Source organism: Rhizobium halophilum, from assembly GCF_021648825.1.
In the GTDB taxonomy this organism is placed as follows: domain Bacteria; phylum Pseudomonadota; class Alphaproteobacteria; order Rhizobiales; family Rhizobiaceae; genus Neorhizobium; species Neorhizobium halophilum.
In genome coordinates this window covers 1-115,343 of the sequence record NZ_JAKJHS010000002.1, presented here as the reverse complement: position 1 = coordinate 115,343, position 115,343 = coordinate 1, and the positions used below count along the sequence as shown (strand labels likewise).

Genomic DNA, 115,343 nt, shown 5'->3' with positions numbered 1-115,343 from the left:
CCCCTTGTTCGTCTCGACCAGCATCGAAACACCGTCAAGCATCGCAACATGATCCACAAAGGCATCTCCGCGGACCTCGAAGTTCTTGTACTGATCGAAGCTTGCGCAGGCCGGCGACAGCATGACGACGGCCGCCCGGCCGTCGGCTGCAGAGTCCGCTCCCGCATGGGCCACCGCTCGCTCCAAAGTGCCGGAAATCTCATATGGCACGGCGTCTCCCAGCGTCGCCGCGAAAGCCGGCGCAGCTTCTCCGATCAAATATGATTTCACAATACGCGGAAAGAGTGGTGCGAGGCTTGCGATCCCACCTTCCTTGGGAAGGCCGCCAGCGATCCAGAAGATCCGGTCGTAACTCGACAAGGCCGGCGCAGCCGCGTCTGCATTGGTCGCCTTCGAGTCGTTGACGAAAACGACCTGGCCTCGCCTTCCTACTGGCTGCATGCGGTGCTTGAGCCCGGGGAAGGAGCGTAAGCCCTGGCAAATCTCCTCGGGGGCTATGCCGACTTCGAGGCAGGCGGCGATCGCTGCCGTCGCATTCTGCGCATTGTGGCTGCCCTTCAACGTGTCGATGCCGTTGAGATCGACGAAGAGCGAACTTGTCCCGCCGTTCGTGGCATAGATCCGGCTGCCTTCGGCATAGACGCCGTCCGCCACGACATTCCGTTTGGAGATCCGCCGCACGACAACCCCTGCCCGCTCAATGCGATCGGCAATCAAGGACGAGAAGGTGTCGTCGACGCCGACCACGGCGGTTCGGCTTCCGGCGACCAGCCGTTCCTTGATTCCTGCGTAGTGTTGCATTGTACCGTGACGATCCAGGTGGTCCGGTGTGAGGTTGAGCAGGATGCCCACGGAAGGGTCGAGCGTCGGCGCAAGGTCTATCTGGTAGGACGAGCACTCGACGACAAAATACCGTTCAGCCTTGGGTGGCTCCAGCGTCAGAACCGCGGTGCCAATGTTGCCGCCAAGCTGGGTATCGCGACCGCTCGCCCTCAGAATATGAGCAATCAGCGCGGTCGTCGTCGACTTTCCGTTGGTCCCAGTGATCGCAATGAACGGGCAGTCAGGCGCCTGCACTCTCCGCTCGCGCACGAAGAGTTCTATGTCTCCAATGATCTCGATCCCAGCGGTGCGGGCAAGATCGACCGTCCAATGTGGCTTCGGATGCGTCAGTGGAACGCCAGGGGAAAGCACGAGCGCAGCCTGTGCGCTCCAATCGATCCCGCGCAAATCCGCAGTCGGCACGGCCTGCGCAGAAGCCCGAGCCACCGTGTCCGGATTGTCGTCCCAGGCCGTCACATTCGCTCCACCGGCGACCAGGGCTTGAGCAGTTGCCTGGCCGGAGCCGCCTAGCCCGAAAACCGCGACGTGCTTGCCGGAAAATGTGGTAGCCCGGATCATCGTATCACCGCAACTTCAGCGTGGACAGACCAAGCAGAGCAAGCCCCACCGCGATGATCCAGAAGCGGACGACGACCTGGCTCTCGGTCCAGCCGAGCTTTTCGAAATGGTGGTGGATGGGCGCCATCAGGAAGACCCGTCTGCCTGTGAGTTTGAAGAAGCCAACCTGAATGATCACCGACAAAGTCTCCATCACGAACAGGCCGCCAATGATGATCATGACGATCTCATGTTTTGTGGCGACTGCGACTGAGCCGATCAGCCCTCCAAGCGCCAGGGAACCTGTATCGCCCATGAAAATGGCAGCTGGCGGGGCGTTGAACCAGAGGAAGCCCAGTCCAGCACCAATCACCGCCCCCAGGATGACGGCGAGTTCGCCCGTACCTTGCACGAAGTTGATCTGCAGGTAGTTGGCGAAGACTCCATTGCCGACGAGGTAGGCGATGACCCCAAAGGAAGCGGCGGCGATCATGACCGGCACGATCGCAAGACCGTCTAGCCCATCAGTCAGATTGACTGCATTGCCGGCTCCGACGATCACAAACGCGCCGAACAGGACGAAGAAGATGCCGAGGTTAATGAAAAAGTCCTTGAAGAAGGGGAAGGCTACCGAGGAACCAAGCGTCGGATTGGTCGACTGGCCGGTGGCCAACGCGATGCGCATCATGAAAAATACGGCGATTGCCGCGATCAGAAACTCGATACCAAGGCGTGCCTTGCCCGAGAATCCCTTGTCCGTCTGCTTGGTCACCTTCAGGTAATCGTCATAAAAGCCGATCGCGCCGAAGCCGAGCGTCACCAGAAGCGTCGCAACGACATAGACGTTTGAAAGATCGGCCCACAGCAGCGATCCCCCGACAATGCCTGCGAGGATCATCAGTCCGCCCATAGTGGGCGTTCCGGCCTTCTTGAAGTGGGTCTGAGGTCCATCGGCACGAATCGGTTGACCCTTGCCCTGTCGGACGCGCAGCGAGGAGATGATCTGCGGCCCGAAGAGGAATACGATCAAGGCCGAGGTGAACAGCGCGGCACCGGTGCGGAACGTGATGTATCGGAAGAGATTGAAGAATTGGAACGAGTCCGCCAGTTCCACAAGCCAAATGAGCATTCCTGGCCCTTTCTAGAAGCCGTATTAGTGTTGGCGATCCGTGTCGGGAACTGCCGGGTAATTGTCAATAAGGGCCGTGATGATCTTGCCAAAGCCGATCCCCAGCGACGACTTCACCATTACTACATCGCCCGGCAGCACGGAGCGGATCACGAAGGGCACGAGTTCGTCCGTGGTCGGCCGGTATTCGACATGTACGCTCTCCGGCAGCGAGTCGCGCAGAGCCGCCATCTCGGGACCCGCCAGCCAAACATGCTCGATCCCCGCCGCAAGAAGCGGCCCGGCCAGTTCCTCGTGAACCTTCTGGCTATGTTCCCCCATCTCCAGCATATCGCCCAGTACAGCGATGCGCCGACCATGTGCTTTCGGATCGGTGGATGCGAGAAGCGCGATCGCGGCCCGCATGGAGGCCGGATTTGCGTTGTAGCTCTCGTCGATCAGCGTCAGGAAACCTTCGCCAATGCCAAGTCTATGCTGCTCTCCACGGCCCTTGACGGGACGAAGATCGGCCAGAGCCTGTGCCGCCTTTTCCAGATCCGCACCGACAAGAAGGCAGGCGCCGAGCGCTGCCATTGCGTTTTCCGCAACATGGCGCCCGGGAGAGCCAATATGCACCTCCACGGTATCGCCGCTCAACGTCGCCCAGATCGTGGAGCTGTGCCCATCACCCTCGAAATCCGCAAGACGGAAATCCGCCTTCGCATGCTGGCCGAAACTGTAGATCCGTTCAACGCCGACTTCCTGGGCGCGCTCTTCCAGGAAGCCGAAGTGCTTGTTGTCGCGGTTGAGGATGGCTGCGCCGCCCGGCTCCACGCCTTCGAAAATTTCCGCCTTGGCGGCCGCAATCTCATCGATGCTGTTGAAGTGGCCCAGATGGGCTGCCGCAATCGTGGTGATGATCGCCACATGCGGACGCACCAACTTCACCAGCGGGCGAATCTCGTTTGCATGGTTCATGCCGATCTCGAAGACGCCGAACTCTGTGTCGGCCGGCATGCGGGCAAGCGTCAGCGGCACGCCCCAGTGGTTGTTGAAGGAAGCGACGGCCGCATGGACGTTCCCGGAGGGCGCCAGGACATGGCGTAGCATCTCTTTTGTCGTCGTCTTGCCCACCGAACCGGTGACGGCGATGATCTGCGCGAGGCTGCGTTCCCGCGAGGCCTGTGCCAGTCGTCCAAGTGCTGCCAGCACATCGTCAACGACGATCATCGGGATCGTCAGGCGTCCCATTGCCGGCAGCTTCGCCTCACTGACGACGATCAGCGAGGCTCCGTTTGCCACCGCGATGCTGGCGAAGTCATGGCCATCGACGCGGTCTCCCTTGATGGCGAAAAAGGCTTCACCAGGTCCGATCGAGCGGCTGTCGATGGAGATGCCGGTGATACCCTCCGGAGGAGACCCGACGGGACGCCCCTCCATCACGGAAACCATTGCCTCGGTGGTCCACAGCCAGCTCAAGATCCCGCCTCCTCCAATGCCTTTCGTACTTCCACGTGATCGGAGAAAGGCAGGACGCGATCGCCGATCGTCTGCCCTTCCTCATGCCCCTTTCCGGCGACGATTAACGTATCGCCGGATCGGAGGATTTCCACCGCATGGCGGATCGCCTCGGCGCGGTCACCGATCTCGGTGGCGCCGGGCGCTGCCGCCATGATCTCTGCGCGGATGACCTCAGGTATTTCCGATCGCGGATTATCGTCCGTGACGATGACCACGTCGGCGAGCTTCGTTGCAATATCCCCCATGATTGGTCGCTTGCCCTTGTCGCGGTCGCCCCCGCAGCCAAACACGACGACGACGCGGCCGGTGGTGAAGGGCCGCACGGAAGCGAGAACATTCTGCAACGCATCCGGCTTATGCGCATAATCAACATAGGCCAGAGCGCCCTGCTTCGTCTGGCCGACCAGCTCCAGACGACCGGCCGCTCCCTGAAGTTTTTCAAGTGCAGCCATCGCAACGGCAGCCGGTGTTCCTGTCGACATGGCAAGCCCTGCCGCCACCAGTGCGTTTGCCACCTGGAAATCGCCTGCGAGCGGGATGTCGACCTCGAATATCTCGTCGCCGACATGAATTTCTGCCATCTGCTTGTGGCGGAAATGCTCGACGCGCTTGAGGCTGAGATAATCGCCCTGACGACCGACTGTCTTCACGTCGAGACCCGCGGCCTGCGCAACCCGTATCGCCTCCGCCGACCATTCGTCGTCGGAGAAGATGACCGCCGGTGCACCCTTCGGCAGGAGCGTATCGAACAGCCGCATCTTGGCCGCCATGTAATTCTCGACGGTCGGGTGATAGTCCATGTGATCGCGGCCGAGATTGGTGAAACCGGCAGCCGCCAACTGAACCCCGTCGAGGCGCGACTGGTCAAGCCCGTGACTTGACGCTTCCATCGCGGCATGCGTCACGCCTTCGGCCGCCAGTTCGGCCAGCAGTGCATGCAGCGCCACCGGGTCCGGCGTTGTCAGCGAACCGTATTCATTGCGCGTCGGAGACACGACGCCCGTCGTGCCGATCTGCGCGGCCGCCATGCCGGCATCAGCCCAGATCTGGCGCGCGAAGGATGCGACGGAGGTCTTCCCGGCGGTGCCGGTGACCGCCACCACGGTCTGCGGCTGAGCGCCGTGGAACCGCGCTGCGGCAAGCGCGAGAAACCGACGAGGATTGGAGACGACGAGAACTGGGATCTGCGCCTCGACGGATGCACCGGCCACGGCAGCAACTGCGCCCTTGGCGGCCGCATCAGCGACGAACTGCGCACCATCCGCTCTGCTTCCGGCCAGGGCGGCAAACAGCATGCCGGGCGCTGCCTTCCGGCTATCGGATGTCAAACCAGCGATCTCTATATCACCCGTCGGTCCGGCAAGGATGTCGTTGATCTCCGGGAAGTCTTTCCCCGCAAGCTCTCGCAATTTCATCGGCGGCACTTTCTTTTCCCGAGCGGATTCTCACATTCCGCGAATCGTCCGCCCGATTACTTCTCGTTCAATAAGACACCAGCAGGGCAGACCCGTCATCGCCGAATTTCGGCTTTACACCGAGAATGGCAGCGGATCGGCTGATAATGTCATGAGCCATCGGCGCGGCTGACGTACCCGCCAGGGCGGCACCGTTGCCCTTGTCGGTCTTCGGCTCGTCGATGAATGTAAGGACTACATACTGAGGATCGTCGATTGGGAACGCCGCCAGGAACGCGTTGAAGTTCTTGTCGTGAACATAGCGCCCATTGACAACCTTGTCCGCCGTTCCGGTCTTGCCGCCCACGTTGAAGCCTTCTACGCGCGCGTTCTTACCCGAGCCCTTCACGCCGTTCCAGTGGAACAAGAACCGCATCGCATCGCTCGTGGAGGAGTTCAGCACTTGCTTGGCTACCTGATCCGCTTCCTCCCGGGTACGCGGCAGGAAAGTCGGATCAATAAGCTTGCCCCCATTGACCAAGGCAGCGCCAGCGACAGCCGTTTGAAGCGGTGTGGTGGCCACACCGTGACCAAAGGAGATCGTGATGGAGTTGATCTTCTTCCACTCCTTGGGCTGGCTGGGTTGCGCCACCTCAGGAAGTTCGGTGTGCATCTTCGACAGCAGCCCGAGCTTTGTCAGGAACTCCTTGTGCCCCTCGATACCCACAACGTCCGCCATCTTTGCGGTCCCGATGTTCGATGAATACTGAAACACCTCGGGGACAGTCAGGAAGCGGCCCTTGCCATGGAAGTCCTTGATGGTGAAACCTCCAATGCGAATGGGATAGCGTGCATCGAAGCTGTCATTCATGTTGACCTTGCCGGAGTCGAGCGCCATGGCGGTCGTGAAGGACTTGAAGGTCGAGCCCATCTCAAACGTCCCGTTCGACATCCGATTTAGCCAGCCTTCTTCGGCTCCGGCAGCAGGGTTGTTGGGATCGTAATCGGGCGCGGAGGCCATGCCGATCACCTCGCCCGTATGAACATTCAAAACGACGGCTCCCGCGCCGATCGCCTTGAACTTGTCGATCGCAGAATAGATGACTTCGCGGACGATCGACTGCACCCGAAGATCTATGGAGAGCTTGACCGGTTCGAGCGGCTGGTCGGAGGTCATGCCCACGGCTGCCAGGTCCGCCAGACCTTGGCCGTCGACATAGCGTTCCATACCGGCAACGCCGCGATTATCGATATTCACATGCCCGACCACGTGAGCGGCGGTAGCGCCACCGGGATAGAAACGACGCTTCTCCGGACGAAAACCGATCCCTGGGATACCGAGCGCCAGGATCTGACTCTGCTGCTTGGGTGTCAACTGACGGCGCAGCCATTGGAATCGGGAGCGGGAATTGAGCTTGCCATAGACACTCTTGGCATCCAGATCCGGCAAGACCGTCGCCAGTTTCTCGATCACCTCATCCGCATCAACGATCTTATGTGGCTCGGCATAAAGCGAAACGGTCCGGATATCTGTTGCCAGCACCTCGCCGTTACGATCCAGCAGATCAGGGCGCGATGCGAGGAGCCGATCCGCAGGCATGATGCTGGAGGTCACCTCCGGCTCTGCCATCCCGTACTGAACGAGCCGCCCCCCGACAACGCAGTAAATTGCTGCGAAGCCGACGATCAACAGTCCGACCCGATTGCGTGCTTGCGCTGCCTTACGCTTGCCCGAGCCCTCGAACGAACTGCCGCCAGACACGCGGCCGCTTCGCGTTTGGGCGGACACATGCGCCCGGCTTTTCAACACCATGATGCGAGCAAGGAAGGACATCAGCGGTTCACCGATCCGGTTGAAATGATATCGACAGGATAACCGCCGCGGGGGATGGGCAGAGGGATGTCGGAGGCCGGCGCTGCTTTGCGCGCCTCCTCGACACCCTTGATCGCTGCCGCAACGTCGCCGCCTACGCTGGCAATCAGTTCCTCGATAGTTGTCTCCGGCATCGGCAGTTGCGAGCGCGGCATTGGGAGTTCGACAGGCATGGCGAGCTGGGTAGGCGCCGTCGGCACCAGTTGCAACTCCGACTGGTACGCCGCAATCAATCGCTCCAGGCGGATGGGCTGAGTGAGAAGCGCCCAGTCCGCTTTCAGCAAATCGATCGTGTCCTTCTCCAGACGGATCTCCGATTCAAGCCGCCGAACCTCCTGCAAGGTATCGTCGGCGCGATGTTTGATTGTGTAGGTCACGACGGCAGCAGCCGTCATGACACCGATGAGCACGAGATCGAGGCTCCTAAGCATGATCAGGCTCCTAGGTTGCTGAGGGCGGTGAGGCTTGGCAGATCGAAGATGGCCATATCTGCGGGACCTGCCTGCGCCTCGGTTCGGAACCCTGCACGAAGCTTGGCCGACCGTGCCCGCGCATTGACCTCAGCCTCTTCTTCGCTCGCCGCAACCATTCCCTTGCCGATAGGCTCGAAGGTTGCAGCTCTTTCCGCGACCAGCGGCATGTGGCGCGAGCCCGAAGCCTTGCCGGAGCGATCGGAGAAGAATTTCTTGACGATCCGGTCTTCAAGCGAGTGGAAGGTGACGACGACGAGGCGTCCGCCCGGCTTCAGGGCTCGTTCAGCTGCAAAGAGCGCCTGCGCAAGTTCGCCCAGTTCATCGTTCACGAATATGCGCAGCGCCTGGAACACCCGCGTTGCTGGATGGATCTTGTCCTTGGCCTTGCGGGGATTGACGCTCTCGATGAGATTGGCGAGATCTCGGGTCGTAGCAAAGGGTCCGGCAGCACGGCGTTTTTCGATCGCCCTAGCGATACGGCCGGCATGCTTCTCTTCCCCCAAGAAACCGAGAATGCGGGTCAAGTCACCGACCTTCGCCCGATTGACGACATCGGCGGCGGACACACCGGCGGACGACATGCGCATGTCGAGCGGTCCATTTCTCTGGAAGGAGAACCCACGCTCCGCCTCGTCGATCTGCATGGAAGAGACGCCGATATCGAGCACAACGGCATCTAACCCTTGGTCGGGGGCATGAGCGCCCAGATCGGAGAACCGCGACTGAATGAGTGCTAGACGCCCACCACTCGACGCAACCAGACCCTGCCCGGCAGCGATCGCGCTCGGGTCTCGGTCGAGCGCAATGACCGACGCACCACTTTGAAGAATAGCGGATGTATAGCCGCCGGCACCAAACGTACCATCGAGGATCACCTGCCCGGGCTGCGGATCAATCGCCGCCATGACCTCTGCAAGAAGAACCGGAATGTGGCGAACAGGTCCGCCTTCGGCCTCGGTCTGCCCTCCGCCAATGTTCGCCGCCATTCCAATCCCCCGTCTCAAGCGGGACGCGGTGAAAAGCGCCCCTCCCTCGCTGCCGCCTGCGCGTCCTGAAACGCCCGCGGCTGCCAAAGCTGAAAATGATCCGAGCGCCCGACGAAGGTCACTTCCGAGCTGATTCCCGTGAAATCCCGGATGAAATCCGTGACCATCAGCCGGCCCTCCGCATCGAGCCTCATGAAGACGCCGCCACCGTGAACCAGCAGCGACATCCTGTTCGCTTCCGGCGAGAAAGGATCGACGGACGCGATCTGCCGCTCGTAACGATCGAGCAGATCCGGGCCCCCGACGCTGATCGCCGGATAGATAAAGTCCTGGAGACAATAAAGCTCCAGGTTCCCCCGCCCCACCAGAACGGACCGAAAGCCTGCAGGCACAGAAACGCGCCCCTTGGCATCGATCCGGTTGGTAGCATTCGACAGGAAGCGGTCCGTTACGCCTGACATCCGCCCCGTTGCTCCTCAGGGCGCCAACGCGCCCCTGATACACGACTGAACCAGACAAGGCTTCGCCCACCAAACGGATGAACATCCGCTCGCTGCAGCGACCACAACTTGATGATTGGCGGGCCTTCATTTGCCCTTGAACAGTACGTGAATGGGATAACATGGGACCATATGGGCGTCAATGGGAAGAGGCCCCGCAGCAAGGCCGCAACAGGGTTTATTTATGAGCTGTTAAGTTTAACAAAGGGTTAGTACGACTCGCCGAGAAAGAGGTTTGGGAGGCAAAGCTAAGCCTCACCTAAAGACTCTGCAAGCGGCTGAAACAATTGATATTTTCGCGACACCTTACATGCGCGACCACCTCCGGAACGAGACGGTCCGGAGGATGGCCGAGGATGAGAAAATATTGTAGCCAGTTGGCCTGTAAGCCGGGTTCTGTATGGCCCCGGCGCAAGCGCCGGAACGTGGCAGCCATTCATCTGGGACGATGCTTGCACATCGCCTCGCGCAACCCACCCGGACGACTAGCCCGGAAACAGGCTGTAGCGCCGCAAGCGACACCCGCGTCATCCCTATTCGGTCTTGCTCCCGGTGGGGTTTACCTTGCCGTTCCTGTTGCCAGGACCGCGGTGGGCTCTTACCCCACCCTTTCACCCTTACCCCGCCACCTCTCCTGCTCGGCAAAGGAGCAGGACAGCAGGCGGGGCGGTTTCCTTTCTGTGGCACTTTCCCTAGGGTCGCCCCCGCCGGACGTTATCCGGCACCGTGTTTCCGTGGAGCCCGGACTTTCCTCACCTCACCGCCTTTCGGCATTGGTGAAGCGCGGCTGCCCGGCCAACTGGCAGGCGTGAGATAGTCGACTTCATCCGGGAACGCCAGCGGAAAGCGCTGACGCCGCCGACCAGATAGATCGCGCCTGGACACTGGCAACGTGGCTGGTATCCCGGATCGCCCCGTCGAAGGCCAACTCCGCCCGAGGCGCCCGATCTCGGCGGAGCTGTTCGCGCCTGCGCCACACGCCCCGAGGACGCCAATCCGACGCGATTCTGAAAAGGCGATTGCTGGGTGCCGGCTGCGGTGAAAGACGTGACGCAGGCGGATAAGGACGTGCGAAAAGGTCGGGCCGCGGCATCAGGCGCTCCATGACCTGTGTCAGCTGGCGGTGAGCTGCTGTCTCGGCCACCGCTGCGGATCCGGCGCGGAGTCACGAAGGAAGCTTCACCGAAAAAGCGGTAACATCCCGCTTCCGAAGTCCTCTTCGCCAAGTCCGCCATTTAACATAAGCAGCGCTCCCAGCCGCCCTAGTTCATCGGAAGATTTCGCAGCAACAAAGTTACCACCCGTCAGAACGGCCACCTGAGAGGACGGCTGGAAGCCGGCATAGGGGCGGCCGGTGGGAGTAAATGTCGCCACGCAGGGTGCAGATGTCGTGCGGCAGCCGGAAAGGCCCGGCATCAACTGCAGGGCGACCTCGACGAGCCGGCGCGCTTCATCAGGATCGCCCGAGCTCCGGAACCATGTGCGGACCTCGTCAAGTGTGGCGAAGCCACCTGCTTCTATGTCTCCGCCGAGCTTCAGATAGACGTTGCCGTCGGGATAGCGCACGGGCGGCAGAATGTAGACATGATCCTCTTCCCGTTCCGTGAAGACGATGGTGGACGGCATGCTACCGAAGCGGGCCTGCCTTTCTTCATCAAGTTCGAAGAAGACCACGGTGCGCGGCGCGGCCCTGAGATCGAGCGGGCGTGGAAGGAGGTTGTGGAAGTTGGAGAAGGCGCCGGCGGCAATCAGCACCCGTTCCGCCTGGCAAACCAATCCATTGGCGGTTTCCACCCGCACATGTCCGCCCTCTTCCCGAACCGCCGTCACCACGGCGTTGATCCGCCGCCCCCCCTGCTCGGCAGCAATTGCCTTTTGAGCGCGGACCAGTGCTCGAGGGTTAATGTGACCGGCCTCGACATGCTCGTAATAGCCGAAGAGGTGCGGCGGAAATGAAAACTGCGGGAAGCGGGATACAAGCTGGGGCGCTTCAAACTTCTCGACCAGAAGGCCTGAGACCTGTGCGACCTGGGCGGCGCGGTGAAGATAATCTGAGGCGGAGCGCGGCTCCGGACCAGCAAAAAGGCAGCCTGCTTCGGTGTAGAAGCGGATACCGCTTCGCGTCTCGATATCCCGGTAGCGTTCGATGGAGCGGGCGGCGAAGCTGGCCCAGAGCGGGTCGGCATCGAATTGGCGGGTGATCCGCGCCTCGTCATAGTGACTGGCGAACACGCCCTGATGCGCCTGGTAGTCGGGAGGCTCCGCCGGCCCGATAAGTGCGACCCCATCCGCCTGTTCGGAGAGATGACGCGCGGCAGCGGCACCCATCATGCCGCCGCCGATGACGATATATCTGAACTGCTCTGCCATGCCTTGCCGCTGATCCCGAAGCCCGCGTCACGACCGGAGTTCTAACCGGTTCCGGTTGCGGAAGGCTAGCGGCAAACGGCGCAGGCGGATCAGGTTTCCAGGAGAGCGAGAACCTTGCCGCAGTAGCGCTTCGAGATCGGGTTCATACGCTTGGCGCCGTGACCGGCATTGTACTTCAAGATCGTGCCGCAGGTCTTGCCGCCTCCGAGTTCGTGCGCCGCTCCGAGATACTTCATACCGAACTCGATGTTCGTCTCCGGATTGTAGAGCTGCTTGACGCTGCCCTTGTAGCCCATCATCCGCGCCGTTGCCGGCTTGATCTGCATCAGTCCGATCTCGCCCGCAGCGCCGCGCGCCTTGGGATTGAAGTTGCTTTCCACCTTCACCACGGCATGGGCGAGTTCGACGGGAACGCCATATTCCTTCGCATACTTGGTGATGATCTTTGAGTAGGGGTTGGTTGACTGCATTGCCGCAGCGAGTGGGCTCCTGGACGAGGCATAGCCCGCGGTGGTGACTTTCGATTGCAGCGCAACAGTCTTCGTCTTGGTTGCCTCCTCGGCAAACGCACCCTGAGGAGCAGCGGTAAGCATGACGACACAGGCCGCAGCGGCAACAATTGCATTTCTCATCTTCGAAAAAACTCTCCAGACTAGCGGTCTCGCCTGGCCAAGCGCCAGCCTCTGCGCACCGCGCCACGCAAGCGCTGCGGCAGTGGGTAAGACCCACAGATCATTGATGTTTTGCAGTCCCCCGTCCTTCGGTGGCGACCACGTCGATGAGCTGGTTTAAAACGGCGCAATGAGGAAATGATGTGGCACGGGCGTTTTTTTGTGCCGAAGCGAAGGAACCAAGCTTCTTCCCGGACATTAACCGAGGTTGAATTCCGGCAGCGACACGATCAGGCGATGGAGCGTGTCGATGGTGGAAATGTCGGCGATACCATCGACGCGCTGCTGGCGAAAATGACGCTGAAAAGCTTCGATCACGCCCTTCGTTCTGTCGCAGAAAACGCCACTAGCTTCAATGTCATAGCCATAGATGGACAGCATCGACTGGAGTGCCTCGATTGGCTGCCCGCTGTCCCCCCGCTGAAAGAACCGGCCGCTGCTGATGGGGGTGGGTTCAACCCAGTGCCCCAGGCCCGCACGATGCAGTTTCTCCCACGGAAAATTTTCTCCCGGATCAACCTTCCTGATCGGGGCCACATCGGAGTGTCCGAGCAACCGTTCGGCTCGAATCATCCACCGCGAGCCGCAATCGCGACACAATTCCACGACGGCCTCAAGCTGTGCGTCGGGGAAGGACGGCAGGCCGCCCGGATGTCCGGCATTGGCAATCTCGATGCCGATGGAGGCGGAGTTGATATCGCTCTCCCCCGCCCAGCCGCTCTTGCCAGCGTGCCAGGCGCGCGCACCTTCGGGCACCAGTTGTACAACGCGCCCGTCCTCGTGAACGAAGTAATGGCTGGACACCTGGCTTCCGGGATTGCAGAGCCACGCAAGCGCCTGCTCGTGATCCGGCATCCCCGTATAGTGGAGAACGACCATATCGGGCGCGCGGTCACCCACACGAGGCCCGAAGTTCGGAGAGGGCCTTACTATTGCGCCGGGATAGTCGGCGGCAAAGTCATTCATGCAGCGCGGCGCTCTTTCTCGATCGCAGCATAGGCCGCATTCAACGCTGCCATGCGTTCGTTGGCTGCCGCATGCAAGGCCGCGGGGACGCCACGGGCGATCAGCCGGTCGGGGTGATGCTCGGAGACCAGGCGCCGGTACGTTTTGCGGATTTTGGAGAAGTCGTCCTCCGGCGAAACGCCAAGGACGAGATAAGGGTCTCTGCCCTCCATATGGACATGGCGTGCGAGGATACGGCGGAAGTGCTCCTCGTCGATCTTGAATATCTCGGCGATCCTCGCCAAGAACGCCAGTTCTTTCTCGTGCATCAACCCATCCGCCTTAGCGATATGGAAGAGCCCGTCGACAACGTTCTCCAGCATCGGACAATTTTCGTCACCGCTTCCGCAGAGGCCGGCGAGCTTTGTGGCATAGGCCTCGTAGCCGGCGATGTCCTGGCGCGCCAGGTTATAGAGCCGCGCGACGTTGTGCGCTTCCTCCACAGGGAAGTCGAAGATTTGTCGAAAGGCGTCAACCTCCTTCTCGGTGACCAAACCATCGGCTTTCGCCATCTTGGCCGAGAGGGCAATGATCGCCACAGAGAACGAAACCTGCCGGCGCGTCTCGGGATCGCCTTCGAAGACCGATCGAATCGCCTCGACCACGCGGCCGAGCGCATTGCCTGCGGCGTCGCCAATTGCACCGAGCAGTCGGTCCCACAGAGACGATATCTGAAAGCAGTTGAAATCGAAGTTCATGCCGCAAATGACCAGATAATCGGGTTGGGCGCAAGAAGCCTGACTGTGCCAGGACGGTTAAACTATGTTCATCTTTTCCGAACAAAGAGCCAACTTCTGAACGCCTCCTCCGTTCCGAGCTTTCTCAGAATCCGTAACCGCGGCGCCATGGCCGGTAACAGAATCAGGACCCTGCGACGTTGCGGCCTTCGGCTCCGCGGCTCCCCAGCGGGTTCTCGAGTGCCAGCACTTGAAACGATTAGATCGGACGCCTGCGACGCGGAAGTTTCCCCAGGTGGCGAAATGCCCGTTTTTCCTGATTAATCTGCTTTACACCCGTCATTCTCTGCTCCACATCCTGCATATGCTCACAATGCCGATTGGCGCTACAGGAGGATGGGATGGCGAAACAGAAAGTGGCGATGTTGACCGCGGGCGGATTGGCTCCCTGTCTCTCGTCTGCAGTCGGCGGGTTGATTGAACGTTATACCGATCTGGCCCCCGAACTTGAGCTGGTTGCCTACCGTTCCGGCTACCAGGGCCTTCTCAAGGGCGACCGTATCGAGATCACGCCCGATATCCGCGCAGGCGCCCATCTGTTGCATCGCTACGGCGGGTCACCGATCGGCAACAGCCGGGTCAAACTCACCAACGCGGCCGATTGCGTGAAACGTGGTCTTGTCAAGGAAGGCGAGAACCCCCTTCAGGTTGCCGCTGACCGCCTTGCCGAAGACGGCATTACTATCCTCCACACGATCGGCGGCGACGACACGAACACCACCGCGGCCGATCTTGCCGCCTACCTCGGCGCCAACGGCTATGATCTCACGGTGGTGGGGCTACCGAAGACGGTGGACAACGATATCGTGCCGATCCGCCAGTCGCTGGGCGCTTGGACTGCTGCTGAAGTCGGCGCACACTTCTTCGACCACGTCAGCAACGAACAGAGCGCGGCACCCCGCACGCTCGTAATCCACGAGGTGATGGGGCGCCACTGCGGCTGGCTGACCGCTGCCACGGCACGAAAGTACATCCAGCGCACCCAGCACAACGAATATTGCGAAGGCCTGATGATGAACACGTCGATGAAGAACATCGACGGTCTTTACCTCCCCGAAATGGTCTTCGATCTGGAGAAGGAGGCGGAGCGCCTGCGCCAGGTGATGGACGAGCGTGGCTACGTCACCTTGTTCGTCTCGGAAGGCGCCTGCCTGGATGCCATTGTCGCCGAACGAGAGGCCTCGGGCGACGAGGTCAAGCGCGACGCCTTCGGCCATGTGAAGATCGATACGATCAACGTCGGCAACTGGTTCCAGAAACATTTTGCGGCCCGGCTGAATGCGGAGCGCTCAATGGTGCAGAAGTCCGGTTATTTTGCCCGTTCCGCTCCGGCCAATCCCGGAGACCTGCGGTTGATCCAGAGCATGGTCGACCTCGCCGTCGACAGCGCGTTCGACAAGGTCTCGGGTGTCACCGGCCATGATGAGGATCACGGCGGGCGCCTGCGAACGATCGAGTTCCCTCGAATAAAAGGTGGAAAACACTTCGATCTGTCGGCAAAATGGTTCGGTGAGGTGATGGACTTTATCGGTCAACCGTTCGAAACGGCCTGACGATATCGCGAACACAGAATGAGGAGGAAGCGATGACAATCGAAACTTGGACAGCCTTCTGCGCTGCCTCGATCCTCGTCATCGCGCTTCCAAGTCCGCTTGCTCGTCTCATCGCCCGCTATGCCGCCCAGCGAGGTCGCCATACGGCATTCCTGACCGTGCCGGCCGTCGCGCTGGGGCTCGGCGCGGCGATGACGGTTGCCGCGCTGCCGCTGCTGGCCGTTGCGTGGGCGGCTCCAGCGCTTCTCAAGCCTCTTTCCTGGCTCGGGCTGGCGTATCTTATGCTCTACGCCCTATGGTCATTCCAGGAACCCTCGGTCCGCTGTCCGATCGTCGCCAACGACAATCTGCCGGAACAGCGCCCGGCGAGGATTTTTGCGCGGCTTCTGAGCAACTGTCTCGCCAGCCCCCGCTATGTCGCCGTCCTAGTGGCACTCCTCACCCAGTTCACCTCGCCGGCGATAGGGTCTCCAGCGATCCTGTTTCAGATTCAGATGGCCTTCATCGTCCTGGTCGCCGCCGGAGCGCTGACGCACGTCGTCTTCCCGCGACGCACCATCAATCGCTCAGGCCGTGGTGCACGGCTGCATCCAGTCTCGCGCAAGCTGGGTACGCGATTCATCGCGCGACGCGCCGTGACCGCAGGGTACCGCCGCATCGCCGCTTGAGTCCGGCTTGCCCGGACCAAGGTGATAGGTTAATGAAAAATCAGCAGACGACATCGGGCGGCTGGAGAAACCGTAAGATCATGAGAACGATCCAATGGCGATGAACCGGTTCTTGAGCCGCACGGCCCTCGTTTCCTTGGCCCTCGCATCAGGGCTTGCGGGCTGCTCCAGCGTGGAACCGGACTTAGGGAAGACAGCGCGTTTGGAGCCGGCTACAGGAACTGCCGAGCAAACAGCCTTAACAGACGCAGTTGCTACCGATGGATCTACGACCACAGTTGCCACGGCCTCTGGCGACACGGCGGGCGCAGTAGCACAGGCCAAAACCGCCCGTATCCCCCTTGCCACTCCCGATACGACCTCTGTTTCACTGGCGCAGAATGCGGCCATGGCTCTTCCCGAGATGGCACCTCAGGTGGCCTATGCGACGGCGGATCCTGTCTCGGCAACACGCGCTGCTGCAGCCATTACCTCGGTTACCGAAACCGAAAGCTTAAGCATCCCCGCCGCTGAGCTTCGGGCCGAGGCGCTCGCGCCGGACGAAGACGAACTGACGCCCGACATGCAGGCCCTGCAATCTGTCATCCCCATTCCGCGCCCGGACGTGAAGGCACTGGCTTACGCGGCCCCCACTGCCCCGGCGGCCGTGGCGACGCTACAGTCGGTTGACACGCGCAACCAGTTCCCGCCAGCCCCAGGTGATCCGCTTCCGGCGACCGCCGCCGAGGCACCTGCTGATCTGGCAAAGCTCATCAAGCGCTATGCGGGTCTCTACGGCGTCCCCGAATCGCTGGTTCACCGGGTGGTTCACCGCGAAAGCCGCTACAATCCAAAGGCCTACCACAAGAACGGCTACTGGGGTCTCATGCAGATCAAGTATGCCACCGCGAAGTCGATGGGCTATGACGGTCCGCCGGAAGGCCTGCTCGATGCGGAAACCAACCTCAAATACGCGATCAAGTATCTTCGCGGCGCCTGGCTCGTTGCCGACAACAGCAATGACAACGCGATCCGGCTCTACGCACGCGGCTACTACTACGATGCCAAGCGCAAAGGCATGCTGCACGTCCTGCAGCAGTAGCCCCGCCCGCCATCTCTGACTATTTGCTGAGTTCGACGATCCGGCGCACCAGCGGCGTCACCTCGTATCCGTCGCGGCGCGGCGTGAGGCCCAGCCTGACGACCGCAAGGTCGAGCGATGGGATGATTGCGATCGTCTGACCATCATGTCCCTGCAGAAAGAAGGTGTCGTTCGGCAAGTCGGCCTCGTCCTCGCCAGGCAGCCAAGTCTGCATCTTTGAATATCGTCCTCCTGACGTCCCATTCGGTTCAGCCATTAGACGGACAAAGCCCTCCGGCAGAAGGCGAGTGTCGTCCCACACGCCGTCGCGAAGCAACAGAAGCGCGAACCGTGCCCAGTCCCGACCCGTCGCATACATGTAGGAGCTCCCCACGAACGTCCCTGCCGCATCAGTCTCAAGGACGGCGCTTTGCATGCCGAGCGGCCGGAAGAGCGCCTGATTCGGATAGCGCAAAGCGACCGTCTGATCGTCGAACGCGTTCATCCAGATGCGCGACAGAAGCACGGCGCTGCCGGAGGAGTAGCTGAAGCTCGTCCCGGGCTCGGTCATGAGCGGCGCGTCGGCGGCGAAGGCCGCCATATCCGGTTCGAGATAGAGCATCTGCGTGACATCCGTCACGGAGCCGTAGTTCTCGTTGAATGCGAGACCGTCCTCCATGGCCAGTAGGTGGGCAAGCGTGATCTCTTCGCGCGGGTCGCCGATCCACTGCGGCAGAAGCGCCTGCTGGTCGAGCCGCATCCGTCCGTCGCGCAAAAGGGTACCGATGATCGCCGCATTGACCGTCTTCGTCATCGACCAGCCGAGGAGTGGCGTGTCTGCAGAAAATCCTTCGCCATAGCGCTCGCCAATAATGCGTCCGTCACGGACGACGAGCACCGTCCGCATGCCGGGCCCGGTGAAAGCAGCATCTGAAAGAATCGCTGCAACGGCCTGATCGGACCCGATGATGTCGCCGTTCGGCCACAAGCCATCTGCCCTGCCACCAGACGCATGATCCAGCGCAGAAGGAGCAGGCACCGCCTTCGCTCCCTCCGGTACCGCAGCACATCCAAATCCCTCGCGATAGAGAGCCTCATTGGGCGCAATGAAGCCCAGCAGCGCCGCCCTCACCCGCTTCTCATCCCGGTCGACTTCCACCGTCATCAGCTTGAGCAGCGGATGGCCCGGCGCCTGAACATCGACTGCGAGCACCTGCTCAGGGTCGCGTTCCGCCAGGAAGACATTCGAGCAGACGATCTTGGCGGCATAGCCCGCACCGACCCGCAGCAGGGCCGGAGGCACGAAGTAGAGCCAAGCGACGCCGCCGACCAGAAGCACGATCAGGGCAACGGCGAGGGCTTTGAGGATACGGGAGAGGTAATTCATCAAGGCTTCCTGTTGTGCTCCAATGCAAGCAGCAAACAGCGCCCGGGAAAAGCCCCTTCCGGCTGTTGCGCACAGCCTGCGTCATCAATCTGTAGCATCGCCCGTCTACATGCCCGGAAACCACGGCGGGAGACGATCATGGCGGATGTTGCTCAGCATGCAGGCGGATATCTCGGCAACCGCAGGCTCAAGGACGCGCTGCTGCAGCACAAGGCGCTGTCGCGCAAAGGCTTTTCGGAACGGGTTTTCGGTCTGCTGTTTTCCGGCCTCGTCTACCCGCAGATCTGGGAGGATGCCGATGTCGACATGCAGGCGATGGAGCTTGGGCCGGATCACAGCATCGTCACGATCGGCTCGGGCGGCTGCAACATGCTCGCCTATCTCAGCCGCGCACCGAAAGCAATCGACGTGGTGGATCTCAACCCGCACCACATCGCGCTCAACCGACTAAAACTGGCCGCCTTTCGGCATCTGCCGACGCACCGCGACGTCGTGCGGCTGTTCGGCATCGATGCCGTCAAAAGCAACAGCTCGATCTACGACATGTTCATCTCCGCCAACCTCGACCCGGTCACCCGCGCCTATTGGGCGCGCCGGCGGATGAACGGCCGCCGCCGTATCGAGGTGCTTGACGGCAATATCTACCGCACCGGATTACTGGGGCGCTTCATCGGTGCCGGCCACCTGCTCGCCCGTCTGCACGGGGTGAACCTGACCGAATTCGCCAAAGCACGCTCGCTGCGTGAACAGAGGCAATTCTTCGACACGGAGATCGCGCCGCTGTTCGACAAGCCGCTGATCCGCTTCATCACCGGCCGCAAGAGCTCGCTCTTCGGTCTCGGCATTCCCCCGCAGCAGTATGACGAACTGGCCCGCGATGCCGACGGCAATTCCATTGCGCCGGTCCTGCGCCAACGCCTGGAGAAACTCGCGTGCCACTTCCCGCTGCGTGACAACCATTTCGCATGGCAGGCCTTTGCCCGCCGCTATCCGCGGCAGCACGAGGGCACTCTCCCGACCTATCTTCGACCGGAGAACTACCTGACGATCCGGGACAATGTGGAGCGCGTCACGGTCCACCACGCCAGCTTTACCGAACTGCTGAAGTCAAAGCCCGCGGCCTCGGTCGATCGATATGTTCTGCTCGACGCGCAGGACTGGATGACGGATGCGCAGCTGAACGATCTGTGGGCAGAAATCGACCGGACGGCTGCGCCGGGTGCGCGGGTAATCTTCCGCACCGCGGCAAAGGAAAGCGTGATAGAGGGCCGCGTCGGATCGCACCTGCTGCGCCGCTGGACCTACCTCGCCGATCGATCCAACGAGCTCAACCTGCGCGACCGCTCGGCGATCTACGGCGGCTTCCACATCTACGAGCTGCGGGTATGACGGATCTCCACCAGACGGCGGCGCCGGCGGAGATGCACGCCGAGCAGATGGACCAGATGTATCGCTATCAGCGCCACATCTACGACCTGACGCGAAAATATTATCTTCTGGGCAGGGACCGGGCGATTGTGGAGTTGCAGGTTCCGCAGGGCGGCCGGCTTCTGGAAGTCGGCTGTGGCACCGGCCGCAATCTTCTGCTGGCGCACCGGCTCTACCCGGCCGCGGAACTCTATGGCCTCGACATCTCCGCCAAGATGCTGACAAGCGCGCGCCGCCATTTCGAGGGCCAGGCGCAGCAGCCGGTGCTCGTGCGCGCGGATGCCACCACCTTCCAGGCGAGCGACTTCGGCGCAGACGGATTCGACCGCGTGATGATCTCCTATGCGCTATCGATGATACCGGATTGGGAGAAAGCGATTGATGCCGCGCTTGCTGCGCTATCGCCCGGCGGCTCGCTACACGTGGTCGATTTCGGCCAGCAGGAGCATTTGCCCCGCTGGTTCCGGTCCGCGCTGCAGGCCTGGCTGCAGCGCTTCCACGTGACGCCGCGTGCTCGGCTGCAGGAGGCACTGGAGGACAGGCTGGAGCAAGCCGACGCGGACATGATCTTTGAAGAGATCGGCCGCGGATATGCTTGGCACGCCATCCTGCGCAAGCGCAGCTGACTTCGGCGGCTTGCAGTGACGCGCTTTCTGCGGCGTTATAGTGTTCGCAAACTGCGGCTTCACGCGAGGCTTCGGTCGTAGCACCAGCAGATGGACCTTGGATGCCCCGCACTGCCTTTGCATTTTTGACCGCGACGCTCCTGCTGAGCGGATGCAGCGCCGTGAGCTACGAAGCGCTCAGCACCGCCTCCATCGTCAAGCCGCGCTTCCAGGACAACGACCCGGTCGACTTCGGCCACAAGCATCCGGGCAGGCACGACATCCACGGCATCGACGTCTCCAAGTGGAACGGCGACATCGACTGGCAAGCGGCGAAGAAATCCGGCGTCGCCTTCGCCTTCATCAAGGCAACTGAGGGCAAGGATCGCATCGACAGCGGCTTCGAAGCAAACTGGCGGGGTGCGGCCGCCGCGGGCCTGCCGCATGCGCCCTACCATTTCTACTATTTCTGCTCCACGCCAGACGATCAGGCAGACTGGTTCATCCGCAACGTGCCGAAAGCTGCGGTCCGCCTTCCGCCGGTGCTCGATGTGGAGTGGAACCACGCATCCCCCACCTGCAAGCTGCGTCCGCCGCCGGCCACCGTGCGAGCCGCAATGCGGCGCTTCATGGATCGCATCGAGGCCCACTACGGCAAGCGGCCGATCATCTACACCACCGTCGATTTCCACCGTGACAACCTGGTCGGCCAGTTCGACGACTATCACTTCTGGGTTCGCTCCACGGCCCAGCATCCGGAGGGCATCTATGCGACCCGCCGCTGGGCGTTCTGGCAGTACACCGCGACGGGCGTCGTCCCGGGCGTCAGCGGCAACACCGACATCAACGTCTTCGCCGGTACGGAAAAGAACTGGCAGGCCTGGGTCGCCGCAGCCACGGAATGAGCCCTACAGCCAGCAATGCGCTGGCGCCGCGCTTCCGTCACATTGATCGCCGAGACCGACACGAACCTGTTCCTGCGATGGAGACCCCTTATGCCGATCGCCCGCCGTCTCGCCATATCCGCCCTCATGTCGGCCTGCTTTGCCCTGCCAGCGGCCGCCCAGACCTGCGGCGGCGACCTTGAAAGCTTTCTGGACGGCGTCAAGGCGGAAGCTGTCGCTAAAGGCATTCCGGCCGAGACTGCAGACCGCGCTCTGACGGGTGCCCGGATCGACCAAAAGGTGCTGTCGCGCGATCGCGCTCAAGGGGTCTTCAAACAGACCTTTCTCGAGTTCTCGCAGCGGACGGTGAGCCAGGCGCGTCTCGACATCGGACGCCAGAAGCTCAAGCAGTATGCCAATGTCTTCCAGCGCGCCGAGCAGGAGTTCGGCGTACCAGCTGGCGTCATCGCTGCCTTCTGGGCGATGGAAACAGACTTCGGCGCGGTTCAGGGCGACTTCAGCACGCGCGACGCGCTTGTCACTCTCGCCCATGACTGCCGCCGGCCCGAACTCTTCCGGCCACAACTGCTGGCACTGATCGAGATGGTGCAGCACGGCGATCTCGACCCCGCGACCAACACGGGCGCCTGGGCAGGCGAAATTGGACAAGTCCAGATGCTCCCGGAAGATATCATAGCCTATGGCGTAGATGGCGACGGCGACGGACACATCAACGTCAAGAGCAGCTCTCCGGATGCGATCCTGACGGCAGCAAAGTTCATCCAGAGCCTCGGCTATCGCCCGGGCGAGCCCTGGATCCAGGAAGTGACGCTCCCCAACAACCTCGCATGGGAACAAAGCGGTCTCGGCAACGAAAAGCCCGCGAACGAGTGGTTCGCCATGGGTGTGGCTCCACGCGACGGCGACACCACGTTTTCCAACCTGCCCGCTGCCCTGGTTCTGCCGCAGGGACGCAAGGGACCGGCTTTCCTGACCTACCCGAACTTCAATATTTACCTGGAGTGGAACCAGTCCTTTATCTACACGACCTCCGCTGCCTATTTTGCCACCCGTCTCATGGGTGCACCGGCGTACCAGAAGGGCAATCCGGAAGCAGGATTGGATGATGCGAACATGAAGTCACTGCAGACGAAACTGCAGCAGAGGGGCCACGACGTCGGCAAGATCGATGGCATTCTCGGCTCGGGCACGCGCCAAGCAGTTCAAAAGGAACAGGCAAGGCTCGGACTGCCGGCGGACGGCTGGCCAACACAGGCCCTGTTGAGTGCCCTCTGAGGCCTGTCCTGCTGCCGCGGGATTCGGGTGGCGTATTGGGAAGGCTGTCGCTATGGCTCCCGCATCGGCACAAGGAGAATCACTGTGGCAGCCCAACCGCAACAGAGACTGACGGGAACCGCCTGGGGACTGCTGCTCTTGCTGGGGTTGATCTGGGGCGGCTCGTTCTTCTTTGCGCGAGTGGCTGTGCTCGAGGTCCCGCCTTTCACCCTCGTCTTCCTCCGCCTCTCGTTGGCGGCGATCGCCTTGCACATCTACCTGCACGGGCAGCACGACCTCTACAGGACGCTTAGAACGCATTGGCGCGCCTTTGCGATGATGGGTTTCATCAACAACGCCCTGCCCCACACGCTGATCTTCTTTGGGCAAACGGAAATCGGCGCCGGCCTTGCCTCTATCCTGAACGCGACGACGCCGATCTGGACGGTACTGATCGCCAATCGCTGGACCACCGACGAAAAGCTAACGGCGGCGAAGATCGCCGGCTGCCTCACTGGGCTCGCCGGGACGGCCGTTCTCATCGGTCCGGCACTCGGCTCCACCGCGCATGCGCCAGTCTGGGCACTCGTTCTGCCCGTACTGGCGGCGATCTGCTACGGATTCGCCGGGACCTTCGGCAAACGTTTTCGCGGCATTCCTGCACCAGTGACGGCTACCGGCCAGTTGACCGCGTCGTCGCTGATGATGCTGCCTGTGATGGTCCTTGCCGACCAACCGTGGTCACTGACCCTCCCAAGCCTCAGCACCATATCCGCGATCCTGGGTCTGGCGCTGCTTTCGACCGCCTTCGCCTATCTGCTCTTTTTCCGCTTACTTTCCATGGCCGGCGCCACCAACACCTCCCTGGTGACGCTATTGGTTCCGCCTTCTGCGATTCTCCTCGGAGCCCTCTTTCTTGGTGAACGGCTTCAATGGACGGAGATGGCGGGAATAGCACTCATCGCCCTTGGGCTGCTGATCCTCGATGGACGGTTGTTTCGCACGCGCGGCCCTATTGCGGTGCGATAGCAGACGCTTCTTTGGACGAAAGACGTCACGTGATGTTTCGCTTCTTAACGTCACGGGACGAGAATTCGGAAATTATTCACCACATCCGTTAATCCGATAAATGCATAATTATCAAATCGGTAGAAGCAAGATTCCGACCGAAAAACGAAGTCCGTCGCTGCATTGCAGCATAAAATCCGCTTTTCAAGATGCTCGAAAAGGACATACACTGAACCAGTCAGCACAAGGAGGCAGACATGGGACGTGCATACTCTCTCAATGTCCTGGTAGTCGGTGCAGCGTTTGTGTTCGTGGCTTCAATGCTCTTTATCTGAGCGCCACAATCTCTCCACTACCGGACATATCTGGCATCCGTGACACTCTTATAAAAGTTTGACAGCAAAAAACGCAGCGCCTCAGGGAGCTGCGTTTTTTCTTTCCGTTGGGGCCTGAACGCTTTAGGCCGCGGCACCAGACTGAGCTCGCCTCCGGGAGCGGCCAAGCCGCTCAAGCACTGCGCCGACCAACGGCGCGCGGTTCATCGTGTAGATATGAAAATCATCGACGCCGCGACGGCGCAGGTCATCCATCTGCTCGGCAGCAACATCTGCGGCAACCTGCGCCCGCTCCGCCGGCCTATCCTCATAATCTGCGAAACGTGCATCGAGGAAGGCCGGAACGGACGCTCCACAGCGGGAGGCAAACCGCTTCAATTGGGTCAGGTTCTGGATCGGCATGATCCCGGGCACGATCGGGATCGTGATGCCGGCTGCCCTCACCTTGTCCAGATACCGCTCGAAGATGTCGTTGTCGAAGAAGAACTGCGTCAGCGCGCGTGCAGCACCTGCATCCGCCTTGCGCTTCAGCGTATCGATGTCGGCGTCCATGTTGTGGCTTTCCGGATGCTTTTCCGGATAAGCGGAGACGGAAATGTCAAAATCCCCAAGCGCCCGCAGACCCGCCACCAGTTCAGCCGTGTCACCGAAGCCATCCGGGTGAGGAACATAGCTCGTGCCGACACCGCTCGCCGGATCGCCGCGCAGCGCCACGATGTGGCGAACGCCGAGCGTCTTGTATTCGGCAACCACCGCCTGCACCTCTTCGCGCGACGCGTCCACACATGTCAGGTGGGCGGCCGTCACCAGCGGCGTCTCCTCGATCAGCCGACGGACGGTTGCCAGCGTCGGAGCCTTGGTCGACCCCCCTGCGCCATAGGTGACGGAAACGAAGTCTGGGTTCCAGACGCGTAACGCCTCGACCGTTTCCCAGAGCTGGGTTTCCATTTCGGGTGCCTTGGGGGGGAAGAATTCGAAGGAGACACTGAAGGGCTCCCGCAACTGATGGTGACCGGTTCTCATTCTCTGTCTCCTAGGCAGCGGTAAGTTCGTCGGCGGAGCCGGAGCTGGCCATCAGCAGGCGCTTGTCGCGCGCAAGCCACACCGTCGCTGTCAGCGAAGGCGCCATCTTCTGCGCCGAGGCCAGATCGACGACCTCCTGCACCTCGAGGCCAAGTTTTTCGAGCCAGTCACTGACGATCTGGTGCGAAAAACCGAGGCGTACATGCGCATGCTCGTCGCGAAGGTATTCGAGGTTATGGGGCGCCAGATCGACGATCAGCAGCCGTCCGCCCGGCCGCAACACACGGGCAGCCTCTGCAATCGCGAGCTCCGGCTGATCGAGGAAGTGCAGCACCTGGTGGATCGTGACAAGATCGAAGTCCTGCCCTTCAACCGGAAGGTTGAGGATGTCACCGTGCCGCACGGAGGCTTTCAGAATCCCGGCCTTGTCGAGATTGGCGCGCGCTACTGAAAGCATGTCGCGGCTCGCATCTATCCCGACGGCACGTCGGTAGACGTCCGATAGCAACTGCAGTATCCGGCCGGTACCCGTACCGAGATCCAGCAGCGAATCCACCGGGTTCTTGCCGATCAACCGTAGCAGAGCGTTTTCGACGGCCGCATCGCTTACATGCAAGCGCCGAAGCTCGTCCCATTCGGAAGCGTTGCGGCTGAAGTAGGCTTGCGCCTTCTCCGCCCGCGCACGCTTCACTGTTGCCAAACGCTCCCCGTCGCGCACCAGCACCGGCTCGTCGTCCACAGTTGCGGCCAGAAGCGTCTGCACAAGAGCTGCCGCTCCCCCGTCCTGTTTCAGTCGGAAATAGGCCCATGCCCCTTCCTGATAGCGTTCAATCAAGTCTTCTTCAGCCAAGAGCTTGAGATGACGCGAAATGCGCGGCTGAGACTGGCCGAGGATCTCAGTAAGATCGCTTACCGTCAGGTCTCCGGCGGCAAGAAGGGCCAGCAGACGGTAGCGCGTCGGTTCCCCCACCGACTTCAGAACGTCCACCAATGTGTCCAGCGGCAAGCCCATTCACGCACATCCTCACGCAATCAAGATATAAAGATATGTTTATATGAACCGCACTAATGGTGCAACCGGATTAACGTAGGAGAGCCTGAAAAAGCAGAAGGCTCCGGATGACCGGAGCCTTCTCAGGACGAGGGACCTGTCTCTAAGATCAGCGGGTCAAGCGTTTGTAGGCCTGGCTGCCTGGATTGAGGGCGTCCGGGCCGAGGCGACGAACTTTGTCCTCCTCGTAATCCTCGAAGTTGCCCTCAAACCATTCCACGTGGCCGTCACCTTCAAAAGCGAGGATGTGCGTGGCCAGACGGTCAAGAAACATGCGATCGTGGCTGATGATGATAGCGCAGCCGGCGAAGTTTTCGAGAGCCGTTTCGAGCGCGCCGAGTGTTTCCGTATCAAGATCGTTGGTGGGTTCGTCGAGCAGGAGAACGTTGCCGCCGCCCTTCAGCATCTTTGCCAGATGCACCCGGTTGCGCTGGCCGCCGGAGAGATTGCCGACCTTCTGCTGCTGGTCTCCTCCCTTGAAATTGAACGCGCCGCAATAGGCACGTGAATTCATATCGAACTTGCCGAGCTTGATCACCTCGGCTCCGCCGGAGATCTCTTCCCATACGGTCTTGTTGGGATCGAGGGAATCGCGGCTCTGGTCGACATAACCAAGATGCACGGTGTCACCGATGCGAATCGAGCCGGCATCCGGCTTTTCCTGGCCGGTGATCATCTTGAAAAGGGTGGATTTGCCGGCGCCGTTCGGGCCGATGATGCCGACGATGCCGCCGGGCGGCAGCTTGATCGAAAGGTCGTTGATCAGCGTGCGGCCTTCGAAGCCCTTGGTGATTCCTTCCAACTCGATGACGACCTGTCCCAGACGTTCCGAAACCGGGATGATAATCTGCGCATCGCCGGGCCGCACGTTCTCCGCCGCATCGACTAGCTGCTCATAGGCCTTGATGCGCGCCTTGGACTTCGCCTGCCGGGCCTTTGGACTGGAGGCGATCCATTCCTGCTCACGCGAAAGAGCCTTCTGGCGGCCGGCTTCCTCCCGGTTTTCCTGCAGCATGCGCTTGGCCTTCGCCTGCAGATAGGCAGAGTAGTTGCCTTCGTAGGGGATACCGCGACCGCGGTCGAGCTCGAGGATCCAGCCCGTGACGTTGTCAAGGAAGTAGCGATCGTGGGTGATCATCATCACGGCGCCCGGATAGTCACGCAGGTGCTTTTCGAGCCAGGCGATCGTTTCGGCATCGAGGTGGTTGGTCGGCTCGTCGAGCAGAAGCAGGTCTGGCTGCGACAGAAGCAGACGGCACAGTGCGATACGGCGGCGCTCACCACCCGAAAGCAGAGTGACGTCGGCATCCTTGGGCGGGCAGCGCAGCGCTTCCATGGCCATCTCGACCTGCTGCTCCAGATCCCACAGGTTCTGACTGTCGATGATGTCTTGAAGCTCTGCGCCCTCTTCCGCCGTCTCGTCGGAATAATTCATCATCAGTTCGTTATAGCGATCGAGTACCGCCTGCTTTTCGGCAACCCCCTCCATCACGTTCTCGAACGCGTTCTTGGTCGGATCGAGATGCGGCTCCTGCTCGAGGTACCCCACCGTGGCACCTTCGGCGAGCCAAGCTTCTCCGGTGAACTCCTTGTCCTGACCAGCGATGATACGCAGCACCGTCGACTTACCAGCACCGTTGGGACCGAGGATACCGATCTTGGCGTCCGGGTAGAAGGACAGGCTGACGTTCTCGAGGATCTTCTTGGCGCCGTAGGACTTGTTCAGTCCCGACATGTGATAGATGAACTGGCGTGCCATCGTGAAATTGCTCCGGGCAAAATGGGAAGTTGCCGCTATGTAGGCGAATTGGCGCGCTGGAGCAATGCGCGAGGCGGCTCAAGGAGGGGCGATGTTCTACGAAACAAGAAGGCTCGACAGCCCGACCGGGGCAAGTCTCGCCTATCATCACCAATCGGCCAATGAGCCTGGGCACGCAATCCTGCTGATCTGTCACGGCCTTGCGGAGCATTCACGGCGTTACGAGGAATTCGCCGTCTTCATGAGCCAGCACGGCTTTCATGTCTACGCTCATGACCACAGAGGTCACGGCGACACCACAGCACCCGACGCTCCGCTAGGCCGCTTTGCGAAGCGGGAAGGCGTGCGAAAGGTGCTGGATGATGTTGCCGCCATGCGCGCTCTGGCCGTCAATCAGCATCCTGGACTGCCGGTCCTACTTTTTGGCCATTCCATGGGAGGTTTAATCGCGCTGAATGCAGCGGTGACACAGCCGGACCGGTACGATGCATTGTCCATCTGGAACTCCAACTTCCATCCCGGCCTTGCAGGGCGGCTGGCGCAGGGAGTGCTTCTGGCGGAACGCGCGCTTAAAGGCGCCGACGTGCCCAGCACCCTCCTCCCCAAGGCAACCTTCCGGGCGTGGGGGCGATCGATGCCGGAGAAGCGAACCGACGCAGACTGGCTGAGCAGTCAGCCAGAGGAGGTCGATGCCTATCTTGCTGATCCGCTCTGTGGTTTTGATGCCAGTGTTTCGCTCTGGCTCGACCTGTTCGAGTTCACCTACCGAGGCCCCCGCCTTGTCGACCGGCTGCCAAAGGAAATGCCGATCTACCTGGTCGGCGGCGACGCGGATCTCGCGACCAACGGAGGGCGCGAAGTGTCCTGGCTGCTGCACCATTTGCAACGACACGGCCTTACCCGGACCACCTGCAGGATCTGGCCCAAGACCCGCCACGAGACCTTGAATGAAACCGTGCGGCGGAACGCCATGGCAGAGTTTGCCGCATGGGCCTCAACTAGCATGAGGCCCCCGAGGGAATGACGGGATGATATTTCATCAAGTGCCTCGCCAGCGGAGCGCGGCTATATGAATGACATCACCGCGAACGCCGTAGCTGCCGCGCCTTGCGAGATTAGATGAAATGACTTCGCCAGCCGGCGGCCCCGCCGCCTCAGACGTACCGACTGCAGGCAGCGTCAATGGGCTCCTGTTAATGTTGCTCGCCATGTTGGCGGCGCCGCTGATCGACATCTTCTCGAAGCTCGCCACCAACACGACATCGCCCACCATGATCACCGCCGCACGCTTCGTCTTCCAGGCGCTCTTCATGCTGCCGATCGTCCTATGGAATGGACTCTGGCGGAAATTCTCCTGGCGGATGAGCGCCTATCACGCTGCGCGCGCCGGCATCATTACGCTCTCGATGATCTGCTTCGTGGCTACCCTTGCCGTCATGCCAGTCGCCGACGCGATTGCCATCTTCTTTGTCGAACCCATCATCCTGACGATCCTCGCCAGCATCTTCCTTGGCGAAACCATCGGCTGGCGCCGCTACACGGCGTGCGCCGTCGGCTTCCTCGGCGCCATGATCGTCATTCGTCCAAGCTTCGAGGAGGTGGGGCTCGTCGCGATCCTGCCAATCATCACCGCCTTCTGCGTGGCGGTCTTCGCCCTGATGACGCGAGCGCTGGCGCCACGGGAGAATCCCTGGGCAATGCAGTTCCAGATGTCTTTGTGGGGCATCCCGATCTGCGTCCTCTTGCTGGTGTTCGGAGACGCGACGGGCGTTGGTTTTCTTGCTCCCTCGTGGCCCGATACTACGGTCCTGTTGTGGCTGCTCGGCGTCGGTTTTTTTGCCTCGCTGTCAGGCATCTTGGCCGTCTACGCCTACCGCGTCGCTCCGGCCTCCGTTCTGGCACCCATGCAATATTTCGAGATCGTCTCTGCCACGCTTTTCGGCTGGCTTGTCTTCGCAGACTTTCCAGATGCCGTGAAATGGCTCGGCATCTCGATCATCGTCGGCTCCGGCCTTTACATCATCTGGCGCGAGAGGCGCATCGCCTCCAAGCCTGCCACCACTACGGAAGCCTCGGTTGGGGCTCGATTGAACACGCCATGACCCCTAATATTGAAAAGAAGCAGCCCCCGCTTGCCGGCATCCGCGTCATAGAGCTCGCTCGTGTTCTTGCGGGTCCGTGGGCGGGACAGATGCTTGCCGATCTTGGCGCAGATGTCATCAAGGTGGAACATCCGGAGGGTGGCGACGACACCCGGGCCTGGGGACCGCCTTTTGTGGAAGGTAAGGACGGGGAGAACCTCTCTGCCGCCTACTACCATGCGACCAATCGCGGCAAGCGGTCCGTGGCCGTCGACCTGAAGACGGAAGCGGGCCAGGAGATTGTCCGGCGGCTGGTTGTCAGCGCGGACGTCGTGATCGAGAACTTCAAGCTCGGCGGGCTGAAGAAGTACGGACTTGACTACGAAACCCTGAGGGCGATCAACCCAAAGCTCGTCTACTGCTCGATCACCGGCTTTGGCCAGGACGGCCCCTACGCCAGCCTTGCCGGCTACGACTACATCGTTCAGGGCATGTCCGGCTTTATGTCGATTACCGGCGAGGCAGATGGCCAGCCGATGAAGGCGGGTGTCGCAATTGCCGATATCTTTACCGGGATCTATGCCGTGACGGCCATCCAGGCGGCTCTAATCCACGCCATGAAGACGGGCGAAGGCCAGATGATCGACATGGCCCTTCTCGACGTGATGTCTGCCGTTCTGGCCAACCAGAACATGAACTACCTCGTCTCCGGAACAGCGCCAGCGCGTTTGGGGAACGCCCATCCGAACATCAGCCCTTATGAAGTCATTCCGGCAAGCGACGGTCACATTATCCTGGCAGTTGGCAATGACGGGCAGTTTCGCCGCTTCTGCACCATACTCGGCACTGAGACGATGGCGGACGACGACCGCTTCGCCACCAACCGGGCCCGCGTTGCGAACCGTGTGGAGCTTAGACGTCTTCTTCTCGCGCAGACGCAGACATGGACCAAAGCCGACCTGCTTACCGCCTGCGGCGAGAATGCCGTCCCTGCGGGACCGATCAATTCCATAGCGGAAATGTTCAGCGATCCGCAGGTTCAGGCCCGCCAGATGCGCATCGACCTGGAAGCCGCAGACGGTAGCATGATCCCAGGCGTGCGTACGCCGATCATGCTGTCGGAGACACCGCTTGCCTATCACCGCCCGAGCCCGAAGCTCGGAGAACATACCGCCGACGTGCTGGCGGAACTGAACGACATCGAGATCAAGGGAAAAGACAGATGAAGACCGGGGGCCAACTGATCGTCGACGCGCTAAGAGCGAATGGAGTGAAGCGCGTATCTTGCGTACCAGGAGAGAGCTACCTTGCCGTCCTCGATGCGCTCTATGAAAGCGGGATCGAAACGCTGGTCTGCCGCCAGGAAGGCGGCGCTGCGATGATGGCCGACTGCTGGGGCAGGCTGACCGGGGAGCCTGGCATCTGCATGGTCACCCGTGGGCCCGGAGCGACCAATGCGTCCGCCGGACTTCACATTGCCAAGCAGGATTCCATTCCGATGATCCTCTTCATCGGCCAGGTGCAGCGCGATGCACGTGAGCGCGAGGCCTTCCAGGAGGTCGAGTACCGCCGTGCCTTCACTGAATTTGCCAAGTGGGTCGGCGAGATCGACGATGCCCGCCGCATCCCGGAATTCGTGACCCGCGCCTTCGCGGTCGCCACCTCCGGCCGGCCCGGCCCCGTGGTCCTGACGCTGCCCGAAGACATGCTGGTGGAGGAGGTCAATGCCCCTGCGGCCAAGGCTTATACACCGGTCGAGGCCCATCCTGGCCCGAGCCAGATGCAGGCGCTGGAGGCCCTGCTGAAAGATGCGCAGCGGCCGATGTTCATCCTCGGCGGAACGCGCTGGAGTGAACAGGCCGTTGCAGACGTGCAGGCGTTCGCCAGCCGATTCAAGGTGCCCGTCGGCTGCTCCTTCCGCCGGCAGATGCTGTTCGACCATCTGCACCCGAGCTACGCCGGCGATGTCGGCATCGGGATCAATCCGGCGCTTGCCAAGGAGATTAAGGAATCCGACCTGCTGGTTCTCGTGGGCGCCCGGATGTCGGAAATGCCATCGTCCAGCTACACGCTGATCGATATTCCCTACCCGGCCCAGAAGCTCGTTCACGTCTTTCCGGATCCGGAGGAACTGGGCCGCATCTATCGGCCAGATCTCGCGATCTGCGCGGCGCCTGCCGAATTCGCGTCCGCGCTCAAGCATCTGGAACCGCCAGCAGCACCGCTTTGGGCCGAGCGGAAATCCGCCATGCATGACGCCTATCTGAAGTGGTCGACCCCGCCGCAGACGGGACCGGGTGGGGTCCAGATGGGACCGATCATGGAATGGATCGATGCCAATACCGCAGAGGATACCATCTTCTGCAACGGCGCCGGAAACTATGCCACCTGGGTCCACCGCTTCCACCGCTTCCGCAAATTCAATACCCAGGCTGCGCCGACATCGGGCTCCATGGGCTACGGCCTCCCGGCGGCAGTGGCGGCCAAGCAGGTGTTCCCCGCCCGGGAGGTGATCTGCTTTGCCGGCGATGGCTGCTTCATGATGCACGGGCAGGAGTTCATCACAGCGGTCCGCTACAATCTGCCGATCATCACGGTGCTGGTGAACAACGGCACCTATGGCACGATCCGCATGCACCAGGAGCGGGAATATCCCGGCCGCGTCAGCGCCACCGACCTCGTCAATCCGGATTTCGTCACCTACGCCAAGGCCTTTGGCGGCCATGGCGAGTTGGTGGAAAGGACGCAGGACTTCGCGCCGGCCTTCGAACGGGCGCGCGCCAGCGGCAAGCCGGCCATCATTGAAGTCAAGCTGGACGCAGAAGCCATCACGCCCACTCGCACGCTGACGCAGATCCGCGAAAGAGCCTGAGTCGAAAACCTACAAAAAAGCCGACGCATCAGAGGGATGCGCCGGCTTTCGGAATCGGACTGACAGCCGCTTAAATCGCTGCGGTAACTGTGAATTCAACCTTGTACTTCGGTGCCGCCAGCTTGGCTTCGCTGGTTGCGCGTGCCGGTGTGTTGGCCGGATCGATCCACGCTTCCCAGGCAGCATTCATTTCAGCGAAGTAGGACATATCCGACAGATAGATCAGCGTCTGCAGGATCTTCGACTTGTCGCTGCCAGCGGCCGCGAGCAGGCGATCGACTTCGCGCAGCGCATATTCGCACTGTTCCTTGACCGTTTCACCCTCGCCGACTTGGCCGGACAGATAGACGGTGTCGCCGTGCACGACGGCGCCGCTCATGCGGGCGCCGGGTTCGATGCGCTTGATGCTCATGAATGCTCCTGATTGCGTTGAGTTTGGAAACTGTAGCCGGCTGGGCCGGCTGCGAAAGATCTCAGCCGCGGATGTGCTGGCTCTTCTCGTAGATGGCCGTCGAGCGTGCACCCGACCGGCAATAGCCGAGCATCGGCCGCGGCATCTCGTCCAAGGCATCCACCATACCGTTGACGGCGTCCGAATCGACGCCCATCCGGCCGACCGGCACATGTTTGATCTCCAGGCCAAGCTCCTGTGCCTTTGCAGAGATCTGGGCGAAAGTCGGCTGACCGGGCTCTTCTTCGTCCGGGCGGTTGCAGACGATCGACTTGAAACCCATCGCCCTGATCTGCTCCAGATCCTCTACGGTAATCTGTCCGGCCACCGCGTATTCGTGGTTGATCTGTCGGATGTCCATCGCATTTCCTCCGGCTGAGACGTGGATCCTGCATTACGCTGCCACCGGCGGAGCGTCAATTGAGACGGTTCAGGCAAACGAGAAGCGGAGCGCGTAGTCGATGCTTTCGCCGAGCTTCAGCGGCTTCAATTCACCATTGTCCGCCAGTTCCTTACGGCTCACCCAACGATGCGAAACCGGCTCGATCCCCAGCACATGTGCCGGCGCCTGCTGATTGCGCCAGACCTGCAGATGCGGAAGCGTGTCGGTTCGGAACTTCACCTTCAGCGTCGCCCCACCGATCGCAGCGATCGGCCCGAGGCTCACCTCGGCCCAGCCGTTTTCATCCGTCGCAGCCGGCACGCAGAACACGCCGCCCGGATCCTCGCCAAAGTTCCACGGCAGACTGCCGTTCTCCAGCATCTTGCCGTTGAGCTTCACCTCGCTGTCGAATAGCCAGGCGCCGATGTTCATGTGATACATTTGGACGGCCGGAAAGGGCTTGGTGCCGGAGTTGGTCACCGTGTCGAACAGACAGACTTCGCCGCTCTCCCCGTTGATGCGCCAGTGACGCTCCAGGAGCGCCAGCCCACCATCGGCGAGTTTCACTGGGACCTTGGCGCGGCATTCCGCGCCTCCGTCCTGCACATCCCAGAAAAGAAGCTCGGCCGGATGGGACGAGAAGGACCCGTGCAGCGGATAGGTCTTGCCGTCCCGGCGCCCGGGGATAGGCTCCGGATGACGGATGTGGTCAGGCCCGCACGTAAAGAGGAAGCCTTCCAGCGAATGATCGATCCGGGGATCGCCGTCGTCTGGGATCGCACGCCCCGGCGCGACATCCACCTCGCCGACGAAGCATGAGCCGATATCCAGGACCGAGGTTTCGTCGAGGAAAAGGCGTGGACCAACGGCGGCGGAAAAAGCTTTCATTTCAGTTCCTCACTCCCAGGGCACGACTCTGTTATCAGAACGTGAGGAGAAATTAACGGCGCGTTCATGACGAATTCACCTTTTTCACATTAGCGTCAAAATTTGCTTGTCTGTGGCGGCAGATGCGCGAGCCGGAACGTTTCGCTGCCTCGGCGATTTCATCTCTGTTCAACAAGAAGGTCGGTAGCAACGTGAAAAGGCTTCTCACCGCTGGTCTCGGATTTGCTCTCCTGGTGACGTATGGCGCCTCGATGGCCTTGGCTCAGTCCATTTACGATCCTTATGCGTCGGACACCATGCTGGTCGCACCCGACGGCAGCATTCTGGATTATGTCCCCGAACAGGGCGAAGTGGTTACCAGCCGAGACCGCGCGGGGCGCCTTATCCTGATCGACCGCGACGGCAATGTCGTCGCGACCGAAATGCGCAATGAGGGCTACGCGCCGCGTCGGGTCGACCAGTATCCGCCCCGGCCAGGCGGCTACCGCGAATATCGCGACACTGCCGGTTACAGAGACTATCGCGAATATCGGCCCGAAGAGCCGGGCGCGTTCACCGGCTCCATCCCCGACTCCGGTTCCATCACACGGCTCCCCCTGGAGGACCAGCCCTATCCGCAGGACCAGCAGCCGGAAGACGACTACGCCTCGATCGAGCGCCAGCAACAACCTCTTCAACAGCTGGAGCCAGAAAAACCGATCATTGCGGTGACGAAGAAACCACAGGCAGAAGTCGCCGCCCTGCAGGTCTTCCTCGACCGGGAGGGCATTTCTCCTGGGGTCATTGACGGCCACCTGGGCGAGAACGTCAACAAGGCGATCGCCGCATGGCAGGAGATGACGGGCGAGACGCTCGACCCGAACAATTCCGAAGACATCATGCAGCGCCTGAGCTATTCCGGCGGTCTTCCCATCGTCGACTATACGATCACCGCTGCCGATGCGGCAGGCCCGTTTGTTGCCTCTATCCCGGAAGACTACTCGCAAAAGGCGCAACTCCCGGCCATGGCCTATACCTCCACCAGCGAAAAGCTGGCGGAACAGTTTCACATGGACGAGAACTACCTGAAGGCGCTCAACCCGGGCGTAGATCTCTCCATCCCCGGCACGACCATCAAGGTCATCAGCCCCGGAGAGCCGAAGACTGGCGCCGTAACCCGAATCGTTGCCGACAAAAGCAAGGAACAGGTCCTGGCCTATGGCGATGACGGCAACCTGATTGCAGCTTACCCCGCCACGATCGGATCAACGGCAACCCCCTCGCCTTCTGGCTCGCACACCGTTACGCGCATCGCCCTCAACCCGGGCTACACCTACAACCCGAAGATCAACTTCAAGCAGGGCAATAACGACAAGATCCTGGAGATCCCGCCTGGTCCGAATGGTCCGGTAGGGACGGTGTGGATCGCCCTGTCGAAACCGACCTACGGGATCCACGGCACCCCGGAGCCGTCCAAGATCGGAAAGACCAACAGCAATGGCTGCATCCGTCTCACCAACTGGGACGCTACCGAACTGGCGAAGATGGTGAAGCCGGGAACGACCGTAGAGTTCGTCGAATAAAAAAGGCGCCTTTCGGGGCGCCTTTTTCGTAAATTCAAGGTTGGACTTACGCGGCGCTGCGGCCGAAAGGGAAAACGCGCAAGCGCGGCGAGCGGATGACTTGCGTCGGCATCAGGCGAAGGACTTCCTGAGCGAAGGCGGCAGCATTTTCTTTTGCCTTGTCGACATTGCTGACCTTTGCGGTATCCAGGGTATGGAGCGTACCACCTGCTTCAAACAATTCCTTGAAGGCGGTGCGCTCGCCGATCGGCGCATTCAGCACGTTTACGCCCCGTGCCGCAAGCAGTCCCTTGATGGTCAGCAGCGCCTTCGTCGTGACCATGGAGGTCACACGCGTGAGCACGACCGAATGCGGGATCGCGAGGTTCGCCTTCTCTTTCATCAACGTCAACAGATCGAGGATCTGGGCAGCGCCCTTAGCATCCATGGCCGAGCCCTGAACAGGGATCATGACATGATCAGAAAGTCCTATCGCCGTCGTCACAAGGGCGTCCTTGGCGCCGGCGAGGTCGATCACAAAGAACTCGACCTGCGAAGCCATCTCGCGCAGATGACATTGCAGGGAAGCGACGGAGGCCTCGGAAATGACCTGCAGGTTGCGAATCGGACCGGAAATCTCCGCCCATTGGCTGATCCAGTGCTGCGGGTCACAGTCGATGATCGCAACCCGATAGCCCTGATGGGCAAGCTCGGTCGCGAGCAGAAGGGCGGCGGTGGTCTTGCCGGCTCCGCCCTTGGCATTGGCAAAAGATATTACGGGCATTCTCAGTCCTCAGGGGTGTGAGCCGCATCGCTCGAAGCCGCACCGCCGAAGCATGGTGCATTGGGCGCATCCTGCTTAATCATGGTTAATGAAGTCTAAATTTAGCGGCCTCGGATATAGTCCCCAACTTGTCGTGCGGGCACAAAAAAGCCTCGGGCCGTGGCTCCGGGGCTTCTAAGTTTGATCAAGTCGCTCAGAAGCAATCGTGAAACAGCTGCGTCGTGTTTCCCAGCGTCATCGGCACGGGATTACCGCCGCAGCTGGGATCCTCGATCGCCATGGCGGCGAGCTCATCAATTCGATCCTGACCGATACCCATCGCCGTCAAGTTTTCCGGTACGCCGAGTTCCGCCCGTAGCGACAGGACATAGTCGTAGAAGCCGTCGAAGCCTCCGCTGATACCGAGATATGCGGCCGCACGCTCGATTTTCTCCTCGATCGCCGACCGGTTGAAGCGCAGCACCGGCGGCATGACAACCGCGTTCGTCATGCCGTGATGCGTGTTGTAAACGGCGCCGATCGGATGGGACAGCGAATGAATCGCGCCAAGACCCTTCTGGAAGGCGACCGCCCCCATGGCAGCGGCGGCCATCATGTTAGTGCGTGCTTCGATATCCGTCCCGTCCTTGTACGCACGCGGCAGGAATTCCTTCACGAGCCGCATGCCCTCGAGCGCAATCCCTTGGCTCATCGGGTGGTAGAAGGGCGAGCAATAGGCTTCCAGGCAGTGCGCGAAAGCGTCCATGCCGGTACCGGCGGTGATCATCTTCGGCATGCCGACCGTCAGCTCCGGATCGGCGATCACCACGCCGGGCAAGAACTTCGGGTGGAAGATGATTTTCTTCACATGGGTCTCGGAATTGGTGATCACCGAGGCGCGGCCGACTTCCGACCCAGTGCCGGCGGTCGTCGGTACCGCAACGATAGGGGCAATGCCCTCGATGCTGGCCCGCGTCCACCAGTCGCCGATATCCTCGAAATCCCAAACGGGCCGCGTCTGGCCGACCATGAAGGCGACCGCCTTGCCAAGATCCAAGCCCGAGCCGCCACCGAAAGCGACGACGCCATCGTGCCCGCCATCGCGGAACGCTCTGACGCCTGCTTCCAGGTTCTTCTCGTTCGGGTTGGGATCGACATCGGCGAAGATCGCACGACCGAGGCCCGCCTCCTCCAGAACATCCAGCGTATGACCGGTGATCGCCATCGAGGCAAGTCCACGGTCGGTGACCAGAAGCGGCTTCTTCATGCCGAGCGACTTGCAGGCGTCGGCCAGTTCCTTGATCCGGCCCCGGCCGAGCTTGACGGCAGTCGGGTAGCTCCAGTTCGCGACGATGTTCATCTCGTGACTTTCTTCAGATGGTAGGACTTGGGTCTTGTGAGGTTGTGGAAGCCGAGGACGGAGAGCGAGCCGCCGCGGCCGGTCTCCTTGACGCCGGTCCAGCACAGTGCCGGATCGAGATAGTCGGCGCGGTTCATGAACACGGTGCCGGTCTCAATCTCGCGGCCGATCCGCCCTGCCCTTTCCGCATCCTGGGTCCAGAGCGACGCCGTCAGCCCGTACTTGCTGTCGTTCATCAGAGAGATCGCCTCATCGTCGCTCTTCACTTTCATGATCCCGACGGCCGGGCCGAAGGTCTCTTCGGTCATGAACGACATGGAGTGATCGACATCCACCAGAACCTGCGGCGCCAGATAAGCGCCGCCGTCGTCGGCCGGAAAGAGCTTCGGATCGACCAGCGCCTTCGCGCCGCGCGAAACGGCATCTGCCACCTGCTCACGGACGACCTGTGCAAAACGCTTGTTCGCCATCGGCCCCAGCGTCGTCTCCTGCTCCAGCGGATTGCCGAGCTTATAGTTCGAGACCCAGGCGACCGATTTTTCCACGAACTGGTCGTATAGCGACTCATGGACGTAGATGCGCTCGATACCGCAGCAGCACTGTCCGGAATTGTAGGTGGCGCCATCCATCAGCGTGTCGACAGCCGCATCGAGATCGGCGTCCTCCATGACGTAACCCGGATCCTTGCCGCCGAGCTCGAGGCCGAGCCCGGTGAAGGTGCCTGCGGCTGCGCGCTCGATGGAGCGTCCGCCTTCAACCGAGCCGGTGAAGTTGATGAAGTTGAACTTGCCGGCGGCGATAAGCGCCGAGGTGGTGTCATGGTCGAGGAAGAGGTTGACGAAGACGTCCTCCGGCACGCCCGCCTCGACGAAGGCACGTACTAGCCGCTCGCCGACCAGCAGCGTCTGCGAGGCATGCTTGATGACGACTGAATTACCGGCCATAAGCGCCGGCGCAACCGTGTTGATCGCCGTCATGTACGGGTAGTTCCACGGGGCGATGACGAAGACGACGCCGTGCGCCTCACGCTCGATGCGGCGCTCGAAGCTGGCGCTTTCCTCCACCACCATCGGCGCCAAGGCGTCGGCCGCAATTGAGGCAACATAGTTGGAGCGTTCGTTGAAGCCCTTGAACTCGCCGCCATAGCGGACCGGACGGCCCATCATCCAGGCAAGTTCTGGCACGATTTCGTCGGCCATCTCGTTGAGCCGCGTAACTCCCTTGAGCACCAGTTGTACGCGCTCCTCCAGCGGCCGTTTTGCCCAGGCCTTCTGAGCTTTGCGGGCGCGGTCCACGGCGGCGGACGCCTCTTCGAACCGCATGGCCTCCCGCTCGGCATAGACGGAGCCGTCGACCGGCGAAATACATTGGATCATGGTCATGATCACGCTTCCTGTCGTTATGATCTTGGTTTGAGCACTAGGCCCTTTCGAACCCGCGCGCCACTTCCCAGTCGGTGATGCGGCGATCGTATTCCTCCTGCTCCCATTGCGCCGCACGGGTGTAATGGTCGATGACGTCGTCACCGAAAGCGGCGCGCAGCATGGCGGAGCCGTGCATCAATGCAGTCGCCCCCCGCAGCGTATTCGGGATCTCGCGGATGTCCTTGCCGCCATAGGCGTCGCCGACGAAGGCAGGCTCCAGCTCCATCTTCTTCTCGATCCCATCGATGCCGGCTGCGAGCAGCGCGGCCATGGCGAGATAGGGATTGAGGTCGGAGCCGCCGACGCGGCATTCGATTCGGATGCCCTTGGTCGAGTCACCGCAGAGGCGATAGCCGGCCGTGCGGTTGTCCTTTGACCAGATGGCCTTGGTGGGCGCGAACGTGCCGGCCATGAACCGCTTGTAGGAGTTGATGTAGGGCGCCAAGAAATAGGTGATCTCGCCGGCATGGGCGAGCAGGCCCGCGACGTAGTGCTTCATCGTCTCGGACATGCCGTGCTCGGCGTCCTTGTCGAAGAAGAGCGGCGTCTTTCCGTCAGCACTCCAGAGCGACTGATGGATGTGGGAGGAGGAACCTGCGGCATTGTAGTTCCACTTGGCAAGGAAGGTGATGGCCTTGCCTTTCGACCAGGCGATCTCCTTGCAGCCGTTCTTGATGATCACGTGACGGTCGGCCATGGTCAGTGCATCGGCGTAGCGGACATTGATCTCCTCCTGCCCGGCCGAGGCTTCGCCCTTGGAATTCTCCACCGGAATCCCGGCGCCCTGCAATCCGTTGCGGATCGCCCGCATCACCTCCTCTTCCTTGCTGGTCTGGAAGATGTGGTAGTCTTCGTTGTACCCGCTGGCGAGCTTGAGGTTGCGATAGCCGGACGCCTGCGCCTGTTCGTAGGTCTGGTCGAACAGGAAGAACTCCAGTTCGGTTGCCATGAATGCCTTCATCCCCATGGCTTGGAGCCGCGCGACCTGCTTCTTGAGGATGGCGCGCGGCGAATGCGCCACCTCCTCGTGCGTGTGGTGGTCCAGTACGTCGCAAAGCACGAGCGCCGTGCCCTCCAGCCAAGGCACGCGGCGCAGTGTCGAAAGGTCCGGCTTCATCGTATAGTCGCCGTAGCCTGTTTCCCAACTCGTCGCCTTGTAGCCGGATATGGTCTCCATCTCCATATCGGTCGCCAGCAGATAATTGCAGCTGTGCGTTTCCTCGTACGCGCTCTCGACGAAGAACTCAGCCTGGAAACGCTTGCCCATCAGCCGGCCCTGCATGTCGACGAGGCAGGCAAGCACGGTATCGATCCGGCCAGCTTCGACGTCGGCCTTCAGGGTGGCGAAAGTATAGGGAGCGGTCATGGGTGGGTTCCGTCAGGAGAAGCATGTTCAGGCGGAAGCAGATCCGGTGGTTCCGGATCTGCTATTGCGAAAAGATATCAGGTATAGCGGTAAGGCGGCCCGGCCTTCTCCATCGTCTCACGGTACTTTTTCAGTATCTCGACCACCTTGGCGCAACGCGGGCTGATCTGGGCTGTTTCGTCCCAAAACTTCAGAGCCTCTACCTCGACCGTCTTCCATTCCGCTTCCGGGATGGTCGTCAGTTCCAGCTTTGTGCCCTCGACGCGCAGCTTCGCCTCGCCACCCCAATACCAATGCTGGCGGTAGTAGTGCGACGAATCCATCGTCAGCATGAAGAGTTCCTTCAGGTTGTCCGGCACCTCCGCCCAACGGTCGGCATTGGCGAAGAAGGAACCGCACCAGGCACCGGAGATGTTGTTGGTGAGGAAGTACTTCGTTACGTCCGCCCAACCGACGGTGTAATCCTCGGTAATGCCGGACCAGGCGATGCCATCAATCTCACCCGTCTGCATTGCCACCTGCACGTCTTCCCAGGGCAGCGTGACCGGAACGACGCCGAAGCGCGCCAGGAACTGCCCGGCCGTCGGGAAGGTGAAGATGCGAAGACCCTTCAGGTCCTCCAGGCTCTTCAGCGGCTTGTTGGTGGCGAAGTTGCAGGGGTCCCAAGAACCGGCGGACAGCCATTTCACGCCGACCTCGTTGTAGGCCTCTTCCCAGATTTCGTTCAGGCCGTACTGGTGGAACAGCGTCGGCACGTCGAGGCTGTAACGCGAAGCGAAGGGGAAGTAGCCGCCGAACACCTTGATATCGACGGGCGAGTTCATCGAGTCGTCGTCCGACTGCACCGCATCGATGGTGCCGGCCTGCATGGCGCGGAACAGTTCGCCCGTCGGCACAAGTTGGTCTGCGGTGTAGAGTTCGATCTCCATCTGGCCGTCGGCGATCTTGTTGAAGGAGTCGATGGCCGGCTTGATGACGTGCTCGGCAAGCGCCGGACCGGCATAGGTCTGCAACCGCCAGCGGATCGGCGCCTGCGCTCTCACGTGCGGAGCCGCCAGCATGGCCGGTCCCGCTGCAGCGGCCGTCATGCCGGCTTTCTTGAGAAATTCGCGTCTGTTCGTCATGTCTGTTCCCTCTGTTGCTGATTGATACAGTCACGCCGCACCGGTTGTCGGGTGCGCATCCGGCCCGTTCCCCGGGCTCTCGTTCTTGATGTTACCGCTCTAGCCGCGAACATTGAGATGCTCCGGCAGCCAGAGTGCGATCTGCGGGAAGGCCATGATGATGGCGAGCCCGAGCATCATGATGATGACGAAGGGCCATACGGACCGGTAGATGTCGCCCAGCGACACCTCTGGCGGTGCCATCGCCCGCATCAGGAAGAGATTGTAGCCGAAAGGCGGCGTCATGTAGGAGATCTGGCAGGTGATGGTGTAGAGCACGCCGTACCAGATCAGGTCGAAGCCCAGCTTTCCGACAAGCGGGATATAAAGAGGCGCGACGATGACGAGCATGGCCGTGTCGTCGAGAAACATGCCCATCAGGATGAAAGACACCTGCATCATGATCAGGATCGTCCAGGGCGATAGCCCCCAGTCGTTCACCAGCAGTCCCTCGATCGCCCGCACAGCGCCCAGCCCGTCGAAAACGGCGCCGAAGCAGAGGGCGGCAAGGATGATCCACATGAACATGCAGGTGATGCCAAGCGTCTGCTCGATCGTGCGCGTCAGCACACCGTTGCCGAGACGCCCCTTCAGCAGGGCAACGACCAGCGCCGACAGCGCGCCGACCGCCGAGCTCTCCACGAGGCTGGTATAGCCCATCAGGAAGAGCCCCATCATCAGGAAGAAGATCAGGAACGGCAGGATGCCGGCTTGAAGCAACTTAAGCTTCTCCGTCAGCGGGAGGTCCCGCTCTTCCTTCGGGAGCACCGGCCCCAGCGCCGGGTTCAGGTGGCAGCGGATGACGATGTAGATGATGAACAGGGTCGCCAGGAGCAGCCCCGGAAATGCGCCGGCAAGCCAAAGCTGTCCGACCGGCTGCCGCGCGATCATGCCATAAAGGACGAGCACTACGCTTGGCGGCACCAGGATCCCGAGCGAACTGCCCGCCTGGATGACACCGGTCACCATGGTCTTGTCATACCCGCGCTTGAGCAGTTCCGGCAGCGCGATCGTCGCGCCGATCGCCATGCCGGCAACAGATAGCCCGTTCATCGCCGAGATGATGACCATCAAGCCGATCGTGCCGACGGCGAGGCCACCGCGAAGACCGCCCATCCAGACGTGGAACGCCTTGTAGAGGTCTTCCGCAATACCGGACTCCGACAGGAGGTAGCCCATGAAAATGAACATCGGCAGCGTCAGGAGCGGATACCACTTCATCAGCTTCATCGCGGCCGAGAAGCCGAGTTCGAAACCGCCATTGCCCCACAAGATTGCGGCAGCCACGACGCCGACGAAGCCGATGACGGCAAAGACCCGCTGGCCCGTCAGCATGCTGAGCAGCATGGAGGAGAACATGAACAGGATGATCAGTTCTGCACTCATGCCAGCGGCCTTCCCAGCGCAACCGCCAGATCCTTGATGAAGATGGAGGTAGCCTGCAGGAAGGTCAGGAATATCCCGATCACCATGGTGATCTTGATCGGCGCCATGTACGGCGACCAAGAAGAATAGCTGGTCTCGTTGTACTTGATTGCGTAGGTCGTGCTCGAGATACCGCCGTAGAGCAGGAAGAACAGGTAGATGAACAGCATGAAGATAGTGATGACATCGATCATCGCCTTGGTCTTCGGCGACCACCGTCCGTAGGCAAGATCCATGCGGACATGGGAGTCCATCTGCAGCGAATAGGCGCCGCCGAGCAGAAAATAGGCCGCCATCACGAACTGGGCCATCTCCAGCGTCCAGAGCGACGGCAGGAAGAATGCCTTCGACATGGACGACCATAGGAGGATCCCCATCATCACGAAGATCAGGTACATGGTCACGCGACCGACCCCGCGGTTGAAGCGGTCGACAACGCGGACGTAAGTCTTGAGCACGTTAGGCATCGGCGCCCGCCGCAGCTAGGATTGTGTGATCGTGCACCCTTTCATTCTCCCAGTCCGTTCCACCTCGTCAGCCGCCATTTTTTTTGTTCTTGGTCAGCGTGCCAATGCTCTCCCTCAGCAACTTGCTGAGGAAGCCTGCCGCCGCGGTCTGACCCGCCTCGTCGGCGATCAGGTCGTTGCGGACTTCAATCATCACGTTCAGAAGCCCGGCGGGCAAGGCATGAAGTTCAAGCGTGTGCGTCACGCCGTCTGCCGGGCCATAGGGCTCGTTCCGTTCCACCTTGTAGAGATTCGTATCGGCTGCCGCGTCCAGCATTGCCTCCGCTAGGCGGCTGTCCGTATCGTGGAGGATGCCGATCTCCACCGCCCGCTCCCGTCCAAAATAGACGCGCGTGAAGCTGTGGACCGTGACCAGTACCGTCTGCAGTCCCCTCGCCCGTCGCGCCGCAATCTCGTCGCGGATCGCGCCCTGAAACGGCAGGTAGAGCGATGTTGTTCGTAGCGACTTTTCCGCCTCAGTCAGGTTTTCGTTGCCGGGAATACGGAAGACCTCGCTGACGTCGCGTATAGCGGCAGGCGATTCCGGAGGGCGATTGCAATCATAGACGAGGCGGGAAAAGCGCTGGTAGATCAGTGTGGCGTCAAGCTGCTTCGACATGAGCCGCGCAACCGCGAGCGCACCCGGATCCCAAGCGATATGCGAGGAAAGGGCGTCCTCAGATAGCCCAAGGGTGCCGTACCGTTTCGGCAGTCTGCGCGAAGCATGTTCACAAACGAGGAGCACGTCGCCCCATCCCCGAGGGTTCTCGATTGCGACTGGCTCGCCGTCATTTTTCGTGAAGAATGTCATGTCGGCCAGCATGTCGTCCGGAGCGCAACTTTGGAACACGCCGAAGAGAATTCTTCATCTTCAATCCTCCGTCAATGCAATTCTGAAAATTTCTCTTCATCACGCGCATTGACTCGCCGGCGGAAAGAAGCGTTAAATCGCGTCAACCGGCGAAGACCGGAAGGGAACAGCACTAGTGCCAACCGCCGCACGCACCGTCTCGGATGTCATCCGCACCCGCTACGACAGCCTGACACGTGCCGAAAAGCAGCTGGCCGACAGGATCTTGGAGAACTATCCGGTGTCCGGGCTTGGGAGCATCACGACAATTGCGGACAATGCCGGCGTTTCGACGCCGACCGTAGCGCGCATGGTGCAGAAGCTCGGCTTCAAGGGATATCCGGAATTTCAGTCCCACCTGCACCACGAGCTTGAGGAAACGATCTCCAATCCGATTGCCAAGCACGACCGTTGGGCACTCAACGCGCCCGGCACGCATATCCTCAACCGTTTTGCGGAAGCGGTGACCGCCAACCTCCGCGACACGCTTTCCGACCTGGACACCAAGACGTTCGAAGGTGCCGCAGCACTGCTGGGCGACCTCGATCGCAGCGTCTATTTTGTCGGCGGTCGCATCACCGGGGCGCTCGCAGAATATTTCTTCACGCACATGCAGGTCATCCGCCCCAGGACCACGCTGATCTCGAACAACTCAAGTTCCTGGCCGCAGCATGTGCTGAACATGAACCGCGGCGATGTCCTGGTGATCTTCGACATCCGCCGTTACGAACAGGAAATGGCGACCCTGGCGGAGGTCGCCAGGCAAAACGGCGTCGTGATCATCCTGATCACCGACATCTGGGGTTCGCCGGTCGCGAAACATGCCCGACACAGCTTCCGCGCCCGGATCGAGGCGCCGAGTGCCTGGGACTCCTCTGTCGTGACCCTCTTCCTCGTCGAGGCACTGATCGAAGCCGTACAGAGCGCCACTTGGGACAGGACGCGCAAACGCATGACCTCGCTCGAAGAACTCTTCGAGCAATCGCGTCTTTTCCGCCGTCCGCACAGAGACAGGCTGGAATGAACTTCCGGCGAAATGCCTGCGGTGAAAGATACTTATCGGGGAATAGTCACCCGTGCAGACTGTCACATACCGTACATGAACCGGCTCTACGAGTCGCCGCCACACGACCAAACCTCAGGAGGATATCGTGCTCAACAAGACCCACCGCCTGCTCTCCCTGACGACCGCGCTCGTCATCGCTTCGGCAAGCTTCGTCGCTGCCGAGCCGAGCGCGGAGCTCGTCGAAGCTGCCAAGAAGGAAGGCATGCTGACGACCATCGCCCTGCCCCACAGCTGGTGCGGCTATGGCGACGTCATCGCCGGCTTCAAGGCCAAGTATCCGGAGATCCAGGTCAACGAACTGAACCCAGACGCCGGCTCTGCCGACGAAGTCGAGGCGATCAAGGCCAACAAGGACAACAAGGGTCCGCAGGCCCCTGACGTAGTCGACGTCGGGTTGGCCTTCGGTCCGCAGATGAAGGAAGAGGGCCTGCTGCAGCCCTACAAGGTTTCCACCTGGGACGAGATCCCCGACGACGTGAAGGATGCCGAAGGCTACTGGTACGGCGACTACTACGGCGTTCTGTCCTTCATCGTGAACAAGGACATGGTTGAGACCGTACCGCAGGATTGGGCAGACCTCCTGAAGCCGGAGTATGCGGGCCAGGTTGCACTTGCGGGCCCTCCACTGTCCTCCAACCAAGCAATTCTTGCAGTTCTTGCAGCTGGACTTTCCCGAGGTGCGGCGGCGGGTGAGGAAGCGGGCAAGGCGGGCCTGGAATTCTTCGCTGAGCTGAACAAGGCCGGCAATTTCGTACCCGTCGTTGCTAAAGCAGGAACAATAGCCCAAGGCGCAACGCCGATCACCATCGCATGGGATTACAACGCGCTGGCATGGCGCGACGAGCTGAACGGTAATCCGCCGGTTGAGGTCGTGGTACCGAAGACGGGCGTCCTCGCCGGCGTCTACGTCCAGGGCATCTCCGCCTATGCACCGCACCCGAATGCTGCGAAGCTTTGGATGGAATACCTCTACTCCGACGAAGGCCAGAACCTGTGGCTGAAGGGCTATTGCCACCCGGCGCGCTTCAATGCCATGGCCAAGGCCGGCAAAATCCCTCAGGAGCTGATGGACGCGCTGCCGCCAGCCGAAAGCTACGAAGCGGCCGTCTTCCCGACCGTCGAAGAGCAGAACGCCAACAAGGCTGCCGTCACTGGCGGCTGGGATAGCGTCGTCGGCGCCAACGTTCAGTAAGGACGCCTTCTCCATAGCCCCGGCCCGACCTGTTCGGGCCGGGGCTTGCCATGCCGGACGGCCTGGCCTTATTTTCGCCACAGACCAAAACGCGCCGACGAGGGGAAAGCTGCCGCCATGAATCAAGCGCCACCTGTTCCCCGGCTGCGTCTCAACTTTACGTGGCTGGGGCTCATGCCCTTTGTCATCTTCGTCGGGCTCTTCCTGGTTCTGCCGACGATGCACATCGTCATCGGCGCCTTCCAGACCCCAGAGGGCACCTTCACGCTACAGAACATCCTCGATCTCAATAGCGGCACGATCCCGTCGAGTTACTGGATCTCGATCAAGGTGTCCGTCGCCTCGGCAGCAATCGGCTGTCTGGTCGGATTCGGTATGGCGGCAGCCGTGACATTCAGGGCTGTTCCGCGCTGGATCAGGTCGCCGTTGATGACCTTTTCCGGTGTTGCCTCAAATTTCGCCGGCGTGCCGCTCGCCTTCGCCTTCCTGGCGACCTTAGGACCTGTCGGCCTCGTCACCGTCATGCTGCGCCAGAACTTCGGCATCGTCCTTCAGCGCGACCTCGGGTTCAACATCCTGAGCTTCTGGGGGTTGACGATCACCTACCTGTTCTTCCAGATCCCGCTGATGATCCTCATCATCACGCCGGCGCTCGAGGGGCTGCGCCGCGAGTGGCGGGAAGCGGCCGAAGTGCTCGGCGCAACGGGCATGCAATACTGGCGCATGGTGGCCCTCCCGATTCTATTTCCCTCGCTGCTCGGAACCTTCGCCCTGCTCTTCGCCAACTCCTTCGGCGCCGTCGCGACGGCATACGCCCTCACGGGCTCAAGCCTCAATATCATCCCCATCCAGCTTTTTGCGCAGATCCGCGGCGATGTCCTCGGCAACCCCAACCTGGGTTACGCCATGGCCTTCGGCATGATCGTGGTGACCGCCATCGCCAACGTCGTCTACATCTGGCTGCGCATCCGCGCCGAGAGGTGGCTGAAATGAGCGTCTGGACCCGCATCGTCGGCTGGGCCGTCCTGATCTTCGGCCTGCTCTACTTCTTCCTGCCTCTCAGCGGTCTGTTCGAGTTTTCGCTGAAGGCGCGCCGCGGCGTCTACTCCTTCGATGCCTACCGCGAGGTCTTCGCCGACCCGCAATTCCAGGCGACCTTCACCTATTCGGTGGTCATGGCGCTGGTGACGATCGTGATCGGCATCCTGATCGTCGTCCCGACGGCCTTCTGGGTGCGCCTGAAGATGCCCTGGGCGCGGCCTTACGTTGAGTTCCTGACGTTGCTGCCGCTTGTCATCCCGGCCATTGTCGTGGTGTTCGGCTATATCCGCCTCTACAACACGGCAAGCTGGCTGCCGCTGACCGGCTCCATCTTCGGCACCAACACCCTCCTCGCTTTCGGCTACACAATCCTGGCGCTGCCTTACATGTACCGTGCCGTGGATACGGGGCTCAGAACGATAGACGTCGCGACGCTAACCGAAGCCGCCCAAATCCTAGGGGCGGGCTGGTTCACCATCCTGCGCCGCGTGATCCTGCCAAACGTCGTGCCGGCCGTCCTTTCCGGCGCCTTCCTCACCTTCGCCATCGTGATCGGCGAGTTCACGCTGGCGGCCCTGCTCGACCGTCCTGCTTTCGGCCCATATCTCCAACGGATTGGTGCCAACAAGGCCTATGAGCCCTTCGCTCTCTCCGTCATTGCCTTTACCATCACCTGGGCCTGTCTCGCCCTCATTCAGTTCGTTTCCCGCTTCAGCAAGGCCGCACCGGCGCGCCACTAGGATTTTCGTTCATGTCGTTCCTGGTTCTCGACAACCTCCAAAAATGCTTCGGCGCCGTTCAGGTGGTGAAGAACTTCAACATGGCGATCGAGAAAGGCGAGTTCGTCTCCTTTCTCGGCCCCTCCGGCTGCGGCAAGACGACCGTTCTGCGAATGATTGCCGGCTTCGAGACGCCGAGCGGCGGCACGATCAGCATCGACGGGAGGGACCAGAGCCGCCTGAAGACCAACCAGCGCAACATCGGCATGGTGTTCCAAGCCTACGCATTGTTCCCGAACATGAACGTTTTCGACAATGTCGCGTTCGGCCTCAAGGTCGCCGGGACGCCGCGGGCTGCGATCGAGGCCCGTGTGAAGGAAATGCTGGCCCTCATCCGCCTGGAGCATCTGGCGGACCGCTACCCTTACCAGATGTCTGGCGGCCAGCAGCAGCGCGTGGCGTTGGCGCGTGCGCTTGCTCCAAAGCCCCAGCTCCTGCTGCTCGACGAGCCCCTTTCCGCACTGGACGCCAAGATTCGTATCTCGTTGCGCGAAGAGATCCGCCAGATCCAGCGCCAGCTCGGCATCACCACCGTCTTCGTGACGCACGACCAGGAAGAAGCCCTCTCGATCTCCGACCGCATCGTCGTGATGAACGCAGGCCGCGCCGACCAAATCGGCACGCCATCGGAAATCTACAATCGCCCTGCCACCCGCTTCGTTGCGTCGTTCGTGGGAACGCTGAACATGCTGGACGCCACGGTGGTGGATCCGGCCGAGCACACGGTCCGCGTGGGCAATCAGGTGATCACGCTCAAGGAAACCCTCGTCGGCAAAACGGCAGGCGAACCGATCGTCCTGGCGCTGCGTCCTGAGGCGGGCTCGCTCCAAGGTTCCGGCGATACAACGCTCAAAGGAGATGTGCTGTCGTCAAGCTTCCTGGGCTCGGTGATCCGAACCAAGATTTCGGTGGCCGGCAATCCCGTATCCTTCGACACGTTCAATGCACCTGATCTCACCATGCCGAGACCGGGCGAGACCGTTGACCTCCGATTCTCCTCGGGCGACCTGCTCGTCGTCAGAGATTAGCACGGTGACGCCAGGCGTCTACGCCGCCTCGTCCTCCGCGCTGCCCGGATTGACCGGCACGTAATTCAGCACCGGTCCCAGCCAGCGCTCGATCTCCTCAACCGGCATGCCCTTGCGCGCGGCGTAGTCCTGCACCTGGTCACGCTCCACCTTGGCGACGCCGAAGTAGTAGGAGTCCGGGTGGCCGATATAGAGGCCGGCAACAGAGGAGCCCGGCCACATGGCAAAACTCTCGGTCAGCTTGACGCCTGTTGCCGTCTCCGCGTCGAGGAGCCGGAAGAGCGTTTCCTTCTCCGTGTGATCCGGCTGTGCGGGATAACCGGGTGCCGGACGGATGCCGGCATATTCTTCCGTAATGAGCTGGTCAGTCGACAGATCCTCGCCCGCTGCGTAACCCCAGAACTCCCTGCGGACCCGTTCGTGCATCCGCTCCGCAAAAGCCTCCGCAAAGCGGTCGGCCAGGGCCTTGACCAGGATGGAGGAATAATCGTCGTTGGCGCGCTCGAAGCGCTCCGCAATCGCGATTTCCTCGATGCCGGCGGTGACGACGAAGCCGCCGACATAGTCCGGCTTGCCACTGTCCAAGGGCGCGACAAAATCCGACAGGGCCACGTTTGGACGCCCGTCGCGCTTGGACAACTGCTGGCGCAGCGTGAAGAAGGTCGCCAGTTCGGCAGCACGGTTGTCATCTACGAACAGGCGAATATCGTCCCCAACGGCATTCGCGGGCCAGAAACCGATCACCGCGCGCGGGCGAAACCACTTCTCCTTGATAATCTTCTCGACCATCGCTTGCGCATCCGCATAGAGCTGCCGCGCTGCCTCGCCCTGCGCCTCGTCCTCCAGGATGGCGGGGAAGCGCCCCTTCAGTTCCCAGGTCTGGAAGAACGGTGTCCAGTCGATGTATCTCGCCAGTTCCTCCAGATCATAATCGTCGAACACCTTTGTCCCTTTGAACTTCGGCGTAACGGGCTGGAAAGCTTGCCAGTCGACCTTATGCGCGTTGTCACGGGCACGCGAAAGTGGCAGACGTTTCTTTTCCGCCTCACTGCGGGCATGGGCGGCGGCCACCTTGGCATATTCGCCACGAATGGTATCCACGTAGCCTGCCTTTGCGTCCTCCGAAAGAAGAGACGACACGACGCCCACAGCACGGCTGGCGTCGGTGACGTAGATCGCCTGCCCCTTCTCATAGCGCGGATGGATCTTCACGGCCGTATGGACACGGCTCGTGGTTGCGCCCCCGATCAGCAGCGGAATTTCGAAGCCTTGGCGCTCCATCTCGGAAGCGACATGCGCCATCTCGTCGAGCGATGGCGTAATCAGGCCGGACAGGCCGATGATGTCCACATCTTGTTCCTTAGCCACTTCAAGGATCTTCGTCGCCGGCACCATCACGCCGAGATCGATGATCTCGTAGTTGTTGCAGGCAAGCACGACGCCGACGATGTTCTTGCCGATGTCGTGTACGTCGCCTTTTACCGTAGCCATCAAGACCTTGCCCGCAGTCTGGCGACCCTCGCCGCCACTCAGGCGCTTCTCCTCCTCCATATAAGGAAGAAGGACGGCGACTGCCTGCTTCATCACGCGCGCCGACTTCACAACTTGCGGCAGGAACATCTTGCCCGACCCGAACAGATCACCGACGACATTCATCCCTGCCATCAGCGGGCCTTCGATCACATGCAGCGGACGTTCCGCCTGCAGGCGCGCCTCTTCGGTATCGGCATCGATGAACTCGGTGATGCCGTTGACCAGCGCATGCTCGAGCCGCTTCTCGACCGGCCATTCGCGCCATGCGAGGTCCTGTACCCGCGCTTCCTTGCCGCTGGCACCACGATAACGCTCGGCGATCTCCAGCAGACGTTCGGTGGAATCGGTGCGGCGATTGAGGACAACATCCTCACAGGCCTCGCGAAGCTCCGCATCTATGGACTCGTAGACCGCCAGCTGGCCGGCATTGACGATGCCCATGTCCATGCCCGCCTGGATGGCGTGGTAGAGGAAGACGGCGTGCATCGCCTCGCGCACCGGCTCGTTGCCGCGGAAGGAGAAGGAAAGGTTGGAGACGCCGCCTGAGATATGCACGAGCGGCATGCGCTCGCGAATAGTGCGCGTCGCTTCGATGAAGTCCACGCCGTAATTGTTGTGCTCTTCGATCCCGGTCGCGACAGCAAAGATGTTGGGGTCGAAGATGATGTCTTCCGGCGGGAAGTTCACCTTCTCGGTCAGGAGCTTGTAGGCGCGCTCGCAGATCTCGACCTTGCGATCGTAGCTGTCCGCCTGGCCCTGTTCGTCAAAAGCCATGATAACGACGGCGGCCCCGTAATTACGCAGAAGCCGCGCCTGCTCCAGGAACTTCTCCTCGCCCTCCTTGAGCGATATTGAGTTTACGACCGCCTTGCCCTGAACGCATTTCAGACCCGCCTCGATGATCTCGAACTTGGACGAGTCGATCATCACCGGCACCTTGGCGATATCCGGCTCGGCTGCCACGAGGTTCAGGAACTCGACCATGGCGCGGCCGGAATCGATCAGCCCCTCGTCCATGTTGATGTCGATGATCTGCGCGCCGTTCTCCACCTGGTCGCGCGCGACCACGAGTGCGGCGGCATAGTCGCCCGCGGTGATCAGCTTGCGGAACTTGGCGGAGCCAGTGACATTCGTCCGCTCGCCGACGTTGACGAAGGGGATGTCCTTCGTCAGCACGAAAGGCTCCAGCCCCGCAAGCGACATCAGTGGCTTGTGCTCTGGCACCTGCCGAGGCGCGTGTTTGGCAACGGCTTCCGCAATGGCGCGGATATGCTCCGGCGTGGAGCCGCAGCAGCCGCCAATCACGTTGATCAGGCCTTCGCGGGCGAACTCCGCAACCTGCCGTGCCATATCGGCGGGGCTTTCGTCATACTGGCCGAACTCATTGGGAAGGCCGGCGTTCGGATAGGCACAGATGAAGGTGTCGGCGACGCCGGACAGCTCCTGCAGGTGCGGCAGCATCGCGTCGGCGCCGAGCGCGCAATTGAGCCCGATCGTGAACGGATTTGCGTGGCGCACCGAATACCAGAAGGCGGAGGGAGTCTGGCCGGACAGGGTACGTCCGGAAAGATCGGTGATCGTCCCGGAGATCATCACCGGCAGACGGATTCCCTTCTCTGCGAAGCGCTCCTCGCAGGCAAAGATCGCCGCCTTTGCGTTCAGCGTATCAAAGATGGTTTCGATGAGGATGATGTCGGCTCCGCCGTCGATCAAGCCGTCGATCTGCTCGGCGTAGGCGAGCCGCAGGTCGTCGAATGTCACCGCCCGGTAACCCGGATTGTTGACGTCGGGCGAGATGGAGGCTGTTCGGTTGGTCGGGCCCAGCGCACCGGCGACGAAGCGGCGCTTGCCGTCCTCCTTCTGCGCCCTCAAAGCTGCGCGGCGGGCAAGCCGGGCGCCATCGCGGTTCAGGTCGTATACGGCATTCTCCATCTGGTAATCGGACTGAGCGATGCGGGTCGAGGAGAAGGTATTGGTCTCAAGAATGTCCGCACCCGCCATTGCGTAGCGGAAATGGATGTCCTCGATCGCCTGCGGCTGGGTCAGGATGAGCAGGTCGTTGTTGCCCTGCTGATGGCAGGCACAGCCGGCGAAACGGTCACCGCGGAAATGATCTTCATCGTATCCGAGCCCCTGGATCTGCGTGCCCATGGCGCCATCGATGATCAGGATCCGCTCGCGGGCGGCCTTCTGCAGCGCAGCGAGCACTTCGGTTCCGTCGCGTGGCGCAGCCTCCGGGCCAAACAGCTCGTCGAACATAGACATCTCCCTTTCCGATTTGCGCCATAAGCGCATAAACATATCTTTATGTCAAACAATAAGCGGACGGTACGGTACCAACAAACGCCATGACAGGATCGCGCTGCCACGCTATAGGCCCAAGGCTAAATCGTTGACTTCCGGAGGAGTTTCATGAGCGAGCAGGGTACGATGCCACGGACGTGGGCCAAGCGCGACTACCACCGGCATTGGCTGCTCCGCCAAGCCGATGGCCTTATGGACTTCTTCCAGTACAGCGCACTCAACCCGAAGGGCGGGTTCTTCGACCTGGACGACAAAGGTTCCCCGCTTGCAGGCGACAACCCGGTGCGCGGCATCCACGCCTCTGCCCGTATGGTCCACAGTTTCTCGATCGCCTACTTGCTCGGGCGCCCCGGGGCCGGAGAAGTCATCGATCATGGGATGCAGTACCTGTGGAACGGGCATCGCGATCAGGACAACGGGGGCTATGTCTGGTCCTTGAATGACGAAGGTGCCGTCGACGCCACCAAGCAAGGCTATGGCCATGCCTTTGTGCTGCTCGCCGCCTCCTCCGCCAAGGTGGTCGGCCACCCACTGGCGGACCGCATGCTGGCGGACATCACTGAGGTGCTGCAGAGCCGCTTCTGGGAAGAGCGCCATGGGGCGATCGCCGAAGAATTCGAGAGCGACTGGTCGCCGGTCGACGGCGGTACCTATCGCGGCCAGAATTCCAACATGCATCTGACGGAAGCGCTGATGGCCGCCTTCGAAGTCACCGGAGAGAGACACCATCTCGAGAAAGCGGAGGGTATCGCCGACCTCGTCATCCGTCGCTGTGCAGGCAGCGTCGGCTTCCGCGTCGCCGAGCACTTCAATACCGAGTGGCAAATCGATCGGGATTATTACCATTCCAACGAGATGTTCCGTCCTGCCGGCACGACGCCAGGGCACTGGCTGGAATGGTCGCGGCTCCTTCTGCAGCTTTGGTCGCTTGGCGGGAAGCAGCATTCCTGGATGCCGGACGCGGCCAAGGCGCTCTTCGTCCAGGCGATGTCACTGGGGTGGGACAAACACAGCGGAGGCTTCTTCTACACGCTCGATTGGGACGACAAGCCCGCGAAGACGAACAAGCTGTGGTGGCCAATGTGCGAGGCGGCGGGTGCCGCGCACTTCCTCAACGAGCACCTGCCGGCGGACGATTTCTACGAAGACAGCTACCGGCTGATCTGGAGCACCATCGCCAACCGCTTCATCGACCACCGGAATGGCGGCTGGCACGAAGAGCTGACAGAAGACATGGTGCCGGCGCACACCCTCTTCCCCGGCAAGGGCGACATCTACCATGCGCTGCAGGCCTGCCTCATTCCGCTCTTCCCTGCGACCGGCAGTCTGACGCGCGTGATCCAGGACGTGGACGGCAGGCTCTAGCAGCCCCAGTACCGAGCAGAGACGAACTTGCCGCGAAGTTCCCGTCCGGGAACTTCCGCCCGTGGCTGCAGTTGTCGCTCGGTACAATCCTGTTACACCGCAGCCCATGATCGACACCCTCGCCTCGGAATTCTCCAATACCTCTCCCGTCAGCATGGAAGTCCTGTTCCTGCGGATCCTGGGAGTGCTGGTCTTCTGCGGAGTCATCGGGCTGGAGCGTGAGATTCGTAAGAACACGGCGGGCATTCGCACCAACATGCTCATCGGGCTCGCTGCTGCCATCTTCGCGCTGGTGACCTTGCAGATGCTGGAGATTTTTGGTGAAGATACCAACGCGACGCGGCTCGACCCGGTCCGCCTCGTCGAGGCGGTCACCTCCGGCGTAGCCTTCCTCGCCGCAGGTGTGATCGTTTACACTCGCGGAGATGTACGCGGACTTACCACCGGTGCCAGCATGTGGTTGTCGGCAGCAATTGGGCTGACGGTGGGAATCGGCATGTGGTCGGTCGCGATCGTTGCGACCGTGACGGGAATCATCGTGCTCTGGCTGTTGCGCAAGGCAGAACGCGCCGTCGGCATCAAAGACGATAGCGGCAGCGAACCCTAGCTGCGCGGTGTGACCAGAGAGCGTATCCGCGTTGCCAACAGATCGTAGTCGTAGGGCTTGGTGATCAGTGCCGTCTTTTCCAGTACTTCCGATCCCGGCACGGCCCGGTCTCCGGTGGCGAAGATGACGGGTAGTTGCGGCAGCGTTTCGCGCAATTTCAGGATGAGGTCGAGGCCGCTCATATCCGGCAGGTGGACGTCCGTCACCAAGATGTCTATCGGATGACTCTGCGCAGCGGAGATCGCCTCGCTGCTCGCCCCGGCCTCTACCACGTTCATCCCGGCGTCCTGCAGGAAATCTGCCGTGGAGATGCGGATCAGAGCCTCATCCTCGCAAAGAAGCACAGTAATGGGCATCTTTCGCACATCCTCTTTTGGCACGTCACTTCTGGGGATCACTTCAGCAGCAGAGTCACGACCCGGGACCTGCTCCAGCACTTGCCGGATCTTCCGGGCCAACGCCTCACGCGTGTATGGCTTGCTCAACAGATTGACGCCGGGGTCCAGCCGCCCGCCATGTACAATCGAGTTTTCAGTATAGCCCGACGTAAAGAGCACCCCGAGCAATGGCAACCGCTCCTTCGCCTTGCGAGCGAGATCGCGGCTCTTGAGCCGCCCCGGCATGACAACGTCGGTGAACAGAAGGTCGATGGGTGCGCCGCTTTCGACAATCGCCAGCGCGCTGTCTGCATCCTTTGCCTTCAACACTCTATAGCCGAGCTCGGTAAGCAGGCTGACGGTAACTTCACGGACGGCTTCATCGTCCTCGACAACGAGGACCGTCTCCGATCCCCCGGCAACTGGCCCAGTCAAACTGTCGGTAACGACGTCCTCTGCCTCCATCGACCGTGGCAGGTAGAGCCGTACGGTTGTTCCATTGCCGGGTTCACTGTAGATCTTGACGTGCCCTCCCGACTGTTTGACGAAGCCGTAGACCATCGACAGGCCTAGCCCCGTCCCCTTCCCGTCGGGTTTGGTCGTGAAGAAGGGTTCAAATACCTTTTCGAGAACATCTGGGGTCATTCCCGTCCCCGTATCGGTCACCGCGAGCATCACGTATTGGCCAGGCTTTACATCCAGGGCATTGCGCGCGTACTCGTCGTCCAGGAACGCATTACCAAGCTCGATGGTGAGCTTTCCCTGGCCATTCATCGCATCACGCGCGTTGATCGCGAGGTTGAGCAAGGCATTCTCGACATTGCTCGGATCTACATGCGTGTTCCACAACCCGCCGCCGACAATCGTGTCGATCTCGATAGCCTCCCCCAGGCTCCGACGCAGGAGATGGTCCATTTCGCGAATCAGGCGGCTTAGATTGACGACCTTCGGCTCGAGCGGCTGACGGCGACCGAAGGAGAGCAACTGCGAGGCGAGACGGGCGCCCCGCGCCGCACCTGCGAGTGCGCCGCTCACCCTCCGTTCGGCCGCCTCGTTACCCGCCACGTCCCGGTTCAGAAGCTGCAGGTTCCCGGTGATGACCTGCAGGAGGTTGTTGAAGTCATGCGCGATGCCGCCTGCAAGATTGCCGATCGCTTCCATCTTCTGGCTCTGGCGCAGCACCTCCTGGGTCCGCTCCAGTTCAAGCGTTCGCGCCTCCACCGTCTGACCGAGAGATTCGGCCAAGGTTTCCAGATGTGACTCCGTCCGCTTTTGCTCCTCAATGTCCGTATTGGTGGCAACCCACAATATGATGTCGCCGTCGCTGTTGACGATCGGGACGGCTCGGCTGATGAACCAACGAAACGCCCCGTCGTGACGGCGCAGCCGCATTTCCATCTCGAAAGGATGGCCGCTACGAAGTGAATACTGCCAGTTGCGGCTTACCTCATCACGTTCGTCGGGATGGATCATGATCGAGCGATTCGCCGCGTCGAAATAAAGGCTGTCCAAGCCACTGTAGCGATAGACTTGATCGTTACACCATTCGACTTGGCCCGTCGGCTTTGCCGTCCAAACCTGGTTCGGCAAGGACTGGGCCAGCGTCTGGAACCTGTTTTCGTTCTCCTTGGCCGCCTCCTGCGCCTGTTTTAGGTCAGTAACATCGTGCCCCTGAACAAAGATGCCGGTCACGTCGCCTGCAGAATTCCGGATGGGCTGATAGACAAAATCGAGGAACCGTTCCTGCTGATCTGGAAGGCCGGGACGCTGAAGAACGATCTTCGCGGCAGTAGCCGAGTATGGCTCTCCCGTTTGATAAACCTGTTCGAGAAGTTCAAAGAACCCCTGCCCGGCCACATCCGGCAATGCCTCTTGCACCGGCTTTCCAATCAGATCTTCCCGCCCCACGAGTTCACGATAGGCACGGTTGGCGATCGTGAAAATATGTTGCGGTTCGCGCAGAACCGCCATGAACCCGGGCGCCTGCTCAAAAAGGCTGCGCAGGTATTCCCGTTCCTCACCAAGAACCTTATTCTGACCTTGGACGGCATCCACCCGCCGCAGAAGTCCGGTTTGCACCTTCCAATCATCGCCGCCCGCGCGCTGCCGCAGCATATGAATTTCGGTCACATCGACCGTATGCTGGAGAATGTATCTCACCCGCCCGTCGTCGCCCTTCACCGGAGTGTGCGCTGCGCTCCAATATCGCTCCTGCATCACCCCTTCGGTGCTGCGGATCGGGTATGGGATAAGCGGGAGGTGATCGACTTCACCCGTTTCGAGCACTTTGCCGAAGGAGTGACGAAGCATCTGTCCGTGCACCGACTGCGGATCGCTGGGGAAGACATCGAACATATACCGCCCGATGATCTCGTCTTCGGTCCGCGATGTCACTGCGAGATAGGCGTTGTTGACGCCTACCATCCGCAGGTCCCGGTCCAGCAGGACGTAGGGATTTGGCGAGAGATTGAACAACTCGTTGAGGTCGATATTGGATAGCCCAGTCCGCCGAAACATGCCTATTCCCAACCCACAATCGCGGTTCGTTATAAAGCTTCCTTCATCAATGACAATCTCCAGAGGATGCTCAATCAATCAGCATGCTTACAAAAAGGCTATCTATGCAGCTTAGCTGCAGATCGCGGCCTCAGACGAGGGCGTCCTAGCCCAATCCTGATCATCGTACCGCTGTCGGGGAGGTTGACCGGTCTCTGGAACAAGCCAAGACTCTGACCGTTTACGTCCAAACGCAAACATAGGGCTCCGCTATGAATTCGCTCCCCAGGATCGATGCTCCGGTCTCACGCGTCACTCAATCGCCCAGGATTTATTACGTTCACCCTTTACAGTTGCAGGGTCTCGAAGCCTGGCGGGAGATTTTTCGGCATGCAGCCGAGCTCGGGTTCGACACGGTCCTCAGCGCGCCGCTGCATGAGCGCGGAAAGAACACCAGCGTCTTTGTTTCAAAGAACTATGACATGCCGGACCCCCAGTTGAAACTGGACGGATCCATGGCCGACGTACTGCAGGTGCTGACCAAGGCTGCGAATGCGAGCGGCGTGCGGCTGATGCTGGATCTCGTAATCGACAGAATCGCCAAGCAGGATCAGGAGAGCAGTACCATTGCCTCGGACCCCAGGATCACACCCGACAAGACCTGCAGTGAGTCGCTTGAGTTGTCCCCAAGTGATGAAACCTACCTGCACCTCGAAACCTGGCGTGAGCGGATTGGACTGATGGTGGACGCTGGTGTGGCGGGTTTCCGCTGCCTCGGCATCGAGCGTGTACCGGCGGAAGTTTGGGCATCAATGATCCGGCATGCTCGATCCGATCAAGGTGACCTGCAGTTTCTTGCTTGGACCCCCGGAACGGATCTTGGGCGCCGCCAGGCACTGGAGCAGGTTGGCTTTAATGGTTGCTTCTCTTCACTTGCTTGGTGGAACCTGGAGGATGGTTGGCTGGCGGAAGAACACCTGGTGCAACGCAGATTGGGTTATCAGATTGCCTTCCCGGAGGCTCCCTTCAATAAGCGGCTCGCGCATGGAACGGAAAGCTCGGAGGTCCTGGAGCGGAAAGCCCTGCGAGCGCTCAAGCTGTCGGCCTATCTCGGTGACGGCTTGATGATCCCAATGGGTTTCGAGTATGGCGCCTCAATGCCGCTCGACCAGATGTGCGGGGACGGCCTCGGTCTTGCGGGCTTCCGCGACGCTTCTGCGTTCGACATTTCCGGTGAGATCCGAGCGACGAACGAAAAGCTGCAACACCAGTCGGCGGATTTCCACCGTCGCCCGCTGACCTTCATTGCTGGCAGTAACACATCCGCGGTGGCTATCCTCCAGTCCGATCGGGAGGATCTGCGTTCATCTGGCAAAATCCGCGCAATCATCGTGAACCGGGATCTTCGGCGAAGCACGCAGCCACCGCTAAATGCCGTTCAGCAAGCCGCCTCTTCGTTTCTCCCCCTTCGGGAAGCCGAAGGCATCGCTGCACCACGGCTAAAGCCGGGAGAAGTCCGCGTCCTGGAAGGACAGATGTCCAGCGCGATCCGGTCTTCATCTCCACTTCAAGATCTTACGCTCGCCGCTGCGGCACCCAGGCTGGCAATCGAGAAGATCACTCCCGCCGTAGATCAAGGCCGTTTCTCAGTAAAGCGGGTGGTTGGCGAGACGGTTCGCGTTGAAGCTGACATCTTTGGTGACGGACACGATCCTCTTTCTGCCGCCCTTCTATGGCGTGCCGCGGACGAAGAGGAATGGCAGGAGGTGCGTATGCAGTTGATCGAGAACGATCGCTGGTACGCCGAGTTCACGCCGCGTCGAATGGGGCGACACGAATATGCGATCGAAGCTTGGAAAAACCAGTTCGCCATTTTCCGCTACGAGTTTGTCAAGAAGCATGACGCCCGCCTCGATCTGAAGCTGGAGATCCAGGAGGGAGCCAATATCATTCAAGCAGCGACGAAGTCAGCTTCAGGTGACACCGCAACGGGGCTAAAGCAGATCCTGACGGAACTTGAAGAGGCCACCGAGAGCCGGAAGATCGAACTCCTTCTCGATCCGCATACATCTGAGCTAATGGCGAAGGCGGATCGCCGCCCGTTCCGCATCCGCTCGCAGGTCCTGCCGCTTGAAGCGGAGCGCATCGGGGCCAGCTTTGCGAGCTGGTACGAACTGTTTCCACGCTCGCAGAGCGGCGATCCCAGTCGACACGGCACCTTTGACGATGTCTTGCGGCGACTCCCGGCGATCCGCGACATGGGCTTCGACGTCATCTACTTTCCCCCGATCCACCCGATCGGAACAACCAACCGCAAAGGCCGCAACAATAGCCTCAAGGCTGCCCCGGGCGATCCGGGAAGTCCCTATGCAATCGGATCGGAGGAAGGCGGTCATGATGCAATACACCCGCAGCTCGGCACCTTCGAAGACTTCAGGAGGCTTGTCGAGGCAGCGCAAGAGCACGGGATGGAGATCGCACTTGATCTCGCCATTCAGGCGTCACCTGATCATCCTTGGCTGAAGGAACATCCAGGCTGGTTTGACTGGCGGCCTGACGGGACCATCCGGTATGCGGAAAACCCGCCGAAGAAGTACGAGGATATTGTCAACGTCGACTTCTATGCCGAGGACGCCGTCCCTTCGCTGTGGCAGGAGCTTCGTGACGTGGTGCAGATGTGGGTCGACCAAGGCGTAAAACTCTTCCGTGTCGACAACCCGCACACCAAGCCCTTCCCGTTCTGGGAATGGCTGATCGCGGACATTCGCTCGCGGCAGCCCGAGGTGGTCTTCCTTTCCGAGGCCTTCACCAAGCCGAAAGTGATGTACCGGCTGGCGAAGATCGGCTTTTCGCAGTCCTACACCTACTTCACATGGCGCAATGCCAAGTGGGAGCTCGAGCAGTACATGCGCGAGATCACGACCGAAGAGCCAAAGGATTTCTTCCGGCCGCACTTCTTCGTCAACACGCACGACATCAATCCCGATTTTCTGCAGAACGCGCCACGCCCAGCCTATGTCATTCGTTCCGCGCTGGCTGCAACACTCTCCGGCCTCTGGGGCGTCTATAACGGCTTCGAGCTTTGCGAAGGGCGGCCCGATGCCAAGCGCAAGGAATATGCCGATAGCGAAAAATACGAGATCCGAGCGTGGGATTGGGACCGGCCCGGCAACATCAAGCACGAAATCAGCCTGCTGAACCGGATCCGGAAGGAAAACCCGGCACTTCACACCCACCTCGGGCTGACGCTGCTGACCGCATGGAACGACAGCATCATGTTCTTTGAGAAGGCGAGTCCGGGGCGCGAGAACGTGCTGCTGATCGCGATCAGCCTTGATCCCTACAATGTCCAGGAAGCTGATGTCGAAATCCCGCTCTGGTCATGGAACCTCCCGGACCACGCATCGCTTTCCATGGAAGACCTTATATCCGGTCATAAGTTTACCTGGACCGGAAAATGGCAACGGCTGCGGCTGGAGCCCGGGATGCCTTTCGCAATCTGGCGGGTGAGATAGGGAGGATACGTATGGATACCCTGCAGTCGCAGGCGCAGAACCCGACGGGCAGCGACCCGTTGTGGTACAAGGACGCAATCATCTACCAACTGCACGTCAAGTCGTTCTTCGACGCCAATGGTGACGGCATTGGTGATTTCAAAGGCTTACATGAGAAGCTTGATCACGTGGCTTCGCTAGGGGCGACCGCCATCTGGCTGCTCCCCTTCTTTCCCTCGCCGCGCAGGGATGACGGCTATGACATCGCGGACTATGGGGATGTCAGCCCTGACTACGGCACGATCGAGGAATTCAAGGCCTTTGTCGACGCTGCACATGCTCGCGGGATCAGGGTCATTATTGAATTGGTGATCAACCACACGTCTGACCAACACCCTTGGTTCCAGCGCGCACGCCATGCGCCCGCCGGCTCGCCGGAGCGTGATTTCTACGTCTGGTCCGACACTGACCAGAAGTTTCCCGAGACGCGGATCATCTTTCTCGACACCGAGAAATCAAACTGGACCTGGGATCCCGTCGCTGGCGCCTATTACTGGCACCGCTTCTATTCTCACCAGCCTGACCTCAACTTCGACAATCCGGCCGTTCTTGAGGAACTGCTGCAGGTTATGCGGTTCTGGCTGGAGACCGGCATCGACGGCTTCCGCCTGGATGCCATCCCCTACCTGATCGAACGAGAAGGCACGATCAACGAAAACCTGCCGGAGACGCACGAGATCCTGAAGAAGATCCGTGCCGCCCTGGACTCCACGCACCCGGGCAAGATGCTGCTCGCAGAAGCCAATCAGTGGCCGGAAGACACAAGCGAATACTTCGGCGACGGCGACGAATGCAACATGGCGTTCCACTTCCCGCTGATGCCGCGCATGTACATGGCCATCGCTAAGGAAGATCGCTTCCCCATCACCGACATCATGCGCCAGACGCCGGAGATCCCGGAGAATTGCCAGTGGGCGATCTTCCTGCGAAACCACGACGAGCTGACGCTCGAAATGGTGACGGACGAGGAACGCGACTACCTCTGGAACACCTATGCGGCCGACCGCCGCGCCCGCATCAACCTCGGCATTCGTCGTCGGCTTGCGCCTCTCATGGAGCGCGACCGCCGCCGTATCGAACTGATGAATGCGCTTCTCCTGTCCATGCCCGGCACGCCCGTTCTCTATTATGGCGATGAGATCGGAATGGGCGACAACATCTATCTCGGCGACCGCGACGGCGTCCGCACGCCGATGCAATGGTCGCCCGACCGCAATGGCGGCTTCTCCAAGGCTGATCCTGCCCGCCTCGTGCTGCCGCCGGTCATGGATCCGCTTTACGGTTATGAGGCACTGAACGTCGAGGCGCAGGCCGCGGACGCGCACTCGCTTCTCAACTGGACGCGGCGCATGCTGTCCCTGCGCGGCAAGCACAGCGCGTTCGGCCGCGGGAGCCTGCGCTTCCTGGCCCCGGGCAACCGCAAGGTGCTGGCCTATCTTCGCGAGTACAACGGCGAGACCATTCTCTGTGTCGCAAACCTCTCGCGCCTGCCCCAGGCCGTGGAACTCGACCTGCATGAATTCCAGGGACGCGTTCCAATCGAGCTGACCGGCATGTCACCCTTCCCGCCGATTGGCCAGTTAACCTACCTGATGACGATGCCGCCCTATGGCTTCTTCTGGTTCCAGCTGGTGGCCGAGGCGGATGGCCCCGCTTGGCGCACCGAACCTCCGGAGCAGTTGGCGGACATGGCCACAATGGTGATCCGTCGGGATCTATACGAACTCATCGACGAGCCCCGCTTGGCAGGTACTATGTCGCGTGAAATCCTTCCCGCTTACCTGTCGAAGCGCCGGTGGTTCGGCTCGAAGGGTCAGCACTTGAAAAGCGCGACGCTGGTGGCGGCAACGCCGCTACCGTTCGGTGGCAACATGCTGCTCGGCGAATTGGAAGCCGAACTTGAGGGCAGGACAGAGACATACCTTCTGCCACTCGCCCCGGCCTGGGACGAGACTCAGCCGCCCATTTTGGCGCAGCAGCTGGCGCTAGCCCGCATCCGCCAGGGCCGCCGCGTCGGCTTTCTCACCGATGGCTTTGCCCTTGAGTCCATGGCAAGGGCAGTCGTGCGTGCTTTGTGCGAGCGCTCCAACGTTTCCGGGCGTGCCGGGACACTCGAGTTCATCGGCACGGACGAGCTCGATTGCATGGGCATCACGGATGACATGCACGTCCACTGGTTGTCTGCCGAACAGTCCAACAGCTCGCTGATTGTCGGTGACCAAGTCATGGTCAAGCTGATCCGCAAGATCTTCCCGGGGATCCACCCGGAAGTGGAAATGACGCGGTATCTGACGAAGGTGGGATACAAGAATACTGCCCCTCTTCTTGGCGAAGTGGCTCGTACTGCTCCTGATGGTACACGGTACACCCTGATTATTGTCCAAGGCGCTATCCGAAACCAAGGCGATGCCTGGACATGGATGCTCGGCAATCTCCGCCGTGGCATTGATGAAGTCATGGTGACAGACGAGGATGATGAAGCGATCGCTGATCAATTCAAACCACTGATCGACTTCGCGGGCACTGTCGGCCAGCGTCTGGGCGAACTGCATGTTGCGCTGTCGCAACCGACGGAGGATCCCGACTTCCGCCCGGTTGAAGCTGGTCGTAATGATGTCGACGCATGGCGGCAGTCGGTGATTGAGCAGATCAATGTTGCTCTGGACATCGTGCGCGATGAGAAAGACCAGCTTGAGCCTGAAACGGCGCAGCTCGTTCAGCCGCTTCTCGACCGCCGTGAGGGATTGCTGGCGTCTGTCGAAACGCTTGCAAACGCAGGTATCGGCACGCTGATGACCCGCCACCACGGCGATTTTCACCTTGGCCAGATCCTGGTGGCGGAAAGCGATGCATACCTGATTGATTTCGAGGGCGAGCCAGCTCGCGACTTGGCCGAGCGACGCGCAAAGTCCAGTCCACTGAGAGACGTCGCAGGATTCCTGCGGTCCCTCAGCTATCTCGCAGCAACCGCAGATCTTGGCCAGGATGCGGTGGTTGACGGCGATCAGTTGCATCGTCACGGGATCGTCGACAACTTCGCCAAGCAGGCGGAGCGGGCATTCCTCGATCGCTACAGAGAAGCCACTCATGACAGTGCCTCGCTCACGATGACGGACGAAGTCTATCACGCCGTGCTCGACCTCTTCCTGTTGGAGAAGGCAGCCTATGAGATTGGCTATGAAGCACGCAACCGCCCGAAATGGCTCCCGATCCCGCTGGGCGGCTTCTCGGAAATCGCAAAAAGGCTCATGGAGAATGCACGATGAACCTCGAGCGCGCTGACCTGCTCGCACACATCGACCACGGAGCTCTTCAGGCTATCGTCGACGGGCGTCATGGCGACCCCTTCTCGATCTTGGGACGTCATCCAGTCGGACAGACGAATGTCGTGCGGGCGTTCGTGCCGGGTGCGCTGAGCGTAGAAGTCATTGGGGCTCAGGACGACAGCCTGATCGCTGAAATGGAGAAAGTCTTCGCCGGCGGTCTCTATGCCGCGGACATAGGTGGCCGGAGCAACTATCGGTTACGGATTCACTGGCCGGACGCGGTTCAGGAAACCGAGGACCCCTACTCGTTTGACCTTTTGCTGGGCGATCTGGACCTTCACCTGATTTCGCAGGGTACCCACTACGACCTTGGTCGAACTCTTGGTGCGCAACCGATGGAGATTGAGGGAGTGTCGGGCGTTCGCTTCGCCGTGTGGGCGCCGAATGCCCGACGCGTTTCCGTGGTTGGCGACTTCAACGCTTGGGACGGCCGCCGCCACCCGATGCGTCTGCGCGGCTCCTCCGGCATCTGGGAGATCTTTCTCCCACGGCTCGGACCGGGGGAGCGGTACAAGTACGAGATCGTTGATCGTGACGGTCATACGCTGCCGCAGAAGGCAGATCCGGTCGCACGGGCAAGTGAGGCCGCGCCATCCACTGCGTCGATTGTTGCGTCCAATGCCCCGTTTCGTTGGTCGGACCACGAGTGGATGCAATCCCATCGCGCCGTCCGCCTGGGAGAAGCCGCGATTTCGGTTTACGAGGTTCATCTTGAATCCTGGCTACGCGTCCCCGAGGAGGGCAATCGCCACCTCAACTGGATCGAGCTCAGCCAGCGCCTCGTCCCTTACGTCTCTAATCTCGGTTTCACACACATCGAGCTCTTGCCGATCATGGAGTACCCGTTTGGCGGCTCGTGGGGCTATCAGCCTCTGGGCCTGTTTGCTCCGACCGGGCGCTACGGCACGCCGGAAGACTTCGCTTACTTCGTTGACCGCTGCCACGCAGCCGGCATCGGTGTCATCCTCGACTGGGTCCCGGCGCACTTCCCAACGGACGTCTGGGGGCTCGCCCGCTTTGACGGCACGGCCTTGTACGAGCACGAAGATCCCCGTGAAGGATTCCACAAGGACTGGAACACCCTGATTTACAACCTGGGCCGCAGCGAGGTGAAGGGTTTCTTGATTGCCAGCGCGCTGGAATGGCTGGAGCACTACCACGTCGATGCCCTTCGCGTGGATGCGGTGGCCTCTATGCTGTACCGGGACTACAGCCGCAACGCCGATGAGTGGATCCCGAACAAGTACGGCGGCCGAGAGAACCTGGAGTCTGTGGAGTTCTTCAGACACTTGAACAGTATCGTGCATAACCGCTGCTCGCATGCCTTCACCCTCGCGGAAGAATCGACAGCCTGGCCAGGCGTGACGAAACCACCTGAAGAAGGCGGTCTCGGATTCGACTTCAAGTGGAACATGGGCTGGATGCACGACAGCCTGCACTATATGCAGGAAGATCCGGTTTACCGGAAATACCATCACGGCATGATGACCTTCAGCATGGTCTATGCCTACTCTGAGCGCTTCATGCTGCCCCTCTCTCACGACGAGGTCGTGCACGGCAAGGGCTCCATCTTCGGCAAGATGCCGGGCGACAACTGGCAGAAACATGCCAATCTGCGGGCCTACTACGGCTTCATGTGGGCCCACCCAGGAAAGAAGCTCCTGTTCATGGGCTCTGAGATCGGTCAGACGACGGAGTGGAATCACGATGCGTCCGTGGTGTGGGATCTGCTGGACAATCCTCAGCACGCGGGCGTTCAGCGGCTCATCCGCGACCTCAACCGCATCTACGGCAGTGAACCGGCGCTGCAGTTCAGCGACCTCCATCCGCAAGGCTTTGAATGGGCTGTGGGCGATGATGCGGAAAATTCGATCTTCGGTATGTTCCGCTTCTCCGAAGACCGTTCCTCTTGTGTGCTGGCGCTGTCAAACATGACGCCGGTCCCTCGACAGGGCTACCGCGTGGGCGTCCATAACGCAGGGCGATGGGCAGAAATCCTCAACACCGATGCCGGGATCTACGGCGGTTCAAACCTCGGCAACTCCGAGGTCTGGACCGATGAGCATCCGTCGCACGGGAAGCAGCAATCAATTTCCGTGACGCTGCCGCCCTTGTCGACGATCTACCTGCGTTGGCGCGGCTGAGGCCTGATGCCTCAGCCATTGCCGGTCTTAAGCCACAAAGCCACCAACCCCTCCTCTCCGAGGGGATCCGTCTTCGGCAGGGGGAGCGAACTGATGATACGCTTCCCGCTCTCGCCGGCGTCGTTCTTCCTCAGATCAGGGTCCTGACCTTGGGGATAGGCCCCAATCACGAGGAAGTCGCTGCTCGCGCTGATCCGGCAGTGTCCGGTCCCGGCCGGCAGTACGAGGCAGTCTCCCCGCTTCACTGCAAGCTCCCTGCCTCCTGGGCCGCCGAGCACCACCCTCGCCTCACCTTCCGCGATCCCGAGAACCTCGTGCGCGGTCGTGTGGTAGTGATGGTAGTCGAAGATGCCGTTGCGCCAGATGCCCTGCCAGCCGGCTTTGGCGAAGTGGCTCTCGAAGGTCTCCGCGAGCGTCCCACCCTCTGCCGCGACGCCGCTATACAGAATGACCGGCAGCCGCGGATTGTTCGGCACCCAATCGTTCTCATCCAGCAGGAAATGGTCGATGTTCATAAGCCTGATCCTCTCGTTTGAGGTTAGGCACTTAGGACCGGCGGAAGCGGAGACCAGAGCCGCAGTTACTCCGCCGCACTTTTGGCTTCGATTTCGATCTCGTAAGAATAGCCCTCCAGCATCTGATAGGCCTGCTCGATCGTTTCGATCTGCGCCTCCGCCTTACCAATGGCATCGGTGATGGACTCGCTGCGGGCGCGCATCATGCTGCCCAGAAAGTCCGTCTCCGGACGGCGCCCGATGCGGTCCATGTGATTGCGGATGCGGGCGCGGTGACGCTCAAGTTCCAGAATGTGGAAGCGCACGTTGACGATCTTGTCCGTCAGCTTGCGCCGCATAGCGGCGACAGGATCGAAGCTCCCCGGCTCCCGCTCATCAAGGATGAAATCGTTGATCAGCCCCTCTAGGACCAGCAGCCCTTCCAAATCCTTGGTGTCCGCCAAAGTCGGGTCGTAGCCGGTCTCGTCGAATACCTTCCGCCGAACGGGATCGCAAAGAAGCTCGTAGGACATCGTCAGCTTGGCGAACGTGTCGACGTCGCCGCCCGTGTCCGGGTGAGCGTTCTTGGCTCGCCGGCGATATGCGGTCTTGATCTGCGCAGCGTCGGCGTCGCGCGCAACGCCGAGGGTATCGTATGGATCGATCAACGTGTCCCACCTGAATTCTGGTCGGCCGGTATCCAGCCGTTCAAGGTCTAGAGGTTGGCGCCGCTTCGCTCAAGCGCAAACGGCGTTCTCCCCACCCTCACCAAGCTCTGCCTAACCCGGGGTTGGGGCAATATAGCGGCGGGCGATCAGCCAGCAGACCAGCGCCCAGGTCGCGCCGGCGCACCAGCCGCCAAGAACATCCGTCGGGTAATGTACCCCGAGATAGACCCTGCTGAAACCGATGACCAGCGTTAGAAACACAGCGACCCCGATCGTATAGATCCGGGTGATGCGGCCAGGCTCCGCACGCGATAACAGCACGCCAAGCGTGAGGTAGGTGACCGCAGACAGCATCGCGTGCCCGCTGGGGAAGCTCAGATCATGAACCTCGACGAAATGCGGCACGATATCCGGTCGCGGTCGGGCGACGCCAAGCTTCAAGGCGGCACTCAGCAGCCAACCGCCGACAACGGATGCAAAGGTGAAAATTGCGATCGCGCGCCGCTTTGCCAGCAGCAGATATCCGGTGATCAACACCGTCATCAGAGTAAGAACCGTTGTGCCGCCCAAGGCCGTAACGTCGTCCATAGCCAGCGGAAGCCAGAACGGCCCCACCGCCTGTCCAGGATCATCGGCGCTGCGAAAGAATAAGAGCACGCTCTCGTCGAAGGCTCGCGTTTCCCCCTCCAGCACCTCTCCCGTCAGTTGGAAGAAGAGAAAGAGGCCGCCCGCAACCACAGCAAACAGCACGAGCGTGATCGGCTCGAAGGTCATGACCCTGTCGACCACTCTGCGCCCGAACCGATAATAATCCGCCATCACTCTCTGCCTTCTCTATCCAATCGTCACGCCTTAAGCGGGCGCTTCGCATCAGATATCTCAGGTGTGCGGACGATGCGATACCTTGCTTCAATCAAACCATAGGCACCGAAGGCAAAGAGCCCGAGAGCGACAAGACCGTAGAGAACGCTACCGAAGGGAAGCTGGCGCACCCAGTCCATCGCCTCTGCCGTGCTTCCCGCTTGGCTCGGATCGACAGCCCAAGCTGCATACAGGAAGAAGCCGCCGATGATGAAGAAGGTAACACCTCGTGCGGCTAGACCATAGACGCAGATGAGGTCCAGAACCCGGTTTCGTTCCGGCGAGATGTTAACATACTTCAGGTATCGGCGCTTCACGCCCTTCACAAGCTGCGCCACGCCGCCGCCGATGATCGCAAGGCCCACGAGCCCCACGAGATAGGGCCCGAAGGGCTGCTGCATCAGCCAGGTCGTCCAGCTTTCGCGGCTGTTGCCGGATCCGCCGCCGGTCGAAAGCTGTAGGGCGTGCCGTAAGGCGAAGGATGCAAGTCCGGTATAGGTGGCCGCGCTAATGAGCATGGCGATGCGGATCAGATAGCCCTTGGCGTCCTGGGGATGATCGTCAGCGTTAAGAATGCCCTGCGCGAGGCGCCAGACGATAAACCCAATCAAGCCCAGGCCGATCAGAGCCAGCCAGATCCAGCCAAAGGGCTGATTCAAGACAATCTGCAGCGCCGACTCCTGATCGGTCTGCCCTCCTCCGAAGCTCGAAAGCAGCGCCATGGCGCCAACGAGAATGTAGACGACACCTCGTGCAGTATATCCAACCCGCGCCAACCATTCGAACCGCACCTGATCCGGCATTCAAACCTCCACCTAAAGAACCTCGAACGTCACGGAGGCTGCAGCGGTTCCGCAGGATGTTCCCGCCCGGAAAAGAGAATGGCCCGCCCCTTTCGGAGGCAGGCCATCCAGAAGCCGAAATGTCGATCGGTCAGCGGCGCTGGTTGTAGACGTCCACGCAGACGGCGCCCAAAAGCACGAGGCCCTTGATGACCTGCTGGTAGTCGATGCCGATGCCGAGGATCGACATGCCGTTGTTCATCACGCCCATGATGAAGGCGCCGATGACGGCACCGGTCACCTTGCCGACGCCACCATAGGCGGATGCGCCGCCGATGAAGCAGGCGGCGATGACGTCGAGCTCGAACCCGAGGCCGGCCTTCGGCGTTGCGGTGTTGAGACGCGCCGCGAAGACGAGACCAGCGAGCGCTGCGAGCACGCCCATGTTGACGAAGGTGAAGAAGGTCAGCCGCGCCGTCTTGATGCCGGAGAGTGCTGCCGCCTTCTCGTTGCCGCCGACTGCATAGATCTGACGGCCGAAGATCGTCCGGTTGGTGAAGAAGGCATAGGCCGCGATCAGCAGCGCCATGATGATCAGCACGTTCGGCATGCCGCGATGGGCCGCGATCAGATAGGCGATATAGCCAACGATCGCGAACATCAGGAGGTTCTTACCGACGAAGAAACCGAAAGGCTCTGTCTCCACGTCATGCGAGACGCGGCGTGCCCGAGCCTTGAAGTTCTGCCACACGAGCAATCCCGCCAGAGCCAGTCCGAGAATGAGCGAGGTGAGGTAGAAGCCGCTTTCCGACGGGAAGAGCTCCGGAATATAGCCGGAGGAAAGCTTCTGGAACGTCGGGTCGAAGGGACCGATGGAACGACCGCTCAGCACCGCAATCATCAGCCCCCTGAAGACCAGCATGCCTGCAAGCGTGACGATGAACGAGGGAATCTTGAAATAGGCGACCCAGAAGCCCTGCATCGCCCCGATCAAGCCGCCGAGCGCCAGGCAAAGGATCGCGGCGACGACGAAGTTCATGTCGTACTGCACCATCAGCATGGCCGCCACGGCACCGATGAAACCGGCCACGGATCCGACCGAGAGGTCGATATGGCCGGTGACGATCACCATCAGCATCCCGAGAGCCATGATGACGATGTAGCTGTTCTGCAGGATGATGTTGGTGACGTTCAACGGCTTGAGGACAACGCCGTCTGTGGCGAAATAGAAGAAGAGGACGATCGCGAGAAGCGACATCATCATCCCGTATTCGCGAAGGTTGTCCTTCCAGAAGCCGGCGCTGCGCTGAGGCGCTGCGATCGTGTTGGACGGAGTGCTCATTCTTCCCTCACTTTGCGGCGCATGATCGCACGCATGATGTTTTCCTGGGTGGCCTCTTCTCCGGCCACCTCGCCGACAAATTCGCCTTCATGCATCACCATGATCCGGTCGCAGATGCCGATCAATTCAGGCATTTCCGACGAGATCACGATGACGGCTTTTCCGGCATCGGCCAGTTCATTGATAATGGAGTAGATTTCGTACTTCGCCCCGACATCGATGCCGCGGGTCGGCTCGTCGAGGATCAGCACGTCAGGATTGGTGAACAGCCACTTGGACAGCACCACCTTCTGCTGGTTGCCCCCCGAGAGCTTGCCGGTTTCCTGGTAGACGTTGTGGCTCCTGATCCGCATGCGGTTGCGGAACTCCTGGGCCACCTTCATTTCCTGGATGTCGTCGATCACCCCTCGCGTGGATACACCGCCAAGATGGGCCAGCGAGACGTTTTTGCGGATGTCCTCCGGCAGGATTAGCCCCAGATGCTTGCGGTCTTCGGTGACATAGGCAAGCCCTGCCTTGATGGCGCGGTGGACGTCAGAAAGATCCACGTCCTTTCCGTGGACACGCACCGTTCCCGAGATGTCCCGACCCCAGGAACGACCGAAGACGCTCATGGCGAACTCTGTACGTCCCGCACCCATGAGACCTGAGATACCAACGACCTCGCCGGCCTTGACCTGCATCGAGACGTTCTTGACGACCTGCCGCTCGGAATGCTGCGGGTGGTAGACGGACCAGTTCTCGACCTCGAAGATCACGTCGCCGATCTTCGGCGTGCGCTTCGGGTAGCGGCTCTCCATGTCGCGATCGACCATGCGCCGGATGATCTCGTCTTCCTCGACGACGCCTTCGTGACAGTCCAGCGTGCCAACCGTCTGCCCATCGCGCAGGACAGTGATCCGGTCGGCGACAGCGGAGATTTCGTTGAGCTTGTGCGAGATGAGGATCGACGTAATGCCCTGATTGCGGAACTCCTTCAGGAGCTCGAGAAGCGCTGCACTATCCCGCTCGTTCAAGCTGGCCGTCGGCTCGTCGAGGATCAGCAGCCGCACATCCTTCGACAGCGCCTTGGCGATCTCCACGAGCTGCTGCTTTCCGACCCCGATATTCGTGATCAGCGTGTCCGGTGCCTCGTCGAGCCCGACCTTCGCCAGCAACGCCTTGGTCCGCTCGTGCACCGCCGAGCGGTCGATGACGCCGAAGCGCGAAGGCGGATTGGACAGGAAGATGTTTTCCGCAATCGACATCAGCGGAATGAGGGCCAATTCCTGGTGAATGATGATGATGCCGATGTCTTCGGAATCATTGATGTCGTGAAAGCGCCGCTCCTGGCCGTCATAGAGGATGGAGCCTTCGTAGCTTCCATGCGGGTAGACGCCCGACAGCACCTTCATGAGCGTGGATTTTCCCGCGCCATTTTCACCGACCAGCGCATGGATCTCTCCTTCGCGCACGGTGAAGCTGACGTCGGAAAGCGCCTTGACGGCGCCAAAGGACTTGGAGATGCCGCGCATCTCGAGAATAGGCAGTTGTTCGGCCGAAACCGCGGGTGCAAGCATCCGGAAACTCCGCATAGCAAAAGCGCGCCCGCCGCACGGCGGGCGCCCTCGAATGGCTTACTTGATCTGGTCTTCGGTGTAGTAACCGCTATCGACCAGGACTTCCTTCCAGTTGTCCTTGTTCACAACGACCGGCTTCAGCAGGTAGGAAGGAACGGCCTTGACACCGTTGTCGTAGGTCTTGGTGTCGTTCACTTCCGGCTCGTTGCCGCTCATGACCGCATCGACCATGTCGACGGTGACCTTGGCCAGCTCGCGGGTATCCTTGAAAATCGTCGAGTACTGCTCGCCGGCAAGGATGGACTTCACTGACGGGACTTCGGCGTCTTGTCCGGTGACGATCGGCATGGGCATGTCGCCGCTGCCGTATCCGACACCCTTCAGCGAAGACAGGATGCCGATCGAGATGCCGTCGTAGGGCGAAAGGACACCGTCGAGACGCTTGTCGGAGTAGGTCGAGCTCAAGAGCGCGTCCATACGTGCCTGGGCGGTGGCACCGTCCCAACGCAGGGTCGCAACCTGGTCCATGCCGGCCTGGCCGCTGCCGACGACGAGCTCGCCGCTGTCGATCATTGGCTGCAAAACGCTCATGGCTCCGTCGTAGAAGAAGTAGGCGTTGTTGTCGTCCGGCGAACCGCCGAAGAGTTCGATGTGGTAGGGACCTTCCTTGCCGGATGCCTTCAGACCATCGACAAGCGATTGTGCCTGCAAGACGCCAACCTGAAAGTTGTCGAACGTCGCATAGTAGTCGACGTTAGCGCTGTCACGGATCAGACGGTCGTAGGCAATGACCTTAATGTCTTGGTCGGCAGCCTGCTGCAGCACATCCGAAAGCGTTGTCCCGTCGATCGAAGCAATGACCAGCACCTTGGCACCCTTCACGATCATGTTCTCGATCTGCGACAGCTGGTTCGGCACGTCGTCTTCTGCATACTGCAGATCCGTCTCGTAGCCGCGCTCCTGCAAAACCTCGACCATGTTGTCGCCGTCGGCGATCCAGCGAGCGGAGGACTTGGTCGGCATGGCAACGCCCACTAGGCCCTTGTCCTGGGCGCCGGCCGGCGCGGCGAAGGCCATCGATGCAAGCATCGCGGCTGTCGTTAGGTATTTTAGCAGCTTCATGACTTCTCCTCCAAAAACGCGGTACGGTTTCGCCCGCTGAAAAACATGGACGGCGGCCCCCTGCCGCCGCCCTTTGCACCTCAGTGATTGTCGCGCGGGATACCTTCCGTCTGCGCAATCCGCTGGTATTTTACGGCTGGTTCGAGAACCGCGCCGGATTCCATCTGACCCACGATTCCACGCTGGATTTCCTGCCATGGCGTCTGGTGCTTGGGATAATGATAGCCACCCTGCGCATCCAGTTCGCGCCGGCGCGCCGCCAGCTCTTCATCGGAGATCAGGATGTCTGCCTTGCCGCGGCCTACGTCGATGCGGACACGGTCGCCTGTCTTGAGCACCGCCAGACCGCCGCCGGCGGCAGCTTCTGGCGAAGCGTTGAGGATTGATGGGCTGCCGGACGTGCCGGACTGGCGTCCGTCGCCGATGCAGGGCAGCGAAGTGATGCCCTTCTTCAACAGATAGTCGGGCGCGCGCATGTTGACGACTTCGGCGGCACCCGGATACCCAATCGGGCCGGCGCCGCGCATGAAGAGCACGGTATTGGCGTCGATCTCGAGTGACGGGTCATCGATCCGCTTGTGGTAGTCCTCCGGTCCATCGAACACCACTGCACGGCCTTCAAAGGCATCAGGATCATTGGGGTTTGAGAGGTAACGGTCGCGGAACTCCGGCGAAATGACGCTGGTCTTCATGATGGCTGAAGAGAACAGGTTGCCGCGCAGGACTCGGAAACCGGCCCGCTCCTTGAGCGGCTGCTCATAGGGGCGGATGACCTTCTCGTCCTCTATAATGGCTCCACGGCAGTTCTCGCCAATGGTCTTGCCGTTGACGGTCATGGCGTCTTCGTTGATCAGCCCCTGCTTCATCAGCTGGTTGACAACCGCCGGGACGCCGCCTGCGTGATAGTAGTCCTCGCCGAGGTATTCACCAGCCGGCTGAAGGTTGACGAGCAACGGCACGTCTTCTCCATAGGTCTGCCAGTCATCGACGGAGAGTTCCACACCCATGTGTCGGGCAAGGCCGTTCAGGTGGATGGGCGCGTTGGTCGAGCCACCAATCGCCGAATTGACGCGGATTGCATTGATGAACGCATCGCGTGTCATGATGTCGGAAGGCTTGAGGTCTTCCTTGACCATGTCGACGATACGCAAGCCGGTAAGATAGGCGACTTCCTGCCGATCACGATAGGGCGCCGGAATGGCGGCCGAACCGGGAAGCTGCATGCCGAGCGCTTCCGCAAGCGAGTTCATCGTCGTCGCCGTGCCCATGGTGTTGCAGTAACCGGTCGACGGCGCCGAAGAGGCGACCAGCTTGACGAAGCCGGCGTAGTCGATTTCACCCTTCGCGAGCAGTTCGCGCGCCTTCCAGACGATGGTGCCCGAACCGGTGCGCTCTCCGCGGAACCAGCCATTCAGCATCGGGCCGACCGAAAGTGCGATCGACGGGATGTTGACGGTGGCGGCGGCCATGAGACAGGCTGGCGTGGTCTTATCACAGCCGATCGTCAGCACCACGCCGTCGAGCGGATAACCGTAAAGCACCTCGACAAGGCCAAGATAAGCAAGGTTACGGTCCAGTCCGGCCGTCGGACGCTTGCCCGTCTCCTGGATCGGATGGACCGGGAATTCGATGGCGATGCCACCCGCCTCGCGAATACCTTCGCGCAGGCGCTTCGCCAATTCCAGGTGATGTCGATTACACGGCGAGAGATCCGAGCCCGTCTGCGCGATGCCGATGATCGGTCGATCCGACTGCAGTTCAGCCTGGCTCAGTCCGAAGTTCATGTAGCGCTCCAGATAGAGCGCGGTCATGTCGGCATTGGCCGGATTGTCGAACCAGGCGCGCGAGCGCAGCTTGCGCACTTCGCCCCGGCTGTGATCGGTTTCGGCGATCTCGGTGGAGGGCATGTTATCAGAGTTTGTCATGTTTGTTCTCACACGTAAGAAGAACGCAAGGCCTCAAGCCTTAGTCCTCGAAGGATTCCACGGCATGGCGGCGCCCCAGCATGAAGGCATCCGCCACATGGACCAGCGGAGAGAAGTCGGCGTCGCTGCGCCCCTCCCCGACCAGCCGGACGAATTGATTGTAGAGGTTGCGGTACTCCCGATCCTCTTCCACCAGCCGCTGTTCGCCATCGACAGAAAGACGGCTGCCGCCATGGCTGATGACGATCGGCCCCTCATCGGTGTCGATGCGGATGTCCCAAGTCTGCGGCCCGGTCTGCCGCCAGTCGAACTCCGCCGCGATCGGAACGCCGCTGGACGTTTTGAAGGACAGGTTTGCAGCGATCGGAGCAGCGCGGTTTTTCGGGAAGAAGAGATCAGCCTGAACCAGGTGGAACGGCTCCGGCATGATTCGGGTTACGATCGACAACGCATTGATGCCGGGATCGAACACGCCCAGCCCGCCCGGCTCCCAGATCCAGGCCTGGCCCGGATGCCAATGGCGCACGTCTTCCTTCCAATCTACCGAAACGTTGCGGATCTTGCGATTGGCGAGAAGCGCGCGCGTAGGCTCTACAGCCGCCGCTTCGCGCGAATGCCAGGTGGAGAACAGCGTTAGGCCATTTTCCTTGGCCAGAGACTCGAGGGCATGCACTTCAGAAACACTTGCACCCGGCGGCTTTTCCAGCATGACATGCTTGCCGGCATCGAGCGCTGCCTTCGCCTGTTCGAAGCGCCCCTGCGGCGGCGTGCAGAGTGAAACCGCATCCACCTGCACGTCGGACGCCAACAGCTCCTCGATGTCGTTGAATGACGCAAGGCCATCGAGCGCGGCATTGCGGCTCGCGACGGCCACGAGCTCGACGCCGTCCGTCGCCTGGATCGCGCCGAGATGCTGATCCCTTGCAATCTTGCCCAGTCCGACAATGCCAAGGCGAATAGTCATGGATGCCTCAGAGCTTGCGAACGGAGACGGACGTCGCAGCCGCAACCGTCAGCTTGTTGACGAGCGGCAGCTTGAAAGGCTCTGCCGAGATCTCGAATACGTCACCCGGTTCGGTCTTCACACCATCGGAGAAGGAAAGCGTCGCAGTTCCGAAGAAGTGTACATGCAAGTCGCCCGGACGGCGGAAAAGCTCGTACTTAAAATTGTGGTGCTCGAGATTGGCGATCGAGTGCGACATGTTCCCCTCGCCGGAGAGGAATGGTTTCTCAAAGATCACCGCGTCGCCGCGACGCACCCGCGACGTCCCCTCCACATGCGCGGGCAGATCACCAACGATGAGTTCTGGACCCAGCGCTGCCTGTCGCAATTTTGAATGGGCGAGCCAGAGGTAGTTACCCTTTTCCGTCACATGGTCGGAGAACTCGTTGGCGAGACAGAAACCCAAGCGGAAAGGCACGCCATCCGGGCCGATCAGGTAGATTCCGGCCAGTTCCGGCTCTTCGCCCCCATCAAGTGCGAAGGCTGGAGAGACAAGATCCTCGCCTGTTGCGCGCAACTGCGAGCCGTCGCCCTTGTAGAACCATTCCGGCTGCACCCCCTCCTGTCCCTCTGCGGGCTTGCCGCCCTCGACGCCCATCTGGAACATCCGCATGGAATCGGTCGGCTTGTCCGTCGACTGCGCAGCCTTGTGCATCTTGTCGCGACCATCGGCAGAGCCGAGGTGCGTCAAGCCGGTGCCGGCAACGAAGAAATGCGCCGGATCCGGATGAGAGATCGGAAGCGCGAGACGCCCCTCCTTCTGTGCGCGGTGAAGATCGACCTCTTCTGCGAATCCAAGCGAGTTTATCTGCTCTTCGAGCGACTGCCCGGCCGCGATGGCATCCATGGCAAGTTGATATGTGGAGCTTGCGCCGGAAACCACACGCGCCGCACCGACACCGTCCCAGGCGACAACCTTCAGGCTGTCGCCGTCACGCACTTGAAGAATTCGAAGCATTGACCCTTTACCTATGCCTTGGCTCGATGCGTCTCTCAAGCCGCATCCCCCTACACCGCAGCTCTTGCACGAGATCCGGCTCGGCGGCTGCATTAATACGACTATTGGAGCTTGCATTGGATTGTCAAGATGAGCGCTTGTCATCAGGCTGTCTGACAACAAAAGCAGACAAAAAGTAAACTGGAAGCTCTTTCAATAGCTTGAAGCAGGGGGCGAGACGGAGGCTCGAAATTTCTGACCTTCTTCTGCGAAAAACCACTTGCATAAGTAATACAATATGCAAGTCTTAGCCGTCCAACGACATCATCTTCTGGGAGGATACAAGATGAAAAAGGCACTCGCGGCGCTCACCGTCGCATTTTCCGCATGTCTGGCTTCAGGCGTTTCCGCGCAGTCCCTGACCGTGGGCTTCTCGCAGATCGGCTCCGAGTCGGGCTGGCGTGCAGCTGAAACCACGGTCACCAAGCAGGAGGCCGAGAAACGCGGCATCGACCTGAAATTCGCCGATGCACAGCAGAAGCAGGAAAACCAGATCAAGGCGATCCGTGGCTTCATCGCCCAGGGCGTTGACGCGATCCTCGTTGCTCCCGTCGTCGCAACCGGTTGGGAAGCCGTGCTGCAGGAAGCCAAGGAAGAAGAAATCCCCGTCATTCTGCTCGACCGCCAGATCGAAGCGCCCGACGATCTCTATCTGACCGCCGTAACCTCCGACCAGGTCCATGAAGGCAAGGTCGCCGGCGAATGGCTGGTCAAGGATGTCGGAGACAAGGAATGCAACGTCGTCGAGCTGCAGGGCACCACCGGCTCGTCGCCCGCCATTAACCGCAAGAAGGGCTTCGAGGAAGCCATTGCAGGACACGACAACATCAAGATCACCCGCTCGCAGACCGGTGACTTCACCCGCACCAAGGGCAAGGAAGTCATGGAGAGCTTCATCAAGGCCGAAGGCGGTGGGCAGGACATCTGCGCCGTTTACGCTCACAACGACGACATGGCCGTCGGCGCCATCCAGGCCATCAAGGAAGCCGGCCTGAAGCCTGGCTCCGACATCAAGATCGTCTCCATTGACGCCGTTCCGGACATCTTCAAGGCCATGGCAGACGGTGAAGCCAATGCCACGGTCGAGCTGACGCCGAACATGGCAGGCCCTGCCTTCGATGCGCTTGAAGCCTATCTGAACGACAAGAAGGAGCCGCCGAAGTGGATCCAGACGGAATCCAAGCTCTACACGGCGGCTGACGACCCGATGAAGGTCTACGAGTCCAAGAAGGACCTCGGCTACTAAGCCCTGCTCTCGGAGGTGGCGGTTTCGGCTCCACCTCTCATCCTGAAGCATCGACCGGAGCCGTAACCGCGGCTTCGGTCTTCGGTCGCAGGACGTCCCAATGAACGATACCCATCCTCTCCTGGAAGCCCGCGGCATCGGCAAGAGCTTCCTGGGCATTACCGCGCTCGACAATGTCGACTTCACTCTGCGCAGCGGCGAGATCCATGCGCTGCTTGGCGAGAACGGTGCGGGGAAATCCACCCTCATCAAGATACTGACCGGTGTCTACACGCGCGATACCGGAACGGTGAAGCTCGATGGCCGCGACGTTGCGCCGGGCAATGTTGCCGAAGCGCAGGAACTTGGCATCGGCACTGTCTATCAGGAGGTAAACCTTCTTGAGAACCTGACGGTCGCCGAGAACCTTTTTCTAGGCCGCCAACCGCGGCGCTTTGGCTTGGTTAACCGGCGAGAGATGCGCCGCCGGGCACAAGCCCTGCTCCACGACTATGGCCTCACCATCGACGTAGACGCCCTTCTCTCGTCTTACTCAGTAGCTATCCGCCAGATCATCGCCATCGCACGTGCCGTCGATCTTTCCGGCAAGGTTCTGGTGCTGGATGAACCGACCGCCAGTCTCGACAGCCATGAGGTCGAGATGGTGTTTGCCGTCCTGCGCAAGTTGCGCGACAGGGGCCTTGGCATCATCATCATCACCCACTTCCTCAACCAGGTCTACGACATCGCCGACAGGGTCACGGTGCTTCGCAACGGCGGCATGGTCGGCACGCGCGAGATTGAGACCCTACCGCGCATGGAGCTCATTTCGATGATGCTCGGCAAGGAGTTGCAGCACGTGACACGGGATCACCATGCACTCGACGAAACGGTGGAGAAAAGTTCTGCGCCGATTCGGTTCAACGGTTACGGCAAACGCGGCAGCGTTGCGCCCTTCGACCTAGACATTCACCCGGGCGAGGTCGTGGGGATGGCCGGATTGCTCGGCTCTGGCCGCACGGAAACCGCCTTTCTCCTCTTTGGCATCGACCGCGCTGACACGGGCACCGCCATGATCGATGGCAACGAGGTCCGTATATCATCGCCGGAGACAGCGATCGCTCACGGCTTCGGATTCGGTCCAGAGGAACGCAAGACCGATGGCATTATCGGCGATTTTTCCGTCAGCGAAAACATCGCGCTCGCTCTGCAGGCGCGCCAGGGCTGGGCAAAGCCCTTGTCGACGCGACAGAAGGCCGAACTGGCCGACAGCTTCATCCGCTCGCTCGACATCCGCCCGCCTGACCCCGACAGGCCGATCAAATTCCTTTCCGGCGGCAACCAGCAGAAGGCGATCCTGGCACGGTGGCTTGCGACGGAGCCGCGGCTCCTCATCCTCGACGAACCCACTCGCGGCATCGATATCGGCGCCCACGCGGAAATCCTTAGGATGATCGAGAGGCTCTGCGCCGACGGAATGTCGCTCATCGTCATCTCCTCGGAACTGGAGGAACTCACAGCCGTGGCACATCGGGTCATCGTTCTGGCGGATCGCCGGCATGTGGCGGAACTGAGAGGCTCCACGGTTACCGCCGACAACATTATGGCGGCAATTGCCGATCCAAGCGAAACGGAGGCGGCATGACCGGTCCCCTCGCCCGCCGGCTTCGTCGCATCGCGCCCCAGGTGGCAGCGCTTGTCATCATCATCGCCGTAGTAAGCCTCATCTCGCCCGGCTTCCTCAATATCAGCTATCAGAACGGCCGGCTCTACGGCAGCCTGATAGATGTGCTGGTGCGGGGCGCGCCCGTCGCGCTACTCGCAGTGGGAATGACGCTGGTCATCGCAACCCGTGGCATCGATCTATCGATCGGTGCCGTGATCGCCATCTGCGGTGCCGTGGCGGCCACCTTGATCACCAGCGGCTATCCCCTGCCGGTGGTCATCATCGCCTCACTGGCGATCGGCCTGCTCTGCGGGCTTTGGAACGGGCTGCTCGTCGCCGTTCTCGACATCCAGCCGATCATCGCGACACTCATCCTCATGGTCGCCGGCCGCGGGATCGCGCAGTTGATCACGGAGGGCGTGATCCTGACGTTCAACAACGAGAGCTTCGCAGCCTTGGGCTCCGGCTCGCTCGGCGGGATGCCGATCCCGATCCTGCTCTGGATGAGCGCTGCCTTGGCGGTTGGCCTGCTAGTGCGCCGCACGGCCCTTGGCTTCCTCATCGAGGCGACCGGCATCAACCGGCGCGCCGCGATGCTGGCCGGCATACGCGCCCGCTTCCTGTTGTTCTTCGTCTATGCCGTTTCGGGCCTGATGGCGGCGATCGCAGGTTTGATTGTCACAGCAGATATCCGCGGGGCAGATGCCAACAATGCCGGGCTGTGGTTGGAGCTTGACGCCATCCTGGCGGTTGTCATCGGCGGCACCTCGCTGAATGGCGGACGCTTCTCGATCCTTGCGTCGCTGCTCGGCGCCATGATCATCCAGACGATCAACACCGGCATTCTCGTCTCAGGCTTCCCGCCGGAGTTCAACCTGGTGATCAAGGCCGGCATCATCATTCTGGTGCTGACGCTGCAGTCTCCAGCGGTCGGAAGTGCACTCGCGTTGATCAAGCCGATCCGTGGCAACTCCGGGCAGGCTGTGAAGACAGAGAGGACGGCACAGTGATAAGCACGCGCAACCTTCCGTTCCTGGCCGCTCTTGCGATCTTCCTGCTCGCTTATGCAGCCTGCGTTCTGCAGTTTCCCAACATGCTGTCGACCCGTGTGCTCGGCAACCTTCTGACGGACAACGCTTTCCTGGGCATTGCCGCCGTCGGCATGACCTTCGTCATCCTCTCTGGCGGCATCGACCTGTCCATCGGCTCCGTAATCGCCTTTACCAGCGTCTTCGTGGCAGTGGTGGTTGGCTCCGCAGGCGTCAATCCGCTGATCGCCTTTGCAGCAGTGCTGACCATCTCCACGTCATTCGGTGCGACCATGGGCCTGATGATCCGCTTCCTCGGGATCCCGCCCTTCGTCGTGACGCTTGCCGGGATGTTCCTTGCCCGGGGTGCCGCCTACTTGATATCAACGCAGTCAGTACCGATTTCGCATCCGATCATTGACGCTATCCAGGGCTTCTACTTCCGCTTTCCCGGCGGCGGACGGCTGACGGCGATGGCGATGCTGATGCTGTTGGTATTCCTGGTCGGTGCATTCGTGGCCGGACGCACCCGCTTTGGAGCGAACGTTTACGCGGTGGGTGGCAACCCGCAGTCCGCCGAGCTGATGGGTGTTTCCGTCGGCCGCACGACGGTCGGCATCTACGCCCTCTCCGGGTTCCTCTCAGGGCTCTCCGGGATTGCTTACACCCTTTACACCTCGTCCGGTTACTCTCTCGCGACCGTCGGCGTAGAACTGGATGCCATCGCCGCGGTGGTCATCGGCGGGACGCTGCTGACGGGCGGCGCAGGTCTCGTTGCAGGGACACTCGTCGGCATCCTTATACAGGGTCTGATCCAGACTTATATTGTCTTCGACGGAACGCTTTCCTCCTGGTGGACGAAGATCGTCATCGGCCTCCTGCTGTTCACCTTCATAGTTCTGCAGCGGGGTATCGTGTGGTATTCGGATCGGAGACTGGTCGAGGGGCGGCTGAAGGAGGCTTGATTGGGACTGCTTGAATCAGCAATCACCGGACGCAAGGGCCGCAACAGCCATGCGCATGTGGTTGCGGAGCTTGGCAGCGCCATCGTCGCCGGCCGCATTGCGGAAGGTTCGCTACTGCCTGGCGACAGCGAACTTTCGGCACGCTTCGGTGTGTCGCGCACCGTCTTGCGCGAAGCGATGAAGACGCTAGCCGCCAAGAGGCTGGTCGAGCCCAAGGCGAAAGTCGGAACTCGTGTCGTAGACCGCGCCATGTGGAACTTCTTCGATGCCGACGTGCTCGGATGGCGGTGCGACTCCGGGCTAGACTTCGAATTCATCGAGCACCTCGCAGAAATGCGCATCGCCCTGGAACCGGCCGCTGCTGCGGCTGCGGCACGGCGGGCAACCAACGACGATATCGTGCAGCTCTACGCCATTGCCGCCCGCTTCGACGACCTGCACCATACGCCCGAGACGATTGCCAAGGTGGACCTGGAATTCCATCTGGCCATCGCCCGCATGTCGGGCAATCCCTTCATGCGGTCGGCGAGCGCCATCGTTGAAGCAGCCCTTGCGATCTCGTTCCAGCTCTCCTCTCCGGCCGCCTCGCAGGAGAAGATCGACGAGGTCGCGAGCAACCACTTGCGGATCGCTCATGCCATAGCATCGCGTGACGCCGATAAGGCAGTCCAGGCGATGCGCCACGTCATCGACGTGGGTAAGAGTCGCATTAGAGCTTCTATCGCCTCTTCATCCATTCCAAGCCTCGAGGGGACGGAGATACGCAGCCTGCGGTGACAGCAAGAGAGTGTTGCGGAGCCTTAGCGCCCAAGCAGTTCCTCGAGGAGCACCGGACGCAGGGAGCGTGCATCGACTCCAACATCGAACTGCCGCGGCAGCGATTTCAGCCGCCCGTGGGAATGCCCATGAAGATTGATCGACCTCTTGCCCATCTGGTTCCACGTTCGAAAGGCGTAGTGGCAAAGGACGAGAAAATGATCTCCGAGCTTCAACTCCGCATAATGCTGCACGCTTTCCCATCCTGATGCCGCGCTGACGGTGACAGGATCGTTGTTGCCGACGACCAGGTGCTTTCGCCCGTTCAGCCGTGAGAGGAGCACTTCCGCCTCAGCCGTGCTGCGGGCTGACATGACATCACCCAGATGCCAGACCTCGTCTTCCGGAGAGACTGTTTCGTTCCACCTTTCGATCAGCGCTTCATCATGCTCGGCTGTCGTGGCGAACGGCCGTCGATCGATCTGCAAGACCCTCCTGTCTCCGAAATGGGTATCGCTGGTAAAATAGATCATCTCACACAACGCCCCGCCTACCGCACCGATCCCTCAAAACCTGCTTGCACCGCCCGTGTCGACGCGGCGAAGCCATGGCCACCGCAGCAAATGCGGAACCGCCTGCACCGAAAACGCATTCTGCGACAATGGTAGAATGCGGAGCTAACTGATGAAATCGTTCTTGTCCTTGATCCTCGGGGTGGCCATGGCCGTGGCCCTTTTCGTTGGGGGCGTCGCAGCCTCATCGTGGATAATGCAGGACCCGGAGCCCCACCACTTCGCACACTTGGATGAGCGCCCGCTTTGGACGAACAAGCCGGTAGCCGTTGACCCGCAGGAGCAGAATTTCGAGCGCCTCGCCGCCGCCCCCGTACCGCCCGTCTTCCAGGCGATGGCCGTTGAACTAAGCGAACAGGAAAAGGCGCGCCTGGCGGCAACGGCCTCTACGGATGAGAATGATCCGGCCTTGGACATGACTGCCACCGGCGCCATAGAGCCTGAAGCCCCAATGGAATTTGAAGGGACCCAGCACGCGCAGTGGTGTAGCGACCGCTACAGATCCTACCGAGCAGAAGACAATAGCTATCAGCCATATGAGGGGCCGCGGAAGCAATGCGAGTCGCCCTATCTTCTCCGTGAGGAGACGATCGCTTCCAATTCACGGATCCATCAGCCACAGATAGACGGCGACAGCGCCCACATCACATGGTGCTTCGAGCGCTACCGCTCCTACAGACCTGCAGATAACACGTACCAGCCTTACCACGGCCCCCGCCGTGCCTGTGAATCACCCTTCGGCTAACATCAGGTGATGTCAGGGCTCGAAAAAGGAGGAGATCACATATACCGCCGGTACTGTGTCGGTCGGTTAGGACCTGACACAGCGTCGCCGAGTGAACATCAGGGGGTAATAAAGAAGGTTTCGTTCTCAGGTGTCGGAGTGAAGGCCTTGACCGTCTTCGAGCTTCGATAACACAAGCGCCGAATTTCACAGGCCCATCGAAGAAATCATGGTCCGGTTGATCTCGCGAACATCAAATTTCTCTTCAGCCAACATCCGACTTGCCCTTCCCATGGAATGGACAAGCTCTGGTCGCTGAACAAATGTCAGCATCGCTCCCACCAGCGCATCGACGTCCCGCACGGGAACGAGAAGCCCGTTAACGCCCTCGACAACCGTTTCGCGACAGCCCGGGGCGCTCGTCGTTATTACGGGGCGGCCGCTTGCCAGTGCCTCCTGGATCGATCGCGGGATCCCTTCGCGATAATAGGAAGGCAAGACGTAGACGCTGGCTTGCCTCAGCCAGGGTCGTACGTCAACATGGCCTGGCCATTCCAGTATGCCCTCGGCAACCCACCGTTCTACTCCCGCCCGACCAACACCGTTGGGATTGGAATCCAAGCCTCCCAACAGGATGAAGCGCGTCTGGGGGAATTTCGCCTTAACGATCCGTGCGGCTTCGGCGTACTCCACAATGCCCTTCTCAGCCAGCAGTCGTGCCGCCAGAAGAAAAGTCATTGGCTGGTCCACTGGCGGGAGGACAGGCCAAGTCAAAAGATCGACACCAGTCCCGTTGACCTCTTGTATTTTCCCTCCGTCCACAATTCCCATCCGGACAAAGTCAGCGGCGTCGTCCGGATTTTGCATGAAAACCCGCTGGGCCTGGCTTAGGGAAAGCTTGTAGAGTGCCCGGGCCAGATAATGGAGGAGCTTAGCCTTGAATGTCGAGCGCGTGCTGTCCCCGAAGGCATAGCCTAACCCTGCAATAAGCGCATACCGATGCGGCACACCCGCGAAGCGAGCAGAGAGTGTACCGTAGATCACCGGTTTGATGGAGAAACTGAGAACCGTCTCCGGCCGGAGCCTTGCAAGAACCCGAGCGAGTTTCACGACGTCACGCAAATCTCTCACGGGATTGAGTCCCGTACGTGAAAGCGAGATGGAGACAGGCACCGCCCCGAGCTGCCGCACCTGCTCTGTCGTCGCCACGTCAAAATCGGGAGCCAAAGCGTAAACATCATAACCGCGCGAGATGATGTCCCGGATGAGCGGCGATCGGAAGTTGAGGAGCGAAAACGCCTGATTGCCAATGATCGCAAAGGATTTCCTGCTCATGGGCTGAACAACCCGCTGAAGCAGCATTGATGTCCCGTGTTATCCCCAAGCCGCCGCAGGGCCACGCTTACCGGATGCAACGGCCCGTTCCCTTCATGTCCCGTCATGATGCTGACGATACCAGGCAACGAAGCGCGCCACCCCCTCGCGCACGGTGGTTGACGGCGCATATCCTGTCGCCGCGGTGAGTTCCGACGTGTCCGAGAAAGTGTCCGGAACATCACCCGGCTGAAGCGGCAGGAGGTTGCGGATCGCCTTCTTTCCGAGGGCTTCCTCCAGGGCCTCGATATATTCCGTCAGCTTGACCGGCGCCGAGTTGCCGATATTGAAAATGCGAAAAGGAGCGTTGGATGTCGCCGGATCAGGATGAAGGGCATCCCATTCTGGGTTCGGCTCTGCCGGATTGTCGGAGGCGCGGATCACCCCTTCCACAATGTCGTCAATGTAGGTGAAGTCGCGCGTGTGATCACCATGGTTGAACACGTCTATGGGTTCGCCTGCCAGTATCTTCTTCGTGAAGGAAAACAGTGCCATGTCCGGGCGCCCCCAGGGACCATAGACGGTGAAAAAACGGAGGCCAGTCGTAGGAATACCGAAAAGATGCGAGTAGCTGTGGGCCATCAGTTCGTTCGCGCGCTTGGTCGCAGCATAGAACTGAAGCGGATGGTTTACGCCGTCGTGTTCGGAAAACGGCATCTTCCGGTTGCCGCCGTAAACACTTGACGTCGAAGCATAGGTGAGATGGCCAACCTGCTGATGCCGGCATGCTTCGAGAAGGTTGGCGAAGCCGACGAGGTTGGATTGAACGTAAGCTTGCGGATTTTCCAGGCTGTAGCGCACGCCGGCCTGCGCAGCGAGATGAATGACGCGGTCGAACTCGTGAGCCTGGAATACATCCTTCATCCCTTTGTCATCGGCAACATCGAGACGTTCGAAACTGTACTCGGCGCCTTGTCGCCCGCCGATCTCAGCAAGTTCACGCAGACGCGCCTCTTTCAGCCGGGGATCGTAGTAATCGTTGATAACGTCGATACCGACAACGGCATCTCCACGCTCGATCAAGCGCCTTGCAACGTGATAGCCGATGAAACCCGCGCTGCCGGTGACCAGGACCTTCATCTCGAGCGTTCTCCTATTCTGCCGATGATCCGCACCTTGTGAGCGGCAACATGATCCGTCCCCTACCGCATCCCTCCGCCGTCTGCAAAGCAGGTTCTTGAGTTCAGACCCACCGAAGCGGTCCAACGACACCGAAGGCTTGACAATGAGCCGGCGATGGCGGATGCCGCCACGGCGAATGACCAGGGCGCGAAACAGTCCTACCTCGCAAGAGGTGGAGCGGTGATCGGGCCTGTAGGAGCAAGGGTGCGAGCAAGAAAGATACATAAGTGGACACGGCGGCGCCTCGAGGCTCCGAGAGGGCTGTCCATCATCATCGATCAGCGGACGCGCCGCCGTAGACACCGCTATCTTCGCGACATTCGAAATTTCCTTGCGCCTGTGCTCCTGTGTGTGCTCATGCAGTCCGCGCTCTACTTCCTGGTCGCGACCCGGTTTGGGCGCAGCGACTGGGCGAACATTTTTATCGCCATAGCTGTTCTGGCTACTGTACCGGTATTGACCGCGTTCGTTTTGACTGCGTTTCGCCGCCACGCCGCGCCCGTCATGGTTGCCATCATCGTCGCGAGCGCGATGTTCAGTTTCGCGGTCAGCACGCTTTCTGCCGTGCGACTGCCGATCAGTTACCAGGCGCTGCTGGCCTGCTGGCCGGTCATCACCGCGGTCATGGCCTATGCGAATGTCTCGTTCCATCAAAGTCGCAGCGAGAAAACGGTCTTGGCTCCGTTCAATGGTGCAGAACAGATAGCTGAGGAGCTTGACGTTCCGCTTCTGGATCGGGGGTCTGCGCACGTTCAAGCGGACGTCGATACGTTGCTGATCGACCCCTTGGAGCATCACAAGGAGGAATGGGCGCCACTTCTTGCCCAATACTATCTGAGCGACGTTGAGGTGGTGCCTTGGACACAGTATCTGGAGCACCGCTTTGGTCGCCTGGATATCGACAGCTTTGAAAGCACCTATCTCGCCTATTTGCCAAGCCAGGTTCTTTACGCGCGGCTCAAGCGGATCATGGATGTGGCTGCAGTCATGATCACGTTACCACTTACGCTTCCTTTGGCGCTGTTCACCGGGCTGTACATCGCATGGCGGGACGGTTTCCCAGTGATCTTCGTTCAGCTTCGGCGGGGCTATGCAGGCAGGCCGTTTCGCATGTACAAGTTCCGGACGATGTACAAGGGCAGTGCGGGCGGGGCCACATCCGCGCAAGACAGCCGGATAATCCGAGGATGTGGCGTTCTTCGCAAGTTCCGGCTCGACGAGATCCCCCAGCTCTTCAACGTGCTGTTGGGAGAAATGAGCGTAATCGGCCCCCGGCCGGAGGCGATCGACCTGGCGAAATCCTACGAACGAGTCATGCCGAAGTACCTGCTGCGGCTGATGGTGCTGCCGGGCCTGACCGGTTGGGCTCAGGTTAATTCAGGCTATTCCGGCAACCTGAAGGAAGCGCGTGAAAAGCTCTCGTACGATCTGTACTACATCAAGCACCTGTCGCTCGACCTGGATCTCCGGATCGCGCTGACGACCGTCAGGACCCTGCTGTTGCGACGTGGCGCAAGATAGTCGGTTGGGGACCGGCTCCCTGCTCCCCGCCTGGCAGCAGTTGCAAGAGCTATGGCATTGATCATGTCGACAGCCCGGCTGCCGGCATCAACTTGAAAGACACAGGTAAATCCCATGAAAATAACCGTCGTCGGGACAGGATATGTCGGGCTTTCTAACGCGGTGCTGCTGTCCCAGCAGTCGCAAGTTGTTGCGCTTGATGTCGTCCCCGAGCGGGTAGAGAGGCTGAACGCAGCCCAGAGCCCGATTCAGGACGACGATATCCAGCACTTCCTGCGGGACATGCCCTTGAACCTGCGTGCCACGCTTGATCGGGCGGACGCCTATGACGGCACAGACATCGTCATTATCGCGACGCCGACGAACTACGACCCGCAGACCAATCAGTTCGACACCGCTTCCGTCGAGCAGGTGATCGCCGATGTGCAGGCCATGCGTCCGACCGCGCTCGTCGTGATCAAGTCCACGATACCGGTCGGCTTCACCGATCGTATGCGCCAGAAGCTGCCGGGCCTCGACATCATCTTTTCTCCGGAGTTCCTGCGCGAGGGGCGCGCCCTTCACGATAACCTCCACCCATCGCGGATCATCGTCGGCAACGAGAGCCAAAGGTCCGAGCAGTTCGCGTCCCTGCTCAGCCAGGCAGCGGTGAAGCAGGATGTTGACGTTCTCCTGATGACGAGCTCGGAAGCGGAAGCCGTTAAGCTTTTCGCCAATACTCACCTTGCCATGCGCGTGGCCTTCTTCAACGAGCTCGACACCTATGCCTTGTCCCGTGGCATGGACACCCGGCAGATCATCGAAGGCGTCTGCCTCGATCCAAGGATCGGCAGCCACTACAACAATCCGAGCTTCGGCTATGGCGGCTATTGCCTGCCAAAGGATACGAAGCAACTGCTGGCGAACTACCAGGATGTGCCCCAGGCGCTGATGAAGGCGATCGTGGATTCCAACTCCATGCGCAAGGACTTCATTGCCGACCAGATCATCGGCCGCAATCCCTCCGTTGTCGGTGTTTACCGGCTGGTGATGAAGGCGGGCTCGGACAATTTCCGCTCCTCCAGCATCCAGGGCATCATGAAGCGCATCAAGGCGCGCGGCATCGAGGTGATCGTGCACGAACCGGCCTATCCGGACGCCGATTTCTTCCGCTCACCGGTCATCAACGACCTCAAGGCATTCAAGCAGCAGTCCGACGTCATCATCGCCAACCGCATCACACCCGATATCGCGGACGTAAAGCACAAGGTCTTCACCCGCGATGTCTTCGGCAGCGATTGAGGGAGCCGGCGTCAGAGCTTTCCTTGAATTGAAACACCGGCAAAAACCCTGTATGGCAGCCGGGCTCGCGCGCCCCTACCCTGCGAGACGCCGGCGCCTTGCCGCCGGCGAACAAGCTAGAGAAGACGATTGCTCGACACGTTCCGAAAACTGCGCGCTCTTTTGAGCCCACGCGAACAGCGCCAGGCCTTGGTGCTGCTGGGCATGATGCTGGTCGCGGCAGTGGTTGAAATAGCTGGTGTTGCGAGCATCCTGCCGTTCATCGGAGTCCTATCCGATCCTTCCATCATTGATGAAAACAAGCTGCTTTCCGTTGCATACACGTATCTAGGCTTCTCGCATCAGCGAGGCTTCCTCGTATTTCTCGGCAGCGTTCTGTTGCTGTTGTTTCTCGGGAGCCTTTTCTTCCGTGCCCTCACTGTCTATGCGATCCAGCGTTTCTCGCTGATGCGGATCCACTCAATTGCCGTGAGGCTACTTAAGGTCTACATGGGCCAAAAGTACGAATTCTTCCTCCACCGGAACAGCGCAGGTCTTTCTAAATCGCTGCTGTCCGAGGTCGCAACGGTCGCGACCAGCGTTTTGCTACCTGCGATGCGCGCACTGTCCGGCACCATCGTATCCCTTGCAATAGTGCTCGTCCTGATAATAGTCGAGCCGCTGACATCGTTGGCCTTGGCGGCCTTATTTGTGGGAAGTTACCTGATCGTTGACCGGCTCACCCAAAAGGATGTCCGTCATGCTGGCGAACTCAGGCTGAAAGCAAACGAAGATCAGTACCGGCTAGCTGGAGAGGCAATTCAAGGGCTGAAGGAACTCCGTGTGTTGGGACGGGAGGCGGACTATATCGAGCGCTTCAAGCGGCCATCCCGGGTGTACGCTGTGTATCAATCTCGCATGCTGATCATGAGAGAAATTCCATTCTACGTGATTCAGGGGGCCGCATTCGGAGGGATGCTCGTCATCCTACTATATTGGATCGTTCGCGGAGATGAGATCAACAAGATATTACCTCTGATCAGCTTCTTTGCCTTCGCAGGATATCGTCTCCTTCCAGCGTTCCAAGATGTCTACCGCTCTGTCGGCCAAATGCGCTTCGCTCTGCCTGCCCTGGACCAACTGAGCGCGGATATGCAACTTGCTACGGACGGGACACCTCCTAGTACACGTTCGATCGCCCCCATGAGGTTTCGGGAGTCGTTAGAGTTCAAATCCGTAGATTTCCGGTATGAGGGCGCGGAAGCAAATGCCTTGTCTGCGTTTTCCTTCACCGTTCCGGCTAGAGGCAGCATAGCTCTGGTAGGCCCCACGGGCGCGGGAAAGAGCACAGTAGCCGACCTTATACTCGGACTGCTAACACCAACTGCCGGAACAATCACTGTGGACGGCGTCGCTCTGAACCTCGGGAATCGGAGAAGCTGGCAAGCAAATCTCGGCTATGTCCCTCAACAGATTTACCTCACCGACGATACGATCGCCGCAAATATCGCGTTCGGTGTTCCCGCTCATGAGGTTGATAGGCAGAAGGTGGAGCGAGCCGCACGTCAGGCGCAGCTCTATGAGTTCATTATGTCGGAACTCCCTATGAAATTTGACACCGTGATCGGTGAGCGGGGTTCCCGATTGTCTGGCGGTCAACGTCAAAGGCTAGGAATTGCTCGAGCTCTTTACGACGACCCTAAAGTGATCGTCTTCGACGAAGCAACCAGTGCGCTTGACAATCAAACCGAGGCTGCCGTGATGGATGCTATCGAACAGCTGGGGCGTGAAAAGACAGTGGTGATCGTCGCTCACCGGTTCAACACTATAAGGTCCTGCGACCTTATCTGCCTTATGGATAAGGGTACCATAGCCGGATCCGGCCGTTACGAAGAACTGATGGCACACAACGCTCTGTTCCAAGACTTGGCGACTGGAGGAAGCGGGCGGTGAAACTGACTGTGGCATTAAGTTCGTGACTCAGAGAGGAACCCCGGCCATGGCATTCGCCCGGCGATTTAAGCGCGCGAGAGACACATATAGGTGGGTCAAACCGCTTACAGGGTCGTTTTCGGCGGCGCTGCTAGTTATGATCAAGCAGAAGTACAGGCCGAATAGCTTGCTTCGCGCGTCGTTCAACCACCAGCCGATTAAGTTTCGCGGCACGGATAGCAATGCGCTGCTGGAAGTGTTCTACGAAAAAGAGTATCAGTTCTTAGAGCCTTCACTGACCAGCCGGAAAGCTCCCGTCGTACTTGACATTGGCGCACACATAGGAACGTTCGCTGTCTGGACGCTGAACCACGCCCCCGACGCACGCATTCTGAGCGTTGAACCTGATCCGCAAACCTTCGCAGTCCTCAGCGAAAACAGGTCGTTAAACAAAGGGTGCTGGGAGATCGTCAACCGAGCGGCCGCGGATACGGACGATGCAACCTTGCGGTTTTCAAATGACGGTCCCAGTATGAGCCATCGAATATCGTCGGATGGTACGCTTGTGGTGCAAACTATATCGCTCCGCTCAATTCTGCATCGAGCAGCAGAACACGGACCGGTCGACCTGCTGAAAGTCGACATCGAGGGAGCTGAAGAGCGGTTTATCTGTGCGGACCCTTCTTTGCTGCGACACGTGCGAAGTCTGGTTATCGAACTCCATCCTGGGCTCTGCGATACCGACAGGGTTCGAGACGTGCTGTCATCCAACTTCAAATACATTCGGGAGATAACCGGTCGAGTTTCGTCCAAACCCCTCCTGTATTGCGAAAACTAAATTGGTCAGGAAGTCGATGCGCGCGCAGTCAACCGACACCACCTTTGTGACATTCAAACCTCCGACGTTTCCCCGCCTCCTGACGATGTTGAGGCAGTCAGCGAGGATCAGCGTACTGAGATGCTTGGAATACGAACGGCTGGCCGGTCTCGAATTACAAGGTTTCGTTCTCGACTTTGGCGGCGGCAATGTGACCAATTACCGCGAGCAGATATCAAATTGGACAAAACAAGGGACATTTTTTAGGTACGAGTCAGCCAACATAGATCCCCAAACTGAGCCCACGTTTCTGCTCGAGCCGAACGCTCCGATACCTTGCAAAGACAACCGATACGATGCTGCGCTTTCGCTCAACACATTTGAGCACATTTACGACGTCACGCCCGTGCTTCGTGATCTAAACCGGGTCTTGAAGGAGGGCGGGAAACTAATTTTCATTGTGCCCTTCATCTTCAGAGTCCACGGCCATCCCAGCGATTTTAGCCGCCATACACCAGCGTTCTGGCGTCAAAAATTAGCCGAAACGGGCTTCGAGATTAATGAAGTCGAAGCCCTGCACTGGGGACCGTTCTCCGCAGCCTGCACTGTGACAGGAATACCGGGCCCGTTTAAAAAAACCCGGTTACGCGTCGCCATTTTCAAAGACTTCATTTTGAGCCTGATGAAGAGATCGGTATCCAAGCCCGGGCGTTTTCGGCAGGATCACCCAATCGTCAACTGTCCGCTAGGGTACTTGGTAACAGCGACGAAGAACAGCTGACAAAATCGCGACGTTGACATTGTTGCCGTCACTCGCCTGACAAACACTGTCACTGAACGAAGTTCTGAAAAAGGAACTTAACGGACGTATCTCTATCGTGCTTCCTCTCGTCACCATTGGAGTTACCTCATACAACTGTGAGAGTTCTCTCGACAGAGCAATATGCTCGGCACTAGATCAAGACTGGCCCTCTTTCGAAATCGTGATCGTCGACGATGCCTCGACCGATCGGACTTGGGAGAGGATTGAGGCACTGGCGGCCAGCCACGCCCATGTCCGCGCTTTCCGGCAGAGTGAGAACGGTGGCGTGGCGGCGGCGAGGAACCGTATTTTAGCAGAAGCGCGCGGCGAGTTCATTGCCTTCTTCGACGATGACGACATTAGCGCCCCGGAGCGCGTGCGCCGGCAGGTGGAGCACATCACCCGATACGAGACGGAGCTTGCCGGTGGGGCGCCTGTGATCTGCCACACAGCCCGGCTGCAGGTCGGCATCGACGGCAGCATGCGGGTGGAGCCCACCATGGGGCAGCAAGAAGGGAAGCTTGCGCCGCACGGAGAAGCTGTCGCCCGCCGCATCCTCTTCGGCGCCCCTCTGGAGGATGGCTACGGCGCCCTTGCCACCTGCTCGCAAATGGCGCGGACGCAAACCTATCGGCAAATCGGCGGCTTCGATCCCGCATTCCGGCGCGTCGAAGACACCGATTTGTGCGTCCGTCTGGCGCTTTCGGGAGGTCATTTTGTCGGCATCGCAGAGCCTCTGGTCACACAAACGCTGACCCCGACGTCCGACAAGTCGCTGGAGGGAGAACTGGCGTTCAAGCTGATGCTCGTCGACAAGCACCGGGCGGTCTTTGCGGGGGAAGAACACTACCGCTATTGCCGTGAGTGGTTGATCACCAAGCACCACTGGTTGGCGGGCGACAGGATCGGCTTCGCCGCTCGCATGGGTACCGCAGCACTGCGTCATCCGTTGTGGACTTGGCAAAGGCTGCGCCTTGCATTACCCAATCTCGAAGGCAACCGCGCTTTTTCCCGCTTTCATCGCGCCGCAAAGAGATCATGACCCCGAGCGAAAAGGTCACCATCGGCATAACCTGCTACAACGCGCGGGACACGATTGCGCGCGCCGTGGCCAGTGCCCTTGCGCAGGACTGGAAAGATCTCGAGGTGCTGATTGCCGACGACGCGTCCACCGATGGCTCGGCCGATCTCGTCTCCGAGATCATCGCCGATGATCCACGTGCCCGTCTCATACGCCTGTCAGTGAATGGTGGCGCCGCGGCGGCACGCAACGCCATCATCGCGGAAGCCAGCGGCATCTTTCTGGCCTTCTTTGATGACGACGACGAAAGCATGCCGGATCGCGTGCGCAAACAGGTGGAGACGATTCTGGCCTTCGAGGCGGAGAAAGGTTCATTGCCGGTCGCCTGCTATGCTGCCGGCGAACGGCATTATCCCAACGGCTACATCAGGCCACTTCCCGCCATCGGCGCAAGCGAGGCAATGCCACACGGCCCTGCCCTTGCCGACTATCTTCTGTTTCACCGCGTCCTGCCGCACTGGACCTATGCCAGCGGCACCCCCACCTGCGCCCTGATGGCGAGAACAGAGCTGTTGCGACGCCTGGAGGGTTTCGACAGCAGCCTGCGCCGGGTCGAGGATGTCGACCTCGCCATTCGGCTTGCCCTGGAGGGCGGCTGGTTCATCGGCACTCAGGAGAAACTGTTCATTCAGCACGCAAGCCAAAGCGCCGACAAATCATCCAAGGTCAATCGTGACGCAGAGGTCGCTGTGGCTGACAAGCATGCCGGCTATCTTCGCTCCATTGGCCGGTACCACTATGCCCGGAACTGGCCGCTGCTCCGCTACTACCACTTCGAGCGCGATTACCTGCGGTTTGCGCTACAGTTCCTGAGGATCGCGATGGTCAACCCGATCCTCGCAACCAGACACATCCTCGCCACAGGTCCCAAGCGGCTTTCCCACGAACGCCGGATATCGGCGGAGAGATCATAACATGCGGATGATGTTTGCAGCCCGGGCCATTCATAATATGGCCGGCGGCGTGGAACGCATGATCATTGCGATCATGAACGAGATGGTGGAACGCGGCCACGAGGTGGCGTTGTTCACCTGGGATCGCGCCGAAGGTCGGGCGTTCTACCCGATGCGACCGGAGATTCGCTGGTACAAACTCGGGCTGGGAGATCCCGCACGGCGTGCCGGCATGGCTCTGCGCCTGCAGCGCGCGGCAAAGGTGCGCAGCATGGTCAAGGAGTTTGGCCCGGAGGCCATTGTCGGCTTCCAGGGAGGAGCCTTCCGCGCCATGCTCGCCTACACGTGGGGACTGGGAATACCCGTTGTTGCGGCCGAACGCACCGCTCCTTCGCTCTATGAGCACGCTAGCACGGAATGGAACCGGCGCATCGAGCTGCTTTCCTTCCGTTTTGCTGCTGCCATAGCCGTTCAGTTTGATCGATACCGATCAAGCTACCCCAATGCACTGCAGTCGAAGATTGTTGAGACGCCGAACCCGGTAGCGACGGCCGAAAGGCATGCCGAGCCCGGCGTTCCGGGGCCTGATCACCGGTTCACCTTGTTGTCAGTTGGACGTCTCGGCTACCAGAAGAATTTCGACGTGCTTCTAGAGGCGTTTGAGGTGCTCGCGGACCGGTTTCCAGAATGGGATCTCCGGATCATCGGCGAAGGTGAGGATCGCGAGAAGCTCGAAGCAAAGATCAGGGCTTCTCCCAGGCTGATAAACCGGGTTTCTCTGCCTGGCGCCACGAAAGACGTCGCCTCTTGCTATGTCGCGGCCCATCTCTTTTGCTTGCCCTCCCGCTGGGAGGGCTTCCCCAATGCGCTTGCCGAGGCTCTGGCGCATGGCTTGCCCGCCGTTGGATTTGCCGGATGCTCAGGTGTTGCAGATCTCATCGAAACAGGGACCACGGGCTGGCTGGCGGACGGCGTGAACAACGCCGAGTCCTTGGCGCATGCACTGGCCGAAGCCATGGAAGCAACGGAGCGGCGCACGTCCATGGGCGCGTTTGCAGTCCAGGCCATGCGACGCTACGCTCCTAGCGAGTGTTACGACCGATGGGAGGCTCTTCTCGTGAGAGTACGGTCAACATGAAGCTGCTCTTCTGCATCAAGGCATTGAGTACGCCAGGCGGTGGGGCGGAACGCGTCTTTGTCGATGTCGTCAACGGGCTCTACGAACGCGGTCACGATGTCGCCGTGTTGACCTTTGAGCCCGTTTCGGCACCCAGCTTCTACGAACTCGATGGTCGCATTCCACGACTCGCATATCCACAAAGCGGCATCAGGATCACGCAACCGAAAGCACTGTCAGCGCTCCGCCAGATCGTGCTGGACTATGCACCGGACGTTGCGATCGGCTTCATGCCCTCCTGCTATGTACCACTCAGTGCAGCTCTCACCTGGTCCGGCGTACCGGTTATCGCTAGTGAACACAATGTCCCGGCACGCTACCGCAAGCAGCCCTTGCATTGGCTGTCCATCCTCGCATCGAGCCGATTGGTCGATCGCTTCACGGCCGTCTCGGCGCAGATGAAGCAACAGTATCCGGTGATGGTACGAAATAAGATGACCGTTATGCCGAACCCGGTTTCCGTTGCCGTGGGTGCGACTGCCAACGTGCTTGGCAGTTCGAGTGCGCAGAAGCAAATCATAGCCGTCGGAAGACTTCACGAACAGAAAGACCATCTTACTCTCATCAGGGCATTCGCCCGCATTGCTGCAGATTTCCCAGACTGGAGCGTGAAGATCTTGGGCGACGGTAATGAGCGGGATAGACTGAAGCGGGAGATCGCTCTCCGCAGCCTGGAACAACGGGTATCACTGGCCGGGACGGTCAGCGACATCCAGGCGGAATACACCGCGGCCCATTTATACGTCATCCCATCTCGCTATGAGAGCCTCGGCCTTGCCACCATCGAAGCACTGGCGCACGGGCTTCCGGCTATCGGGTTTGCGGACTGCCCCGGGACGAACGAGATAATCCTGGATGGCGTGAATGGCGTTCTGGTAGATCCAGAGGATGATCGCGTCGCGGCACTTGCCGATGCGATGTCACTACTGATGGCAGATCCCACACGACGTCTGCACCTGGCCAACACGATAGGTAGCGATTTGTCCCGAAACGGGCTGCCGTCGGTCCTGCTTGAGTGGGAGAACCTCTTGGAAGACGCCGCGGCGTAGAACCGCTGATCGGTGGAGAAGGCTTTATGATTCGAAGATCCGCGCCAATGACCGCCTCGGCACCGCTCTGACAGCGTGCGATGGAACCCATCGACTAAAGCCCAGGGATCTCGACTTGATCTGCTCGTGCCGGACTGGCGCCGGATGAACAGATCAAGTCGAGACCTATCGCTGGCTTCGCGACCGCAGTTCCAGGATGCGCAAGCACCACTTGACCGTTTTGCCTGGACGTGCGCCCGCTACCAACGCAGCGTCAACGAGCCCCCAAAGTTATGCCGATCTGCGCCTTTCCGGATATCCAAATCATACCCGGCAGCTAAGGAGAAGCGGTTGCCTTCGGCGATCTCGAATTTGACCCCGCCTACCAGGGCGTCCCTACCGATCTCCTCGCCGTAGGTGGTAAAGCCGGTTCCTAAGACACTGACCGAGGCGCTGTCATCGATCGCAATAAAGTCACGACGATATCCAAGCATGGCGGTCGGAATGAATTCCATATCGCCTGCCAATGAAAAGGGCCGGGAGACGGCAACGGCAGCGGTCGCATGTCCTTCCTCGAAGGTGTCATCCGAAGTCGTGGCGGGAAGGACCGAGCCGCTTTCCGTGGCTCCATCGAAGGCGAACGCCCGATAGCCGATCGTCATGCTTGGGATCAGGATGGTTTCCCCCTCGATCAGACGCTTCTGGATCGAGGCTTCCGCAAACCCACCGAAGCCTCGGTCATCGCTGGTCAGGAGGGAGAGGTCACCCGAACCGAAGCTGATCTGGCGGGAAACATCAAGCTGTCCAAAACTCACGCCTGCGCGGCCGGCAAGCTCGGCACTTTCGAGATCGGCAAGGCCGTAGAGCGCGCCGTGATAGGTTTCGACATTGCCACTGCCACGAGCACCCGAGGCAATGTCGCTGCCTTCATACCGGATCGCGCCACCAACCCAGCCGCGGTCCATTGGAACATCTAGGCCAAACGTCACACTTCCGCTGTTGGATTCGAAGCTGCCATAGTCGGCAAACCACTTCTCTCCCTCTGTCCAGAAGCGTGTCTGGTCTCCAGAGAGACCGCCGAGGATTGCCATCTCAGTCTGATGCTGCCAGATTTGGTCGGCGAAGCGTCCGACAGAAGCGACCGCCGTCTGTCCCGCGTCCACATAGATGGCGCCGGTCGCCTGCTCCAGGCCCGCACTGACACCCGCTGCACCTCCGAGATAAAGGCTTGAGAAGAGATCCGCGACCTCTTCCCCCGGGCGGACACCGGCGACAGGGCGTAGGGCATCTATGGCGCCACCAATCTGTCTTGCTGCATCGCTCTGGGCAACGCCGAAAACCTGAAGGTCGGCATAGGACAACGGTGTTGTGGCCAAGGTGACGCTGCTTTCGCCGTAGATCACATCAAAACGGGTGTTTGCAGCCAGGCCAGCAGTTGGCTGGAGGAGACGGTCGAACGACCCCAGAACCTCTCCGTCCTGCACCTCAAGGAAGGTGAAGCTCTGGCCTAGCTCCGGAGTGAAGTTGTTGTTGGCGGCACCCGTAATGCCTCGAAGCAAGGGAGCAAGGGTTCCGCCCAGATCCGCCGTTCGCCCAACACCTGCAATCAAGATGCGGTCAAATCCGCCAGCGCCGCTATCTGCCGCCGGCCCATCGACCTCGATATTTGTCTGCGCAAGTGGATCAAGGACAAGGTCGCCATTGATGGTCAACAAGCCCGGAGAGGCTCCAGGCGACAGATGGCCGCGCGAGTTGACATTGCCGGTGATCACGCCGTTTCCGGAAAGAGTGGCGCCTGCTTCAACGAGCAGTGATGGCGTCTGCAGATTGCCGTCAACCCGGAGGTCCCCTCCCCCGACGCTCGTGCCCCGCTGAAAGTTTGCGTTTCCGAGGACAACCAGAGTACCCTCACCCGTCTTGGACAAGACGCCGGCACTTTCTACCGGCTTGGTCCAAATGATCCGATCCCCTTTGTCCGCGCTCACGACGAAAGTGCCCTCGTGTAGGGGATCAAGCCCATCCGAGCCTGAATCGAGCGCGCGGTCGAGGCGCAGAAAACCGCGTCCGTAGACCAGGTCGGTTCCGACAGCACCAAGATCTTCTGCGGTTTCAAGCAAGATGTTGGTGATTTGCGCGGGCGTATAGGTCGGAAATGCCTCAATGAGCACGGCAACAGCGCCCGCTACATGCGGAGCAGCCATCGATGTGCCTTGCATCGCGACATAGGAACCATTGGGAGCCGTGGAATAGATGGGGCGTTCGACGCTATCGTCGTAGGTGCCCCCTGGCGCTGCGATGCACCATTCGGCAGCTACGCCGCAGAAATTTGAGTATTCCGCGATCACTTTCTGCGAATCCGTCGCCACGACCGCTATGATACGACCCCGCTTTATGCCGTCGGCCTTCTCAGCAGCAGCAAGGCCAGCGTCCGTCATATCGCTGAAATCAACGCCTTCAGATCCGGTATAGATTCGGTCTCCCGCTGAATTGAGTGTCCCGGCGTTGAGCGGGTTGATGAACGGGAACAGCCCAATGCCGGAAGGGTTCTCACCATACACAGGCGCCTTTGCACGCTCGTTTCCGGCTGCAATCGTCAGGATCTGGCCTGCCTTCAGAGCAGCGCGAACCGCATTGGCCTCCTCGGTGAGGTCATCCGTCGCCCAACTTGTTCCGCCGGCTTCGACGTCGGGGCCAAAGGACCCGTTGATGACCCGCACGTCCGCTTGGGTCGCCAGATAGGCGATTGCGTTGGAGGTTCCAAAGCCAATGGAGTTTGCTGGTCGGCATTTGCTCTCGTCGGTCAGATATACGTCGCTGCCGCATATGGACAATGCGCTGGCATGGTAGGTGACCCCGTCGATCTGGAAGGTGCCGTCCTCCTCCAGAACATCTGAGTCAATCGAGGGAAGAGCCTGGATGGAGAGAATCGTAGCACCGGGCGCCACCCCCTGCATCCCTTGCCCATCCTTTGCGGCAGCTATAATCCCAGCCACGTGAGTACCGTGACCGTCGCCGTCTTCGCTCGCCGTTGAGGGTCGGAGATAACCCGCCTCGACGCTACCGGCTTTGATGGCAAGTTCCGGATCGTACCAATGAACAAGCGACGTTGAGCGGGAGTCTAGCCTTCCCGCGAACTCTGAATGGACCCCGCCCCCGGATGTCCTATCGATGCCCGAATCGACAACCCCGACGACGACGCCCTTCCCCCTAAGGTTGAGATCAGCAGCTGCTTGCGTACCAATCGCGCCGACGCCCCAATTGCGCTGGAATTCAGGTATTGCTGCAAGATCGACGTCGTTGTCTGCACCGGGCGGACGGGTAAGCTTAGTAGCAGCGAAGCCCGTGCTTCTGTTCGGCAGTCCCTTGGCGTGGTGAAGCGCGATATCGGTCGCGAGCGTTATCGCCGGCTCCAAGTCAGGCGCCAGCCTGACAGCCTCGTTACGTATCGCGCCGGCGCGGAATGGCGTTATCCGACTGTTTTCGTAGACAGATGCAAGGAGGGACGACTGGCCATTGGCAGCTGCGAGCCGCAATGCATCCGACAAGGCCTGCGACACGGAGACCAGTCGAAGCTCGAGCCTTCCATCCTCTCCTCGTGCGGGGCCCGCAATGGGGGCGGCAGACATCATCAATGCGGCGAACACCACCGCATACCTAGAACGCGTATTCACTTAAAGCCCCCCGACCAGCCGACCTGTATCGGCACATAGGTCTACAAGCCGGGAGGCAAAGCAAGAGAATTCCGATGCACGCTGCAGTTGATTGTTGCTCTGCCGCTAGTTAGGGATCTAGTGTGGCGTTGGCATCACATCTTGCTGTGAAAGCCGCCCGTCCATTGTCGCTCACGGGCGCAAAACCACTGCGCCACAGCCTCAGGCTTGTCACATGACAAAGTGTATGTGCGGTCGGCCGTGATGCGTCGACCGCTCCACCCGCGCCGTCACCCTGAAAACCTCGCGCAGCAAAGTTTCCGTCAGGACCGCTTCGGGAGTGCCGGCGGCGGCGACGCGGCCCTGATTGAGCACGATCAGGTGGTCGCAGAACATTGCGGCATGGTTGAGATCGTGCAGCGCGATCACGCTGGTGACCGGCAGGCTGGCGACGAGGCGCAGGAGGCCGATCTGGTGCTGGATGTCGAGGTGGTTGGTCGGCTCGTCGAGAATGAGCTCCTGCGGCGATTGCGCCAAGGCGCGGGCAATGTGGACGCGCTGTTTTTCGCCACCCGAAAGGCTCTGCCACAGGTCATTGCGCTTATCTACCATCCCTGCCCGCACCAGCGCCTCCTCCACCGCCGCCTCGTCCGCGGCCGACCAGCCGGAGAACATTGAGCGGTGCGGGAAACGGCCGAGCTTGACGACGTCGATAACGCGCAGGTTAGCATTGGTGGTGGCGTGCTGCTCGACAAAGGCAACGCGCTTGGCAAGCGACCGGCGTCCGACCGTGCCGATGTCGCGGCCATCGAGCGTGATGCGGCCGGCGGATGGGGTCTTTAGCCCGGCGAGCAGGCGCAAGAGCGACGTCTTGCCGGAACCGTTCGGCCCGAGCAGGCCGAGCACGCGACCGGGTTCGGCCTGCAGCGACACGCCGTCAAGGACGGTGCGCTTGCCGATCTTCCAGACGAGATTTTCGGCGGTGATGCTCATGAGGCGCGCTGGAACCGGTAGAGGACGAAGGAGAAGAAGGGGACGCCGACGAGCGCCGTCACCACGCCGATCGGCAGCACCTGCTGCGGGATCAGGATGCGCGAGGCAATGTCGGCAAGCACCATGAAGATCGCCCCGGCGACGGCGCAGGCGGGCAGGAGGCGGATATGAAGCGGGCCGACCAGGAAGCGGGCGGCATGCGGCACGACGAGGCCGACGAAGCCGATGGTGCCCACCATCGAGACGATCGTTGCCGTCATCACCGCCGTCAGGGCAAAGAGCGCGATGCGGGCGCGCGCGACATTGACGCCGAGCGAGGCGGCGGCCTCGTCGCCGAAGGCGAATGCATCCAGCACGCGAGCGTAGAGGAGGCAGGGGATGAGACAAAGGCCGACGACAGTCGCGACCAGCATGAACTCCGGCCAGCGCACGCCACCGAAGCTGCCGAGCAGCCAGAACATCACATCGCGCGCCTGCTGCGCATTGCCGGAGGTTGTGACGATATAGGAGGTGGCAGCATTGAAAAGCTGCGAGGCGGCAACGCCTGCAAGGATCGTGCGGTCGGCGCCGCCGCGCGTGCCGTTGGACAGGAGCGCGACGAAGAAGAAGGCGGCAAAGGCGCCGGCAAAGGCGCCGGCGGAAAGCGAAACGGCACCGGCGCCAAGGCCGAGGATGACGATTGCAACGGCTCCGGTGGACGCGCCGGCGGAGATGCCGAGCACATAGGGTTCGGCCAGCGGGTTTCGCAGCAGCGCCTGCATGATGGCGCCCGAGAGCGCGAGCCCCGCACCGCAGAAGGCGGCGACAAGCGCGCGGCTGAGGCGGTAGTCCCAGATCACTGTCTCGTGGATTGGGTTGAGCTGCACCGCCGTCCAACCGAGGCGGTTGGTAACGGCCGAAACGGTTGTCGACAACGGGATCGGCAGGTCGCCGATCCCGACGCTGATCGCAACGACAAGCCCGATCGCGCCGCCGGAAAGAACCAGCAGCGCAAGGAGGGCGCCAAGCCCGCGGGCGGTGCCGGTCGCTTGCGTCACTTCAGGAGACCGAGGTCCTTCAACTGCTTCGCCACCTCTTCAGCACCGTAGATGGTGCGGATGGTCGGGTTCATCGCCTGGCCGTCCATGACCACGATCGCCTTGTTCTTCACCGCCGGCATCTGACTGACGGCGGGATCGCTGTTGAGGAAGGCGATCTTCGCCTCCGGCTTGTCGAGCTCCCAGCGGTTGCGGTCGAGGCTCGCGACAACGATGACATCCGGATCGGCAGCGATGATGCCTTCCCAGCCAAGCGTCGGCCATTCAGCTTCCGCATCTATGGCATTCACGCCGCCTAGCACGTCGGCGATGAAGCCGGAGGCGCCGTTCTTGCCGCCCAGATAGGCGTCCGCGGAAGGCGCAGGGCTGGAGAACCAGAAGACATAGGAGAGCTTCTGGCCGTCCTTGGCAACGCTCGAGCGCAGCGCCGCCTCGCGATGCTTCAGATCTTCTATCAGGGCCTGGCCGCGATCGGCGACGTCGAAGATCTGCGACAGCTCGTCGATCTCCTTGTAGAGCAGGTCCATGCTCCAGAGCCTGTCGCGGCTGCCATACTGGTCCTGCACCTTATCGGTGCTGAGGCAGGTGCTGGGCGAAAGGTAGGTCGGAACGTCGACCTTCTCGAAGTCCTCGCGCTTGGCGACCTTGCTGGTCGGGCCGATCAGGCTCGGAAGTGCTGCGGCGACGAAATCAGGGTTCTCGGCGAGCAGCGACTCGAAGGTCGGGAACTCGACCGTCAGCAGCTTTACCTTGGCGTTCGCCTCCTCGAGCTGCGGCATGACCTTGCTCGGCCAGAAGGCGGTACCGACCATCCTGTCCTCGAGCCCCAACATCAGCAAAATTTCGGCGCTGTTCTGGCCAAGCCCGATCGCCCGCTCCGGCGCATGATCGAAAGTCACCTCCGCGCCGCAATTTTCGATCGTCAGCGGATATTGGGTGGCGGCGGCGGCGCAGGTCGAGGCGGCGGCGAGCGCGGCGACCACGGCCGCGGCAGCGGAAAGAGATTTGAGAACGGTCACTGGCAAATCCTGTCGTTGCGATTGCCCGCCTATAGCTTCGGCCACAGCAAAAACAAGAGAAGATTTGTCATAATTCGTTTTCGGCTCCAAGTGGTACCCTTCGCGAGCCGGAAATCTCGCCAAATCCAGCTGCCACGCAGCCTGAGGGTCCAATCACTACAGACGATCTTTCTCTCGTCGCGTCGCCAGTATTTGGCGCAGCCCTGCGTCGCGTTCCCGAATCAAACCCTCCATGGGTACGTTCTCGGAAGCAAGCTCTACGGCCGTTGTCACCCGCTGTCGTAAATCCTGGTCCGGCAGCGGCGTGCCGAGCTCGCGCCAGAGCCTGTCGTGCATCCGGGAACATGTCCCAGAAACCCTGCATGCCTCGGTCACCGCCGGCGACAGATTACAGATTAGCTGCTTTTCGCTGTGCGCTCTCTCGATTGAACGAAGAACGACTGACAGCTTGGAGGCCGCGCATGTGCTCAAAGCTGGGCGAGATTGGGATCGCGCAGCAGCGTGTCGCGCAATCAACCTCGACCTCCGGCGCTATTTCAACCTGCGTCTGCGGAGGCAGGCGGCTCACTCCCCCTGCCCTACGAGCACAAAGGTGACGAACAACTCGCACAAATCGCCCTCATGCGGACATTCTTGGATAAGGCGAGTCCACCGCTGCGCGTTGATCGTCTTGAAAGGCGCGCTCGCCATTGCTCTCTATTTGCGCTCGGCCCTGCCGGAGGTCTCACGAGAAGTGAAATGCCTGCATGAGATCTTTCAACGCGTCATTGGCACACCCCGGGCGAACTGACCCGGGAGACAGATGTTAGGTGATATCGCATCAGTGTAACCCCGTCTTGGCTTCGAGTGGCAGCCTGCGTGGCTTCGACCGTTTCGAAAAGTCTTGGGGCTTTCTCAGAGGTTGTTTCCAACCGTCTTGCCCGCTCGATCAAGAGTCCGGGAGCGGCGCATAATTCGGTAGGAAAGGCACCGCGGAAGCCATAGCGCTGCGGCTCAGTCACCGACCAGACGCGCATCTGGGGAAAACGAAGCGCGAGCGACCCGGTTCGAGCGTAATCGGTCGTGGCGATCCATCTTGCGCCGGTTTGCTCCAGCAGTTCAGTGATGGCATCTTGGGTCGCTGACCATCCGCGCGTCTGGTTCGGCGGATTGTCACTTGTGCCGATGGGAGTGACCGGATTGAAGGCGATCGCGACTGAACCAACACTCAGCACCAATGCGATGACGACGGTCACCTTGGTCCAAAGCCGCGGCGACTGCGCCTGAGTGAGGCCAAAGGCGGCAGGAATGGCGAAGAGCGCCTGCAGCGGCACGGTCCAGTTGGCTTGAACTTGCGCATGCGTCGCGTGAAATGCGAAATAGAGCAGGAGCGGAACGGAGCTCCAGATCAGCAGCGCACTGTCTTTTGGCGGAGCCTTTAAAGCCCGGAACGCGAACCAGGTGACCAATGGTGTCGGCGCCAGGAGCAGGACCGCGGCATATTCACCGAGATATCGGGTCGAGAAGCCGGAGGCGACGAGGCGCGCTCCTTGGCGTTCCAAGCCGAGCCAATCGTTTTCAGCATTCCAGAAAAAATAGGGAAGAAGCGGAAGTACCGCCGCTGCCGCGGACATGTAAGGCAGACGCGTGAACAGATACGCGCGACCGGTTGGCGTCGCTATCAGGTAGGCCAGCAATCCGAAGGCCAGAAAGGCATTGGTGAACTTCGACACCCCGCCGAACCCGATAAAGAGTCCAGTAAACACCCACCATAGCATCGCGGAATGCGCGCTCGGAGGCGTGCTGACGGCGCGGATCCCAGCCCAGAGTGCGGCCACCCAGAACAAGGTGGAGGGCGCGTCGGGGGTGGCGAAACTGCCCAAAGCGAAGACAAGCAGATTAAGGTTATAGAGCGTTGTGGCCAACACTGGCACACCCACGGTGCCACCAGACATGTGCCGCGCAAGATCACCCACGAGGTACCCCGACACGACAAAGCCAATCACTGGAAACAGCCGGATGCCGAGAGCGGTTTCTCCCAGGAGATCGGTTCCCATTCGGATCATGTAAGCGATCATGGGCGGGTGATCGTAATAGCCAAGCGCGAGATTGCGAGGCCCACAGTGCATAATAGGCTTCATCATCAAAGAGGGGTACCAAGGCGGCAATGGTGAGGTGAACGGCAAGAAACAAGAGTGACGTGGTGAGGACGGAAAGCCGCATCAGAGAACTGCCTTTACGGAGGTTTGGCTTGCCGTCAGCAGCACGGCTTTTCTGGGTAACGCTAACGTCGCGGGTACGGCAGTGGATCGGGAGATATCAGGTTGCGCCCGATTGCGACTTCTGCCTTGAACAGGACTTCATCGCCGATCTGGACGGCAACGGGCGGCTGACGATCGATGCGGGTGAAATGCGCAGCGGCCGATCTTAAGTTGCGGGCAAAGGTACGGGGGCGGCCGACGAATAACACGTCGCGCCCGATCCACGCGGCTTGGTCTGCAAGGAAGGCGAAGCCGCGAGGGTCGTTGCCGAGCACCGAAACTGTCGCGCGGGACCCCAGCGCCTCAGCGAGACGTGAAGCTTCCACCCAATGGAAGGCAACGACCAAAGAACGGTCATGCGCCGTGATTACAGGTGTCGACGCCGACAATAAACCGCGCTCAAAGAGGGTGTCGGCGAGGCCGCGCCAGGTCACCGATTCCTCCAGAAACGTGTTGAGCCCAAAGCGGGCGATGAGGGCCGATGATGGTGGCGCGTAGCGGAGCAAGGCTACCGCGACGATTGCAACCGCAAGGACCGCAGCCGCTGTGACAGCAAAGATTCTGGCGGCGCGATGGGGTTGGCGACGACGAGCCTCCCGTGAGGCTATGGCGTGACCGAGTATCGGCAGCAAGAACAGCCACCCCGGCATTTGCCAATGCGGCAATGCATCGCCACCCCAGAGCGGCACCGCCGTGAAGAGGATAATCGACGGCAGGCCAAGCGCTGCCAGGAAGGCAGCCGGACCGGCGCGAGTCCCTCTGGCCGAAGGCAACGCGATCGTCGCTGCGAGCGCAGCAATCAGCGTCCATGGGCCGAGATAGGCCATCTGGCCAACCACCGAACGGGCGAGTGCGGACCAGTCCGGACCGCCCGAACCGAGACCACGTGACGACTGAAATTGGAACGAAACCCAATCGTGCTGCACGTTCCAAACGAGAACCGGCGATACCACGAACCCGGCGAGTAATACGCCCCCCCAAGCTGTCGGTTTCAGGAGGTGACGGCGGTGGGGCGTCGCGAGAATAAAGACAGCCGCGCCGACAGCGAAGAGTGCCGCGTGATATTTCGACAGTCCGGCAAGCCCGAGCGTCAGTCCAGCGGCAAGCCAAAGACTGCGTTCGATCGCGGGTGTGGGCTCGGAAAACAGGATCCTGTCGAGGAGCCAGGCCGTCAGCGAAAGAAACAGAACCAGGGGGCCGTCCGGCACGAGCCAGGACCCGGCGGAGACGACGAAGAACGGCGCCAGGCTTAGCGCTAGCACCATCCACAAGCCCGCCCTCGCCCCCCACCGGCGATGGGTAAGATCAAGCATCACCAAACTCGTGATGGTGAACGCGAGGACGAAAGGGAGCCGCAGGACCAGCACCGGAACGTCGGCGCCAAAAAACGGCCCGGCGATCTCGCGCATCGCCTTCACCCACCAGAAAGCCATTGGCGGGTGATCGAACCATGAAAGCTGCCATTGCGTGGCGACCGCCATTGCATAGGCCTCGTCAAGGCCGGGATCGAGCAGCGCTGCCAAACCAAGACGCATGACCGTTCCGGCCATGATCACCCATACAGCCGCGCGGAGTATGGCGGCGCTGTTATCGGTCCGTAGCAGCGTTGAGGTGGACCATCCTGTTTCCTGGAATGCAGCAAGATGTGACGGTTGCGGTGTCATCAGACGGGAACTCCACGGTAGTAATCTGCGGGGCCAGTCGGGGAGAAGCGGACAGAGAGCGCGGATGATGAGACCGGTTCGTGCCATTTCGAGCACAGCGCGGCTGGCGATACTGCGCTAACGCGCCCGCCACGTAAAAATCGATGTTGCGACATAATTGAAGACGGCCCCCAGACCCGCACCCGCCAGACCCGCCAGCCACCACCTAGAAGCCTGCTCGTGGACAAGTTGCCCAACACCCACATTCGCGATCACGCCTATGCTGCAGACCACCCAGAACGACGCCAAACCGGAAAGCAGCCGCCAGCCTTTGAGCCTGCGGTCGCGATAAGTTAGGACATTGTTGAGAAAGAAGTTGCCGGTCATCGCCACGTATGCCGCCGTCATCTGTGCCAACCAGAACGTCAAGCCGGACGCTAGCGCGATCTTGAGCGTCACGAGATGAACGACAACACCAAAGCCGCCGATGAGGGCGAACAACACGAAGCGGAGCGAAAGCGCGTCCCCCGTCAGTTTGGCCAGCAAAAGGCTCAGGAATTCCGCTGCTACAAGATTGTCGAGCTTGGAGACCCCGTGCTGTCGCGCTCGAAAATGTAACGGCATTTCGCTCGTCCGCAGCGGCTGTGGTGTAGACGCGAGAATATCCATCAGGATCTTGAAGCCCTGGGTGGAAAGACGCGGAGCGAGAGCTTCAAATGCCGGGCGGCGTATGGCGAAGAACCCGCTCATAGGATCGCTGACATCGATGTGCAGAAACATTCGGGCCAGTCGTGTCGCGACCCGGCTACCGCTAAGGCGCGTGCGAGAGAAGCCGTCAGCCGCGCTGCCGGAATCGCAGAAACGGCTCGCTATCACGAGATCGTCGCCCGCCTGAAGACGGCGAAACATCTCCGGCAGCAGCGACGCGTCATGCTGCATGTCGCCATCCATAATGGCAATAACCGGGGCCGATGACGAAAGCATGCCCTCGATCGATGCTCCCGCAAGGCCACGCCTCCCGATCCGGCGAATGCAGCGTACACGCCCGTCACGCCGTGCAATGAGCCGCACGGCATCTGTGGTCCCATCAGAACTGTCGTCGTCGACAAATATGACTTCCCAGTCGATGCCACGTAATGACGCGACGAGCGCCTGAACAACCAATTCTACATTAGGCGCTTCGTTGAAGGTCGGAACGATGACGGAAAGTTCAGGCGAACGGCGCGCTGACCCGGATGAAAGTTGGACCGGCTGCTCCGGTAAACGTGCATCCTGCATCATGTCACAGGTTCTTCTTTGCACGAAGGTGCTGTGCAAGCATCATCGCAAACCAGGGTGGCACACCTTCCTTGGCTGTCGGGGAGAGCAGGAGACGGACCGCATCCGGCATGGTCAGTCCCATGCTGTCGAACTCGGCGCAGGTGCGATCCCACATTTCGGCACGGGTGGGTGTCTGGACGGGAGCATTTTCGGCCATGAGTCATTCAACCTAAACGGGAATAAAAATAGACGCGCGAAAGATATAGCTGACCTGGGGACCCTGTTCGTCCGCCCTCGCCGCTAGGCTCATAAAAGCAACTGAGCCATCTTGGGGAGTGCGCTATAGCCGAACAGGTGGTGAATTCCCGACCAAGACTGAAGGTTCAGGCTGCGCTCTGCTAAGGGAAACCCTCGACCAGATTTCAGGTGCGGCGGGCTTCACTTGTGAATAACGCATCTATCTGAGGTGCATTTTGTGAGAACAATCGCCAAAGGAGCACCGCCAAAACGAACATCAAACTCCATGCGATCACCACATCGGACAGGAAGTGGGCTCCGAACACCACTCGGTTGAAGGAAAAGGCTGCCGCGATAATCCCAACTGCTGCAAGATAGCGGGTTGAGTATCTAGGGTTGACGAACACAACGAGTGTGAGCAGCGCGAAGCCGCTCGCCGCCTCTCCCGAGATGAAGGAACAATTCCTGACGCATTGATCGGTGAGCTCCCACGGAGGTGTAAAGAGCGCACTACCGCCAAATTCTTCGAGGGCTTTTGGACGCGCTCTACCAACCAACATCTTGATCAGGTGAACGCCCAGCCCCGGACCCGCTGCAAAAAACGTGAGAACAAACAGCAGTTTGTGCGGTGCAGGTGGATTCTTCAGGTACCGGAGAAATGGACTTGGAATCAGCAGCGCTATCGCAATTCCTACGACGACCCAGGGCAGCACCCTGTTGGCGTCACGAAATGCAATGAGGAAGCTATCTTTCGTAAATCCGAAGCCAACGGTCGGCTCCCAGAAGAAGCGGCTGACGATCAGGTCAAGTTCTGGAACCGCCGCAAAAAACACGGAAACAAAGCCCAAAAGGATAAGCGCCTGTGGAAGCAAATCCCTGGCTTTGTCCTCCACCGTCTTCGCATGTGGCCTCTGGACGCGGTTTAAGTCGGTTACACTCATCGGTGGTCCCTCGTTGAGGACCACGTTGTCTCGCCCGATTGTCAAGATTTCGCGGAGGACCGGAGAAGGGCATGTCAACATCGAGGAGGTTGACTATGAGTTTCTCGCTCCTGCTGGCCCTTCCAGACGTGAAGATCAGATGCTGCCGTTGCACCACCGATCCCACGGCGACCACCGTCCTCATGCACACCCACTCCGCGGGAGGGGGAACGATGGCTTCGGGAGGCTTCTTCAACAGCAACAACCAATTGAAAAATATACCTTCCTTCGGAACGGATCAACGCGGGCGCGGGTTCTCACATCATGTCCCAACATTGATGAAAGGAGTTCATCGTGAACAAGAGAATCCTACCTGTACTGCTTCTGGGCGCTGCTTTCCCGCTTGCCGCCTCTGCCCAGACCACAACGCCAGCAACTGGCGGAAACGATGCGGTCGTGAACGAGACGCAGCAACTGGAGATCAACCAGAACGATGCCCAAGGGCTCAACGATGCTCGTCCTCTGGGGCAGAGCGCTGACGCTGGAATGTCGTCTCAGGAGCCGTTCGTGACAGTACCACAGTCCGGCGCATGGCGTGTGAGTGATTTCGAGGGTAAGACGGTCTACGGCGCTGACGGTGAGAATATTGGGTCAATCAACGACGTCCTCGTCAGCCAGGATGGAAGCATCAATGCCGTGATCATCGGCGTTGGCGGATTTCTTGGTCTGGGCCAGAAAGACGTCGCCGTCGATATGGGCGCGCTTGAGCTGGGGCCAGGTGCGACGCAGCAAGAGGCGGACGCAGCCTCAAGGGCAAACCCGGGCATCTCGGGCGAAACCACCGCCTCGACCGCACCTGATCCGACGGTGACGCAGGCGCCTGGCCCTTATGGAACAACGGCCGGTGCTCGGGACACCACGGCCATGGGCGGCGCCCAGGGAACCAATACCACTGCTACTGGCATGCCTGTCGATAATAGTCAGATGGCAGCCAATGATCCCAGTTCGGTCCGTATCGGTGAAGATGGCTTGCCTGATCGGATCATCCTGAATGTGACGCGGGATCAGCTTGAGAACGCTCCCGAGTTTGAAGGTGTTCGGGCAGAACAGCGCTAATCACTCCGACACCGTCGAACCAGGTCTTCGTAGTTGTACTGCGGAGACCGACCTGAGGGCAGCCACGCCTGTGCTGCACCGCCTGACGGTCGGGCCTTATCTCAAGGTGAGCAAGCGGGAACGGACCTGCAGGATTGCCAAGGGGTTCTTGAGCCGCCTCCTAATCGGCAACCACGGGCGTTGAGCCTGCGCCTCCGGCGGGGAACCCGTAATGGCGGCACGCCACGTCAGGAGATGTTGTATGTTCAGGTTAGGACGCGTTTTCGGTGGCGCCATCCAGAAGAAAGGGGCGCCCTCGCCTGCACCCAACTGAGCTTGCCGAACGAGGATAATCAGGGAAGTAGGTCAACGCCAACTTCGGTCATGAAACCTCTGCGATTGAACCCGCTCCTACCAATAGAAGGAGATCGTGGAGCGGTTCAAGATGTCTTGCCGGCTGCACGCCTGGATAGCGCGACTTCGCTGCGCCATGGCTGGCGCTGGATATATGCGCTTAGTTCCAGAGCCGGCATAGGTTTGGCCAACGCGTAGCCTTGCAAGCTGTCGCATCCTAAGTCTCTTAGTAAAGCGATATCGTCTTCCGTTTCCACCCCCTCAGCAACGACGCGAATACCTAAGGATCTGCCGATCTCCACGATCGACCGCAGCAGTGCTTGCTGCTCTCTCGAGCCGTATGCGCCTGCAACCAGTTCTCGATCCACCTTCAGCGCTCTCGGGCACACCTTCAACAGGCTGATGATCGACGCGTGGCCAGTGCCAAAGTCGTCTATTTCGAGCGCAATCCCTATCTCGCGCAGCTCTGCGAGCCGCTCCAAGATCTGCTCATGGCATCGATCGAGGAAGATCGACTCGAGTAGCTCGAACGACAATATCCCCGGCTCAATATCAAGAGCTCTCAGCTTCATTGTAAGCGCTGGATCGTACAGTCTTTCGTATGAAACGTTGACCGACAACTTCGGGATCCCGAGACCGGCTTGCCGCCAATGGCGGAAATCCTCAAGCGCCGTTTGCAAAATCATCGCATCAATGTCGGCAACAACGCCAAGTTCGTTAGCGACTGGAAGGAAAACGTCCGGGCTATGAAGGCGTCCATCTGGAGTCCGTAAACGGGCAAGCGTCTCGACACCCACTATGTCAAGAGAGGTTGCTTCAAATTGCAACTGGTAGAATGGGACGAACGACCGCTGTTCCAGGGCCGCGAGAACCTCGTCGGCCAGCCGCTTTTTGCTGACAAGCTCTTCATAGGATTTGGAGGAGAAGAACTCGAACCTGTTGCGGCCACCCTTCTTTGCTCGGTAAAGGGCGATGTCAGCGTTCAGTAGCAATTTTGTTGCGTCGGTATCCTCGTCCTCCTGGCAGGCGATTCCGATGCTGGCTCCTGTACGGCAGAGGTGTCCGCCAAGGGTGACAGGCTTGGACAGTGTCGCAATCAGATCCTGGGCCAAAGCGGAAACGGGACGAGAGGCCTCCTCAAGTGAATGTAAGATCACAAACTCGTCCCCGCCAACGCGCGCGACGAAGTCATCTGCGCGTGTACATGATAGGAGCACACGCGCCACGTGTTTAAGCAGCGCGTCGCCCGTTGCATGGCCGAGAGTGTCGTTGATGTGCTTGAAGCGATCCAGATCAAGATGCAGGATGGCGAGCCTGCTTGCGCCACCCTGAGATCTCTCGGTCCTGTCCCGCAGCGTCCGATCGAGATATCTGCGGTTTGGTAACTCGGTCAGATAGTCATGCAATGCACTATGTTCTATCTCCTTGCGGGCCGCTTCCAGTGCAGCGCTTCTTGCTACGGCCAGTCGGGTTGCATCTTCTAATTCCCGCCGTAGCAGCACGTCATCTGTTATGTCCCAATTGGCACCAACCAGCTTGGTGTGTCCGTCTTGGTCTACAAAACGCTTGCTATGGCTCCGGATGATGCGCTCCTGGCCTTCGCCAAGAACCACCCGGTATTCGTCGGAGAACTTGTCCGTGCTACAAGCGTGGTCTGCAACCTTCTGGACGACACGTGGCAGATCTTCCGGATGAACCAAGCTTTCCCAAAGCCCGCCGATCTCGATGGAGCCGCTGCCGTCAAGGCCGTAAATCGAGAACATCCTCTCATCCCATTCGGACTGCCCCGTGGTGAAGTCGGCTTCAAACACGCCAACACCTGAGATATCAAGCGCCATTTCCAGGCGCCGTGCCATACGCGATGCTGCTTCTTCGGATGCTTTTCGAGCGGTGACATCAGTGTCGGTGCCTACGACGCGCGTAGCTTTGCCAGAAGCGTCCCATTCGATCGCGGCACCGCGACATTCAATCCATACCCAATGGCCGTCCTTGTGCTGCTCACGATAGTCGAAGACCGCGTACGCCGGATCTCCGGCCTCCTGCCGCTCCATCGCATGAACAACCTTCGCTCGGTCATCGGGATGGACTTTCTGCAGCCATTCAGCGGTACTTCGCGGAAGCCGATCACCCTGCTGCAAACCACGCATCTTATACCATGTGGGCGAATATGAGGTGCTCCCGGATTTTGGACCGCCCGGCTGGAGGATTTTCCGGGCTTGAGCTCATGGCGGATGGGATGCGCCGGAGCCATTCATGAGCGA

91 protein-coding genes and 1 other RNA gene (1 of these 92 running past the window's edge) are annotated in these 115,343 nt (G+C 60.4%); 39 read left to right on the top strand and 53 right to left on the bottom strand.

What is annotated here, in order from left to right:
- From murD to LXM96_RS05005, 13 genes are all read right to left on the bottom strand, one after another.
- Positions 1-1,401, bottom strand: the 5' portion of a protein-coding gene (murD, locus tag LXM96_RS05065; protein WP_239997295.1) for a UDP-N-acetylmuramoyl-L-alanine--D-glutamate ligase. 6 nt of this gene lie to the left of the window's left edge; 1,401 of the gene's 1,407 nt are visible here — the first part of the coding sequence; it begins with the start codon at positions 1,399-1,401; its stop codon lies beyond the left edge, outside the window.
- A gap of 4 nt (positions 1,402-1,405) precedes the next feature.
- Positions 1,406-2,509 (bottom strand): phospho-N-acetylmuramoyl-pentapeptide-transferase, encoded by a 1,104-nt coding sequence (mraY, locus tag LXM96_RS05060; RefSeq protein WP_239997294.1) that lies wholly within the window; start codon positions 2,507-2,509, stop codon positions 1,406-1,408.
- A gap of 24 nt (positions 2,510-2,533) precedes the next feature.
- Positions 2,534-3,967, bottom strand: coding sequence for a UDP-N-acetylmuramoylalanyl-D-glutamyl-2,6-diaminopimelate--D-alanyl-D-alanine ligase (locus LXM96_RS05055; RefSeq protein WP_239997293.1), 1,434 nt, complete (start codon positions 3,965-3,967; stop codon positions 2,534-2,536).
- A complete protein-coding gene (locus LXM96_RS05050; RefSeq protein ID WP_239997776.1) occupies positions 3,964-5,424 on the bottom strand; it encodes a UDP-N-acetylmuramoyl-L-alanyl-D-glutamate--2,6-diaminopimelate ligase in 1,461 nt (486 codons plus the stop codon). The genes LXM96_RS05055 and LXM96_RS05050 overlap by 4 nt, the downstream gene beginning before the upstream one ends.
- A gap of 67 nt (positions 5,425-5,491) precedes the next feature.
- Positions 5,492-7,237, bottom strand: a complete 1,746-nt coding sequence (locus LXM96_RS05045) for a peptidoglycan D,D-transpeptidase FtsI family protein (protein ID WP_239997292.1) — start codon at positions 7,235-7,237, stop codon at positions 5,492-5,494.
- The gene (gene ftsL, locus LXM96_RS05040) at positions 7,237-7,707 is read right to left on the bottom strand and encodes a cell division protein FtsL (protein ID WP_239997291.1); all 471 of its coding nucleotides are present in this window, start codon (positions 7,705-7,707) and stop codon (positions 7,237-7,239) included. Before ftsL ends, LXM96_RS05045 begins: the two co-directional genes overlap by 1 nt.
- Positions 7,708-7,709: 2 nt before the next feature.
- On the bottom strand, positions 7,710-8,735 hold the full coding sequence (rsmH, locus tag LXM96_RS05035; RefSeq protein WP_239997290.1) for a 16S rRNA (cytosine(1402)-N(4))-methyltransferase RsmH: 1,026 nt from the start codon (positions 8,733-8,735) through the stop codon (positions 7,710-7,712).
- Positions 8,736-8,749: 14 nt separating this feature from the next.
- Positions 8,750-9,196 (bottom strand): division/cell wall cluster transcriptional repressor MraZ, encoded by a 447-nt coding sequence (gene mraZ / locus LXM96_RS05030; protein ID WP_239997289.1) that lies wholly within the window; start codon positions 9,194-9,196, stop codon positions 8,750-8,752.
- 408 nt (positions 9,197-9,604) lie between these two features.
- An RNA gene (gene rnpB / locus LXM96_RS05025) (RNase P RNA component class A) lies at positions 9,605-10,038 on the bottom strand.
- A 376-nt stretch (positions 10,039-10,414) separates the two neighbouring features.
- The gene (locus tag LXM96_RS05020; protein WP_239997288.1) at positions 10,415-11,605 is read right to left on the bottom strand and encodes an FAD-dependent oxidoreductase; all 1,191 of its coding nucleotides are present in this window, start codon (positions 11,603-11,605) and stop codon (positions 10,415-10,417) included.
- Between the two features lie 89 nt (positions 11,606-11,694).
- Positions 11,695-12,237, bottom strand: coding sequence for a lytic transglycosylase domain-containing protein (locus LXM96_RS05015; protein WP_239997287.1), 543 nt, complete (start codon positions 12,235-12,237; stop codon positions 11,695-11,697).
- 237 nt (positions 12,238-12,474) lie between these two features.
- A complete protein-coding gene (locus LXM96_RS05010; protein ID WP_239997286.1) occupies positions 12,475-13,242 on the bottom strand; it encodes an N-acetylmuramoyl-L-alanine amidase in 768 nt (255 codons plus the stop codon).
- On the bottom strand, positions 13,239-13,979 hold the full coding sequence (locus LXM96_RS05005; protein ID WP_239997285.1) for a J domain-containing protein: 741 nt from the start codon (positions 13,977-13,979) through the stop codon (positions 13,239-13,241). The genes LXM96_RS05010 and LXM96_RS05005 overlap by 4 nt, the downstream gene beginning before the upstream one ends.
- A 380-nt stretch (positions 13,980-14,359) precedes the next feature.
- On the opposite strand from LXM96_RS05005, the gene LXM96_RS05000 reads away from it, so the two are divergent.
- From LXM96_RS05000 to LXM96_RS04990, 3 genes are all read left to right on the top strand, one after another.
- Complete coding sequence (locus LXM96_RS05000) at positions 14,360-15,571, top strand: pyrophosphate--fructose-6-phosphate 1-phosphotransferase (protein WP_239997284.1); 1,212 nt, start codon at positions 14,360-14,362, stop codon at positions 15,569-15,571.
- A 32-nt stretch (positions 15,572-15,603) separates the two neighbouring features.
- Positions 15,604-16,239, top strand: a complete 636-nt coding sequence (locus LXM96_RS04995) for a LysE family translocator (protein ID WP_239997283.1) — start codon at positions 15,604-15,606, stop codon at positions 16,237-16,239.
- A gap of 94 nt (positions 16,240-16,333) precedes the next feature.
- Complete coding sequence (locus LXM96_RS04990; protein WP_239997282.1) at positions 16,334-17,320, top strand: transglycosylase SLT domain-containing protein; 987 nt, start codon at positions 16,334-16,336, stop codon at positions 17,318-17,320.
- A gap of 19 nt (positions 17,321-17,339) precedes the next feature.
- Here the strand turns inward: LXM96_RS04990 and LXM96_RS04985 are convergent, their stop codons facing one another.
- Positions 17,340-18,686, bottom strand: coding sequence for a serine hydrolase domain-containing protein (locus LXM96_RS04985; protein ID WP_239997281.1), 1,347 nt, complete (start codon positions 18,684-18,686; stop codon positions 17,340-17,342).
- A 138-nt stretch (positions 18,687-18,824) separates the two neighbouring features.
- Here LXM96_RS04985 and LXM96_RS04980 point away from each other — a divergent pair, with 138 nt between their 5' ends.
- From LXM96_RS04980 to LXM96_RS04960, 5 genes are all read left to right on the top strand, one after another.
- Positions 18,825-20,075, top strand: a complete 1,251-nt coding sequence (locus LXM96_RS04980; RefSeq protein ID WP_239997280.1) for a DUF3419 family protein — start codon at positions 18,825-18,827, stop codon at positions 20,073-20,075.
- A complete protein-coding gene (locus tag LXM96_RS04975; protein WP_239997279.1) occupies positions 20,072-20,740 on the top strand; it encodes a class I SAM-dependent methyltransferase in 669 nt (222 codons plus the stop codon). Before LXM96_RS04980 ends, LXM96_RS04975 begins: the two co-directional genes overlap by 4 nt.
- 101 nt (positions 20,741-20,841) lie before the next feature.
- On the top strand, positions 20,842-21,624 hold the full coding sequence (locus LXM96_RS04970; protein ID WP_239997278.1) for a glycoside hydrolase family 25 protein: 783 nt from the start codon (positions 20,842-20,844) through the stop codon (positions 21,622-21,624).
- Between the two features lie 90 nt (positions 21,625-21,714).
- Entirely contained in the window at positions 21,715-22,899 is a 1,185-nt protein-coding gene (locus tag LXM96_RS04965; protein ID WP_394801889.1) for a lytic murein transglycosylase, read from the top strand.
- 84 nt (positions 22,900-22,983) lie between these two features.
- Positions 22,984-23,907, top strand: a complete 924-nt coding sequence (locus tag LXM96_RS04960; RefSeq protein ID WP_239997277.1) for a DMT family transporter — start codon at positions 22,984-22,986, stop codon at positions 23,905-23,907.
- A 437-nt stretch (positions 23,908-24,344) separates the two neighbouring features.
- Here the strand turns inward: LXM96_RS04960 and metF are convergent, their stop codons facing one another.
- The 3 genes from metF to ettA form a co-directional block, all read right to left on the bottom strand.
- Positions 24,345-25,244 carry a methylenetetrahydrofolate reductase [NAD(P)H] gene (gene metF, locus LXM96_RS04955; RefSeq protein ID WP_239997276.1) on the bottom strand — a complete coding sequence of 300 codons (900 nt, stop codon included), beginning with the start codon at positions 25,242-25,244 and terminating at the stop codon, positions 24,345-24,347.
- 10 nt (positions 25,245-25,254) lie between these two features.
- Entirely contained in the window at positions 25,255-26,256 is a 1,002-nt protein-coding gene (locus LXM96_RS04950) for an ArsR/SmtB family transcription factor (RefSeq protein ID WP_239997275.1), read from the bottom strand.
- 148 nt (positions 26,257-26,404) lie between these two features.
- Complete coding sequence (gene ettA / locus LXM96_RS04945) at positions 26,405-28,054, bottom strand: energy-dependent translational throttle protein EttA (RefSeq protein ID WP_239997274.1); 1,650 nt, start codon at positions 28,052-28,054, stop codon at positions 26,405-26,407.
- Positions 28,055-28,145: 91 nt separating this feature from the next.
- Here ettA and LXM96_RS04940 point away from each other — a divergent pair, with 91 nt between their 5' ends.
- From LXM96_RS04940 to LXM96_RS04925, 4 genes are all read left to right on the top strand, one after another.
- The gene (locus tag LXM96_RS04940) at positions 28,146-29,078 is read left to right on the top strand and encodes an alpha/beta fold hydrolase (protein ID WP_239997273.1); all 933 of its coding nucleotides are present in this window, start codon (positions 28,146-28,148) and stop codon (positions 29,076-29,078) included.
- 100 nt (positions 29,079-29,178) lie between these two features.
- Positions 29,179-30,156, top strand: coding sequence for a DMT family transporter (locus tag LXM96_RS04935; protein WP_239997272.1), 978 nt, complete (start codon positions 29,179-29,181; stop codon positions 30,154-30,156).
- Complete coding sequence (locus LXM96_RS04930; protein ID WP_239997271.1) at positions 30,153-31,361, top strand: CaiB/BaiF CoA transferase family protein; 1,209 nt, start codon at positions 30,153-30,155, stop codon at positions 31,359-31,361. Before LXM96_RS04935 ends, LXM96_RS04930 begins: the two co-directional genes overlap by 4 nt.
- Entirely contained in the window at positions 31,358-33,007 is a 1,650-nt protein-coding gene (locus LXM96_RS04925; RefSeq protein WP_239997270.1) for a thiamine pyrophosphate-binding protein, read from the top strand. The genes LXM96_RS04930 and LXM96_RS04925 overlap by 4 nt, the downstream gene beginning before the upstream one ends.
- 70 nt (positions 33,008-33,077) lie before the next feature.
- Here the strand turns inward: LXM96_RS04925 and LXM96_RS04920 are convergent, their stop codons facing one another.
- From LXM96_RS04920 to LXM96_RS04910, 3 genes are all read right to left on the bottom strand, one after another.
- Positions 33,078-33,419, bottom strand: coding sequence for a RidA family protein (locus tag LXM96_RS04920; protein ID WP_239997269.1), 342 nt, complete (start codon positions 33,417-33,419; stop codon positions 33,078-33,080).
- A gap of 61 nt (positions 33,420-33,480) precedes the next feature.
- Complete coding sequence (locus LXM96_RS04915) at positions 33,481-33,819, bottom strand: TIGR01244 family sulfur transferase (protein WP_239997268.1); 339 nt, start codon at positions 33,817-33,819, stop codon at positions 33,481-33,483.
- Positions 33,820-33,888: 69 nt separating this feature from the next.
- Complete coding sequence (locus LXM96_RS04910) at positions 33,889-34,728, bottom strand: DUF4432 family protein (RefSeq protein ID WP_239997267.1); 840 nt, start codon at positions 34,726-34,728, stop codon at positions 33,889-33,891.
- Between the two features lie 251 nt (positions 34,729-34,979).
- On the opposite strand from LXM96_RS04910, the gene LXM96_RS04905 reads away from it, so the two are divergent.
- Positions 34,980-36,290, top strand: a complete 1,311-nt coding sequence (locus LXM96_RS04905; RefSeq protein ID WP_239997774.1) for a L,D-transpeptidase family protein — start codon at positions 34,980-34,982, stop codon at positions 36,288-36,290.
- 46 nt (positions 36,291-36,336) lie between these two features.
- On the opposite strand, the gene LXM96_RS04900 is transcribed toward LXM96_RS04905, so the two are convergent.
- From LXM96_RS04900 to LXM96_RS04865, 8 genes are all read right to left on the bottom strand, one after another.
- Positions 36,337-37,053: a ParA family protein gene (locus LXM96_RS04900; protein WP_239997266.1), complete on the bottom strand. Its 717-nt coding sequence runs from the start codon at positions 37,051-37,053 to the stop codon at positions 36,337-36,339.
- A gap of 193 nt (positions 37,054-37,246) precedes the next feature.
- Positions 37,247-38,392, bottom strand: coding sequence for an iron-containing alcohol dehydrogenase (locus LXM96_RS04895; protein WP_239997265.1), 1,146 nt, complete (start codon positions 38,390-38,392; stop codon positions 37,247-37,249).
- The gene (locus LXM96_RS04890) at positions 38,389-39,774 is read right to left on the bottom strand and encodes an aldehyde dehydrogenase family protein (protein ID WP_239997264.1); all 1,386 of its coding nucleotides are present in this window, start codon (positions 39,772-39,774) and stop codon (positions 38,389-38,391) included. The genes LXM96_RS04895 and LXM96_RS04890 overlap by 4 nt, the downstream gene beginning before the upstream one ends.
- A 37-nt stretch (positions 39,775-39,811) precedes the next feature.
- Positions 39,812-41,182 (bottom strand): glutamine synthetase family protein, encoded by a 1,371-nt coding sequence (locus LXM96_RS04885; protein ID WP_239997263.1) that lies wholly within the window; start codon positions 41,180-41,182, stop codon positions 39,812-39,814.
- Positions 41,183-41,259: 77 nt separating this feature from the next.
- On the bottom strand, positions 41,260-42,306 hold the full coding sequence (locus tag LXM96_RS04880; protein ID WP_239997262.1) for a TRAP transporter substrate-binding protein: 1,047 nt from the start codon (positions 42,304-42,306) through the stop codon (positions 41,260-41,262).
- Between the two features lie 99 nt (positions 42,307-42,405).
- Positions 42,406-43,731 carry a TRAP transporter large permease gene (locus tag LXM96_RS04875; protein WP_239997261.1) on the bottom strand — a complete coding sequence of 442 codons (1,326 nt, stop codon included), beginning with the start codon at positions 43,729-43,731 and terminating at the stop codon, positions 42,406-42,408.
- Positions 43,728-44,237, bottom strand: a complete 510-nt coding sequence (locus LXM96_RS04870) for a TRAP transporter small permease subunit (protein WP_239997260.1) — start codon at positions 44,235-44,237, stop codon at positions 43,728-43,730. Before LXM96_RS04870 ends, LXM96_RS04875 begins: the two co-directional genes overlap by 4 nt.
- A 67-nt stretch (positions 44,238-44,304) precedes the next feature.
- Complete coding sequence (locus LXM96_RS04865) at positions 44,305-45,099, bottom strand: N-formylglutamate amidohydrolase (RefSeq protein ID WP_394801903.1); 795 nt, start codon at positions 45,097-45,099, stop codon at positions 44,305-44,307.
- A 163-nt stretch (positions 45,100-45,262) separates the two neighbouring features.
- On the opposite strand from LXM96_RS04865, the gene LXM96_RS04860 reads away from it, so the two are divergent.
- The 5 genes from LXM96_RS04860 (at position 45,263) to LXM96_RS04840 (ending at position 50,232) form a co-directional block, all read left to right on the top strand.
- Positions 45,263-46,150: a MurR/RpiR family transcriptional regulator gene (locus LXM96_RS04860; RefSeq protein WP_239997258.1), complete on the top strand. Its 888-nt coding sequence runs from the start codon at positions 45,263-45,265 to the stop codon at positions 46,148-46,150.
- Between the two features lie 127 nt (positions 46,151-46,277).
- Entirely contained in the window at positions 46,278-47,384 is a 1,107-nt protein-coding gene (locus LXM96_RS04855) for an ABC transporter substrate-binding protein (protein WP_239997257.1), read from the top strand.
- 117 nt (positions 47,385-47,501) lie between these two features.
- Positions 47,502-48,377: an ABC transporter permease gene (locus tag LXM96_RS04850; RefSeq protein ID WP_239997256.1), complete on the top strand. Its 876-nt coding sequence runs from the start codon at positions 47,502-47,504 to the stop codon at positions 48,375-48,377.
- Positions 48,374-49,165 carry an ABC transporter permease gene (locus LXM96_RS04845; RefSeq protein ID WP_239997255.1) on the top strand — a complete coding sequence of 264 codons (792 nt, stop codon included), beginning with the start codon at positions 48,374-48,376 and terminating at the stop codon, positions 49,163-49,165. The genes LXM96_RS04850 and LXM96_RS04845 overlap by 4 nt, the downstream gene beginning before the upstream one ends.
- 11 nt (positions 49,166-49,176) lie before the next feature.
- A complete protein-coding gene (locus tag LXM96_RS04840) occupies positions 49,177-50,232 on the top strand; it encodes an ABC transporter ATP-binding protein (protein ID WP_239997254.1) in 1,056 nt (351 codons plus the stop codon).
- An 18-nt stretch (positions 50,233-50,250) separates the two neighbouring features.
- Here the strand turns inward: LXM96_RS04840 and metH are convergent, their stop codons facing one another.
- Positions 50,251-54,024, bottom strand: coding sequence for a methionine synthase (gene metH / locus LXM96_RS04835; RefSeq protein WP_239997773.1), 3,774 nt, complete (start codon positions 54,022-54,024; stop codon positions 50,251-50,253).
- Between the two features lie 153 nt (positions 54,025-54,177).
- On the opposite strand from metH, the gene LXM96_RS04830 reads away from it, so the two are divergent.
- Together LXM96_RS04830 and LXM96_RS04825 are read left to right on the top strand one after the other, a co-directional pair.
- A complete protein-coding gene (locus tag LXM96_RS04830) occupies positions 54,178-55,434 on the top strand; it encodes an AGE family epimerase/isomerase (protein ID WP_239997253.1) in 1,257 nt (418 codons plus the stop codon).
- A 106-nt stretch (positions 55,435-55,540) separates the two neighbouring features.
- Complete coding sequence (locus LXM96_RS04825; protein ID WP_239997772.1) at positions 55,541-56,041, top strand: MgtC/SapB family protein; 501 nt, start codon at positions 55,541-55,543, stop codon at positions 56,039-56,041.
- Here LXM96_RS04825 and LXM96_RS04820 read toward each other — a convergent pair.
- Positions 56,038-58,935, bottom strand: a complete 2,898-nt coding sequence (locus LXM96_RS04820) for a hybrid sensor histidine kinase/response regulator (protein WP_239997252.1) — start codon at positions 58,933-58,935, stop codon at positions 56,038-56,040. The genes LXM96_RS04825 and LXM96_RS04820 overlap by 4 nt on opposite strands.
- Before the next feature lie 251 nt (positions 58,936-59,186).
- Between LXM96_RS04820 and LXM96_RS04815 the strand changes: the two genes are divergently transcribed.
- From LXM96_RS04815 to glgB, 3 genes are read left to right on the top strand one after another with little or no spacing between them, the layout of a single operon-like run.
- Complete coding sequence (locus LXM96_RS04815; RefSeq protein WP_239997251.1) at positions 59,187-62,429, top strand: maltotransferase domain-containing protein; 3,243 nt, start codon at positions 59,187-59,189, stop codon at positions 62,427-62,429.
- An 11-nt stretch (positions 62,430-62,440) separates the two neighbouring features.
- On the top strand, positions 62,441-65,734 hold the full coding sequence (gene treS, locus LXM96_RS04810) for a maltose alpha-D-glucosyltransferase (RefSeq protein WP_239997250.1): 3,294 nt from the start codon (positions 62,441-62,443) through the stop codon (positions 65,732-65,734).
- On the top strand, positions 65,731-67,938 hold the full coding sequence (glgB, locus tag LXM96_RS04805) for a 1,4-alpha-glucan branching protein GlgB (protein WP_239997249.1): 2,208 nt from the start codon (positions 65,731-65,733) through the stop codon (positions 67,936-67,938). The genes treS and glgB overlap by 4 nt, the downstream gene beginning before the upstream one ends.
- 11 nt (positions 67,939-67,949) lie before the next feature.
- Here glgB and LXM96_RS04800 read toward each other — a convergent pair whose 3' ends face one another.
- From LXM96_RS04800 to araD1, 10 genes are all read right to left on the bottom strand, one after another.
- On the bottom strand, positions 67,950-68,453 hold the full coding sequence (locus LXM96_RS04800; RefSeq protein WP_239997248.1) for a cupin domain-containing protein: 504 nt from the start codon (positions 68,451-68,453) through the stop codon (positions 67,950-67,952).
- Between the two features lie 65 nt (positions 68,454-68,518).
- Positions 68,519-69,100 carry a J domain-containing protein gene (locus LXM96_RS04795; RefSeq protein WP_239997247.1) on the bottom strand — a complete coding sequence of 194 codons (582 nt, stop codon included), beginning with the start codon at positions 69,098-69,100 and terminating at the stop codon, positions 68,519-68,521.
- Between the two features lie 111 nt (positions 69,101-69,211).
- Positions 69,212-69,919 carry a phosphatase PAP2 family protein gene (locus LXM96_RS04790; RefSeq protein WP_239997246.1) on the bottom strand — a complete coding sequence of 236 codons (708 nt, stop codon included), beginning with the start codon at positions 69,917-69,919 and terminating at the stop codon, positions 69,212-69,214.
- 26 nt (positions 69,920-69,945) lie between these two features.
- Entirely contained in the window at positions 69,946-70,764 is an 819-nt protein-coding gene (locus LXM96_RS04785) for a DUF1206 domain-containing protein (protein WP_239997245.1), read from the bottom strand.
- Between the two features lie 130 nt (positions 70,765-70,894).
- Positions 70,895-72,085 carry a multiple monosaccharide ABC transporter permease gene (mmsB, locus tag LXM96_RS04780; protein WP_239997244.1) on the bottom strand — a complete coding sequence of 397 codons (1,191 nt, stop codon included), beginning with the start codon at positions 72,083-72,085 and terminating at the stop codon, positions 70,895-70,897.
- Complete coding sequence (mmsA, locus tag LXM96_RS04775; protein ID WP_239997243.1) at positions 72,082-73,644, bottom strand: multiple monosaccharide ABC transporter ATP-binding protein; 1,563 nt, start codon at positions 73,642-73,644, stop codon at positions 72,082-72,084. The genes mmsB and mmsA overlap by 4 nt, the downstream gene beginning before the upstream one ends.
- A gap of 57 nt (positions 73,645-73,701) precedes the next feature.
- Positions 73,702-74,766, bottom strand: coding sequence for a multiple monosaccharide ABC transporter substrate-binding protein (gene chvE, locus LXM96_RS04770; RefSeq protein WP_239997242.1), 1,065 nt, complete (start codon positions 74,764-74,766; stop codon positions 73,702-73,704).
- 80 nt (positions 74,767-74,846) lie between these two features.
- The gene (locus tag LXM96_RS04765) at positions 74,847-76,673 is read right to left on the bottom strand and encodes an IlvD/Edd family dehydratase (RefSeq protein WP_239997771.1); all 1,827 of its coding nucleotides are present in this window, start codon (positions 76,671-76,673) and stop codon (positions 74,847-74,849) included.
- A gap of 58 nt (positions 76,674-76,731) precedes the next feature.
- Positions 76,732-77,655, bottom strand: coding sequence for a Gfo/Idh/MocA family protein (locus LXM96_RS04760; protein WP_239997241.1), 924 nt, complete (start codon positions 77,653-77,655; stop codon positions 76,732-76,734).
- Positions 77,656-77,662: 7 nt separating this feature from the next.
- Positions 77,663-78,652 (bottom strand): AraD1 family protein, encoded by a 990-nt coding sequence (gene araD1, locus LXM96_RS04755; protein ID WP_239997240.1) that lies wholly within the window; start codon positions 78,650-78,652, stop codon positions 77,663-77,665.
- Between the two features lie 325 nt (positions 78,653-78,977).
- Here araD1 and ytfQ point away from each other — a divergent pair, with 325 nt between their 5' ends.
- The 5 genes from ytfQ (at position 78,978) to LXM96_RS04730 (ending at position 84,352) form a co-directional block, all read left to right on the top strand.
- Positions 78,978-79,937 carry a galactofuranose ABC transporter, galactofuranose-binding protein YtfQ gene (ytfQ, locus tag LXM96_RS04750; protein ID WP_239997239.1) on the top strand — a complete coding sequence of 320 codons (960 nt, stop codon included), beginning with the start codon at positions 78,978-78,980 and terminating at the stop codon, positions 79,935-79,937.
- Positions 79,938-80,037: 100 nt separating this feature from the next.
- Positions 80,038-81,561 carry a sugar ABC transporter ATP-binding protein gene (locus LXM96_RS04745; protein ID WP_239997238.1) on the top strand — a complete coding sequence of 508 codons (1,524 nt, stop codon included), beginning with the start codon at positions 80,038-80,040 and terminating at the stop codon, positions 81,559-81,561.
- On the top strand, positions 81,558-82,592 hold the full coding sequence (locus LXM96_RS04740) for an ABC transporter permease (protein ID WP_239997237.1): 1,035 nt from the start codon (positions 81,558-81,560) through the stop codon (positions 82,590-82,592). Before LXM96_RS04745 ends, LXM96_RS04740 begins: the two co-directional genes overlap by 4 nt.
- Positions 82,592-83,575: a galactofuranose ABC transporter, permease protein YjfF gene (gene yjfF / locus LXM96_RS04735; RefSeq protein ID WP_239997770.1), complete on the top strand. Its 984-nt coding sequence runs from the start codon at positions 82,592-82,594 to the stop codon at positions 83,573-83,575. The genes LXM96_RS04740 and yjfF overlap by 1 nt, the downstream gene beginning before the upstream one ends.
- Positions 83,576-84,352, top strand: a complete 777-nt coding sequence (locus LXM96_RS04730) for a FadR/GntR family transcriptional regulator (protein ID WP_239997236.1) — start codon at positions 83,576-83,578, stop codon at positions 84,350-84,352.
- Positions 84,353-84,375: 23 nt separating this feature from the next.
- On the opposite strand, the gene LXM96_RS04725 is transcribed toward LXM96_RS04730, so the two are convergent.
- Positions 84,376-84,864 (bottom strand): metallophosphoesterase family protein, encoded by a 489-nt coding sequence (locus LXM96_RS04725; RefSeq protein ID WP_239997235.1) that lies wholly within the window; start codon positions 84,862-84,864, stop codon positions 84,376-84,378.
- A 151-nt stretch (positions 84,865-85,015) separates the two neighbouring features.
- On the opposite strand from LXM96_RS04725, the gene LXM96_RS04720 reads away from it, so the two are divergent.
- Positions 85,016-85,648: a BA14K family protein gene (locus LXM96_RS04720; protein WP_239997234.1), complete on the top strand. Its 633-nt coding sequence runs from the start codon at positions 85,016-85,018 to the stop codon at positions 85,646-85,648.
- A gap of 186 nt (positions 85,649-85,834) precedes the next feature.
- On the opposite strand, the gene LXM96_RS04715 is transcribed toward LXM96_RS04720, so the two are convergent.
- Both LXM96_RS04715 and LXM96_RS04710 read right to left on the bottom strand, forming a co-directional pair.
- On the bottom strand, positions 85,835-86,962 hold the full coding sequence (locus LXM96_RS04715; RefSeq protein ID WP_239997233.1) for a glycosyltransferase family 4 protein: 1,128 nt from the start codon (positions 86,960-86,962) through the stop codon (positions 85,835-85,837).
- A 93-nt stretch (positions 86,963-87,055) separates the two neighbouring features.
- On the bottom strand, positions 87,056-88,081 hold the full coding sequence (locus LXM96_RS04710) for an NAD-dependent epimerase (protein ID WP_239997232.1): 1,026 nt from the start codon (positions 88,079-88,081) through the stop codon (positions 87,056-87,058).
- A 156-nt stretch (positions 88,082-88,237) separates the two neighbouring features.
- Here LXM96_RS04710 and LXM96_RS04705 point away from each other — a divergent pair, with 156 nt between their 5' ends.
- The 9 genes from LXM96_RS04705 (at position 88,238) to LXM96_RS04665 (ending at position 98,655) form a co-directional block, all read left to right on the top strand.
- Complete coding sequence (locus LXM96_RS04705; RefSeq protein ID WP_239997231.1) at positions 88,238-89,644, top strand: sugar transferase; 1,407 nt, start codon at positions 88,238-88,240, stop codon at positions 89,642-89,644.
- Between the two features lie 114 nt (positions 89,645-89,758).
- Positions 89,759-90,925 (top strand): nucleotide sugar dehydrogenase, encoded by a 1,167-nt coding sequence (locus LXM96_RS04700; RefSeq protein ID WP_239997230.1) that lies wholly within the window; start codon positions 89,759-89,761, stop codon positions 90,923-90,925.
- A 129-nt stretch (positions 90,926-91,054) separates the two neighbouring features.
- Complete coding sequence (locus LXM96_RS04695; protein ID WP_239997229.1) at positions 91,055-92,857, top strand: ABC transporter ATP-binding protein; 1,803 nt, start codon at positions 91,055-91,057, stop codon at positions 92,855-92,857.
- Positions 92,858-92,993: 136 nt separating this feature from the next.
- A complete protein-coding gene (locus LXM96_RS04690; protein ID WP_239997228.1) occupies positions 92,994-93,674 on the top strand; it encodes an FkbM family methyltransferase in 681 nt (226 codons plus the stop codon).
- A 16-nt stretch (positions 93,675-93,690) separates the two neighbouring features.
- Positions 93,691-94,434 carry a class I SAM-dependent methyltransferase gene (locus LXM96_RS04685; RefSeq protein WP_239997227.1) on the top strand — a complete coding sequence of 248 codons (744 nt, stop codon included), beginning with the start codon at positions 93,691-93,693 and terminating at the stop codon, positions 94,432-94,434.
- A gap of 97 nt (positions 94,435-94,531) precedes the next feature.
- Complete coding sequence (locus LXM96_RS04680) at positions 94,532-95,497, top strand: glycosyltransferase family 2 protein (protein WP_239997226.1); 966 nt, start codon at positions 94,532-94,534, stop codon at positions 95,495-95,497.
- Positions 95,494-96,450, top strand: a complete 957-nt coding sequence (locus LXM96_RS04675) for a glycosyltransferase family 2 protein (protein WP_239997225.1) — start codon at positions 95,494-95,496, stop codon at positions 96,448-96,450. Before LXM96_RS04680 ends, LXM96_RS04675 begins: the two co-directional genes overlap by 4 nt.
- A 1-nt stretch (position 96,451) precedes the next feature.
- Positions 96,452-97,567: a glycosyltransferase gene (locus LXM96_RS04670; protein WP_239997224.1), complete on the top strand. Its 1,116-nt coding sequence runs from the start codon at positions 96,452-96,454 to the stop codon at positions 97,565-97,567.
- Positions 97,564-98,655, top strand: coding sequence for a glycosyltransferase family 4 protein (locus LXM96_RS04665; RefSeq protein ID WP_239997223.1), 1,092 nt, complete (start codon positions 97,564-97,566; stop codon positions 98,653-98,655). Before LXM96_RS04670 ends, LXM96_RS04665 begins: the two co-directional genes overlap by 4 nt.
- 239 nt (positions 98,656-98,894) lie before the next feature.
- Here LXM96_RS04665 and LXM96_RS04660 read toward each other — a convergent pair whose 3' ends face one another.
- From LXM96_RS04660 to LXM96_RS04620, 9 genes are all read right to left on the bottom strand, one after another.
- Positions 98,895-102,305 (bottom strand): S8 family serine peptidase, encoded by a 3,411-nt coding sequence (locus tag LXM96_RS04660; protein ID WP_239997222.1) that lies wholly within the window; start codon positions 102,303-102,305, stop codon positions 98,895-98,897.
- A gap of 210 nt (positions 102,306-102,515) precedes the next feature.
- Positions 102,516-103,277 (bottom strand): ABC transporter ATP-binding protein, encoded by a 762-nt coding sequence (locus LXM96_RS04655; RefSeq protein WP_239997221.1) that lies wholly within the window; start codon positions 103,275-103,277, stop codon positions 102,516-102,518.
- A complete protein-coding gene (locus LXM96_RS04650) occupies positions 103,274-104,314 on the bottom strand; it encodes a FecCD family ABC transporter permease (protein ID WP_239997220.1) in 1,041 nt (346 codons plus the stop codon). Before LXM96_RS04650 ends, LXM96_RS04655 begins: the two co-directional genes overlap by 4 nt.
- Complete coding sequence (locus LXM96_RS04645; RefSeq protein ID WP_394801888.1) at positions 104,311-105,333, bottom strand: ABC transporter substrate-binding protein; 1,023 nt, start codon at positions 105,331-105,333, stop codon at positions 104,311-104,313. Before LXM96_RS04645 ends, LXM96_RS04650 begins: the two co-directional genes overlap by 4 nt.
- A gap of 764 nt (positions 105,334-106,097) precedes the next feature.
- Positions 106,098-107,456 (bottom strand): glycosyltransferase family 39 protein, encoded by a 1,359-nt coding sequence (locus LXM96_RS04640; protein ID WP_239997219.1) that lies wholly within the window; start codon positions 107,454-107,456, stop codon positions 106,098-106,100.
- A gap of 140 nt (positions 107,457-107,596) precedes the next feature.
- Positions 107,597-109,237 carry a glycosyltransferase family 39 protein gene (locus LXM96_RS04635; RefSeq protein WP_239997218.1) on the bottom strand — a complete coding sequence of 547 codons (1,641 nt, stop codon included), beginning with the start codon at positions 109,235-109,237 and terminating at the stop codon, positions 107,597-107,599.
- Between the two features lie 117 nt (positions 109,238-109,354).
- The gene (locus LXM96_RS04630; protein WP_239997768.1) at positions 109,355-110,494 is read right to left on the bottom strand and encodes a glycosyltransferase; all 1,140 of its coding nucleotides are present in this window, start codon (positions 110,492-110,494) and stop codon (positions 109,355-109,357) included.
- Between the two features lie 4 nt (positions 110,495-110,498).
- Positions 110,499-110,693, bottom strand: a complete 195-nt coding sequence (locus tag LXM96_RS04625; protein WP_239997217.1) for a hypothetical protein — start codon at positions 110,691-110,693, stop codon at positions 110,499-110,501.
- Between the two features lie 205 nt (positions 110,694-110,898).
- On the bottom strand, positions 110,899-111,654 hold the full coding sequence (locus LXM96_RS04620; RefSeq protein ID WP_239997216.1) for a phosphatase PAP2 family protein: 756 nt from the start codon (positions 111,652-111,654) through the stop codon (positions 110,899-110,901).
- 333 nt (positions 111,655-111,987) lie between these two features.
- On the opposite strand from LXM96_RS04620, the gene LXM96_RS04615 reads away from it, so the two are divergent.
- Positions 111,988-112,749, top strand: a complete 762-nt coding sequence (locus tag LXM96_RS04615; RefSeq protein ID WP_239997215.1) for a PRC-barrel domain-containing protein — start codon at positions 111,988-111,990, stop codon at positions 112,747-112,749.
- A 419-nt stretch (positions 112,750-113,168) separates the two neighbouring features.
- On the opposite strand, the gene LXM96_RS04610 is transcribed toward LXM96_RS04615, so the two are convergent.
- Entirely contained in the window at positions 113,169-115,289 is a 2,121-nt protein-coding gene (locus tag LXM96_RS04610) for a putative bifunctional diguanylate cyclase/phosphodiesterase (protein WP_317208202.1), read from the bottom strand.
- Positions 115,290-115,343 lie beyond the last annotated feature (54 nt).

Excerpts from the sequence above, each read along its gene's own strand:
- LXM96_RS04865 (WP_394801903.1), bottom strand. The coding sequence starts at position 45,099 with ATGCTGGCCGACATGACATTCTTCACGAAAAATGACGGCGAGCCAGTC.
- LXM96_RS04950 (WP_239997275.1), bottom strand. The coding sequence starts at position 26,256 with ATGGGCTTGCCGCTGGACACATTGGTGGACGTTCTGAAGTCGGTGGGG.
- treS (WP_239997250.1), top strand. The coding sequence starts at position 62,441 with ATGGATACCCTGCAGTCGCAGGCGCAGAACCCGACGGGCAGCGACCCG.
- LXM96_RS05010 (WP_239997286.1), bottom strand. The coding sequence starts at position 13,242 with ATGAATGACTTTGCCGCCGACTATCCCGGCGCAATAGTAAGGCCCTCT.
- LXM96_RS04745 (WP_239997238.1), top strand. The coding sequence starts at position 80,038 with ATGAACGATACCCATCCTCTCCTGGAAGCCCGCGGCATCGGCAAGAGC.
- LXM96_RS04940 (WP_239997273.1), top strand. The coding sequence starts at position 28,146 with ATGTTCTACGAAACAAGAAGGCTCGACAGCCCGACCGGGGCAAGTCTC.
- LXM96_RS04705 (WP_239997231.1), top strand. The coding sequence starts at position 88,238 with ATGGCGGATGCCGCCACGGCGAATGACCAGGGCGCGAAACAGTCCTAC.
- LXM96_RS04890 (WP_239997264.1), bottom strand. The coding sequence starts at position 39,774 with ATGACCATGATCCAATGTATTTCGCCGGTCGACGGCTCCGTCTATGCC.
- LXM96_RS05020 (WP_239997288.1), bottom strand. The coding sequence starts at position 11,605 with ATGGCAGAGCAGTTCAGATATATCGTCATCGGCGGCGGCATGATGGGT.
- LXM96_RS04820 (WP_239997252.1), bottom strand. The coding sequence starts at position 58,935 with ATGTTTCGGCGGACTGGGCTATCCAATATCGACCTCAACGAGTTGTTC.
- LXM96_RS04725 (WP_239997235.1), bottom strand. The coding sequence starts at position 84,864 with ATGATCTATTTTACCAGCGATACCCATTTCGGAGACAGGAGGGTCTTG.
- LXM96_RS04915 (WP_239997268.1), bottom strand. The coding sequence starts at position 33,819 with ATGGACATCCGACAGATCAACCACGAATACGCGGTGGCCGGACAGATT.
- LXM96_RS04885 (WP_239997263.1), bottom strand. The coding sequence starts at position 41,182 with ATGACCGCTCCCTATACTTTCGCCACCCTGAAGGCCGACGTCGAAGCT.
- ytfQ (WP_239997239.1), top strand. The coding sequence starts at position 78,978 with ATGAAAAAGGCACTCGCGGCGCTCACCGTCGCATTTTCCGCATGTCTG.
- LXM96_RS04765 (WP_239997771.1), bottom strand. The coding sequence starts at position 76,673 with ATGCCCTCCACCGAGATCGCCGAAACCGATCACAGCCGGGGCGAAGTG.
- LXM96_RS04800 (WP_239997248.1), bottom strand. The coding sequence starts at position 68,453 with ATGAACATCGACCATTTCCTGCTGGATGAGAACGATTGGGTGCCGAAC.
- LXM96_RS04925 (WP_239997270.1), top strand. The coding sequence starts at position 31,358 with ATGAAGACCGGGGGCCAACTGATCGTCGACGCGCTAAGAGCGAATGGA.
- LXM96_RS04990 (WP_239997282.1), top strand. The coding sequence starts at position 16,334 with ATGGCGATGAACCGGTTCTTGAGCCGCACGGCCCTCGTTTCCTTGGCC.
- LXM96_RS05005 (WP_239997285.1), bottom strand. The coding sequence starts at position 13,979 with ATGAACTTCGATTTCAACTGCTTTCAGATATCGTCTCTGTGGGACCGA.
- LXM96_RS04985 (WP_239997281.1), bottom strand. The coding sequence starts at position 18,686 with ATGAATTACCTCTCCCGTATCCTCAAAGCCCTCGCCGTTGCCCTGATC.
- LXM96_RS04675 (WP_239997225.1), top strand. The coding sequence starts at position 95,494 with ATGACCCCGAGCGAAAAGGTCACCATCGGCATAACCTGCTACAACGCG.
- rsmH (WP_239997290.1), bottom strand. The coding sequence starts at position 8,735 with ATGGCGGCGAACATTGGCGGAGGGCAGACCGAGGCCGAAGGCGGACCT.
- metH (WP_239997773.1), bottom strand. The coding sequence starts at position 54,024 with ATGTTCGACGAGCTGTTTGGCCCGGAGGCTGCGCCACGCGACGGAACC.
- LXM96_RS04870 (WP_239997260.1), bottom strand. The coding sequence starts at position 44,237 with ATGCCTAACGTGCTCAAGACTTACGTCCGCGTTGTCGACCGCTTCAAC.
- LXM96_RS04790 (WP_239997246.1), bottom strand. The coding sequence starts at position 69,919 with ATGGCGGATTATTATCGGTTCGGGCGCAGAGTGGTCGACAGGGTCATG.
- LXM96_RS04975 (WP_239997279.1), top strand. The coding sequence starts at position 20,072 with ATGACGGATCTCCACCAGACGGCGGCGCCGGCGGAGATGCACGCCGAG.
- LXM96_RS04785 (WP_239997245.1), bottom strand. The coding sequence starts at position 70,764 with ATGCCGGATCAGGTGCGGTTCGAATGGTTGGCGCGGGTTGGATATACT.
- LXM96_RS04710 (WP_239997232.1), bottom strand. The coding sequence starts at position 88,081 with ATGAAGGTCCTGGTCACCGGCAGCGCGGGTTTCATCGGCTATCACGTT.
- LXM96_RS04635 (WP_239997218.1), bottom strand. The coding sequence starts at position 109,237 with ATGACACCGCAACCGTCACATCTTGCTGCATTCCAGGAAACAGGATGG.
- mraZ (WP_239997289.1), bottom strand. The coding sequence starts at position 9,196 with ATGTCAGGCGTAACGGACCGCTTCCTGTCGAATGCTACCAACCGGATC.
- mmsB (WP_239997244.1), bottom strand. The coding sequence starts at position 72,085 with ATGAGCACTCCGTCCAACACGATCGCAGCGCCTCAGCGCAGCGCCGGC.
- LXM96_RS04715 (WP_239997233.1), bottom strand. The coding sequence starts at position 86,962 with ATGAGCAGGAAATCCTTTGCGATCATTGGCAATCAGGCGTTTTCGCTC.
- ftsL (WP_239997291.1), bottom strand. The coding sequence starts at position 7,707 with ATGCTTAGGAGCCTCGATCTCGTGCTCATCGGTGTCATGACGGCTGCT.
- LXM96_RS04900 (WP_239997266.1), bottom strand. The coding sequence starts at position 37,053 with ATGCCCGTAATATCTTTTGCCAATGCCAAGGGCGGAGCCGGCAAGACC.
- LXM96_RS05000 (WP_239997284.1), top strand. The coding sequence starts at position 14,360 with ATGGCGAAACAGAAAGTGGCGATGTTGACCGCGGGCGGATTGGCTCCC.
- ettA (WP_239997274.1), bottom strand. The coding sequence starts at position 28,054 with ATGGCACGCCAGTTCATCTATCACATGTCGGGACTGAACAAGTCCTAC.
- mraY (WP_239997294.1), bottom strand. The coding sequence starts at position 2,509 with ATGCTCATTTGGCTTGTGGAACTGGCGGACTCGTTCCAATTCTTCAAT.
- chvE (WP_239997242.1), bottom strand. The coding sequence starts at position 74,766 with ATGAAGCTGCTAAAATACCTAACGACAGCCGCGATGCTTGCATCGATG.
- LXM96_RS04980 (WP_239997280.1), top strand. The coding sequence starts at position 18,825 with ATGGCGGATGTTGCTCAGCATGCAGGCGGATATCTCGGCAACCGCAGG.
- LXM96_RS04970 (WP_239997278.1), top strand. The coding sequence starts at position 20,842 with ATGCCCCGCACTGCCTTTGCATTTTTGACCGCGACGCTCCTGCTGAGC.
- mmsA (WP_239997243.1), bottom strand. The coding sequence starts at position 73,644 with ATGCTTGCACCCGCGGTTTCGGCCGAACAACTGCCTATTCTCGAGATG.
- LXM96_RS04740 (WP_239997237.1), top strand. The coding sequence starts at position 81,558 with ATGACCGGTCCCCTCGCCCGCCGGCTTCGTCGCATCGCGCCCCAGGTG.
- LXM96_RS04685 (WP_239997227.1), top strand. The coding sequence starts at position 93,691 with ATGCGCGCGCAGTCAACCGACACCACCTTTGTGACATTCAAACCTCCG.
- LXM96_RS04895 (WP_239997265.1), bottom strand. The coding sequence starts at position 38,392 with ATGAACATCGTCGCGAACTGGAGCTACCCGACTGCCGTCAAGCTCGGC.
- LXM96_RS04690 (WP_239997228.1), top strand. The coding sequence starts at position 92,994 with ATGATCAAGCAGAAGTACAGGCCGAATAGCTTGCTTCGCGCGTCGTTC.
- LXM96_RS04875 (WP_239997261.1), bottom strand. The coding sequence starts at position 43,731 with ATGAGTGCAGAACTGATCATCCTGTTCATGTTCTCCTCCATGCTGCTC.
- LXM96_RS05015 (WP_239997287.1), bottom strand. The coding sequence starts at position 12,237 with ATGAGAAATGCAATTGTTGCCGCTGCGGCCTGTGTCGTCATGCTTACC.
- LXM96_RS04655 (WP_239997221.1), bottom strand. The coding sequence starts at position 103,277 with ATGAGCATCACCGCCGAAAATCTCGTCTGGAAGATCGGCAAGCGCACC.
- LXM96_RS04625 (WP_239997217.1), bottom strand. The coding sequence starts at position 110,693 with ATGGCCGAAAATGCTCCCGTCCAGACACCCACCCGTGCCGAAATGTGG.
- LXM96_RS04910 (WP_239997267.1), bottom strand. The coding sequence starts at position 34,728 with ATGAAAGCTTTTTCCGCCGCCGTTGGTCCACGCCTTTTCCTCGACGAA.
- LXM96_RS04630 (WP_239997768.1), bottom strand. The coding sequence starts at position 110,494 with ATGCAGGATGCACGTTTACCGGAGCAGCCGGTCCAACTTTCATCCGGG.
- LXM96_RS04905 (WP_239997774.1), top strand. The coding sequence starts at position 34,980 with ATGGCCTTGGCTCAGTCCATTTACGATCCTTATGCGTCGGACACCATG.
- LXM96_RS04845 (WP_239997255.1), top strand. The coding sequence starts at position 48,374 with ATGAGCGTCTGGACCCGCATCGTCGGCTGGGCCGTCCTGATCTTCGGC.
- LXM96_RS04670 (WP_239997224.1), top strand. The coding sequence starts at position 96,452 with ATGCGGATGATGTTTGCAGCCCGGGCCATTCATAATATGGCCGGCGGC.
- araD1 (WP_239997240.1), bottom strand. The coding sequence starts at position 78,652 with ATGCTTCGAATTCTTCAAGTGCGTGACGGCGACAGCCTGAAGGTTGTC.
- LXM96_RS04850 (WP_239997256.1), top strand. The coding sequence starts at position 47,502 with ATGAATCAAGCGCCACCTGTTCCCCGGCTGCGTCTCAACTTTACGTGG.
- LXM96_RS05045 (WP_239997292.1), bottom strand. The coding sequence starts at position 7,237 with ATGTCCTTCCTTGCTCGCATCATGGTGTTGAAAAGCCGGGCGCATGTG.
- LXM96_RS04760 (WP_239997241.1), bottom strand. The coding sequence starts at position 77,655 with ATGACTATTCGCCTTGGCATTGTCGGACTGGGCAAGATTGCAAGGGAT.
- LXM96_RS04840 (WP_239997254.1), top strand. The coding sequence starts at position 49,177 with ATGTCGTTCCTGGTTCTCGACAACCTCCAAAAATGCTTCGGCGCCGTT.
- LXM96_RS04825 (WP_239997772.1), top strand. The coding sequence starts at position 55,541 with ATGATCGACACCCTCGCCTCGGAATTCTCCAATACCTCTCCCGTCAGC.
- LXM96_RS04935 (WP_239997272.1), top strand. The coding sequence starts at position 29,179 with ATGACTTCGCCAGCCGGCGGCCCCGCCGCCTCAGACGTACCGACTGCA.
- LXM96_RS04700 (WP_239997230.1), top strand. The coding sequence starts at position 89,759 with ATGAAAATAACCGTCGTCGGGACAGGATATGTCGGGCTTTCTAACGCG.
- LXM96_RS04995 (WP_239997283.1), top strand. The coding sequence starts at position 15,604 with ATGACAATCGAAACTTGGACAGCCTTCTGCGCTGCCTCGATCCTCGTC.
- LXM96_RS04930 (WP_239997271.1), top strand. The coding sequence starts at position 30,153 with ATGACCCCTAATATTGAAAAGAAGCAGCCCCCGCTTGCCGGCATCCGC.
- LXM96_RS04815 (WP_239997251.1), top strand. The coding sequence starts at position 59,187 with ATGAATTCGCTCCCCAGGATCGATGCTCCGGTCTCACGCGTCACTCAA.
- LXM96_RS04920 (WP_239997269.1), bottom strand. The coding sequence starts at position 33,419 with ATGAGCATCAAGCGCATCGAACCCGGCGCCCGCATGAGCGGCGCCGTC.
- LXM96_RS04880 (WP_239997262.1), bottom strand. The coding sequence starts at position 42,306 with ATGACGAACAGACGCGAATTTCTCAAGAAAGCCGGCATGACGGCCGCT.
- glgB (WP_239997249.1), top strand. The coding sequence starts at position 65,731 with ATGAACCTCGAGCGCGCTGACCTGCTCGCACACATCGACCACGGAGCT.
- metF (WP_239997276.1), bottom strand. The coding sequence starts at position 25,244 with ATGAGAACCGGTCACCATCAGTTGCGGGAGCCCTTCAGTGTCTCCTTC.
- LXM96_RS04640 (WP_239997219.1), bottom strand. The coding sequence starts at position 107,456 with ATGATGAAGCCTATTATGCACTGTGGGCCTCGCAATCTCGCGCTTGGC.
- LXM96_RS04620 (WP_239997216.1), bottom strand. The coding sequence starts at position 111,654 with ATGAGTGTAACCGACTTAAACCGCGTCCAGAGGCCACATGCGAAGACG.
- LXM96_RS04665 (WP_239997223.1), top strand. The coding sequence starts at position 97,564 with ATGAAGCTGCTCTTCTGCATCAAGGCATTGAGTACGCCAGGCGGTGGG.
- LXM96_RS04965 (WP_394801889.1), top strand. The coding sequence starts at position 21,715 with ATGCCGATCGCCCGCCGTCTCGCCATATCCGCCCTCATGTCGGCCTGC.
- LXM96_RS04720 (WP_239997234.1), top strand. The coding sequence starts at position 85,016 with ATGAAATCGTTCTTGTCCTTGATCCTCGGGGTGGCCATGGCCGTGGCC.
- LXM96_RS04830 (WP_239997253.1), top strand. The coding sequence starts at position 54,178 with ATGAGCGAGCAGGGTACGATGCCACGGACGTGGGCCAAGCGCGACTAC.
- LXM96_RS05050 (WP_239997776.1), bottom strand. The coding sequence starts at position 5,424 with ATGAAATTGCGAGAGCTTGCGGGGAAAGACTTCCCGGAGATCAACGAC.